Consider the following 115343-nt stretch of genomic DNA (forward strand, 5'->3'; position numbering starts at 1 on the left):
GCGCTATTATCATATTCCTGGCTGCCGTAATCCACGATGAGTTTTTCCGGGTCTACCGCCAAAATTTTACTGATGAATTGACCATTCGCCCATGAAATACGCAGTGGAACCTGATTTTTATTTAAATCCCGTAGCACGCCTAATATCGCTAATGGATTTTTTTTCAGGAACTGCTCATTGTAACCACTCACACGAAATAACCCCTGATACGCAGACTATCGTTGGGTTATCGGCATCGGTAGAAAGAACTTAATAGCGATAAATAAATTTTTATGTCCGCGAGATAAATCAGTGTTCAGAAATGCGACGCTCGACTTTGCCTATACTTAAAACGTTTTTACTGGAAAGAGGGTTTGCAAATGGGAATTATCGCCTGGATTGTTTTTGGTTTGATTGCCGGCGTTATCGCCAAATTGCTTATGCCGGGGCGCGATGGCGGGGGATTTATCCTGACCTGTATTCTCGGTATCGTCGGGGCGGTCGTTGGCGGATGGCTGGCGACGATGTTTGGTATTGGCGGCAGTATCAGCGGCTTTAATCTGCACAGTTTCCTGGTCGCCGTGGTGGGCGCGATTGTGGTGCTGGTGATTTTCCGCCTTCTGCGCCGCGGCTAACCGCTGCAGAACGTGTAAGCGTTGACCCGGTCAGCGCCGGGTCAACCTACTATAAACACGCGTTACTGCGTCGCTGCAGACGGCGTTTTTGTCGGCGTTGCGCTTAACGATGCCGGACGAGTAGACGGTACGCTATCGCACGGTTTTTCCTGCGGACAAATCAGATCGAGCATTTTCAGCGTCACGCCGTTGGTCCAGCCAAAGCCGTCCTGAAGGGGATATTCGCCGCCGCCACCGCCGGTTCCGGTACTGCTGACGTCATATTTTTCGACCAGTTTTTTCTCGCGATCGTAGGTGTGCTGCACATTGGTTAAAAAGCGCCAGGTGACTTCCATTGCCACGTCATCCTGCCCATAATTTTGCAATCCTTCGGCAGCGACCCATTGTAACGGCGCCCAGCCGTTTGGCGCATCCCACTGCTGTCCGCTTTTAACCGAGGTGGTAGCCAGCCCGCCAGGCTGTAGCAGATGCGCCTGGGCCGCCGCCGCCACTTTCGCGGCGCGATCTTTCGCGGCGGCGTTTACATAGAGCGGGAACAGCGCGGCAGCGGTGAGTTGGTCACGGATTTTATTGTTCTTCAGATCGTAGTCGGCATACCAACCCTCTTTGTTATTCCACAGATGCATTTCAATGGCTTTTTGCCGCGCGTTGGCCAGCGCGTCATAGTGCGAGGCTTTGGCCCGATCGCCCGCCGCAGCGCTGGCGCGGGCGAGGGTTTTCTCCAGCTGATACAGCAGAGCGTTAAGATCGACAGGGATAATCGTGGTGGTACGGATGGTACTGAGCTGCTGCGGATTATCCATCCAGCGGGAGCTGAAATCCCAGCCGGAGGCGGCAGCAGAACGGAGGTCTCGATAGATCTCCGTTGCCGGGCGGTTGGGGTTGCTTTTGGCGGTAGCGATATCTTCAACCCAGGATTCAGGGCGGGGCGTATCCCGATCGTCCCAGTAGCGGTTGAGAACGCTGCCGTCTTCCAGTTTGACGACGCGTTGGTTTTGTTGCCCTGGCTGCAATGTCTCAACGCCCTCCATCCAGTAGGCGTACTCTTTTTGCAGTTGCGGCAGGTATTCTTTCAGCGCATCGTCACCTTCATGTTGCGCCAGTAACTCAACCATAAACGCAAAGAAAGGCGGCTGCGAACGACTCAGGTAGTAGGTACGGTTGCCGTTAGGAATATGCCCCCAGGCGTCAATTTCGTAACCAAAGTTCGCCACCATATCCGCCACCTTATCCCAGTGCTCGCTTTCCGCCAGCCCCAGCATCGTAAAGTAGCTGTCCCAGTAGTAAATCTCTCTGAATCGCCCACCCGGTACGACATAGGATTCAGGCAACGGCAAGAGCGAGTCCCACTTTTCGACGTTTTTAGTTGAACGGGTCAGCACCGGCCACAGGCCATCAATATGTTCACGCAATGACTGCCCGGCAGGCGGGACATATTTTTCACCCGCTTTCGGCAGGGTGAAGTTAACATCAACAAAATGACGCAAATCGAAGCCGGACTGGTTCCGCTGCATACGATAATCCGCAAGAATCATGAGCGGATCGCTATTAGGTATGGCGTCAGCAAAGGTTTTCTGATCGGGGAAGAGTTTTGCATTCTGGACATCATTAAAGAGCGGGCCAAGCAAAATATCCGGCGGCTGCGGAGTTTCAGTGTCGGAAGACGGGTCTGCGGCAGTCGCCGAAAACGATGCAAACGTCAGCAGCGTCCCTGCCAGCGCCAGTTTTATGGCTTTCTGCAGTAGAACAGAACGGCGAATCTCTGGGGGTATCATCAAGTTATCTCCTTAGCGGTGAGCCAAAGCCAACGGCATTTACCATGACAAAACCTTAGTCTACGATGACCAGATACGCGTGATTGAACCGCTATTTTGCGAACAAACAGACATTTTATTGAGACAGAATTTATCGGCGCGCGCGTGGAAAACGGGGTATACAGACAAAAAATCCACGCCGGGACGTGGATTTTAGCGCAATAACTTGTAGCCTTAACCCGGATAGATACCGCGATCTTTACGGGCCAACAGAATGCGCTCACAGGCGACAATATAGGCTGCGGTGCGCAGAGAACAGGATTTCTCAGCCGCTTTCTCCCAGACATGGACGATCGCGTCGGTCATGATTTTGTCCATGCGCGCGTTGATCTCTTCTTCGCTCCAGAAGAAGCTGGCCATATCTTGTACCCATTCGAAGTAGCTGACGGTTACGCCGCCTGCGTTACAGACCACGTCAGGCACCACAAGGATACCACGGCTGGCCAGAACATCATCAGCATCCGGATAGGTCGGGCCGTTAGCCCCTTCCAGCACCAGCTTACACGTCAGGGCTTCCGCGCGCTGACGAGTTATCTGGCCTTCAAGCGCCGCCGGGATCAGAATATCCATCTCCAGACGCCAGAACGCATCGCTGGCGATAGTTTCCGCGCCCGGGAAACCGGCAATCTGTTTGTGTTCTGTCTGCCATGCCGTGAGCGCTTTCATGTCAATACCGGTGGCGTTAAACAGCGTCGCGGTATGATCCTGAATCGCCACGACACGGGCGCCAGCGCCTGCAAACAGACGCGCGGCTTCGCTGCCGACGTTACCAAAACCCTGAACCGCAACGCGAGCGCCTTCAACGGCGATATTCGCCCGACGCGCGGCTTCCAGCCCGCTGACGAAAACGCCGCGCCCCGTCGCTTTTTCACGACCCAGCGAACCGCCAAGATGGATAGGCTTACCGGTGACGACGCCAGTGACCGTCGTGCCATGATTCATGGAATACGTATCCATCATCCAGGCCATCACTTTACCGTTGGTGCCGACATCCGGCGCAGGAATATCTTTCTGCGGCCCGATGATAATGCCGATCTCGCTGGTATAGCGGCGGGTCAAACGCTCCAGTTCACCTTCCGACAGCGAGAACGGATCGACGCGGATGCCGCCTTTGGCGCCGCCGTACGGCAGATTCAGCGCGGCACATTTGATGGTCATCCATGCTGACAGGGCCATCACTTCATTGAGATCAACGTCAGGATGGTAGCGAACACCGCCTTTACCCGGACCTCGGGAGAGGTTGTGCTGCACGCGATATCCTTCGAAATGACGAATAGTGCCATCATCCATTTGTACCGGAATATCGACGATCAGAGCGCGTTTTGGGTGGCGCAGAGTATCCACCCAGGGGGATAACTCGCCCAGATAAGGGGCCACACGCTCGATTTGTTGCAGGTAGGTATTCCAGGCAGATGTGCTGCTATCTGAAGCGTAAGATAACTTATCCATGATAAACCTTAGTGATAAAAGTAATATGTTCTTTAATTGACCGTGGTACATAGTAGATCACACCATGTAGCGATAAATTTAACACTTTTTTAAACAATTAACTCAGATCAAAAATGGCAGGCAGTTGGATTTTCGTTATGATTTTGGATGAGAAGTGGTTAACTATCCGCTATAAGAGGTGATATATCGCTAATTATGCAGTTATTTGCTTAAATATGCGTAATGTGTGCAAGGTGGCTATTTGTCATAATTATGACGCACCTCTAAAAGTAAACGTTATGATAACGACATGTATCAATGTTATGTCGTCCTGTCGGCGGGGAAACGTCTTCGCCAGGCGCGTAAAAAGATAAAAATAACCGGAGTCAGATGGCGCTGGCCCCGGTTTACCTCTTTATTGTTGACGCGACTCAAGCCATACCAGCGCCAGTGTCGACAGTGAGCACATCAGCAGAATGCCGACAAACCACAGTAAATACCACATCGCTCCCGCTCCCTAATAAAGTTCATGATCGTTGCGGCGGAGGGTCTCCAGGTTGATACGCCCCAACATTTTGTAATAGCTCCATAGCGTATAGAGCAGTACGATTGGCAGAAAAATCAGCACAATCATCAGCATGATTTCGAGCGTCATCTGGCTGGAGGTGCTGTCCCACACCGTCAGGCTGGAGAGAGGACTAACACTCGACGGCATCACAAAAGGAAATAGCGTTATGCCGGCGGTAAAGATGACGCAGGCCTGGGTCAGGGAAGCGAACAGAAATCCACGAATAGTCTGACCGCGAAGGCAGGCATAGAAAGCCAGAATCGGCAGGATCATACCGAGCAACGGGATGATGAGCAGTAGCGGCGAGCGTATAAAGTGGTTCATCCATGCGCCAGGGAGTATCGCTACGCCTTTTAAGAGCGGATTGGAAGGACCGTTGGCATCCTGCGTGAGTAAGACAAAGCCATCAACGCCGGCCCACAGCCAGTAACCGGCCAGCAGGAAGCAGATCACGATCAGCAGCGCGCTGTGGCGGGTGGCCGACAGAGCCCGTTGACGAATAACGCCCTCCGTTTTCAACTGTAACCAGACGCCTCCTTGCATAATCACCAACGACAGACTCAATAATCCACACAGTAGGGCAAAGGGCGAGAGTAACTGCCAGAAGGTGCCAAAATAGTCAACATGAAGCTGCGGCGTGAAGGCAAACGGCACGCCTAAAAACAGGTTGCCAAACGCGATGCCGAATATGACTGGGGGCACCAGGCTGCCGATAACCAGACCGGTATCCCACAGCGCGCGCCAGCGGGCATTGGCGATTTTACCCCGATAATCAAAGGCCAGCGGGCGAAAGAAGAGGGCACACAGCACCAGGATCATCGCCGCATAAAAACCGGAAAACGCGGCGGCATAGACCCGTGGCCAGGCGGCGAATAATGCCCCGCCCGCGAGAATCAACCATACCTGGTTTCCTTCCCAGTGGGCGCCGACGCTATTGATCAATACCCGGCGTTCGTCATCGTTGCGCGCTATCAGCGGGAGCAGGCAACCGACACCCATATCAAACCCGTCAGTTACCATAAATGCCACCAGGATGACGCCGATCAGCAGCCACCAAATGAACCGCAACGTTTCATAATCCAACATGATTGTCTCCTTTATCCCTGTTGTTGCGCTTGTTGTTGATGTTGCATGGCGCTCGGCCCAAGACGCGCGTACTTCTGCATCAGATAGACTTCCGCGATTAAAAACAGGGTGTAAAGTCCGAGGATAAGCCCCATTGAGAAGGCCAACTGTCCAGGCGTCAGCGCGGAGTGAGCGTACCAGGTCGGCAGAATGTCCTGAATCGCCCAGGGCTGACGGCCAAACTCCGTCATAAACCAACCGGCTTCAATGGCAATCCACGGTAACGGCAGGCTCCAGAGCGTCATACGCAATACCCAGCGATGCTGGTCGATACGCATTCGCAGCGTCTGTATCAACGCAATCAACATCACCACTAACAGCAGCGAACCGCAGCCGACCATAATACGGAAACTCCAGAACACCGGCGCCACCTGAGGAATAGCGCCACGCTGGGCCGCACGATACTGCTCCGGCGTCACATGGTTCATATCCGGGGCATATTTCGCCAGCAGAATGCCGTACCCCAGATCGCCCTCAACGGTGTGAAACGCATTCAGTACCTGCGGCGAGCGATTGCCTTGCGCTATCTCCTGCATGAGTAGCCAGGCCTCCCGGCCACGCTTCAGGCGCGGCAGAGTGTCGTCCATTAGGTTTTTTAACCCCGGAACCGGCGTATCCAGCGAATGGGTGGCCAGAATACCCAGCAGAGCAGGGATCTTCACGGCAAATGCATTACGCTCCTGTTCCTGCTGCGGCCAGGCAATCAGATGAAACGGCGCGGGCGCGGGTTCGGTTTGCCATTCGCCTTCCATCGCCGCCAGTTTCACCGGCTGAATTTGGGCGACCTCGTAGGCCGAACTGTCCCCCAGTTGCAGGGTTCCCAGAATGGCCAGGGTGCCGAATACTGAGCCGATAGCAAACGAGCGCAAGGCCACCTCACGCTCGCGGCCACGTAGCAGATACCAGGCGCTGATGGACATAATAAACATGGCGCCGGTGACATAACCGGACATGACGGTATGGACGAATTTCACCTGGCTCACCGGGTTAAAGACCAGATCGCTGAAGCTGCTCATTTCCATCCGTAACGTATCGATGTTGAAATGAGCGCCGGTAGGATACTGCATCCAGCCATTGGCATTCAGAATCCATAATGCTGAAATATTGGAGCCGAAGGCCACCAGCCAGGTGACCAGCAGGTGTTGGTATTTATTCAGCCGCTGCCAGCCGAAAAAGAACAGACCGACAAAAGTGGATTCGAGAAAAAAGGCCAGTAACGCTTCCATCGCCAGCGGCGCGCCGAAAATATCGCCCACATAGTTGGAATAGAGCGACCAGTTAGTCCCGAACTGAAACTCCATAGTCAGGCCGGTAGCCACACCGAGAGCAAAATTGATCCCGAAGAGCTTGCCCCAGAAACGCGTCATATCGCGGTAGACGGTTCTCCCCGTCACCACATAGATCGTCTCCATGACGGCCAGCAAAAAAATCAGCCCAAGCGTAAGAGGAACAAATAAAAAGTGATACAGCGCGGTCAGCGCAAACTGCCAGCGCGATAAGTCAATGACATCCCACATGCTAACTCCTGTAGGCAGAAAGAGAGTAAAAAGCTAATCAGTACCGGACACCGGTGACGTTCCTGTTGAGAGCGCTAGCGCGTCTCCAGCCATCGGCAGACTTCATCCAGGCGCTGGCGCGAGTCGGCCAGATCTTCCGGGGCCGCCAGTACCAGCTCCGGCAAAGGACAAATCTCATAGCTATCGAGCAACGGCCCTTTAAGGGCGTCCAGACAGCGCACATGCCAGAGATGGCGCAATGCTGTGGCGTTGATTTGGCTTTCGCCATACCCGGAGATGCGAATCTGGATGTTCCCGTGTCCGCATAAACGCGCCAGAAAAAGACGATCGGCCTCGCTGAGCGGCAGTTGGGTCAAATTGATGCTGTGAGGTTGCAACGCCGGATCGCGTACGTGCGCCAATAACTCATGGGCCAGCGGCAGTCCATTCATCAGGCCAGCGACAGGCGGAGGCAGCAGAGAGTCGTCAGGCAGCGTATCGGCAGTCGCCGCTTGCCACAATGTCAGGGGCGCGCTACCCGCTTCCAGACGATCCGTCAGCAGACGTCGGTTATGCAGATGGCGTACCCGCCACAGGCCGCAGAAGATGGTCTCCTGGATCTCGCTTTCACTCCCGTCCGGATGCTGAATGCGTACCGAGACTTCGCCTTCGCCCAATAGCGTATTGAGGAATGAGAGATCATCGGCATTCAGGGGAGATAACTCCCATCCCAGCACGTCGCCGACTTCCGGGATGCGCCGGGCAAGCTGACCTCGCAGATCGGTCAACAATGCCATCACCGCCGGGCTGTGAGCGCAGCGCTCCAGCGCCGCCATACTTGGGTCGCCATTGACCTGACAGGCGAGCGGTAAGGGATTCATCGAGAAACTGGCGTCATCAGGCTGCGTACCTGGCCCCAGCAGATGAAAAAAGGCGTTGCTCATTGTACTGTCTCCTGCGCTGCGGGAGTGTCAACCATCGAACGCATCAGCGTGAGCAGTTCAGCCCAGGGATGAATGCCGCTGAGCGCGCCGCGTAGCTCGCCGTCTGTAAAAACCAACGTCGCCGGAAACCGACGTACATTAAAGCGATCGCCGATAGCTTCGCTTTGTTCAAGGTCGGCCACCGCCACCTGCCAGTCAAACTGCGGGAACTCACGCAGGAGTTCGGCAATCATCACCGGGTTATCGCTGACTTCCGGCGTACGCCGCGGATCGCTACTTAACAGGATGACGCCATCTCCAACCAGTTTGATCCAGTCGTCTACCGTAGAAGCCTCTACCGGTTGCCATCCACGGGTTAACAGGCGTTGCCATAGCGCAAAGAACGGGGTGTCATTCGCCACTTCTTTTGCCCTCCAGACGTGTCTGATACTGACGTATGCGCACTCCCTCATAATTTTCCATCGACAGGCATTTATAGTTCAGGCAGCGTGCGACCTCATTTGCCTCCGGCACGATCCCCCAGGCGGCCAGTTGCGCCAGGGCGGCCTGTTCTGCCGCCGGTAGCTGGCTGCGAGCTATTTCGCTCAGGCTACCGCCGTAGTCGTCCAGTAGCGCCGGTTGCAGGCCGACCAGCGCAATGTGACAGGGCAGATGCCCGCGGATGTCGGCCAGCGCCAGAACTTCGGAAAAACTGTTTTGATGCAGGCTCATTTTTTTGGCGCTGAGATACGCGGGGATTTTCTCGCCGGCATAGGTTCGCAGGCTGCCCGGCGCCAGGCCGTAATCGATCGCGTCAAGGAGCAGGAGATGGCTGGCTTGCTCAACATAACCTAACAGGTTTAGCCCTTGCGTACCGCCGTCCACAATTTCTACCTCTTCAGGCCAGTGATATCGGGCATACAAACGCTCCGCGACCCGGATACCGAATCCTTCATCGGCCCACAGCAGGTTTCCTAATCCCATCACCACTACACGTTGCGCATTCATGAGGGCTCCTTGTCGTGCGGTTTGGGGAATTTGTGGCTGCGATAGCCATTGATCATGGTGGAGATCACCGTATCGTCGGACATAATGTCTTCCCGGATAGCGAGGTAAACGTGCCCGACGATGAAGGCGGCGATCAGCCACATGCCCAGTCGGTGCCAGCTGTGAATATCGATGGAGTTGCCGCCGGTCCAGTAGAAAAATTCAACTACATAGCGGAACGGCGCAAAGATGGCGTACTGGCTATGCTCGCCAAACAGAGCGAAACCGGTGAGGATCATAAATACCGACAACAGGAAATAGCCGAACATCGCGGCCTGCGCGACAGGATTATGTCCGATGTCGCTCCCCGGTTTTTTCTCCAGAAACAGATACCAGCGGACCACGGAGAAAGCGCCTTGCCACCAACTGCGACGCCAGACCGGGACGATAAACAGCTCTCGCGAATAGCGGTTGCCGACACAGGCCCAATAAATTCGCCCCAGCAGTAACACGGTAAAGATCATCGCGGCGGCAAAGTGGATCAGCCGGATATAGCCCATGTAAAACAGATAGGTCGCCTCGCCACTCACCGACGGCAGCGGTCGGCCAATGAAGTAGCCTGTTACCATCAGTACCAACATGCAGGCCACCGTTAGCCAGTGCCACAGGCGTACCGGCGCTTCAAACACATAGTGGCTGACGGCAGTATCACGCGCCTCCCCGACGCGTGGAGATAGCTTTCCAGTCATCGTTCTTTTCCTTAACGCTTAGCGTACCTGGACGGCAATCAGTTCGCTGCCGTCGTCGCCGAGCACGTGGGTTGAACAGGCGAGACAGGGGTCGAAGCTGTGCAGCGTCCTCAGGATTTCTAACGGTTGGTCGGGAATCGCCATTTGCGTTCCCATCAATGCCGCTTCATAGGCGCCGATCTGTTTTTTAGGATCGCGCGGGCTGGCGTTCCAGGTGGTGGGGACCACGCACTGATAGAGTTCAATCTTCTGATCGCGTATTGACGCCCAGTGTCCCAACGCTCCACGAGGCGCTTCGGTAAAACCGATGCCGCGGCAGTGCTGCGGCCAACTGGCCGGTTCCCATTTCTCGGTATTGGCGGTGGCCAGGTCGCCGTTTTTCAGGTTGGTCATAAGCCTGTCGAAAAAATACTGCAGCTTACCGACGGCCCATTGCGCTTCGTGCGCGCGGCATAAAATACGGCCAAGCGTAGACTGGATACCGGAGAGCGGCAGTTTAAGGGCAGACATCATGCGATCTACCGACTCTATGGTGGCGGCATCCCCTTTGTGATACGCGATAAGCGTTCGGGCAAGCGGGCCGACTTCCATGGCATGACCCCGCCAGCGCGGCGCTTTAATCCAGGAGTAGCGTTCCTGCTCGTTGAGCTGCTGGATATGCGTATCGCTGCCTTTGACATCACCGGGGTTGTACCAGGGATCGGTAATGCCGTCAAAAGGATGACGCCCCAGCCGATCGTCCGGATAGCGGTACCAGGCGTGATCCACAAACTCCTGTATCTGCTGCGGATCGGCCAAATCTACCGGCATGACATTTTTAAAATCGCCATTGACCACCGCGCCGCCCGGCATTAACAGGCTTTGCTGGCTGAAGTCGTTGGCAATGTCCGGAAATGCGCCGTAGCTCAGCACGCATTTATCCGACAGACCGGTGCCAATTTGACTCCATGCTTTATTGAACTGGCCGATAGCCAGTGCGTCCGGAACCATCACGTTGTTAATGAAGTCGGCGGTGCGGGTGATGATCGACTGCACCAGGTTGAGGCGCTCCATATTGATAGCCCCGACCGCGCCGCTTTGATCGAGATTGATCGCGCACGGCATCCCGCCAACGATCCAGTTAGGATGGGGGTTCTTACCGCCAAATATGGTATGGATTTTGACGATCTCGCGCTGGAAGTCGAGGGCTTCAAGATAGTGGGCAAAGCCCATCAGATTAGCCTCTGGCGACAGTTTGTACTGTGGATGTCCCCAATAGCCGTTACGGAATATCCCAAGCTGGCCACCATCGACAAATTTCTTTAATCGATTTTGTACGTCAAAGAAGTAGCCCGGCGATGACATCGGCCAGGCGGAAAGGCTTTGCGCCAACTGCGAGGTGGCGCGCGGATCGGCTTTCAGCGCATTCAGAACATCAATCCAGTCCATACCGGCTAACTGATAAAAATGGACCAGATGATCGTGACACCACAACGTAGCCAGCATGATGTTACGTATAATATTGGCGTTATCCGGCACCTGGATACCAATCGCATCTTCGATAGCGTACACTGATGCCAGAGCATGTACCCCGGTACAGACACCACAAATACGTTCAACAAACGCCCAGGCGTCACGCGGGTCACGGCCTTGCAGAATGATCTCCAGCCCGCGGAACATTGTGCCGCAGGAAACGGCATTGGTAATGACGTTTTGCTCATCAATGTTCACTTCGCAGCGCATATGCCCTTCGATGCGGGTAATCGGGTCCACGATCAGACGACGGCCGGCGTCGTTAACGGTATAACCCTGGGTTTGATACTGGTTACTCATGCCTGTTTATCCTCATTGTCCGGCTGTTGTTCGGCTTGCGCTAACTGTTGTTTGTGGCGTTTACGTTGGTTGAGCGCGCTGGCGATAGCGTGACCGCCAACGCCCGCCGCGACCACGCCCAGCGCGGTCAGCCCCACCGTATCGGCGGTTGAATGGGTACCCATCTGGGGAATATCCACCACGCGGCTATAAAACGAGCCGCGATCCCAGAAACCATTTTCTGAACATCCCAGACATCCGTGACCGGACTGGATAGGAAAGGAGACGCCGTCATTCCAGCGTGTGGAGGAGCAGGCGTTATAGGTGGTTGGCCCTTTACAGCCCATCTTGTACAGGCAGTATCCCTTGCGGGCGGCGTCATCATCCCAGCTCTCGACAAATTCACCGGCATCAAAATGGGCGCGACGGTAGCATTTATCGTGGATACGCTGACCATAGAACATCAGTGGACGGCCCATGCGATCGAGTTCCGGCAGACGATCAAACGTCACCATATAGGTGATAATGGCGCTCATGACATCCGGGATTGGTGGACATCCAGGGACTTTCACGATCGGCTTGTCGGTGATCACTTTATCGATAGGCGTTGCCTGGGTCGGATTGGGGCGGGCGGCCTGGACGCAACCCCAGGAGGCGCAGTTTCCCCAGGCGATAATAGCGCTGGCGCCCGCGGCGGCTTTCTTCAGTTTTTCAATAAACGGGCGGCCGCCGCTGATACAGAACATTCCTTGCTCTCCTAACGGCGGATTGCCTTCCACCGCCAGAATGTATTTCCCGGCGTAGCGAGTGGTAATATCGTCAAAGACTTCTTCGGCCTGTGCGCCGGCGGCGGCCATCAGGGTGTCGTCATAATCGAGGGAAATCAGCGAGAGGATCACATCTTTGGCTAGCGGGTGCGAGGAACGGATAAAGGATTCGGTACAGCAGGTGCATTCCAGTCCATGAATCCAGACCACCGGAATCCGCGGTTTATTCTCCAGCGCCCAGGCGATCTGTGGCGTCATTCCGGCGCCCAGTCCCAGCGATGTGGCGGCAAGGCTACAGAATTTGAGAAAGCTGCGTCGGGTCACTCCCTTACGACGCATGGCTTGATAAAAGGTCTCCTCGTTATTCATAACGCGTATTTTTTCTCCTTTTTGCACCACGCTCCGCCAGGGGCATAAGGCGCTTTTGCGGGTCCGTTGACGTTCCGCCAGCAAGGTAAATCATTGGGTTACGCGCGAGCGCGGAAACGAGCCCGATTCACTTTGCACCGGCGTATATCGCCAGAAATAATGTAAAAAAGCGTATCGGATTAACGATAAGAAACAATGTGAAGTGTGTGGGTATAGCTTATAGCGGTATATTTATACCCATTATCGGTTTTTCGGCGAAAGGGCCGTGGCGGGGAAGGACGGTTGAGCTTGTTCCAGGATGAGGTTTTCAGTGAGCAACCTCGGGTAGATTTAGCCTGGTCTCGCCATTTCAGGGATACGTAAGTTGACGCAAAAGGAGGGAGGGTTTGATGTCATCGTTAAAAGAAGCATACTTCGTGATGATTTTTATATAAAATGATGGTGCTGGTTTTAAAGGAATGCAAAAAAGAGACCATTTGAAAGAGGGCGCCCCATGAAAAATAACATCAGATTTGACTTATCCGATTATTTGATTCATTTTTTTCGGGACGTTAATTTAGAGACCGGTAGCCATATTTATTTGCCTGAACACTGTGGTTTTAATAATCAGCACCACGCCTGTTTCATTGATGCTAAATATTTACTTCGATTATCTTTACGCAGTCATAAAATTTTCTCGTCCTGGTCATACCGAAATGGGCAACGAACCGTATATGGCGACTCCCCGGTGGTATGCTTTACAGATATGCCGATTGCAGCTTATTTAGAAACTGGTGTACGCCGATTAGAACGAAATGAAAAAATCGGTTTATATGCAATCGTTTTACCTAAAGAGCAAATGTTTAATTATGGGGCAAGGCCAGTCATATATGGGTTGGATGAGCATAACAATGCTCGATGCTCGCAAGGCAGATATGGGGAACGTATTCTTGATGAAACGGCTCTTCCTCTGATTGAACAATATAGATATGTTACTTATGTTCCAGGTAAGATTGACTGGACACATGAACGCGAATGGCGATGGCCATATCGTGGCGATATTAAAAATTTCCTTAATCATATTAAAGAGTATGGTATTCCGGAAAACATTGAAAGCACCCCAGGGTTTGATTTTAAATCAAGCGAAATAAGTGGTGCGGGAATAATTGTCCCGTTTGCAGAAGATATCCCTACCGTAGCTCACGATATTTTAACTTTAATTGACCGGGGTGTCATTGGAAGAAATACTTTCAAATTCATTATAGCTGTAGAGAGTTTACAATCATGGACCCAGCTCTCGGAACCGGGTGCGTTACTGTCCTGTATTAATGACAATACTTTCGAATTTGAATCTTTTTTTGATTTATCTGCATCTAAAGTAAAAAATTATGCTGACTCTATCAATGATTATGTAAGTGAATTATATTCAAAAAAAGATTTTTTAAATGATAATTATGCAATGGAATTTGGAAATGCCTGGGTCTGGATTCATGATAACCAATCCCAGGTGGTACGGGCGTTACTGCAGGCTGGAATGATCAAGGTTAATAAAGAAGGGCGGTACTTATTAGATGTTAATTTGGCTTCTGTTGATTGGCCATTAAGAAGAAAAGAGGCTTTCGCAAGTCATGTTGCGGGATGGCTCAAACATCGTTTTGATATCGAAGCGGGAAGGTATTCCGTTCGGGGAAAAGATGATTATGATGCGATCCCAAGTTATGAGACGCCGCTAAAGGATCAGCATCCTTTTTATAATCATACAGTGAATGTCGACTGGTAATTAAGAAAAAAACTTACCCTGTTAGCTCTGCGTTAATTGAGCCTGTCAGTATGAGTTGAGATATTATGAAATAAAAAATCCACGCGGCTGCGTGGATTTTATGAGTTTCTTTGCCTCTTATGAGATTCAGCAAAACCTCATAAGACAACAATTTTTACTTAGACGTTGAACCGTAACTTATGTGATATCATATTGATTAATATATTTTTATTAATTATTTGTTTTTTATGTACTCATAGTTATACTCATTTTCGAACTGGCTCGCATTCGTAATGCGAAGGTCGTAGGTTCGACTCCTATTGTCCCATTTAAATCAAGTGGTTAGCTAAATAACCTCCTTCTTTTTACAAGCCAACCTTAATCTATGTAACGGCTGGTGTAAGTAAATTTAATCTACATTGATCAACGTAAAATCCTTCTTAGCTATCGAGTTTTCCTCAGGCAGCTAGCCAAACGCTGGGTTAATTTCTCCCTGATTTTTACGAATAAAATTCATGCTATAGCTATTCCCGCTATTAGTAGCGGGAATAGCTATAGCTGTGTTTATGTACGAACAAAAAAACGCCAGCATTAGAAGGACTGGTGCGGGTGATGGGATTAGGAGAATGAAGAGTTATGTATGGGCTACAGAAGCATATTTTTCGGGTGGGGCTGGGATCATTATCATAAATGTCGCTCCTAGCGAAGGTGGTCAGTAGTGATATTGCTGATGGATTTATAACTCTGACGTTTCATCAATCCGCTGGCCCGGCGTGCACGAAGAATGTCGATACTGCAGACTGCTCCATAATCGTAAATCCATTACGGTCAGTACGTACCAGCTCATATTTTTCAACGATAAAAGCCACAGCGTTTCTGAGTGAGATACCAGTGTAACCATCCCGCATAATCGTGCCATTCACATTTAGAGATCATCCGGCATAATCAATCTGCCAACGAAGGAGATCGCTATGCGTAAAGCCCGTTTTGCTGAGCATCAGATCATCGCTGTGATTAAGTCGGTTGAAGCCGGACGAACTGTTAAAGATGTCTGCCGGGAAGCCGGTATTTCTGAAGCCACCTGCTCAACTGGAAGTCCAGATACGGGAGTATGGAGGCTTCTGATATTAAAAAGATCAAGGACCTTGAGGACGAGAACCGACGTCTCAAACAGATGTTTGCCGACCTGAGCCTTGAGAACCGGGCGCTGAAAGACGTTATCGAAAAAAGTTTTAAAACCAGCCTTTAAGCGTGAGCTGGTTACTCATCTGATAACGACGTTTGGACTCAGTATCCGTCAGGCCTACCGTAGTCTGAACCTGAGCAGAACGGTTTACCATTACCGCCTGGATACCACGCGTGATGACCCCGTTATTGCCGCGCTGCAGGCAGTGGCAGAGCGATACCCACGATACGAATTTCCGAATCTCTTCCAGGTTCTGCGGCGGCAGGTTGTAGTGGACCACAAAAGGATCCATCGTATTTACTGTCTGCTGAAGCTGAATTTTCGCCGTAAGGGCAAACAACGCCTGCCGGTACGCAATCCCTTACCACTGGCCACACCGGAAGCGCTGAACCAGAGCTAGTCTGTCGATTTTATGCATGATGCCCTGGTCTGTAACCGTCGTTTTCGCACGTTCAATGTCGTCGATGACTTTAACCGTGAGGTGTTGTCGATTGAAATCGATCTGAATCTGTCAGCTTTGCGAGTGGTATGTGTACTCGACAGGATCGCGACAAACCGTGGCTATCCGGCCATGCTTCGCATGGATAACGGACCGGAATTTATCTCTCTGGCGCTGGCTGAATGGGCAGAGAAATATGCAGTAAAACTGGAATTTATCCAGCCGGGTAAGCCGACGCAGAACGCTTTCATTGAGCGCTTTAACCGGACATACTGAACGGAAATACTCGATTTTTATCTGTTCAGAACGCTGAATGAAGTGCGGGAAATCATGGAAAAATGGTTGTCAGAATATAACTGTGAACGCCCGCATGAATCACTGAACAATATGACACCGGAGTAATATCGACAACACCATTATTTGGCCGGGATCTCAAAAAATGCATGGAACTAAAGCGGGTCTATTTACAAGGGCAACCAGCGACGAACGGTTCCGGCGTGTAACTGGTACCCTGTTATTTCGTTGATTTTTATCGCCAGTAGTTCTGTACTCCAGCATGAGCGTTGATAACCAAAATCACCGGGAAAGTGTTTTATCAGTTCACGTAACAGGGTGCAGATATGCTCAAAAGGCCAGCGTCGGGAGCATTCTGCAGGTAAGGATTCCAGGCCTTCCGCACTCGACAACGTGAACCAGTTAATCCAGCGTCCAACGGATGAACGGGCGCAACAGAGCGTTCTGGCAACATAACTGACCCGCTCACCCCGTGCAGCATCCGCATAGCGATTAGTCTGCGGGCATAATTTTTATCGCATGTTTTATGGATAGCTTTCTGCATCTGACGTCGTTCGTCACGGGGAATGGGTGTAGACTGGCCCCCTGAATCTCCAGACAACCAATATCACTTAAATAAGTGATAGTCTTAATACTAGTTTTTAGACTAGTCATTGGAGAGCAGATGATTGATGTCTTAGGACCGGAGAAACGCAGACGGCGTACTACACAGGAAAAGATCGCTATTGTTCAGCAGAGTTTTGAACCGGGAATGACGGTCTCCCTTGTTGCCCGGCAACACGGTGTGGCAGCCAGCCAGTTATTTCTCTGGCGCAAGCAATACCAGGAGGGAAGTCTTACTGCTGTGGCCGCAGGAGAGCAGGTCGTTCCTGCCTCTGAACTTGCTGCTGCCATGAAGCAGATTAAAGAACTCCAGCGCCTGCTCGGCAAAAAAACGATGGAAAATGAACTCCTTAAAGAAGCCGTTGAATACGGGCGTGCAAAAAAGTGGATAGCGCACGCGCCCTTATTGCCCGGGGATGGGGAGTAAGCTTAGTCAGCCGTTGTCTCCGGGTGTCGCGTGCGCAGTTGCACGTAATTCTCAGACGAACCGATGACTGGAAAGATGGTCGCCGCAGCCGTCACTCAGATGATACGGATGTGCTTCTCCGTATACACCATGTTATCGGAGAGCTGCCCACGTATGGTTATCGTCGGGTATGGGCGCTGCTTCGCAGACAGGCCGAACTTGATGGTATGCCTGCGATCAATGCCAAACGTGTTTACCGGATCATGCGCCAGAATGCGCTGTTGCTTGAGCGAAAAACCGCTGTACCGCCATCGAAACGGGCACATACTGGCAAAGTGGCCGTGAAAGAAAGCAATCAACGATGGTGCTCTGACGGGTTCGAGTTCCGCTGTGATAACGGAGAAAAACTGCGAGTCACGTTCGCGCTGGACTGCTGTGACCGTGAGGCACTGCACTGGGCAGTCACTACGGGCGGCTTCGACAGTGAAACAGTACAGGACGTCATGCTGGGAGCGGTGGAACGCCGCTTCGGCAACGAGCTTCCGGCGTCTCCAGTAGAGTGGCTGACGGATAATGGTTCATGCTACCGGGCTAATGAAACACGGCAGTTTGCCCGGATGTTGGGGCTTGAACCGAAGAACACGGCGGTGCGGAGTCCGGAGAGTAACGGCATAGCAGAGAGCTTCGTGAAAACGATAAAGCGTGACTACATCAGTATCATGCCTAAACCAGACGGGTTAACGGCAGCAAAGAACCTTGCAGAGGCGTTCGAGCATTATAACGAATGGCATCCGCATAGTGCACTGGGTTATCGCTCGCCACGGGAATATCTGCGGCAGCAGGCCAGTAATGGGTTAAGTGATAACAGGTGTCTGGAAATATAGGGGCAAATCCAGGGTGTTATGATCGGCATCGCTCAGTCCGGTTGGTGATTTGTTTTGATTTGGCGATTGATCAGAACGCACAATCCGGGCTGAGTTCCCTTTAAGTGATCTACTATTCCGCGCAGCTATTTAGCGACCAATAATAGCCGAACAATATTCTTTTGTGCCAGAAATGAATATTATGAAAAATTATCTGATAAGAAAAATTGCACTCAACAATCATTTTTATGGTATTATCCGAAATGAGGCTATAAACTTCACCATGCACTAAGACTACGCAATAGTAATATCTATATAAAACAGATAAATTATTTAAATATATACCCATCGTCTTTGAAGATGCTTGATTTTTCATGAACATCCCCAATATCTTTAACATGAAAGTTGAACTCACCGCCGGACAAAAGGCAGAACTTGAATTCCTCCATCGTGCATGCCGCGATAAGAGAGAATGCGATCGTATTAAAGCTATCCTTCTGGCTTCTGAGGACTGGAGCGTCCCCATGATTGCTCAGGCTCTTCGTCTTCATGAGACCACTGTGCAACGGCATATCAGCGAGTACCTGAACAAGGGTAAACTGATGCCCGAAAATGGGGGTTCTGACAGCCATCTCAGTGAGGCGCAAACGGCTGAACTTACTGAATATCTGACGAATAACCTTATGCCAACCACTCTGGCCATCATTGAAATGGTTGATGAGTGGTGGGGCGTCCGCTATACCGTTGCGGGTATGACCAAATGGCTGCACCGCAATGGCTTCAGCTACAGAAAACCTGTTGGCGTTCCACATAAATGCAGTACACAAGCGCAGCAGGCGTTCGTGGAAACGTACGAAAAGCTGAAACAGGAAGCCGGTGACGATGAACCCATCCTGTTCATTGTTCATTGATGGTGTTCACCCGACGCAGGGAACAAAGCTGGCGTATGGCTGGATGCCCGCCGGGAAGAAAGCCCAGGTAGTGGAAACCACGGGCAGTCGTACCCGCCTGAACATCATGGGAGCCCTGAACCTGAACGACATCGGCAGTACGGTGATCAGGGAGTATGACACCATCAACAGCCTGAGTATCTGTCAGTTCTTTATCGCCATCCGGGAAGCGTATCCAGTAACGCAGAAAGTGCATATTATCCTTGACGGCGCAGGCTATCACCGTGCGGAACTGGTACAGGACTGGGCGGTAGTGATGAATATAGAGCTTCACTGGCTGCCGCCATACAGCCCCAATCTTAACCCGATAGAGCGGTTATGGAAGGTAATGAATGAGCTGGTGAGAAACAATTATTACTTCGCCACGGCAAAGGAATTTAAGGAGAATATACACCACTTCTTCAGTGATACCTTACCGGGACTTGCCGGGAGCCTGTCGTGTCGTATTAATGATCACTTCCAGAAGATGAAAAATGCATCTTCAAGTTAATTGAGTATAGAGGGAATTATGACTGAAAAAATCATTCTTAATCTTGATGCACCTGAATATCATGACGCATTTAATCCAGGTGCAACACAAAGTAATGAGCGTGAGTTATGGCAAGTTCAGGCAAATAGCAAGCTGATTGAAAACCTGATCAGAATGGGTTTTGACTCGCGGAAATACAAAGAACATCTTAAACAAAATAATTATGCCCGCCTGACTAGCTACCATCATGCTATTTTTATCAGCGGTGCACGTGGGGCAGGGAAAACGGTTTTTCTGCGTAACGCTCAAGCCGTATGGAATGATTATCGGGAAAAATTCCCAAGTAGTCCAAAATTACATTTTATTGATGTAATCGATCCGACACTGTTAGATATCGACGATCGGTTTTCCGAAGTTATTATTGCCTCTGTCTATGCTGCAGTTGAAGATAATTTAAAACATCCTGATATCAGACAAACCGTAAAAGACGATTTTTTCCATGCGCTTAAAACATTGTCAGGTGCGTTGGGAAAACCGCAGGAAATTGATGAACTACGCGGTATCGATCGTATTCAGAAGTACCGTTCTGGCATTCACCTCGAACGCTACTTTCACCTGTTTTTAGTTGCCAGCGTTAACCTGTTAGATTGCGATGCCCTAGTTTTACCGATTGATGACGTTGATATGAAAATCGATAACGCCTTTGCGGTGCTGGATGATATTCGTTGTTTATTATCTTGCCCACTGATCCTGCCTCTTGTTAGCGGGGATGAAGATCTCTATCGTTACGTCACCACGCAGTCCTTCTCTCAGGGTTACGGTAGAGGCTACGGCGCTGGCACCATTTCCGAACAGTTATCAAAATCGTATTTAACAAAAATATTTCCCGGGCATTCCCGCTTGCCGCTACAGCCGATTAATGAATTGCTGAACAAGCTGGTGATCCGCTATCAGGATGAAAACAATGAAGTCAGGCAAGAAAAAAGCATCTCATTTTCACAGTATGAAACACAGCTAAAAGAGAAATTTTATGCGCTGTGCAATGGCCAAGAACGCAGCACACAGTGGCCACAGCCGATCAGCGCGCGTGAAGCCACTCAGTTGATTCGCACACTTCCGCCTAAATTATTATCTGAAGAGACACCCAATGAGATTGATGTCTGGCGAAAATATTTAAGCTGGGCAGAGGAACATGAAGATGGTGTGTCTGCCACCAATATCGAAAGCTATTTGGCAATTCTGGGCTTCCAGTCAGCCACACAATTTGATTTTACAAAGCTGATTGCCTTCAATCCTAAACTGCAAGCTGATCGCTATAGCTGGGCGGAAAAAGATCTCCTCAGTCAGCAATTAGAAATGATCTCGAAGATGAAAGCCCATGAAACCAATTACGATATACTTAATTCACTGAATTTAGTGGGAATATTACGCAGCATGCCCCCGCTTGAGTTCATCATGGAGCCGATGTACATTCGTACGCCGGTTGCAAGTAATCCTCAGGACAGCGCTATACTGCTGGCACTATACACACATCACGACTACTACAGCCGTCAACTAAACCGGCGCTATCACGTCTTTTTTAGCCGCGCCTTTGAATTTTTGTCATGGTCATTACTGGCGGTTACCGGCAACCTTCCAGAGACATTTTTCGAAAAAGAGAAATTCAAAGGCCTCTTCAGAAATCTGTTCTTCCGAGCGCCTTTTTACTCTATTTTTTCAATGAACCACACTAAAGAGATCAATGAAGAAGAGGGGGAGACGCACTATCAGGATAATCCGGTCGATTACACGGCTGAGATTGATAAGCTTATCAACGAAACATATGCGTGGGTGAAAGAACGCCAGGTGATGGAGCTTAAGGGTAAAAACTTTATTCCGTTACTCAGCGTGGTCTTTAATAAAGTGTTTTCGCAGTTGTCCGTTTTACGTATCAATTTGACGGACAGGAAAATGGCCAGAGAAGAGTTTCTGTCCGATTTATCACGCCGCTTTGAATATATCTTCATCAATGCTCTGCTCACGTTTACTAAAGATGGGTTGGTGGTGAATACCAACGTTGCGACCGGCGCCCGCGCGTCTATCGTGCGCAGCTTTAGCGAGTTTTCTAAATATGACCGGACGTTATCACGAAATATGGCTGGCGTTATGAACGTTGAGATAGAGGAGGGGAAGGTTAATATTATCCAGTCAGGCAATAGTCCGGTTGCGAAACTGGCTGTCGCGATGTGGTGCCATCCTATCTTTAATATTAAGACAGAGAAAGCGTATCCGATTGGGGATGCGGCCAGCAGTTTAGCCACCGACGATAATATTTTTCTACATATGGATTTTGAAGAAATGAAAGATTTCTATTTTAAAAACTCCGGTAATAGCACGATAAGAATGGCCGAAGTACGGGAGTGGGCCACTGCAAATCGGCAAATGGCCAGCTCTATGCAACACCAGATGCTTGCCAATCCCAACATCCGTCCTTTGGTTCATGGCACATCACAAATTGCCCGGCTGTATCGTGGATTGGAACAAGGCACCAACCAGCAGGCGGATAACTAAACCATGTACAATCAGGATCCGCATTGGTTGATACCCACGGTCTACATGGCGTCTGACCGATTATTTTATCACCATATTACTCATCATATTGATGCCGGAAAACGTGATGTTGAAGCATCATCGGGGGAAGAAGAAAGCATTGCTCGGGCCGCATTGGATTATCAGTTTTATTTCGGCGGACGTTTGCGTAAAGAAGATATTGCCAACAGCTTGCAATGCTGGCGCGCAGGTGCCAGCGAGGAACCACATCGTTTTGTTATCAAGAAATTAGTACAGCGTTTTCTGGTCTGGCGGGGCAATGGCTTCGAGGTAAAACGTGAGCAATTAGAGTCCTGGCTGATGCTCTGTTCCGTATTCGATCCCGCATGGATCATCGCAGCGGGCTACGCGGAGTTATATCACAGTAGCGTGCTGTCTGAACGCGACGTGACGGTCTTGTTAACCGGTAATCAATGTCCGTTTGCATTTCCAGTTGAAAACAACGATGTCCATTATGCAGATAACCACGTACACTTTAACGGTCATGGGTATACTTCGTTATCCATGCTGAGCTTTATTGAACGTTCGCACGTTGTGCATGACGGTTTTAAATGGCCTTATCGTCAGGAATATACCTATTTCGAAAGCCAGCGCCTGCAGAAAGAAAACCTTCCACATTGGCTTTGTGCTTATACCTCATCGTTGTTAAAACTGATATTTAACCATCAAGCATCTATTGACCACGGCCAATTATCATTAGATTTAAGCAGTCATCTAACCGGCGACCAGCTATTAACGCTGGACGATATAAAAAGCTTCTATCAACCCGCCACGGCTCAGCAGCGGATTCTGTCTTTATCGACGGATAATGACCTGACAGGTCATGCTAAATGGCTGCTGTTTTGCTTCGGCTTAATGGTGGGAAAAGAACAACCCAGCTATCAGTTAGTCCTGAATAATTTGATACGTGGTTGTAATATTCTACGTAATTATATGGTTGTTTCTTCGTTGGGCCTAGGGCAATTTATGGATTTTTTTGGTGCAGCGCGCATGGGGGTGCAGCGCGAGAAAAAATTTAACGATACGGTGAATTTTGATAACAAGCCGTCTGTTTATCGAGAGTATCGCGTTGGCTCTGACTTTTTAGTTGGTCGAAAGAAAAAACCGAATATTTACCACCATCAGTTGACGGATTTTTTCACTCAGCATGATGCAATTAATAAAGCCGAACATGCACACATTGTAGTGCATTTCAGTAGGCGCTTGGCTGGTGCTAAACGTACCGATAAACGTGTCGAAGCGACGCGCGGGAAATTGTTCCAACTGGTCAGGGAATTTGAAAAATTCTCTACCTCATTAAGCATGCAACATACGGTCTATCAACCTGACATAACCGCGCCGGGTACCAATATTGACGTGCGTAAATTGGTGCGCGGTTACGATGTCGCAGGTAATGAAAATGATTTGCCCATTGAAGTGTTCGCGCCCGCGCTCCGGGTTTTGCGTGCGGCGAAATATTCAGCCGGTGAGCATTGGTCGATCAGGCTGCCAAGGCCGTTTATTACAGTCCATGCTGGAGAAGATTATGGACATTTATTGTGTGGTTTGAGGGCGATCGATGAAGCGGTAGAATTTTGCCAACTGGGCGAAGGAGACCGCATTGGCCACGGATTAGCCTTAGGTGTCGATGCCATAAAATGGGCGCGTGAACAAAAACGCGCCTACATCACTGCTGGGCAGCATATCGACAATCTTGTTTGGGCCTATCATCAGGCGGTTAAGCTGTCACAACATACGGCGGCGCACATCCCCGTAATGCATGAATTGCGCGATAAAATTCATCACTGGTCGCAGCGGATATTTAAAGATATCTATACGCCTAACTTACTTTATCAGGCGTGGCTGCTGCGCCGCAATTGGCCTGATTATGCTAACTTGGAGTCCGTCAGCGCGAATAGGCTGGAATGGGCCCCTGACTGGGATGCGTTGCAGGAAGATCATACGCCGTCAGTGAAAAATGTCACTGCTTATCGTTTATGGCAACGCTATCTCAACAGCGGTTTGCATGAAAAGGAGCCCGCCAACCGGATTATTTGCATTAACTGTTGTCCTAACGATACTGAGAGCTATTTGTCGCCCCTGTCTGAAGATGAGGATTTCATTTCTCAGGGGGAGCTTAAGCTGTATGAAGCCATTCAGGATTACCTAACCGAAAAATACAGCCGTCTTGGTTTAGTGTTTGAAGCCTGCCCAACCTCAAATATTTATATTGGTCGGTTTGAGAAATATCACGAACACCCGCTTTTTCGCTGGAATCCACCTAATCCAGAATGGTTGGCGACCGGCGGAAAATTTAACCAATACGGCCTGCGCAGCGGGCCGCTGGCGGTGTGTTTAAATACGGATGACAGCGCCTTGATGCCAACTACCATTGCGAACGAACACCGGCTGATACGTGAATGTTGTATCCAGCATTATGGCATCAACTCGTGGATGGCAGATTTGTGGATTGACGCTATTCGACAAAAAGGGATGATGGTCTTTCGAGCCAACCATCTCATGCAAGATGATGGCAACCACACCGCCTGATGTGGCCTCTTTCTCGCAGCAGAGTTTTACCTGGCGGCCCGTTCAGGTCCGCCACAAAACCGCTTTTCTCCAGGAAAATCATGCTGAACGATAGGGGCTGAGGCGATCTGATTTTGCTTCAAACTGTTTTATTGACCGTAGTCGGTCAATGTCCTTCTCATTTAAGAATAGCGTTGCATCGACCCATTGAACTCACAGCTCATAGCAGACGGTTTATAATAATTGTGCCCTGCTGGAGGGCACATTGCTATGTAAAATTTTAATTGATGCAGATTAGTTTTGCCAACTTAAGTTAAGCTTGGTTTCTCAATCCTTTTTCCCATCCAGCATGTCAATCATCATGGGATGAATTTTGTCGCAACTTATCTCTGGATTTTGTACAGCAAAATTCCATCCTTCATCCATCGCAGCAGCAACTTCAGTTGTTGAAGCTATGGGCCAGTCGCTTACGGTGCCATAGACTTTACGGATGGCCTGGTTCTTGTCCATACCCGAACGCTGCTGCTGGCATATACTGACCATCACTTCTGCGGCCTGAGCAGGCTGGCTTACCGGGTACGCTGCCAGCGCCGGAGCGGATACTGTTGTGATGAGCAGTGCGGTAATAATATGCTTCTTCATGGTGTTACCCCTCACTGAACCGGAATACCCTGGACCGGACTGTTGTCCCATGTCATCGGTCGGTCTTCCGGAATTGCCGGGGCACTGTTAGTGACCGGTTTGTCAAAAACAGGTTTTGCGCTGGTGGGAAGGTCATCCGGTGAAATAACACGGGTTTTCACACCCAACTTCCCACCAACAGCGGCGTTCATCTGGTCGCAGAGGGTTTTTATCTGGAGCCGGATACCGCTCTGGTTTATTCCTTCGCTTTTGAATTGCTGCTCAAGAATAAAGCGGTCCTGAAGGGAATGGTAATAGTTAATATTGTCCTTCGTTAATGTCATGATGTTGCCGCTATTATCCTGATAGCGATTGCTGCGGATAAGTTTGTCCAGTGCAGTTAAGGCCTCATCGCCAGTGTAACCATACTGGTGGCAGGTATTCAGGGTGGCATAAGCCTCATACAGCCCCTGCAAATTTTCTGCGGGGAGTGTTTTTGCCCCGGCACAACCTGAAAATGCCAGAAGCAACATGGCAGCGGTTTTCCTCATCTTCGGTGATCTCCTTTCATTGACGTTTTCATTATCCGTTATGCGCGCTACCGTTAACGGATGCGGATATTTCTGGTGATTTTCCTGGGTGTCAGCGGGCTGCGTTTTTCCACAAAGAAATACGCAACATTGAACGCGGATTTACGATGGTTGCCTCGGCCCAGGGAGGGCCAGTTTCTGAAGGATTCAATCTGTTCTTCGGTATAGGGCGTGTCAGAAAAATCGAACAGTACCAGCAGGGCTTTGCCGTCATACTTCATCAGTTTCTTTACTTCCGTGCTGTTGACTGAGGCTGACAGTGCAGAACGGGCGGCTCCTGGCTTACGGACGGCGAACTCCACCGCCACATCGTCAATGACGAAATCAATATAGCCATGCCCGGAGATACTGCCGGGCAGTTTCCCCCGGACTTCCGGTGAGACGCTGTCGGCAAACCAACCCAGCAGGTAGCAGCGTACCAGCGGTAGCAACTCCCGTTCACTGCATTCGTTAAGGCGCAGGGTTTTGACAAATGCTTTCCGGTAAAGGGAACTAAAAAGGTACTCAAAGCATTCCGTTACTTCAGTAATGGTGGTCGACATACCATGCTTCCTTCAGCTTTCGTTTTTGACAGACCTACCTGCATAGCGCTCAGGCCAGATGGTTTCGGGCGTAGTGTTCAGTGCCTCCGCAATAATCTTTTCCGCCCGCGGATAGTGGCGCTCAAAAGCGTTATTCAGCGTCCTGGAAGCCAGCCCGTGTTGCCGGGAGAGAGCTGACAGGGAAAGTCCCCGCTTATGCAGGGCGGCGACAATATCTGCCCGGTGCCAGTTAACAGCACTTCCCTTACTTCGCTTTTTTTGCGAATCTGTTGAGTTACTCAATGTATTCACTCCGGGTTGTTAGTACCGGAGATATTAAAAGCGAACAAAGGGAAGTTATCAAGTTCCTTTTGTGGTTATTTGCGCTCATTTAACTAACGCTTTGATAAGAGGTGAAATTTTATGAGCAGTGAACAGATGACTGAGCCCTGTGATGCCGGAATGACGGACAGTGGGGAGTGGCTTACAGCAGAGCAGTTTGCCGGAATGGAAGGAATGCCGGGCACAGCGAAAGGGGCGCGGCTACGTCTGGAAAAGCTCACAGCCCTACATCCGGAAATCCGCCGCAAACGCACCAGTGGGAAGGGGTTTCTGTACCATATCAGCGCGGCAGGGATGGCGTTGAAAAGTGAGCGGGATGCGGCAGATACTTCAGCAGACGAGCAGCTTAACCTGTGGATACAGTTGTTCCGTACCATGAAACCGGCCTCTAGGGATAAACTTTTGCAGCAGGCTCTGGCTCAGGTTGCAAGGGACCTGTCTGAAGGAGACGTTAACCAGTAACAAGTGAAGGAGTCGCTGGATAAGTGATAACAAGAATCACTTGCATTAATGTATTGATTTTGTTATAATTTATACAGTGGCTGCCATCATGCGCTCAGCCACTGTATCACCACCATTCCGGCTGGTTCACAGCCATCACTTATCCCGGAAATTTACAATGACACTTCCTCGAGACGTTCATGCGTCCCGCCAGGGACAGCATGACTATTTGTGTGGCATCTACAGCCTGATTAATACCCTGAGTTACCTCTATGACGGCAGGGTAAGGCGGGAAAAATTAATGTACCGCCTGCTAAGCAGCTATAAGCGACGATGGGACTTATTTGATCTCCTGACGCTTGGCCTGGATGAAGAGCAGATGGACCACCTGATAGCAGATGTTCTGCTGAGAGGGCATTACGCCCAACATTATCCCCTCTATTTTCATACTCCCTTCCGTTATCGAACCTTGAGAACTCACCGAATATTTCATGATATCAGCGACTGGCTGGCTTCACCGGAGAATCAGGCGCAGCGCGTGGTGATTATGGGGACCACATGGCACTGGTCAGTGGTGGTTCGTACCGATGCTACCCGGTTGTTTTTGTTTGATAGCCTGGGGATACGCAGCCAGCGAAAGGACACGTTTTCAGTACAACCTGAGCTGAAGCGCCATACGTTGCTGCCGGATGCCATTTACTTTGTTGAACGTGAATTCTGAACTAAAAGGTAAGGAGTACATCATGACGTTTATCGCAAGTGATCGTAGCGGTCATTATCAGACGCTGGAGCCGGTTACCCGCGAACAGATTATCCGGTTTGCCCATTCATTGCTGACCCGCCAGTTTCGCAATCGCCGAAAAATCACCTCATCTGAAGATGTACGTCAGTGGCTGGTGATGAAGCTGGCGCTTGAAAACCGTGAATCTTTTGGTGTGATAATGCTTTCACAGCAACATCATATTCTCGGCTACCAGACATTGTTTATCGGTACGCTGAGCCAGACGATGGTTTATCCCCGCGAAATAGTCAGCTTGGCACTGACGCACAACGCTGCTGCTGTGATACTGGTGCATAACCATCCCAGTGGTGAGCCTGAACCGAGCCAGGCCGATAAACTCATTACCCAAAAAATTACAGACGCACTGGCGTTGCTGGATATCCGCGTGACCGACCATCTCATTGTGGGAGGCGACAAAGCCTGGTCTTTCGCTGAACACGGGCTACTGTGAGTTACCTGGTTTAATACACATTATCCACGCTAAGACACGTCCGCTTTATCCCTTCACGTTTTTTTAAACTGTAAACACTGAGGTTTTGCTCTTGAACATCAATGCCGTTATTCAGCCGGCAGGCTTTATGCTGCCTGTCAGTCTGCAACTGTACGAACTGCTGATGGCAGAGGCGGGCGAAATACCCGCCCATAAACATCGGATCACCGCCGTGACATTCAACTTCCGGGACCCGGACTACAGTGTGGAGCGGGGGGGTTATCACCCGGTGGAGATCCGGCTAATTCATCAGGGCGATGAGTGGTGCCTGGACTACGCCACCGATTTTGGCTATGTCGGCACGGTCTACCCGGAGCTGGAGAAAATCATCGATATCAGTTGGTCGCAGGGCTATGTCTGGCACTACTGTACGGGGGATTTGCCTCTAACGGAAGTAAGGGCGCTTTACAGCCTGTGGGAGCGTAACTTCCTGAGCTACTACGCCAGCGGGGTCTACACCACGCGCGTGCTGTGGGAAAGCTGAAGAACTACCCAGCATTGCCAGATTGATGCACTGGCAGTGCGACTTTTGAGGACACCTGACATGACAGATCTGAAAGACTACGATACGCCACCCACACATCTGTGGGGGCTACAGTGCAACGTGACGCCATGCTTCGGGGCGCGTCTGGTGCAGGAGGGCGGCTGCCTGCATTTTCTGGCTGACCGGGCTGAATTCACCGGTACGTTCAGCGACAGAGACGCACGCCATCTGGACCAGATATTTCCGCTGCTCATGAGGCAGATGGAAAGCATTCTGCTGTCCGGTGAACTGGACCCGCGCAGGGCGAAGGGGATCACGCTACAGGTAGAAGGGCTGATCTGCGAGGCTAACACGCTCGGCTCCTGTGGCTACGTGTATATCGCCATTTATCCCATGGCTTCCCGGTCTTCGGGACAGTAGATGGAAGTCACTTTTTACCCGTCTGGCCGACGGATTCCAATAAGTGCGGACGTTCAATTAATGTTCACGTTCGCGCGTCTTTTTCAATGTTATCCGCGAGAATACAGTGATGAAAAAACAACCGGTCTCACCAAATCGGACACTATCGTGCTGCCTGTCCCCTGCTGATGTCTGGCACACTCTGCTGGCTTACTTGCTGGAGAAGCACTACGGACTCACTCTCAGCGACACGCCGTTTAGCGGGAAAGGTGCCATTCAGGCATACATTGATGCAGGGATATCACTGACGGAGGCCCTGAATTCTATTGTTGAAAAGTACGACCTGGTACGTACAGACCAAGGTAATGCCAGCTTTATCCCCCAGTCTCCGCACATTACCTCCATTGATATTCTCCGGGCAAGGAAGACCACCGGACTTCTGAGGCAGGGCAGTTACCAAGCCGTCAGTCACATCACACAGGGACGGCATTCACGTCCTGACCGCGCAGCACCAGAGCCCACAATACAGACGCCACAACTGCCCCCGGATTCGTTTACTCGTTTGGAAGCAGAGGCTGTGGTTGCGACGTATAACAATGTCGCCATTGAGGATGACCAGCATACCCACTTCCGGTTGGTGATACGCGACACAGTGGGGCAGCTTATCTGGCGGACATGGAATTTTGAGACTGGCGCTGGTCGGAGCCTGAATCGCTACCTTCAGCATTATGGTGTGAAAAAACGCTGACTACGAAGACATATTAACCCTCACTCCCGGTCAGGTCTGACCGGGATATCCCACTATCAATAATAAGGATGATATTATGACCACGAGCCGCAATGGTAAACGCGCGGCATCTATCCACCCGCAAAATGCCCTCTCCATCAACCCAGCATTGCTGTGGCTGGCAAGCCTGACGCCAGCCGGGCGCAGGGGGATGCAAAGCTTACTCCGACGATGTGCCGGTATCCTCCGTCCGGGGGCGAAGCCCGACACCTACCCCTGGCATACGTTGGACTACACGAGCGTGATGCGGGTACGCTCGGTGCTGCTGGATGAGGGCTATGCTGTTGCCACGGTGAACATGGCGCTGTCGGCGCTGAAATCGGTTGCCGGAGCGGCTTTCAGTATGGGGATTCTGGATGCTGACAGACTGACGCGCATACGTTCAGTCAGGCGTGTCACTGGCAGTGCCACCCGCTTGGGCAGGGCGTTGGACAGGACCGAAATTCGGGCCATGCTGGCGGCGGCCGGAAAGGCTGACGCTGTACGTTGCCAGCGTAATCGGGCTATTTTGCTGCTTCTGTGTGGCGCAGGTCTGCGTGCCGCCGAACTGGTAGCCCTGGACGTGGGAGATATAGATGTAGCCACGGGGATCGTGATTGTCAGGCAGGGAAAGGGGCGCAAAATCCGGGAAATCCACCTTTCCGGAAAAGTCTGCATGCAACTGCGGCGATGGCTGAAGCTCCGGGGGTATCATGCCGGGCCGCTGTTCAGTCGCATCAGTCGTGCGGGGCAGCCAGGACGACAACGGCTTACCACCACGGGTCTTACAGGGCTGTTGGCGCAGTTACGCGAAGCTGCAAAAGTGGATTACTTCACCCCCCACGACCTGCGACGGACATTCATCACCCGCCTGCTGGAGCAGGGAGTGGACATTAATGTGGTGCGCCAGTTGGCAGGACATGCGGATATATCCACGACCACACGCTATGACTGTAGGGGCAGGCAGGCTGTAGACAGAGCCTCCAGGGCGCTATGTTGCTGGTAAGCTTTCATGGGGGATGACCACCGCAGCCTGTTGGTTAAAACCATCAAACGGGGCCAGAGACTATTTTTGATAGCCCACAGGTATACCCAGTACTGGCGTTGGCGCACCTGGCTTCCGGGAAAGCACGACCAACTCACCACCCCTGATGAATAACTAATTCGTGCTCCCCGACCAGGGTATTCCAGAGATAAATATATTGGTGTATAGATTTGCTTAGCCCGGTACATCAACCGAGGTATCATTTTCCAGTTTTATGTCATTGCTGACATAGTGACTGATATCATTTTCACTCCATCCCCCTTTTTTGTTCTTCGGGTTCCTGAAACTGCTTTCATTCATAATTCCAGCCACTTCTGACAATCGACGGCGGTGCGGATTGTGTGTGCCATTATCATACAGGTGGTTAATCATCGTCCGGAGAAGAAACTTACGTGGGTTTTTTGTCGCTTCGTCGGATGGGCAGTCAGCACCGAGGTTCTTGATCACCATATGCGATACTTCTTGTTCCCCCAGTCGTTCTTTTGCCAGGGTGTGGATACTGGCCGTTATAGCCATGCTACGGAACATATTGACCTCATCACCCTTCATATCACCTTCTGACATATTTTCCTGAAGTAACCCCAGTAACTGCAGAGTGGTTTCATCCAGGTAAACCTTCACTTGAGTCAATCCTGCATTTTTCCTCATTTTATCTGACCGTTTCTGGCGGCTGGTCTGCCTTTTTCCTGTCACGCGAACTCCCGTTGATGCATTCATTTTTGAGCATTCTAACGACTCTTTTGTCGGACCGACAATGGACATAAAGTGTCGGCCCGACAAATAGGTATGAAACGAGCCAGTAGACGTCCCAACCCCCCTCACAGAGCCCCGATTTTGGATCTTGTTAATAGCGCGTTCCCTTTCCTTGTTGAGGAACGTTGAAACATGAATGATATGAAACTGGTCAAAATTCAGGCTGTACTGGAACGCTGTGCGGTGAGCCGCGCCACACTGTACCGGATGATTGAAAAAGGGACTTTCCCACGCCAAAAATCCCTGACAGGAGGACGAGCGGTGGCCTGGCTGGAAAGTGAAGTCAATGAGTGGATTGCTTCCCGTGGGACCAGAGGAGGTTGCTGATATGTTTGGTACAAACCGTATTGCGCGAGCAGTGTATGCATCACTGACAGAAGAAGAGCGCCAACTGGAAAAGTTAGCTCTTACCATTCCGGGTTTTGAAACCCGGGAGCAAATGGAGAAGGAACGCCTGTACCGCATAAAAGCAATACGAAAGGCTGTGCGGCAGAACAGGAATGATAATCAGGATGAGAGCAAAGAAGTCAGAAAAGCACACAAAAAGTGGCGAGGGCGGATGTTTCGGTTAAAGAGAAAACTGGAGGGCTGTATGCCAGAACATCAATGTGGTAGCGCGGCCTGCCCACAGTGTTTCCGCCTGCACAGGTTACGTAAGCTGACTGAATTGCTCCCACTGAGGGCCTCTAAGGGCGCGTACAGAGTGGTTACGCTGGTTTATTACGATGCCATGCTGAAAGAAGACGAGATCAGCCGCTGGGATCATAAGAAGTTCCGGGAGCGGGTCTACAAGATGATAAAAAGAGCCGGATTTACGGGCAAAATAGTGGGTGACTACGAGCTGGATTTTCACACCGATATCCAGCGCTGGATGCCTCACCTGCATCTACTGATGCCGAGAGAGACGGGGGCGCTCAAAACGCTAAGAAAGGCGATGAAGAGGGATAAAAATATGCGGGCCAGAGCGGGGATAATCAGTCGGCCGATGAAAAGCCAGAAGCTGAAGGATTTTGACGAGCAGGTAACATACTGCTTCAAGGGGATGTGGCTGGAAGTAAGACCTTATCCTGATGAGGCAGGAAAACGCCGTACCCCCAAACACAGGCTGCCACCTGTTCTGTTGGCACGGGCGTTATGTAAGCAGGATGAGATGGGGTTTACTGGACTGACATTTACCTCTGGGGTGAGAACCCGTAAGTAGTTTGTCCATAAGACAGGATGTCCATAAGCGTTTAGACGCATGTAATCCATCAGTTGATACACTCAATGGGTATATATATCTATATGGGTGTATCAACACTAGTCAGTGAATATCAATGGGACTCGGTTACGGTGATGGGTGTAGCTGATATGTAGTGCGGGTGTACGATAAGCTTGATCTTGAGTGAGCGTAATCCGGTGGATTTGCCCCTATATTTCCAGACATCTGTTATCACTTAACCCATTACAAGCCCGCTGCCGCAGATATTCCCGTGGCGAGCGATAACCCAGCGCACTATGCGGATGCCATTCGTTATAATGCTCGAACGCCTCTGCAAGGTTCTTTGCTGCCGTTAACCCGTCTGGTTTGGGCATGATACTGATGTAGTCACGCTTTATCGTTTTCACGAAGCTCTCTGCTATTCCGTTACTCTCCGGACTCCGCACCGCCGTGTTCTTCGGTTCAAGTCCCAACATCCGGGCGAACTGGCGTGTTTCATTAGCCCGGTAGCATGAACCATTATCCGTCAGCCACTCCACTGGAGACGACGGAAGATCGTTGCCGAAGCGGCGTTCCACCGCTCCCAGCATGACGTCCTGTACTGTTTCACTGTTGAAGCCGCCGGTAGTGACCGCCCAGTGCAGTGCCTCACGATCACAGCAGTCCAGCGCGAACGTGACACGCAGTCTCTCTCCGTTATCACAGCAGAACTCGAACCCGTCAGAGCACCATCGCTGATTGCTTTCTTTCACGGCCACTCTGCCTGTATGTGCCCGTTTCGATGGCGGTACAGCAGGTTTTCGCTCAAGCAACAGCGCATTCTGGCGCATGATCCGGTAAACACGTTTGGCATTGATCGCAGGCATACCATCAAGTTCTGCCTGTCTGCGAAGCAGCGCCCATACCCGACGATAACCATACGTTGGCAGCTCTCCGATAACATGGTGTATACGGAGAAGCACATCCGTATCATCAGTGTGACGACTGCGGCGGCCATCCATCCAGTCATCGGTTCGTCTGAGAATGACGTGCAACTGCGCACGCGACACCCGGAGACAACGGCTGACTAAGCTTACTCCCCATCCCCGGGCAATAAGGGCGCGTGCGCTATCCACTTTTTTGCCCGTCCATATTCAACGGCTTCTTTGAGGAGTTCATTTTCCATCGTTTTCTTGCCGAGCAGGCGCTGGAGTTCTTTAATCTGCTTCATGGCGGCAGCAAGTTCAGAGGCAGGAACAACCTGTTCTCCGGCGGCGACAGCAGTAAGACTTCCTTCCTGGTATTGCTTACGCCAGAGAAATAACTGGCTGGCTGCTACACCATGTTGCCGGGCAACGAGGGAGACCGTCATCCCCGGTTCAAAGCTCTGCTGAACAATTGCGATCTTTTCCTGTGTGGTACGCCGTCTGCGTTTCTCCGGCCCTAAGACATCAATCATCTGTTCTCCAATGACTAGTCTAAAAACTAGTATTAAGACTATCACTTATTTAAGTGATATTGGTTGTCTGGAGATTCAGGGGGCCAGTCTATCCGGTGATACTATCGTGGGCAAAAACTGTGCTGCGTGAAAATGCTATAAAAAATCAGGTTCCAGCTTGTTCTTTTAACTACATGATTGTGTGATGATTCTTTTGATTCATGTTAGGATTGTCTCCAATTTATGAATTTAATATTCGTGATTGTGAGGACACTCAATGGCGCTGTCTTTCGGGTTGAAAACGATCGCAGACTGGTTGCATAAAACAGTCGCAAGGCTTCAGGTTACTTCAGAAAACAATTCAGGAACGGAAAGGGAATTCCAAACGCTAACACCGATTGTCGACCCTGATAAAGAGGGATATCAACCCTATTTTAAGGCGTTGGATTATGCCCTCAGCCGGGATGATGTGAAGAACATCGCCATCACGGGGTCCTATGGCGCGGGTAAAAGCTCGGTTATTCTCTCATACCTTAAAAAAATTGAAGGGCGAAAGCGGTTGTGGCACCGCCTGAAATATTGGCTCAGGTTTACAAGTTTAAAACCAGCGGATGAGCACGTGATTATCTCACTGGCAAACTTTGAAACGGATGAGACACTAAAAAGTTCCGAGTCTTTATCAAAAGAACAAAGCATTGAATACAGCATATTACAGCAGATTTTATACAAAGTGGATAAAGGTACGCTGCCAGATTCGCGGGTAGAGCGCATTCACACCCGAAGTGTTGGGCAAATACTAATAACATCCTGTTTGCTGTTTTTTGTTCTCATACTGACAATCGTTGTCACTACATTGTTGTTTCCTCAAAAAATTATCAACACGTTTTCATTACCGTCAGCGGTGAGTCATTTCATTGCGATACATCCGGTATGGCGTTGGGGATGTATCGGTTCGCTATCATTTATCATTTGTTGGTATCTGCTGTCTCGTTTTTATCGGATAGGATTTTTTGACAGAAAAATTGCTCTTGATAAAGTAAATCTCTTAAAGGCAGAAATTGCGGCGGAAAAACAGAATACAGCTTCTCTGCTAAATTTGTATATTGATGAGATTGTTTACTTCTTCCTTAAAACAAAGTATAGAGTTGTCGTATTTGAAGATTTAGATCGTTTAAACAATGGTCATATTTTTATTAAGCTCCGTGAAATAAATCAAGTGATAAACAATTCCAGACTATTGGAAAAGAAACCGATTAAATTTATTTTTGCAGTCAGGGAGGATTTATTAAAGGATGCTGAATCACAAACGAAATTTTTTGATTTTATTGTGCCGATTATACCTGCAGTAGATAGTGAGAATGCGTATGACATATTAAGTAGTAAAGTTATAAACTTTAATTCGGTAGATAAAGAGCAGTTTTTCAAGAAAGTATCCCTTTACCTGACTGATATGCGGGTGATGAATAATGTTATAAATGAATTTAATATTTTTAAAAAATTAATTACGGGTGAGATTTCTGATGTGAAGTTATTTTCTTTGATAATGTATAAAAATTTATGTACCAAAGATTTCACTCTGCTTGATAATCAGGATGGTTTTTTATACAGAGTAGTTAATGCTTACTCTAAGAGAACGCTACATGACGTGTATTTTAAAGATTTGGAAATAAAGATTTCTCAGCAGAAAGAAAAGTTGGTGAAAGTACAAAAGGAATTGCAAACATCCAGTTTAAATCTGAGGGTTGAAATTCTAAGGCGTTATCTTCCTGAACAAATTGAATCGAATACAGTGTTTTATATAAGCCATAATAAGTATGGGCAAGTTGGGAGTAGCTGGAGCTTTGTTGAACTTTGTGGGGATGAATCATTGTTTTGTGATTTTCTGAACAGAGAGCTTCCATCCGGAATAGCTATCACATATTCAAGAAACGGGTATGAATATCAAGATACCTTCCAAATTCCACATAATAAGCGAGCTGAGAGTTTACGTGAATATAACAAACGCTCACCAGTTATTTTAGATAAGAACCAAAAAACCGTTGAGCAATTATCTAAAAATATTTTAAACACACAGCGTGTTCTTAATCAACGAAATGGTCTATCACTTCATGAATTATGTGAAAAAATAACCTTAGCGAAATTGAGTGAGTGGTTGCTTAATGTTGCATCAACTGACGATAAGGGAAATAAAAATGCATCCAAGCCTTCAGCGATTAATTTCAATATGGAATTGTTGTTTTTCATGTTGTCAAATGGATATATTGAGCAGGATTACATGCAATATCGCTCTATCTTCCATGCAGGTGCATTAAGTAAATCAGATAATGTTTATATCCAGAAGGTCGCTGCTAAGGTGAATTTTGAGGAGTTAAAAGATATTCATCTGAATAACGTTTCCAATGTTGTAGATAAAATGGAGTCGCTATCATTTAAATATTACGAGGGGATTTTTCATCCGCATATAATTAGCTTTTTGATCAACTGCCGAGCTGGTTTTGCCCGTGATGTTTTTATTCATTTATTTAATTATTGCTCACATGGCTTAATCATTCGCACTATGCGGACGTATTTTTATGAATTTAGTAATGATGACTATCATGACTTAATTAATTTAATTTTAAGCGATGAAAAGACATTGGGTAAATTGATGGCGGCGATGAGTACTTACCGTGACATTGACTCTGATGATGATTTTTATCAGCAGTTATTTGTGTCATTACTTCGTTTTGGTCTGATAGAAAACATTACCCGACAAAGTGCTGTTCAGGATTATCTGCATGAATTAAAAACAGACACTACGTTGTTTACATACATACGACCCGATGAGATTGCGTCATTCAGCATAAAATTAAAAGAGCTCAATATTGTATTCGATAGCGTCAATGAAGCTAACGATGAAAGTGAACGTACGTTGGTGAAGTTTATCGCAGAGAATTTTCTGTATGTATTTAATATTAATAACCTCACTGCACTGTTTAATGCGTACTCTAATAACAGAAAGAATGTTGAGGAACTATCGCGCAATCCATATACCTTAATTATGAGTGAAAAAGTCCCATGCTTAATTGAGGCTGTAAATACAAACCTTGAGATGTTTATCGTGGAATATTTCATTCATTCTGAGGAAAGCGTTGGATCCGTTATTTCACTAATTAATTCAGACGCTACTGAGCGTTCCAAAGAAATTATAATTGAAAACATGGATTTTGAAGTTCAGCAGTTGTCGACAGTTGAAAATATCAGGCTATCGGTAGTTGAGGGTGCGTCATTCACTGTTTATGACCTCTTGTTTAAACATGGGCGTGTCGCTGCCAACTGGGATAACATATTTAACTACATGTATACCGATGTCGACGATGAGATATTGTGGGCGTTTTTTGCTCACCATCCAGAGGTGCTTTCAGGCCATAAGGTCAGTGTTCCTGAGGAGTCTATTGATAATGTTGTGAATCACATCATTTCAGCAGCGGATAAGCCAGACGCGTTATATGCACAGTTGATCAGCGTGCTGCCTGTAAGTATCGACAAGGTAATCAGTGACCTGCCACTGACAAAATTTAAAGCACTTTGTGAGAGCAACAGAGTTTTGCTGTCAGAAGCGCTCTATGAAGACGTACTCAGCATTTATGAGGGACAACGTCGCAAGGGCCTCAATGAGTGTCTGTCGCTTATGATTAGAAACAACCTTGCTGTTTTTGAAAATAATATTGAGTTTTATCTGCAAGATGACGAAGATTTCGATAATGAACTTATTGAGCTTGTGCTCAATGATGACGATATAGAGTTGACGACTAAAGTTTCAATCATCAATGTTCTCTGGCCGCACTATACCAATAGTTTCTTCGACCATATAAGCCTAAATAGTAAAGTTAGTATAGCACTCCTTCTTAATGTTTCGGAAGATGACACTCGACTTGTGTTTTTGAATCATCTTTTAGAGTGTGAAGAACTGCCTTTTGAATACATCAATCGTGCGCTTATGGCCTTCGTGTCGGAAGAATATAATTTGATTGCGGATAAAACCAAACGAGCAAAAGTTCACAAAACTGAAGGTAATGAGATCCTGCTAAAGTATTTAACACATTGCTACTTTATCAGTAGTTACAAAGACAAGGGGAAATTCTTTGAAGTGTATCATTACCGTAAGATGTATCTGGGGGAATCACCAGAAGATATTTAACTCGCCATCTGAAAAATTCGCCAGATGGGATTGTGAATTGTCTTCATATACTCAATAGTATTGATGGGTAGTCATTCTGATGAGTTAAAGTTCATTTATCGAAGGCATATATTTAAATGTTTGGGCATACTTTTTTGGAAACCACATCACTGATACTGTAAATTAACTGTAATTACCATGGTTCTTGATAATATAAAATGTTTGAATTAGAATAGTGTTTTTCTTCTTCAAGCGAATTATCGTATAAACTATTCTAATATGATTTAACATGTATTTTATAGAAATAATGGCTCAAGACTTATGTCTGAGCCATTTAGTATATTACTGTTTTTTCTTTCTTGTAATAAATGCCTTGCCTATGATCGCAGCGAAAGCAATGCACGAATCAAGGCCATTTTTATCAGCAAATTGAATAAGGTAATGACCTATTTCCCGTTCACTAAAACCATTTTTGATCAAATTTGTTGTTATGTCATCGAGATTTAAGTTTTTAGGATCTGTATAGCCATAATCGAAGCTATTTTGTTCAAACTTATGTTGATTAGAAACGGGCAGGGAATTAGCTCTTAACTCATTTTGTCGTGAAGGTTCTTTAGATACAAGTGGTTGTTCCGACACAATATCATTTTTGAGCGGTAGATCGTTCTCTCTAAGTTGAGCTGGATCAGCAATTTTTACATCGCCAATTTTACTCTTCAATAAAACAGTTTGACCATATTCGAGTTGCATCCATTTCCACTCATGACTTTTAGTTTTCCAGCCTTCTAGTTTTAATGGTGTAACCTTTCCTAACCCGACAATATGATACATGCCACCATTATCTTTAACTAACGTATCGCTTTGCGTTTGTGGTGGCTGCCATTTATTTATGTTTGGGTAATTAAAGTTTTTGGTGACAATGCCTTCTGCAATGTCATTTAATCTGCTGGCTTCACTAATTATATATTTGCTATCTTGGATATTCCATTCTGGGATTCCATTGTAACATCCTAAAATAGCCCCTGCCATACTTCCAATTGAGTCTGTATCGGTGCCTAATAAATTGGCACAGGAGATAATTGTTTCGTATGGAGTTGAGTTTTTATAAAAATGACAAAGTAAAGCACTCGCAATTGCAGTATTTGTTGCTGCTCCTCTCCTTGAGTCTTTGTTACATTCAAGGGCATTAATTGCTGATTTGTACTTATCTGATAGATCACGATATCCTTTCGCTGCATTTAGAGACTTTGAAAGATATGTTTGGGATTCTATACGAATTCTATCTATTTCTTCATGCAATTTATTACCTGACATGAGCTCCCAATTAGGAAGCCAGAAGTTATTCAACTCATAGATTTCTTGAATAATATCTGGGACAGATGTGAAGTTATCAATAAAACCATTTATTTCTGTAGGGCCTGCTGGTTTACCATTCATTAACGCATACTGTAGAGCATCAGCATGCAAGAGAGCTCCACAGACTGCTATTAAGTGCCCGTGAGTTACTAATGAATCTTTAATTACAGATGCAACATATTTTCTATCAGATAAGTTCTTACAACTCCATACATGGGGCTGTATTCTCATGGCGGTTCCATTTCCACCCGAGTTTGTGTAATCAATGCCGTTGCTTTTGTAGAAATTAGAGAACCAATTAGTATCTTTCCGCATAAGATTGGTAGCTGCTAACTTAGTTGCCTTGCCTGCACCTAATGCATAAGATAACCAAACTGGAAGTTCTATTTTAGCAAATGACTCAGTGTCAAACTCTCCATTGCTTCTAATTGATCTAGATACAGCTAATCTTAATTGTGTATCATCTGAATATGTTCCTGCAGGGAGACTTACAGTTACTCCTGAGTATCCTCCAATTTTTCGATTCCAGCTAACAGGTTTCAGAAGATAGGTATCGTTAATCCTACGCTGTAAGCCACTTTCATCTGTAAGTTCAGAAATCCAGCCAATAGCATCACCAGCAGCGGCCCACAGTGCGGAATTTATGACCTTTTGTTTTCTGAGTGAATTCATTTTCCCCTCTTAGAATGTGTTAGGCACGCCTAAAAATTTTTCTGGACAAATAATAACATTTACAGAATGAAAACCAAAGCTACTCAATGTTCCGTGTATAGATGCTGCCTGCTCTTGGTCCTGTACATAAACGCTTCTAAGAAATTTCATATCAAGTGGGTTTGGGTACAGAACTTCAGCTTGCTCGCAGGTAGTCAATCTTTGAGGTCGATCATTTCTTCTTACCGTATTTCCTCTCCACCTTGTAATCGTATCTGCAAACATAGACTGAAGTCCTGCAAGACCAGGAGCTCTTATTACAGATGTATATATATTATTCGTAGTTGTAAAATAAACTTTTGGGTGAGTCAGTATAATGGGGTCAAAAGCCATAATACACCACCATCGATCTTCACCTCTGAACCAGCGCTTAGCTGCATTGAAATAACTTGTGTTTATTTCACTTATGGATAGGTTTATATAATCTAACCAATCTTCATCTTTGTTAAAGGTATCTTGGGCCTCTCTTCGTTCACTTGATACAGGTGATGCAATGTAACTTAAATATTGATCTACATTTAATGCTTTACGAGATAAAACTACGCCAGTACTCGCACAGCCGGTTAATCCTCTTTCAGTAGTGAAATGTAGAATCTCTTTTATACCATTATCCGTAATATATTGTTCAATAGTCATTTATAAATCTATCTCGTCGAAAGTGCCAGGGGTAAAATACTTAACCAAATCTGATTTTTCTGATTCTTTATATCCGATAACAACTGAATTTCTGGCTCGACTAATAGCCATTGCAAGTAATCTTCTTAATTGCTGCAATTTATCATCATTTTCATCTTGTTGATGTTGCATATTTGCAGTACTAAGACCTAATATTATTACGTGATCAAATTCTAGTCCCTTGGCGGAGTTCATTGTTGATAACGCGATATTTTCAGGCCCTCTTGACCAAACCTTGTTTTTCGTAATCGTAACGTAAGGAAGGTTATGATGAGTTAGTTGTTTTTTAATTTCATAAAACCATTGGCCGCCTTTAGGTTTAAGAAATGCTACTGATTCATTTTGCAAGTCAACATTATTTTTGATATGATCAATCGCATATTTAACTTGCTGTGAATATAGGCCTTTGCAAACAATGGGTTTAGGACCATGTCTTGTGGCTTTTGTAAAGTCGCTGATGCTTCCATCATCATCAATTGTTAATCCATGAGTGATTGACGCAGCAAATGCCGCAATTTCCACCGTATTTCTGTGATTTTCCCCTAATCTAAAGTAGGTCGCATTTCGCATATCTAATCCAGTTTCCACCCACGTGAAGCCTCGTGGATATAAACGTTGAACTGTATCAATGACAAATGTTAAATAATAATCGTCATTTAGGTGATTCAGTATTGCTCTAATTTGGTTAGCAGAAAAATCTTGGGTTTCATCGACTACAATTATGTCATAGCCTAAACATTCGTTAGCTATCATTTTCTCACATTGTGAGTGCCAATCATCTAACTGATTATCTTGAAGGTATTGCACATAAGAGCGAACAGCATCTATTAAAGACTGACGAGTTTGTCTGGTTACTTGAGGTGACAATCCTCTACCCGTTCTCTCGACTGTTAAGTAGTTATCCAATTCATGATGACGGAATCTACCACGGAAATAATCTATTTCATCGAGCACAAAATTTTGATCAAGTCCCAGAGATGAACATATCTGTAGAAGATAAGAATCGCGATTGACATCACTTATTAAGCGCGTATTTATATGCCTTCGAGTCCAATTGGCAAATGTGTCATTTTCAACCACTACAGGTATCGCCTTAGCTTGAATACTATCATTGATCAAACCCTCAATATATCCAGCTAAAGTTCTATTAAATGACAGTACTAATGTTTTGATCGGTGTAGTATCATTATTGAGATTTCTTCGATACGTTAAAGCATTGACTATTGCTGTAAGTCGAAGTAATGCACTTGTAGTTTTGCCACTGCCTGCTGCACCTCGAATAACCACAATACCCGGCGTATTTCGACTGACTATAGGTAGTTGTTCAGGTGTAGCTCGATGGTTAGACAGAATTTTCACACAGCTCTCCTTAAGTACTTGTAATGTCCAATTTTCTCTATATATAGCAAATTATTGTGGGTAGTTGCCCTGTTACTCAGCGATGATAAGATTAGTATTAATCTTATATACCTTGAGGCTGAAGCCTTCAAGTGAAAATCATGACTTATCTTCCAGATGGTTAGTGGATATATTTTTTTACTATGATAGCTTATCTGGTCATACTGTTAGGGATGTGATCTTGCTCTCCGTTGATTAGTACATCCCGATGCTAGTAATGCCTTTATATTGACCCTGACGTCGAATATGATTCCCATGAAGAAGCGTTTTTCCGACGAACAGATAATCAGCATTCTCCGTGAAGCAGAAGCTGGAGTTTCTGCCCGTGAGCTCTGCTGCAAGCACGCCATTTCCGATGCCACTCTTTACACATAGCATAAGAAGTATGGCGGTGCTTGAGGTTAAGCACCTGGAGTCGCTTGAGGAAGAGAACGCCAGACTCAAAGAAGCTGCTTGCTGAAGCCATGCCGGATAAGGAGGCGCTTCAGGCGCTTCAGGCGCTTCAGGTGGTTCTTGGGCGAAAGTATTGACGACAGACCAGAAGCGGGAAGCTGTGGTGTTGATGTGTGATGCGATTGTTTCTGTCACAACGTCGAGCCTGCAGACTCACAGGTTTGTCCCTGTCGACCTGCCACTGTGATGCTTAGCGTCCAACTGTTGATGCGTATTTATCAAGGCGCATGACTGAACTGGCACTGGAGCGCTGGCGTTCTGGCTACCGCCGTATCTGGCTGTTACTGCGCCGTGAAGTGTTTCATGTTAATCACAAGCGCGTGTACCGCTGTCACGAACGGTGCAATAGTGATCCACACCCAACGCCTGAAATCAGATCCAGGGGGTAATCTGCTCTCCTGATTCAGGAGAGCTTATGGTCACTTTTGAGACAGTTATGGAAATTAAAATCCTGCACAAGCAGGGAATGAGTAGCCGGGCGATTGCCAGAGAACTGGGGATCTACCGCAATACGGTTAAACGTTATTTGCAGGCAAAATCTGAGCCGCCAAAATATACGCCGCGACCTGCTGTTGCTTCATTCCTGGATGAATACCGGGATTATATTCGTCAACGCATCGCCGATGCTCATCCTTACAAAATCCCGGCAACGGTAATCGCTCGCGAGATCAGAGACCAGGGATATCGTGGCGGAATGACCATTCTCAGGGCATTCATTCGTTCTCTCTCGGTTCCTCAGGAGCAGGAGCCTGCCGTTCGGTTCGAAACTGAACCCGGACGACAGATGCAGGTTGACTGGGGCACTATGCGTAATGGTCGCTCACCGCTTCACGTGTTCGTTGCTGTTCTCGGATACAGCCGAATGCTGTACATCGAATTCACTGACAATATGCGTTATGACACGCTGGAGACCTGCCATCGTAATGCGTTCCGCTTCTTTGGTGGTGTGCCGCGCGAAGTGTTGTATGACAATATGAAAACTGTGGTTCTGCAACGTGACGCATATCAGACCGGTCAGTACCGGTTCCATCCTTCGCTGTGGCAGTTCGGCAAGGAGATGGGCTTCTCTCCCCGACTGTGTCGCCCCTTCAGGGCACAGTCTAAAGGTAAGGTGGAACGGATGGTGCAGTACACCGTAACAGTTTTTACATCCCACTAATGACTCGCCTGCGCCCGATGGGGATCACTGTCGATGTTGAAACAGCTAACCGCCACGGTCTGCGCTGGCTGCACGATGTCGCTAACCAACGAAAGCATGAAACAATCCAGGCACGTCCCTGCGATCGCTGGCTCGAAGAGCAGCAGTCCATGCTGGCACTGCCTCCGGAGAGACGTGCATCCTGGTGAAAATCTGGTGAACTTCGACAAACACCCCCTGCATCATCCACTCTCCATCTACGACTCATTCTGCAGAGGAGTGGCGTGATGATGGAACTGCAACATCAACGACTGATGGCGCTCGCCGGGCAGTTGCAACTGGAAAGCCTTATAAGCGCAGCGCCTGCGCTGTCACAACAGGCAGTAGACCAGGAATGGAGTTATATGGACTTCCTGGAGCATCTGCTTCATGAAGAAAAACTGGCACGTCATCAACGTAAACAGGCGATGTATACCCGAATGGCAGCCTTCCCGGCGGTGAAAACGTTCGAAGAGTATGACTTCACATTCGCCACCGGAGCACCGCAGAAGCAACTCCAGTCGTTACGCTCACTCAGCTTCATAGAACGTAATGAAAATATCGTATTACTGGGGCCATCAGGTGTGGGGAAAACCCATCTGGCAATAGCGATGGGCTATGAAGCAGTCCGTGCAGGTATCAAAGTTCGCTTCACAACAGCAGCAGATCTGTTACTTCAGTTATCTACGGCACAACGTCAGGGCCGTTATAAAACGACGCTTCAGCGTGGAGTAATGGCCCCCCGCCTGCTCATCATTGATGAAATAGGCTATCTGCCGTTCAGTCAGGAAGAAGCAAAGCTGTTCTTCCAGGTCATCGCTAAACGTTACGAAAAGAGCGCAATGATCCTGACATCCAATCTGCCGTTCGGGCAGTGGGATCAAACGTTCGCCAGTGATGCAGCACTGACCTCAGCGATGCTGGACCGTATCTTACACCACTCACATGTCGTTAAAATCAAAGGAGAAAGCTATCGACTCAGACAGAAACGAAAGGCCGGGGTTATAGCAGAAGCTAATCCTGAGTAAAACGGTGGATCAATATTGGGCCGTTGGTGGAGATATAAGTGGATCACTTTTCATCCGTCGTTGACAACCGCCTTCATCATCTGAGTGAGCTAGGGGGTAAAAATAAAGCCGCTTTTGTTTATATTGGCAGCTCTTTCTTGTCCAGCCTACTAGCAAATGTTACCACCCCTGCGGGGATGCCAGCTTTTTAGCATGGCTATGCTGAGCTGTCCTTACGGGAACTGTTCTTCAAAAACGGACTGGTAGAGTTGTTCTAACAGGACAAGTTCAGCTTCATCCATCTTATCAGAACTAGCGATCCCCAGCTTATCAGCCAAAACTCGTTCGCCAGAGTCTTTCTCATACTGGCTTCACTGCTGGATACATGATATCAACGCATGGATATGTCCTATGTTATTAGAGGGATGGAAAAACAGAGGGAGTATAATGCAGGATCAGTACAGCAAACATTATTAGTTAAATCAGATGGTTACTAATATATAGGCTAAAGCGTGGTTTTTATATTGTGGTGGAAAATAATCTTTAATAATCAGTATGAACACACCAATGTATCATGACTTACGAAACATCAATATTGCTGAATCGCCACAGGTTTAATAGACACCTCAGAGTCATTTAAGATGACTTAAAGAGAGGTGCCCATGAGCGGTAAGCGTTATCCCGAAGAGTTTAAAATTGAAGCAGTCAAACAGGTTGTTGATCGCGGTTATTCTGTTGCCAGCGTTGCAACACGTCTTGATATCACCACCCACAGCCTTTACTCCTGGATAAAGAAGTACGGTCCGGATTCTTCCACTAATAAAGAACAGTCAGATGCTCAGGCCGAGATCCGCCGTCTCCAGAAAGAGCTGAAGCGGGTTACCGACGAACGGGACATATTAAAAAAAGCCGTTGTAGATTCAATCTGTCAATGCAACCCCCCTTTCAATTATCTCTTTCGGTGTTTTGAACTTCAGTGTCTTTCTCGGTCTGTTGTTTAGCTGAGCAGCAACCAGATCTAGTTCATGTTGAGTATATTGGGCAAGACATGTCTTTTTAGGAAAGTACTGCCGAATTAGCCCATTTGTGTTCTCATTTGTTCCCCGCTGACAAGGACTCTGAGGATCGCAGAAGTAAACTTTAACGCCGGTGCTGACAGTAAATTCTAGATGTCTGGCCAGTTCCATTCCTCTGTCCCATGTCAGTGATTTTCTGAGTTCTGACGGTAAACTCAGGAATTTGTCGGTAAGAGCCTGATTTACTGAGACAGAATCTTTGCCCCTGAGTCTAAGGATGATCGTATAACGTGATTTTCGGTCTACAAGTGTGGCTATATGAGAGTTTTTTGTACCTGAGACTAAATCGCCCTCCCAATGCCCCAGAGAGCGTCTGTTATCGATATTTCGGGAACGTTCGTGAATTGGTATTCCGTTCACTATGTTAATCGTACCTCTTTCGCCTTTGCGGGTATGACGCCTGCCATGGCGAAGGCTATGCGACCGTCGCAGATGCTGTATATTCAGGTGGTGTAGCGCTTCACGGCTACGAAAGTACAGCGTTTTATAAATTGTCTCAGGTGATATTCGCAGCGTTTTTTGACGTGGTTTTGTTCGCCTTAACCATCCTGATATTTGCTCTGGAGACCATTTCATCTCCAGCTTTTCCAGAACAAGCTTTCGCAATGGCAAATTTTGATCCAGTAAGCACGGTTTTGGCCTTTTCGCCATTCTGTTGGCTCGGTTATTAGCATCAACAGCTTTGTAATAGCGTCTGCCCCGATTACGCTGAACTTCACGTGAGATCGTCGAAGGACTGCGATTCAGCGCAGTAGCTATCGCACGAATGCTCATTTTGGCTGACAAACCAGCTCGTATCTCCTCGCGCTCAGACGGTGTCAGGTGAGCTACAGCCCGCTTACGCTCATGGGGTTTTATGCCGCCAGTATCCCTTAACATAGTGAAGATCGTTCCGGGTTTTGAACCCAGGATATTCGCTATTTCACTGAAGCCTGTTCCGTTCTTCCATAGTTCAAAAACAGAGGCTTTTTCCTCTGCTGTAAATGTTCGTCTCATTCAAAAAACCTCCGCAACCCCATGTTTTCACATAACTGTTGCGTTGACCAATTGAATCTACAGTGGCGTACTTCGCAAAGCTGTCCGACTGAGGTACGCCTTTATCCGTGACAACACCTGTTGCTGGCCTGTTCGCCTGCTCTGTCGGGTGCTGGATGTTCATCCCAGTGGTTTTTACGCCTGGCTTCAGCAGCCGCATTCACAACGCCATCAGGCAGACCTGAGACTGACAGGACAGATTAAACAGTTCTGGCTGGAATCGGGATGCGTCTATGGTTATCGCAAAATCCATTTAGATCTGCGGGACAGCGGGCAACAGTGCGGAGTGAACAGAGTCTGGCGACTGATGAAACGTATCGGGATAAAGGCTCAGGTCGGATACCGGAGCCCGCGGGCTCGTAAAGGCGAGGCCAGTATCGTGTCGCCCAACAGGCTTCAGCGACAGTTCAATCCGGATGCTCCGGATGAGCGTTGGGTAACGGACATAACCTACATAAGGACCCACGAAGGCTGGCTGTATCTTGCCGTGGTTGTTGATCTGTTTGAACGCAAAATTATCGGCTGGTCCATGCAGTCCCGGATGACAAAAGACATTGTCCTGAACGCACTGCTGATGGCTGTATGGCGGCGTAATCCCCAAAAACAGGTGCTGGTTCATTCGGATCAGGGCAGTCAGTACACAAGCCATGAATGGCAGTCGTTCCTGAAATCACACGGCCTGGAGGGCAGCATGAGCCGTCGCGGTAACTGCCATGATAATGCGGTTGCAGAAAGCTTTTTCCAGTTGTTGAAACGCGAACGGATAAAGAAAAAGATCTACGGAACGCGGGAAGAAGCCCGCAGCGATATTTTTGATTACATCGAAATGTTTTATAACAGTAAGCGTCGGCATGGCTCCAGCGATCAGATGTCACCGACAGAATATGAAAACCAGTATTATCAACGGCTCGGAAGTGTCTAAATTATCCGTGGCGATTCATTGCTGTGTGTGCTTCCTACCCATCCTTCAAGTTTATCTGCCCAGTCTTGCATCATAACCTTTCGCTCATCAAGATAAGTTGCATGGTTGTATGTGCGACGAACATTGTTGGTATCAGCGTGCGCAAGTTGGGCCTCAATAGCATCAGGTCGATAGCCCATTTCGTTTAAACGCGTACTTCCTGTAGTTCTGGTAGCATGGGGGCTATAAGTGCCATTCCATCCGAGGCTTTTAAGTAGTTGACGCAGAGAGTGCGATGTCATTGGGCCTAGCGGATTATCCCTGCCCGGAAAAAGATGCTGCCTATGCCCGGTTAATCCTTGTAGTGTTTTGAGCATGTTGACGGCTTGGGAAGGAAGGGGAATAACATGTTCCCTACGAGCTTTCATACGCCTTGCCGGAATGGTCCACAGTGCGTTACCAAGATCGAACTCTGCCCACTCTGCCTCGGTGACTTCGGCTGGTCGCGCCAGCGTCCACCACATTAGCCACATGCAATAGTTAACCTGATATGAGCCGCGACTGTTATCAAAACAGCTTAATAGCTTCCCGATTTGCTGTGGATTCAATGCCTGTTTGTGCTGTGTCTTATTCGCCGGAAGTGCCTTGCGTACAGGCCAGACAGGATCGCTATCAGCTCTAAGCGTTGCCACAGCCAACTCGAAAACTGATGAAATGGTGCGACGGGCTTCTGCGGCAACTGTCGGTGCTCCTCGTTTGGCAGTTTCCTGAAGAATTTTAAGGATATGGTGTGGGGTGATCTCTCTGACTGGAAGCTTACCGATTGAGGGGAAAACCACACGTTCAAGCATATCCAGTCGGCGTGTTTTGGTAATTTCGGCCCAGTCTTTCATCTGCAGCCACTCTTTGGCGATCAGCTCAAAGGTGTTGGATGCGTCGTTAACCTTACGAATCTTATCTAACTGACGAGCTTGCGCTGGGTTGACTCCTTCCGCAACCTGCTTTCGCGCTTGCTCGCATTTTTCTCGAGCCTCGGCAAGCTTGACCGTCGGGTACTCACCTAGCGCAAACATGCTGGATTTACCGTTGAGCTTAAACCGATAACGCCAAGCCTTTTTACCATTGGGTTTCACTTCGAGGTAGAGACCGTTGAAATCATTGAGTCGATAGAGTTTTTCTTTCGGTTTGGCAGTGCGGCATTGTGTATCAGTGAGCATAACGGGGCCTTGTTTATTTATTATACCGTTATTGTACTCACTTAAAATGAAGATGGAAGAATGTTGTACTCATTCATGTACTCATTTTTGACAGCGCTCTTACGGGATGATTTGAGACATCATGAAATGAAAAATCCACGCAATTGCGTGGATTTTATAGAGTTTTATCGTTGTTCTGAGATTCAGTGAAACCTCATGAGACATCAAATTTTATTTAGACGTTGAACAGGAAGTTCATTATATCGCCATCTTTAACGATATAATCTTTGCCTTCCGCTCGCATCTTACCGGCTTCTTTCGCGCCTTGTTCACCTTTATAGGTAATAAAGTCGTCAAAGGCGATAGTTTGAGCGCGGATAAAGCCTTTTTCGAAGTCGGTATGGATTTTACCTGCTGCTTGCGGCGCGGTTGCGCCAACCGGAATGGTCCATGCGCGAACTTCTTTCACCCCGGCGGTGAAGTAGGTCTGGAGGTTCAGCAGGCGATAACCAGCGCGAATAACGCGGTTCAGCCCCGGTTCTTCCAGACCCAGTTCAGCCATAAATTCGTCACGCTCGTCATCATCCAGCTCAGCAATATCAGCTTCGACGGCGGCACACACCGGAACCACGACCGAACCTTCTTTCGCGGCGATTTCGCGAACCTGGTCCAGATACGGGTTATTTTCAAAACCGTCTTCATTGACATTAGCGATATACATTGTCGGCTTCAGCGTCAGGAAGCTTAAATAACGGATAGCCGCTTTATCTTCGTCCGTCAGGTCCAGCGAACGCAGCATCCCCGCTTCGGCCAGGTGCGGCAGGCATTTTTCCAGCGCGGCCAGTTCCGCTTTGGCGTCTTTATCGCCGCCTTTGGCTTTCTTCTGTACGCGATGGATAGCGCGCTCGCAGGTATCGAGGTCAGCCAGCGCCAGTTCGGTATTGATAACATCAATATCTTCTGCCGGGTTTACTTTACCCGCCACATGGATGATATTGTCGTTCTCAAAGCAGCGAACCACGTGACCGATAGCTTCAGTTTCACGGATATTGGTCAGGAACTGGTTACCCAACCCTTCGCCTTTGGACGCGCCTTTTACCAGACCGGCGATATCCACGAACTCCATCGTAGTTGGTAGAATGCGTTGCGGTTTAACAATCTCAGCCAACTGGTCCAGACGCGGATCGGGCATCGGCACGACACCGGTATTCGGTTCGATAGTGCAGAACGGAAAGTTTGCCGCTTCAATACCGGCTTTTGTCAGCGCGTTGAACAGGGTGGATTTCCCGACGTTGGGCAGACCGACGATACCGCATTTGAATCCCATGATTTAACTCACCTTAATATCTTAATAATCAACCTGTTATAGAAAACAGATTGCAGAAATGGAAATAACTTCGCCTATTATACACGGCGTGCGGCAAAAATGCCGCACATCACTGGTTATTGCGCCTTAAAGGTATGCAAACGGCTTGTTGCTTTGGCCAGACCCTCTTTAAACCACAATTCCGTACAGCGTGCCGCTTCGTCAATGGCCTCATCAATTAATTTTTGTTCAGAAACAGGGGGTTTACCCAGCACGAAACCAACAACTTTATTTTTATCGCCTGGATGACCAATTCCAACGCGTAAGCGGTGAAAGTTGGGATTATTACCCAGCTTGCTGATGATGTCTTTCAGACCATTGTGGCCGCCGTGGCCGCCGCCAAGTTTAAATTTCGCCACGCCCGGAGGGAGATCCAGCTCGTCGTGAGCGACCAGAATTTCGTCCGGCTGAATACGGTAAAAACTGGCCATTGCGCCAACTGCTTTACCACTGAGGTTCATGAACGTGGTGGGTACCAGCAGGCGAACATCTTCCCCTTCCAGCGTGATGCGTGAGGTATAGCCAAAGAATTTAGGCTCTTCACGCAACGGCGCGCGCAGGCGCTCCGCCAGTAAATCGACGTACCATGCGCCTGCATTGTGTCGCGTCGCGGCATATTCCGCACCGGGATTCGCCAGACCAACAATCAATTTAATTGCCACGTTTTTTGTCCTGAGTAGATCCATAACTGGCGCGTAGTTTACTGTCTGTCTGCCCGCTTGACAAAACACAGCGACACTCTGAAGTAAATTAAATAATTGCCAGCATTGATTATTAAAAATGTAAACTGTTCAGTGTGTTATTTGTAAAGTTTTGTTAAATGAAACTTTACATTTGTGATCACAGCCGCACTTACAAACGGAAGTGTTGTCTATACTTTACACATAAAGTTTAGGGGGATTTCCTAAAAACAACCCAAAAGTTCCGGAGGTGACATATGAAACGCAAAAACGCTTCGTTATTCGGTAACGTGCTGATGGGGTTGGGGCTGGTCGTGATGGTTGTCGGCGTGGGTTACTCTATTTTAAACCAACTGCCGCAGTTTAATTTGCCGCAATTTTTTGCGCATGGCGCAATACTGAGTATTTTTGTCGGGGCAGTTCTTTGGCTGGCAGGGGCTCGTGTAGGGGGGCATGAGCAGGTGAGCGACAAATATTGGTGGGTACGTCACTATGACAAACGTTGCCGCCGTAACGACAATCGTCGTCATAGCTAACCGGTTCAGGCCCGGTAAGCGTTATCGCCACCGGGCATTGTCCATTAACTGAGTAAATCCGCTAACGCCTCCGTCCTGTTCGGGAAGAAGGTCAGACGCCCAGGAATAGGTTTGATACCGGCACGCGCCATTGTGCGCAGCGGTTGGAACTCCAGATTACTGATACGCAATTCGCAACCCTCCGGCAGACGCTTCACAAAACGCTGAAAAGCATCAAGCCCGCCTGCATCCAGCACTGGTACTGCGTCCCATTTCAGAACGACGATACGTTTGCCCTTAATACGTGACTCAAGGTCGGTAAACAGCCCTTCCGCCGCGGCGAAAAAGAGCGGACCGATAACACGCAGCACCAGCACATCTTCAGGCACATCGACATTGACCGGCGCAAGTCGAGTCATTCGCGCAATACGGCGCATAAACAGCAGGGAAGCAAGGACAATCCCCACGCTGATGGCGATGACCATATCAAACAGAACCGTTAATGACATGCACAGCAGCATAACGATAATGTCATCTTTCGGCGCATGGCGTAACAGATCCACCACTTTATGGGCTTCACTCATATTCCATGCCACCATCAGCAGTAGCGCCGCCATCGCGGAAAGCGGCAGCCAGGAGAGTAGCGGGGCTAAGACCAGTAGCGCCAGAATGACCAGAATAGCGTGAATTACCGCCGAGACGGGAGAGGTCGCGCCAGCGCGGACGTTGGCGGCAGAGCGGGCAATCGCGGCGGTGGCGGTGATGCCGCCAAAGAACGGCGCGACCATATTCCCCAGCCCCTGGCCGATAAGTTCGCTGTTAGCTTTATGTTTGGTGCCGGTCATGCCGTCCAGCACGACGGCGCAGAGCAATGATTCGATTGCCCCCAGCATTGCCATCGAGAAAGCCGCTGGCAGCAGCGCGCGCAGTGAATCCCAGCTTAGCGTAAAATCGGAGCCAGGAAGACTCCACGGCAGCATCAGTTGCGGCAGGAGCTGCGGGATGCCGTTGCCCTGAGTGCCGTCAGCCAGAACGTAATGGAACTGTGAGCCGATAGTCGCCACATTGCCGCCCAGCAGATTAACAATCCCCATTACGGCGCAACCGGCCAGCAGCGCGGGAAGGTGTCCCGGCAGACGAATACCGAGACGCGGCCAGAAAATCAACGTTCCCAGCGTTACCACGCCAATGGCGGCATCGCCAATATTGACGGTGGGCAACGCCATAAACAGCGCGCCGACTTTCTGCAAATAGTGCTCTGGCACATGGGCCATCTGCAGACCAAGAAAATCTTTAATCTGCATGGTACCGATGGTAATACCAATCCCTGAGGTAAAACCCAACGTGACCGACACCGGGATATATTCAATCAATCGCCCCAGTCTCGCCAGGCCGAAAAGGATCAGGAAGAAGCCCGACATCAACGTGGCGACCAGTAGGCCCGCCAGACCAAACTGTTGCGATACCGGATACAAAATCACCACAAACGCGGCGGTAGGGCCGGAAACGCTAAAGCGCGAGCCGCCGGTTAGCGCGATCACGATCCCGGCGACAGCGGAGGTATAGAGGCCATACTGCGGCGCAACGCCACTGCCAATTGCCAGCGCCATCGCCAGCGGGATAGCAATAATCCCGACGGTGATCCCGGCTATCACATCACGGGTGAACCGGGAGGCGGTATATTTTTCTTTCCAGCAAGCATCGATGAGAGCGCGGAAAGGCATCACATGTGAGGAAAATAATTTGTTCACAATAATGTTTCATCCATGAGCGCATCATCTGTCAACTAAATGGCAGGTGAAGGAGGCATAAGTCATACAAAAGGGTGTTACAGACAAAAAAACCCGCCGCAGCGGGTTTCAGATCCGGGTTCGATCAATGCTCGAACATGGCGGAAATCGATTCTTCGTTGCTGATACGGCGAATCGCTTCGGCCAGCATACCTGACAGGGTCAAAGTACGCACGTTCGGCAGCGCTTTGATTTCGTCGGTCAGCGGAATGGTGTCGCAGACAACGACTTCATCAATGACGGAGTTGCGCAGGTTGTTTGCCGCATTGCCTGAGAAGATCGGGTGCGTCGCGTAGGCAAACACGCGTTTAGCGCCACGTTCTTTCAATGCTTCTGCTGCTTTGCACAGAGTACCGCCAGTATCGATCATATCATCAACCAGCACGCAGTCACGGCCAGCGACGTCGCCGATGATGTGCATCACCTGAGAAACGTTCGCGCGCGGACGACGTTTATCAATGATAGCCATATCGGTATCGTTCAGCAGCTTAGCGATAGCGCGGGCACGAACCACGCCGCCAATATCCGGGGAAACCACGATCGGGTTATCCAGATTCAGTTGCAGCATATCTTCGAGCAGGATTGGGCTACCGAACACGTTATCAACCGGAACGTCAAAGAAGCCCTGGATCTGTTCAGCATGCAGATCTACGGTGAGAACGCGGTCAACGCCGACGCTGGACAGGAAGTCAGCGACAACTTTTGCGGTAATCGGCACACGGGCGGAACGTACGCGACGGTCCTGACGTGCATAGCCAAAGTAGGGGATAACGGCGGTGATACGACCTGCGGAAGCACGACGCAGGGCATCAACCATAACGACCAATTCCATCAGGTTGTCGTTGGTTGGGGCACAAGTGGACTGGATGATGAAAATATCACCACCGCGTACATTTTCGTTGATTTGTACGCTGACTTCGCCGTCGCTAAAGCGACCTACGGCGGCGTCGCCGAGAGAAGTGTACAGGCGGTTGGCAATACGTTGTGCTAGTTCCGGGGTGGCGTTACCAGCAAAAAGCTTCATATCAGGCACGAGAAGAACCTCAGGCATGCGTCCATTGGTGGAAAGAATCTGCCGAAAACTGTGCGGGCCAGGCAAAATCCTATCCAGGCGGTGTATTAAAGAGCGCGATGCAACGTCTGGAACAAGGTGACGTTGTCACCGAAGCTCAGCTTGCCCGGCTTACTCGTCTTCATTCACGTTTCATGTGCGCTGGTATCGATGCCTCACACCGGTCAAATACGGCATATATGACCGGCGACTCGTCATTTCGCCATCTTCCTGAAACCCGAATGCGTTAGAGTAACTCTCGATGCAATGGGGAGAGGTTGACGCCTTTCGCCACAAAAGCATTGAGCCATTCCGGGGCTTGCTCAAGCACCTGGCGAGCACAAGACTCTGTATCGAATTCAGCAAAGACACAGGCCCCTGTCCCAGTCAGGCGCGACGGCGCGTATTCTAACAGCCAGGAAAGCGCCGCATCAACCTCGCGAAAACGTTTTCTTGCGATAACCTCGCAATCATTGCTGAATTCACATTTTAGTAACGTATCTATTGACCTTTTTGGCGTATTACGCGGCAATTGAGGATCTTTAAAGATAACCGGCGTCGGAATGCTTACGCCAGGGTGCGCGACCAGATACCATTTTTCCGGCGGATTCACCGGCGTTAATATTTCGCCTACGCCTTCGGCAAACGCGGCGTGGCCACGAACAAAGACCGGGACGTCGGCGCCGAGCGTCAGGCCGAGCGTCGCCAGTTCATCAATGGAAAGCCCGCATTGCCAAAGATGATTGAGCGCCACCAGAACGGTCGCGGCGTTAGACGAGCCGCCGCCCAGACCGCCGCCCATGGGAAGGCGCTTCTCAATGCTGATATCCGCGCCGCTTCCGGCGGGCAGGCGTCCACTCTCCGAGGCGACTTTCATCAACAGCCGCGCGGCGCGGACGATCAGATTGTCTTCATTTTCAACGCCGTTAACCGGCGTTAATAAATGGATTTCGCCATCGCGACGCGGTTCGATGTGGAGTGTGTCGCCATAATCCAGAAACTGAAACAGCGTCTGCAGCGTGTGGTAGCCGTCTGCACGCTGTCCGGTGATATATAAAAACAGGTTTAATTTTGCCGGAGAAGGCCAATGGGTCATCATTTCACAATCCAGTTATCCATTTTCAGCTTAATGCGCTGACTGCCGTCTGAAAGCTCCATATTGGCAGGCATGGCAGGCTGCGTTTTGCTGTCATAGCCACCGTAAACCACTTTCCAGTTTTTACCATCCTGGCGGTAGTTCACTTCGCTCAGGCGGTACTGGTCGTCCAGTTTGTAGTCGGTGGCATCGCCAGGCAGACCGAGGATCCACTGCCGCAAGCTGTTTAACGGAATCGGCATCCCGGTGAGTTTGCCGATCATCTCTTCGGCGTCATCGGCGGTATAACGCTGGCCTTTGTTATCCACCAACTGGACGTTGCCCGGCTGGGCGTTAAGCTCCAGCTCGGTGCTGCCCAGCGGGTTGGTAAGCAGCAGGCGGTAGCGATCCTGTCCGGTCTGTTGCCAGAAGAAGCGCGCATAGACTTTCTGATCATCTGAGATGTAAGCAAAGGCGCCGCGCGTCTGGTATTGATTCAGATGACGCACCTCTTGCTGATGCTGGCGCCACTGAGGGGAATCCGGGCTCTTGCCCGGGCCTTTATGCCCAGGAAGCGTACAGGCGGTGAGAACCAGGCTTGCTAACGGCAGTAGACGAATCAGGCGAAAATCGGGCAGGGTCATAGTGATGACGAATCCTTGTGATACGGTGCAATAATTGCCTGATGGCGTTACGCTTATCAGGCCTGAAAACTGAACCTGCAGGCTGTAAAAACGTTCGCGCCGCGATTCGGCAAATTTTTGCTATCGGTTACAGTTATAGCCTTTAATGCTAGCGCCGCCTGGTGACATCGTCTACTTTCAAGTTGTCTTAAATCATCAAATTAGCGAGCGCTGCCAATTACTCCAAAAGGGGGCTCTCTCTTTTATTGACCACGCGCATCCTGTATGATGCAAGCAGACTAACCATATCAACGCTGGTACTACTCCCGCAGACATGACCCTTTTAGCGCTCGGTATTAACCATAAAACGGCACCTGTATCGCTGCGAGAACGCGTAACGTTTTCGCCGGACACGCTTGATCAGGCGCTGGACAGCCTGCTTGCGCAGCCAATGGTGCAGGGCGGGGTCGTGCTGTCAACCTGTAACCGTACAGAGCTGTATCTGAGCGTGGAAGAGCAGGATAACCTGCAAGAAGCGCTGATCCGCTGGTTATGCGATTACCATAACCTGAACGAGGACGATCTGCGCAACAGTCTGTACTGGCATCAGGACAATGACGCCGTCAGCCACCTGATGCGCGTCGCCAGCGGTCTGGATTCACTGGTGCTGGGCGAACCGCAAATCCTCGGTCAGGTGAAAAAAGCGTTTGCGGATTCGCAAAAAGGCCACCTTAACGCCAGCGCGCTGGAGCGAATGTTTCAGAAGTCGTTTTCCGTCGCCAAGCGAGTGCGGACTGAAACCGATATCGGCGCCAGCGCCGTCTCCGTCGCGTTTGCCGCCTGTACGCTCGCCCGCCAAATCTTCGAATCGCTGTCGACGGTCACTGTACTGTTAGTTGGCGCGGGTGAAACTATTGAACTGGTGGCGCGTCACCTGCGCGAGCATAAAGTACAAAAGATGATTATCGCCAACCGAACCCGCGAGCGCGCGCAAGCCCTGGCGGATGAGGTTGGCGCTGAGGTTATCTCGCTCAGCGATATCGACGCCCGCTTGCAGGATGCCGATATTATCATCAGTTCGACCGCCAGCCCGCTGCCGATTATCGGTAAAGGCATGGTGGAGCGCGCATTAAAAAGCCGTCGCAACCAGCCGATGCTGCTGGTGGATATCGCCGTACCGCGCGACGTTGAGCCGGAAGTCGGCAAACTGGCGAACGCTTATCTTTATAGCGTCGATGATTTACAGAGCATCATTTCGCATAATCTGGCGCAGCGTCAGGCTGCGGCGGTGGAAGCGGAAACGATTGTTGAGCAGGAAGCCAGCGAGTTTATGGCCTGGCTACGCGCCCAGGGGGCCAGCGAGACCATTCGGGAATACCGTAGTCAGTCGGAGCAGATTCGTGACGAACTGACTACCAAAGCGCTGTCGGCCCTTCAACAGGGCGGCGATGCGCAAGCCATCTTGCAGGATCTGGCATGGAAACTGACCAACCGCCTGATTCATGCGCCAACGAAATCACTTCAACAGGCTGCCCGTGACGGGGATGACGAACGCCTGAATATTCTGCGCGACAGCCTCGGGCTGGAGTAGCAGCACACACCACACTTTTTTACAGGGTGAATTTACGCCTATGAAGCCTTCTATCGTTGCCAAACTGGAAGCCCTGCACGAACGCCATGAGGAAGTTCAGGCGTTGCTGGGCGATGCGGGAATTATCGCCGACCAGGACCGCTTTCGCGCATTGTCGCGCGAATATGCGCAATTAAGCGACGTTTCTCGCTGTTTTACGGACTGGCAACAGGTTCAGGACGATATCGAGACGGCTCAGATGATGCTCGACGATCCTGAAATGCGAGAAATGGCGCAGGAAGAACTGCGCGAAGCGAAAGAAAAAAGCGAACAACTGGAGCAACAGTTACAGGTACTGCTGCTGCCGAAAGATCCGGACGATGAGCGAAACGCGTTCCTTGAGGTTCGCGCCGGCACTGGCGGCGACGAAGCCGCGCTGTTTGCCGGCGATCTGTTCCGCATGTACAGCCGTTATGCCGAAGCGCGCCGCTGGCGCGTGGAGATCATGAGCATGAGCGAAGGCGAGCATGGCGGTTATAAAGAGATCATTGCCAAAATCAGCGGCGACGGCGTGTATGGCCGACTGAAATTTGAGTCCGGCGGACACCGCGTACAGCGTGTTCCGGCGACCGAGTCGCAGGGGCGTATCCATACCTCCGCCTGTACCGTCGCCGTGATGCCGGAGCTGCCGGAAGCCGAGCTGCCGGATATTAACCCGGCGGATCTGCGCATTGATACGTTTCGTTCTTCCGGCGCGGGCGGTCAGCACGTTAACACCACCGACTCCGCTATCCGTATTACCCACTTGCCGACCGGCATCGTGGTGGAATGCCAGGACGAGCGTTCGCAGCATAAAAACAAAGCGAAAGCGCTCTCGGTGCTCGGGGCGCGCATTCACGCCGCCGAAACGGCAAAACGCCAGCAGGCCGAGGCGTCAACGCGACGCAATCTGCTTGGCAGCGGCGATCGCAGCGATCGTAACCGGACCTATAATTTCCCGCAGGGGCGCGTGACCGATCATCGTATTAATCTGACGTTATATCGCCTTGATGAAACGATGGAAGGTAAGCTGGATATGCTGATTGAGCCGATTGTTCAGGAACACCAGGCTGACCTGTTAGCCGCCTTATCCGAGCAGGAATAATGGATTTTCAGCACTGGCTACATGAGGCGGTAAACCAGCTCCGGGACAGCGACAGCCCCCGGCGCGACGCCGAGATCCTGCTTGAGTACGTTACGGGCAAGGGGCGGACGTATATCATGGCCTTTGGCGAAACGCCGCTTACCGACGTCCAGCAACAACAGCTCGCGGACCTGCTGCAGCGGCGTAGACAGGGCGAACCTATTGCGTACCTGACGGGCTTACGCGAATTTTGGTCGCTGCCGCTCTTCGTTTCTCCCGCCACGCTAATCCCGCGCCCGGATACCGAATGTCTGGTGGAACAGGCGTTGGCGCGATTGCCGGTCAAAACCTGTCGTATTCTGGATTTAGGCACCGGAACCGGCGCGATTGCGCTGGCGCTGGCCTACGAGCGACCGGATTGCGAGGTGACTGCGGTCGATCGTATGCCTGATGCGGTTGCGCTGGCGATACGCAACGCGGAACATTTGGCTATCCGGAATGTGCGTATACTGCAAAGTTGTTGGTTCAGCGCGCTATCGGGGCAGCAGTTCGACATGATTGTCAGCAATCCGCCCTACATTGACGCGCAGGACCCGCACCTTAGCGAAGGCGATGTACGCTTTGAACCGCGCTCGGCGTTGGTAGCGGACGAAAACGGTATGTCGGATCTTACGCATATTATCGATAACGCTCGCCAGATGTTAACGCCCGGCGGCTTCCTGCTGCTGGAACACGGTTGGCAGCAAGGCGAAGCGGTAAGAGCGGTTTTCAGGCGGTCTGGTTACTCGGATGTAGAAACGTGTCGTGATTATGGCGGTAATGAACGCGTAACCTGCGGGCGTTTTACGCCATGACAATTGCAATGTTGCTCACGCTTCATCTTATTTGTGTTGCGCTCTCCGTCAGTTTGTTTGTCGCTCGTTACTGGTGGCGCTATTGCGGCCATGCGTTGGCCGCCGCGCGCTGGACACGAATCGTGCCTCCCGTCATAGATACCCTGTTACTGCTTAGCGGTATTGGGTTAATCGTTAAAACGCACATCCTGCCATTCACGGAGTCGGGCTCATGGCTGACTGAAAAACTGTTTGGCGTTATCATCTACATCGTTTTGGGTTTTATTGCGCTTGATTATCGTCAGGCGCGCAGCCAGCAGGCGCGTTTTATCGCTTTCCCGCTGGCGCTGGTGGTGCTGTACATCATCATTAAACTCGCCACCACAAAAATACCGTTACTGGGGTAAGTCATGAGGTCGTTAGCTGATTTCGAATTTAACAATGCGCCGCTGTGTGATGGCATGATCCTGGCATCAGAGATGATTCGCCTGGATTTTCCCACGCAGTTTGTCTACGACGAACTGGAACGTCTGGTCAGTCTGGCGCAGGAAGAAATTAGCCAGCTCCTGTCTCAGGATGAGCAACTGGAAAAATTGCTGGCACTTTTTTACGGCGAGTGGGGGTTCACGGACTCCCGCGGCGTCTACCGTCTTTCTGATGCTTTATGGCTCGATAAAGTCCTGAAAAAACGCCAGGGGAGCGCGGTATCGTTGGGCGCTATTTTATTATGGATAGCAAACCGTCTTGATTTGCCGTTGGTGCCCGTTATCTTCCCAACGCAACTGATTTTGCGTATTGAATCGCTGGAAGGGGAAATGTGGCTGATTAACCCGTTCAACGGTGAAACGCTTGATGAACATACTCTGGAAGTCTGGTTAAAAGGCAATATTAGTCCGGTCGCCGAGTTGTTTAATGAAGATTTGGACGAAGCGGATAACGCCGAAGTGATTCGTAAGCTACTGGATACGCTGAAATCCTCGCTGATGGAGGAACGGCAAATGGAGCTGGCGCTGCGCGTTAGCGAAGCATTGTTGCAATTTAACCCGGAAGATCCTTACGAAATCCGTGACCGCGGGTTGATCTACGCGCAGCTTGAGTGTGAACACGTTGCGCTGACTGATTTAAGCTACTTCGTTGAACAGTGTCCGGAAGACCCGATCAGCGAAATGATTCGTGCGCAGATCAACACCATTGCGCACAAGCAAATTGTTCTACATTAATTAACCGACATTTTACCTATAAGTGTAAGGCGATCCTATGAAACAAAAAGTGGTTAACATTGGCGACATTAAGGTGGCAAATGACCTGCCGTTTGTGCTGTTTGGCGGTATGAACGTGCTGGAGTCACGCGATCTGGCAATGCGCATTTGTGAGCACTACGTAACCGTTACCCAGAAGCTGGGTATTCCTTACGTGTTCAAGGCCTCTTTTGATAAAGCCAACCGTTCCTCTATTCACTCTTACCGTGGGCCGGGTCTGGAAGAAGGGATGAAAATCTTCCAGGAACTCAAACAGACATTTGGCGTAAAAGTGATCACTGACGTCCATGAAGCCAGCCAGGCGCAGCCTGTGGCTGATGTGGTTGACGTGATTCAGCTCCCGGCGTTTTTGGCGCGCCAGACCGACCTGGTGGAAGCGATGGCGAAAACCGGCGCTGTGATTAACGTGAAAAAGCCGCAGTTTGTAAGCCCGGGTCAGATGGGCAATATCGTGGATAAGTTCCATGAGGGCGGTAACGATAAGGTGATTCTGTGCGATCGCGGCGCGAACTTCGGTTATGACAACCTGGTGGTGGATATGCTGGGCTTTAGCGTGATGAAAAAGGTCTCCGGCAACTCGCCGGTGATTTTCGACGTTACCCATGCGCTGCAATGCCGCGACCCATTTGGCGCCGCCTCGGGCGGTCGTCGTGGTCAGGTGACCGAGCTGGCGCGCGCCGGTATGGCTGTCGGTCTGGCGGGCCTGTTCCTGGAGTCGCATCCGGACCCGGCTAACGCGAAGTGCGACGGTCCTTCCGCACTGCCGCTGGCGAAACTGGAGCAGTTCCTGACCCAGATAAAAGCGATTGATGATTTGGTGAAAAGCTTCGACGAGCTGGATACCGAGAACTGATTGCGGTTTTTAGCTTGTGTAGGCCGGATAAGATACTATCCGGCTTTTTTATATCAGGCAAAAATCGTCATCAGATAGGCGGCAAATAAAGCCAGATGCGCCGCGCCGTTTAGCACGTTGGTGCGTCCGGTAGAGAACGAAATATGGCACAGCACTAACGAGGCCACCATCACTACCATTTCCGGCGCGCCTAAACCAAACACCAGATCATTACCTGTCGCCCAGGCGATGAGCGTGACGACCGGCACGGTTAATGAAATCGTCGCCAACACCGATCCGAAGAACAGATTCATTGCCCGCTGAACCTGATTATTCAGTACCGCCTTCAGCGCGCCCAGTCCTTCCGGCGAGAGAATTAACAGCGCGACCAGGAAACCGGTAAAGGCGACCGGAGCGTTCATGCTGGTCAGCAACGCCTCCAGCGGGCTGGCATTCATTTTGGTAACGGCAATGACCGCAATTAAATGAATGAGTAACCAGACCGTATGCCAGCCGCTACTGTGCGCGGAGGGTTTACCGTGGTGTGGATTGTCATCATCGCCTTCATCTTCATGTTCATAGATAAATAAGCTCTGGTGCGTTTTGGTTTGAATCAACAAAAATACGCCGTACATCGCGGCGGAAATTAACGCGACCAATAATGCCTGACCGGTAGAGAAATTGGCTTGCGGCAATGCCATGGGAAAAACCAGCACAATAATCGCCAGCGGAAATAGCGCGATAAGATACTGCTTAATCCCAAATAAATTCATATATTGCGTTGCGAATTTACGCCCGCCCAACAACAACGAGAAACCGACCAGTCCCCCGGTGACAATCATAATAATAGAGTAGAGCGTATCGCGCATAAGCGTTGGCGCAGCATCGCCGGTAGCCATCAGCGCGGAAATTAAACTCACCTCAAGAATAACGACGGACAGGCTTAAAATAAGCGATCCGTAGGGTTCGCCGAGTCGGTGCGCTAATACATCCGCATGACGGACCACGCTAAATGCGCTGCTTAAAATACCAATAAGTGCAAGGATATTGATGCCAATAACCACTGGTAGTGACTGGCTGCTTCCCCAAAGGAACAGCACTACCAGCGCAAGAACCGGGAAAATAAGCGAAGTCTCCTTATGGCGGGTTTTCACCGCCTCACAGGCATGTGTCATGTGGGTCTCCCTTGTGCAGGTGTTAATATTTTGGAAAGAGTAAAGAAGGTAAAAATAGCAGAAATTTGTATTTTTTTAGTGGTTTTTTACGTAGTTTTACGGCGTAGACGATTTTTTTCTTTCAAGGTCAGTAAAACAAGCATCTTGTTTTAACAGTGTTTAAATAACAAAAAGTTAATTTCCGTAAAAAGCAAAAATCCTCCTCGACTGGCGTAATAACGCATTGTTTACCACACTTAATGTTTTCCCTGAAGACGGAGGCGCTGATGCCGTATAAAGCCAAAAGTGATTTACCCGATAATGTGCGGAATGTTCTTCCAGCCCATGCCCAGGACATTTACAAAGAAGCGTTTAATAGCGCCTGGGAGCAATATAAAGATAAAGCCGATCGTCGTGATGACGCCAGCCGCGAGGAAACCGCACACAAAGTCGCCTGGGCGGCGGTTAAAAACGATTATGAAAAAGGCGAGGATGATAAATGGCATAAGAAAAAATAAACGCGGTATTACTCACGCGTTAGCCTGATTTTCTTGCCGGAAGTCTATCCTGACGCGGGAGCTTTTCCCGCGTACAGATTCAAAATGTCAGCACTTTGTCCGCCGCCAGCGTCCATTGCGCCAGCTCGACCAGCGTTCCGATTTCCACACCGTCAATCAGCGGCAGGGGAGTGATACCACGTCCGTCCGCACAGGTTTTGCATAATTTTACCGGTACGTTTTGCGCGGTCAGAATTTCCAGCATTTGCTGAATATTGTAGCCTTCGGCTGGTTTTTGACCGCGTAACCCTGCGGTTACGGCATCTGACATCAAAAACAGGCGTAAATCGAGATGGCTTTCCTGCTCGCGCAGCGCAATGGCCAGACGCAGGCTATTAAATAATGATTCGCTGCCGTAGGCGGCGCCGTTAGCGATAATGACGATATTTTGCATGGATAACCCTTCTCCTCGAGAAATTTTGTCGGCAATGGCGTTATGTTACCTCGGGAACCGATGTGCCGCCAAATGCGTGGAGAAAATCCCGGGACGCTCTGCGGAAAAAAATAAGGATATTCCTGGAAGCACGAGAAAAGGCTGCAAAACCTGTCCGGACACGTTATGGTTTACTCTGATGCCATTCCTCTCATCTTTTGTTGTAAAAGTTGCCGACACGTTGAGCCGTATTGTTTTTCGTTCATTCTCACTCTCGCTTCTCTTGCTGACTGCCAGCGGTACGATCTGTGCGCAGGCGCAAGACCCTTTCACGCAAAACCGTCTGCCGGATTTAGGCATGATGCCGGAATCCCACGAAGGGGAAAAGCATTTTGCCGAGATGGCCAAAGCGTTTGGCGAAGCCAGCATGAAAAATAACGATCTGGATACCGGTGAACAGGCGCGAAAATTCGCTTTCGGACAGGTACGCGATGTGGTCAGCGAGCAGGTTAACCAGCAGCTTGAAAGCTGGCTATCAGCCTGGGGCAGCGCCAGCGTTGATATTAACGTCGATAACGAAGGTCATTTTAACGGCAGTCACGGAAGCTGGTTTATCCCTTTACAGGATAAACAGCGCTATCTGACCTGGAGCCAGCTTGGTCTTACGCAACAGACTGATGGACTGGTAAGCAACGTTGGCATAGGACAGCGCTGGGCGCAGGATGGCTGGCTTCTTGGCTATAATACCTTTTACGATAATCTGCTGGATGAAAATCTGCAGCGCGCCGGCTTTGGCGCGGAGGCGTGGGGAGAATATTTGCGTTTATCCGCCAACTATTATCAGCCTTTTGCCGACTGGCAGACGCATACGGCGACCTTAGAACAGCGAATGGCGCGCGGGTATGATATCAACGCGCAAATGCGGCTGCCGTTTTACCAGCATATCAATACCAGCGTTAGTCTGGAGCAGTACTTTGGCGATAGCGTGGATCTGTTTGACTCCGGAACGGGGTATCACAATCCTGTCGCGTTAAAACTGGGTCTCAACTATACGCCAGTACCTTTGCTTACCATGACCGCCCAGCACAAACAGGGCGAGAGCGGGGTCAGTCAGAATAACCTGGGGCTGACGCTTAACTACCGCTTCGGCGTGCCGCTCAAAAAGCAGCTTGCCGCCAGTGAAGTGGCGCAAAGCCAGTCATTACGCGGTAGCCGCTATGATACGCCGCAACGTAACTCGCTGCCGACAATGGAGTATCGGCAGCGTAAAACGTTAACGGTTTTTCTGGCGACGCCGCCCTGGGATCTTACGCCTGGTGAGACGGTTGCGTTAAAATTGCAGGTGCGCAGCGTGCACGGTATTCGTCATTTGAGCTGGCAGGGCGATACACAGGCCTTAAGTTTGACGGCAGGAACGGACACCCGCAGTACCGAGGGCTGGACAATCATTATGCCGGCCTGGGATCACCGCGAAGGCGCGGCAAATCGCTGGCGTTTATCGGTGGTGGTTGAGGATGAAAAAGGTCAGCGTGTCTCTTCCAATGAGATCACGCTCGCGCTGACTGAACCGTTTATCACGATGCCGGACGATAATCCGCATTGGCAACCGTTCCAGGAGCAATAATTAAAAGATGCGTTCCTGATGTACCCAGACGGCGGCCTCCACGCGCGATTTCAGCTTCATTTTCTTGAGCATATGTTTCACGTGCACTTTGACCGTACTTTCGGTGATATCCAGACGCCGGGCAATCATCTTATTCGGCAATCCCTGCGCGATGAGCTTCAGAATATCGCGCTCACGCGGGGTGAGTTGTGTTACATCGCGATCGGTGGTAGCGCGGTTGGCCCGTAGGCTGGCCGCCAGTACCGGCGTTAACGCTTCACTTAATACCATTTCGCCGGCGGCGGCCTGTTGTAACGCTTTGAGCAAGTCCTCCGGCTCCATGTCTTTCAACAGATAACCATCCGCGCCGCGCTTTAGCGCCGTGACGACATCTTCTTCATGGTTGGATACGCTGAAAACGACAATACGTCCTGACAGCGCTTTTTCGCGTAATTTATCCAGCGTTTCGAGACCATTCATTCCCGGCATATTCAAATCAAGGAGGATCAGATCGGGATCGAGCGATTCCGCCAGGTCAATACCCTGCTCACCGTTGCTGGCTTCTCCGACCACGCTGATATCGGGCGCCATACTCACAAGCTGCTTTACACCCGTGCGTAGCATCGGATGGTCGTCGATTAACAGGATGGTTGCCGGTTCCTGATTATTCATGGGTATCTCCCTGGGTTTCTGTGAAGTTTGTTTCTGGAATAAAAGTAACAGTGACCTCTGTTCCGCCAGTCTCGCGTCGGCGTACCTGGCAATCGCCGCGCAAACTTTGCGCCCGATCGCGCATGATAATCATGCCGTAGTGATTACTGCGTTCGGCGTTTTCCGGGACGCCGCAGCCATTATCCTGTACTTTTAGTTTGACCTGTTTGCCACATTGCGTCACTGTCACCACCACATCGTCGGCATGAGAGTGTTTAAGGGCGTTGCTGAGGGCTTCCCTGGCAATTTGCAACAGGTGTATCGCCTGGTGTGACGGCACCAGGCGGGGGGGAAGCTGATAATCCAGTTTTACCGTAAAGCCAAATCGGGCGCTGAACTCCTGGCAGCTTGCCTCCAGCGCCGGACGTAGCCCGGGTTCCGTCAACTGTAAGCGGAAAGTGGTTAACAGTTCGCGCAGTTGCGCCCAGGAGCAGTTCAGCTCATTGCGAATTTGGCTGAGTAACTCACGGCTGCTTTCCGGTAACACGTCGCCCTGCATTTGCAGGCAGCTCACCTGCATCTTCATACAAGAGAGCGACTGGGCAATAGAATCATGCAGTTCGCGGGCAATGGTGGCACGCTCTTCCATGACAATCAACTGCTGCTGGCGCTCCTGATGCCTGTCGAGCGCCAGAGTCGCGGTAAGCTGTTCAACCAGCGTGTCCACCAACTGTTGCTGATCATGGCTGAGATGGCGTCCATAGGGCAGCGTCGCCAGCAAAATACCGTATTGGGTGTGAGAGTCGGTGAGCCGCCATTTTAAGGTGGTGCCGCCGTTAATCATCGGCAGGGCGCTACGTGGGCAAAGGTGGCAGCCTTTATCATCGCAACTGATGTCCGACTGACAGGTAAATTCCTGGTGATTATCTTCATCTTCCAGGTCATAGACCCGCAGCTCAATATCATGCAACTGGGTTAAATTTTGCAGGCCATTCAGTACCGGTGAAAGACGTTCACATAGCGGAGCCTGTGAATGCAGTCGGCGGTTGGCTTGCCACAAAAACGAGAGAATCTGGTTTTTATGTTCCAGACCGGCTGTTTTTTCCTGTACGCGCTGTTCCAGTACCGCATAACTTTCGGCCAGTTCTTCAGACATATTATTGAGCGCAGAACCCAACGCGGCCATCTCATTGCGTCCACTGATATTGGCACGTTGGGTAAAGTCGCGCTGACTGACGGCGCGCGCCATTGATAACAACTGTTTCCAGGGCTGCAAAAGGCGAACACGTAGCCAGATAATCGTAAATACCAGCAATAGCGCCATAAAGATCGCCATTACCCGGTGAACTAATACCACGCGTTCGATACGCAATTCAGTAGTATGGTCGAACGACGTCACCAGGCGATCCAGGCCCGCCACAAAGCGTGTGACATCTTCTGCGACCGCGTGCGCGTTTTGCGCGTGCTGTAGCCCTGGCGAGAGTTCGTTATGCCAGTAATCCTGCAACGCTTTAAGCTGCTTCTGCTGCCCATCTCGCTCAGCGGCGCGGGTCAGTTCAGGGCTGAATGCCGTTTGCTCCATCTCATCCAGCAGCTTTTGATCTTTAGCATCCAGCGGGACAGCGGCCAGTAGTCGATAGCTTTGCATACGCAATGAGCCCGCTTTATTAATCGCATGAGCGCTACCCTGCACGCCCTGAACCAGCCAGCCGGAAACCGCCATCCCCGCCACGCCGATAGCGGTAGAGAGCATGACAATCAGCGCCAGTTGGTTAACCAGCGTAAGAGGAGAGAAACACCGTTTAAACATGTTACCTTCTTTCTTCGGGGTAATGTCGCCGAAAAAACGTAGCAAAAAAGAGGGGCGTCAATCGGCTGTGCCGCTATTCTCAACGATACAGCGGAGTATACCCATACCTATAACGAGTTACTCCTTAATTGCCGCTGTAGAGAGGTATCTGCGACGGGAAGGAGTAGACAGACACAGCATGGTGAAAAACCACAGCTTTTTTACCAAAATAGCCTACTCATTAAGGGTAATAACTATTTTTAGTCGCCGGTGATGACGACTTTTCCTTTGATTTATATCAACTTACCTTCGGCAGTAAACCCTAATGTGGCAGACATCAAATCAAGAATCAGAGGTGTCTATGAGTCACTCATCCGCCCCGGAAAGGGCAACTGGCGCTGTTATCACGGAATGGCGTCCGGAAGATCCGGCATTCTGGCAACAGCGCGGCCATCGTGTCGCCAGCCGTAATTTGTGGATTTCTGTCCCGTGTTTACTGCTGGCGTTTTGCGTCTGGATGCTATTCAGCGCAGTGGCGGTGAACCTGCCGAAAGTGGGATTTAATTTTACGACCGATCAGCTCTTTATGTTGACTGCGCTGCCATCTGTTTCCGGCGCGCTGCTACGGGTGCCTTACTCCTTTATGGTGCCGCTATTTGGCGGACGTCGCTGGACAGCGTTCAGTACCGGTATCCTCATCGTGCCCTGCGTATGGTTAGGCTTTGCCGTTCAGGATACCAGTACGCCCTTTAGCACTTTCATTATTATTTCCTTGCTGTGTGGTTTTGCCGGCGCGAACTTTGCCTCCAGTATGGCGAACATCAGCTTTTTCTTTCCTAAACAAAAGCAGGGCGGCGCGCTGGGTCTGAACGGCGGTCTGGGCAATATGGGCGTGAGCGTGATGCAGCTGGTTGCGCCGCTGGTGGTTTCGCTCTCTATCTTTGCCGCCTTTGGCAGCCACGGTGTAGAGCAGCCGGACGGCTCTCAGCTCTATCTGGCGAACGCGGCCTGGATTTGGGTGCCTTTCCTGGCCATTTTTACGCTGGCGGCGTGGTTCGGCATGAACGAACTGGCGACGTCTAAGGCCTCGCTAAAAGAGCAACTGCCGGTGCTCAAGCGTGGTCATCTGTGGATCATGAGTCTGCTGTATCTGGCGACCTTCGGATCGTTTATCGGTTTCTCCGCGGGGTTCGCTATGCTGTCTAAAACGCAATTCCCGGATGTGCAGATCCTGCATTATGCGTTTTTCGGTCCGTTTATCGGCGCGCTGGCGCGTTCGGCGGGCGGCGCAATTTCTGACCGTCTGGGGGGGACTCGCGTCACGCTTATCAACTTTGTCCTGATGGCGATTTTCAGCGGTCTGCTGTTCCTGACATTACCTACTGGCGGCGTTGGCGGTAGCTTTATCGCATTCTACGGGGTATTTCTGGCGCTATTCCTGACGGCGGGGCTGGGGAGTGGTTCTACCTTCCAGATGATCTCCGTTATCTTCCGTAAACTGACGATGGATCGGGTTAAAGCGGAAGGCGGGTCGGACGAAAGAGCCATGCGTGAAGCGGCGACCGATACGGCGGCGGCGCTGGGCTTTATTTCCGCGATTGGCGCGATTGGCGGCTTTTTTATTCCGAAAGCGTTTGGTTCATCTTTAGCATTAACCGGTTCTCCAGTCGGCGCGATGAAAGTCTTTCTTATTTTCTATATCGCCTGCGTCGTTATTACCTGGGCGGTATATGGACGTCATTCTAAAAATAAAAAGTAACTTTTGATTATCCTTTGCGCGGCGTTAGACCGCGCTTTTTTTTTATCTGTATTTAGTTACAACATACTTATAGTCAAGAAGAGAGGCGCGACAGGGCTAACCACGCACATTTTTATCGGTCATCCAGGGGGATACCCCTTAATACCTACTTGTTGAAAATTTAACATTCATGTCGTGCCTAAATTTAATTTTATGTAATTAAATCAGTAACATATATAAATAAAACTCCTCCTCCAAAAGGAGTATGCAGGAGGTTTGCGCGCCATTTGCATCCCTGTCCGCCTTGATCGTTATCAATTCTCACGCCCATTCAGCGCGTTACCTTCGCCCTTAGTTAAGCAATGTCGATTTATCAGAGAGCCGTAAGGTTCCACACAGGAGAAACCCGATGAGTAAATTCCTGGACCGGTTTCGCTACTTCAAGCAGAAGGGCGAAACCTTTGCCGATGGGCACGGCCAGCTTCTCGAAACAAACCGGGACTGGGAGGACGGATACCGCCAACGTTGGCAGCATGACAAAATTGTGCGATCAACCCATGGGGTGAACTGCACCGGTTCTTGTAGCTGGAAAATTTATGTCAAAAATGGTCTGGTGACCTGGGAAACACAGCAAACCGATTACCCGCGCACCCGTCCTGATATGCCAAACCATGAACCTCGCGGCTGCCCGCGCGGGGCAAGTTACTCCTGGTATCTCTACAGCGCTAACCGACTGAAATATCCGCTAATGCGCAAACGTCTGATGAAGATGTGGCGCGAGGCGAAAAAACTGCATCGCGATCCGGTAGAGGCATGGGCCTCCATCATTGAAGATGCCGATAAAGCCAAAAGCTTCAAACAGGCGCGTGGTCGTGGCGGCTTTGTTCGCTCCTCATGGCAGGAAGTGAACGAGCTGATCGCCGCTTCCAACGTGTACACCGTGAAAACCTATGGCCCTGACCGCGTCGCGGGCTTCTCACCCATCCCGGCGATGTCGATGGTTTCCTACGCTTCCGGCGCACGTTATCTTTCGCTGATTGGCGGTACCTGCCTGAGCTTCTACGACTGGTACTGCGACCTGCCGCCAGCCTCCCCGCAAACCTGGGGCGAGCAGACCGACGTGCCGGAATCCGCTGACTGGTACAACTCCAGCTATATTATCGCCTGGGGCTCTAACGTGCCGCAAACCCGTACGCCGGACGCCCACTTCTTTACCGAAGTACGTTACAAAGGCACTAAAACCGTCGCGGTGACGCCGGACTATGCTGAAATCGCCAAACTGTGCGATCTGTGGCTGGCGCCGAAGCAGGGGACCGATGCGGCGATGGCGCTGGCGATGGGCCACGTCATGCTGCGCGAATTCCACCTCGACAACCCGCGCCAGTACTTCACCGATTATGTCCGCCGCTATACCGACATGCCAATGCTGGTGATGCTTGAAGAGCGTGATGGTTATTATGCCGCAGGTCGTATGCTGCGCGCTGCCGATCTCGTTGATTCGCTGGGGCAGGAAAATAACCCGGAATGGAAAACCGTCGCTATCAACAGCAACGGTGAAATGGTGGCGCCAAACGGTTCAATTGGTTTCCGTTGGGGTGAAAAAGGCAAATGGAACCTCGAACAGCGCGACGGGACTACCGGTGCAGAAACTGAATTGCAGCTCAGCTTGCTGGGCAGCCAGGATGAGATTGCTGACGTGGGCTTCCCGTATTTCGGCGGCGAAGGTTCAGAGTACTTTAATCATGTGGCGCTGGATAACGTCCTGCTGCATAAACTGCCGGCAAAACGTCTGCAACTGGCCGATGGTTCTACCGCGCTGGTGACCACCGTTTACGATCTGACCATGGCGAACTATGGTCTGGAACGCGGCCTGAACGATGAAAATTGTGCCGCCAGTTATGACGATACCAAAGCGTATACGCCAGCATGGGCCGAGCAGATCACCGGCGTGCCGCGGGCGCAGATCATCCGTATCGCCCGGGAATTCGCCGATAACGCGGATAAAACGCACGGGCGTTCAATGATTATCGTTGGCGCCGGTCTGAACCACTGGTATCACCTCGATATGAACTATCGCGGGCTAATCAATATGTTGGTGTTCTGTGGTTGCGTTGGTCAGAGCGGCGGCGGTTGGGCGCACTACGTCGGCCAGGAAAAACTGCGTCCGCAGACCGGCTGGCAGCCGCTGGCGTTTGCCCTTGACTGGCAGCGTCCGGCGCGTCACATGAATAGCACCTCTTACTTCTATAACCACTCCAGCCAGTGGCGCTACGAGACGGTGACCGCCGAGGAATTACTGTCGCCGATGGCGGACAAATCCCGCTATAGCGGTCATCTGATTGACTTCAATGTGCGCGCCGAGCGTATGGGATGGTTGCCGTCGGCGCCGCAGTTAGGCACTAACCCGCTGTACATTGCGCGTGAAGCGGAAAAAGCCGGTATGACGCCGGTAGATTATACCGTCAAATCCCTGAAAGACGGTTCGATTCGCTTTGCCGCCGAGCAGCCGGAAAACGGTAAAAACCACCCGCGTAACCTGTTCATCTGGCGTTCAAACCTGCTTGGGTCTTCCGGTAAAGGTCACGAGTATATGCTGAAATATCTGCTGGGTACTGAGCATGGTATTCAGGGGCTGGATCTGGGTAAACAGGGCGGTGTGAAGCCGGAAGAAGTGGAGTGGCGTGACAATGGCCTGGACGGCAAACTGGATCTGGTGGTGACGCTGGACTTCCGCCTGTCGAGCACCTGCCTGTACTCCGATATCGTACTGCCGACCGCCACCTGGTATGAAAAAGACGATATGAATACCTCGGATATGCATCCGTTTATTCATCCGCTGTCTGCCGCCGTAGATCCGGCCTGGGAATCGAAAAGCGACTGGGAAATCTACAAAGGCATTGCGAAGAAATTCTCCGAAGTCTGTGTAGGCCACCTGGGTAAAGAGACTGACGTCGTGACGCTGCCGATCCAGCACGACTCTGCCGCTGAACTGGCACAGCCGCTGGACGTGAAAGACTGGAAAAAAGGCGAATGCGATCTGATCCCAGGGAAAACCGCGCCGCACATCATGACCGTCGAGCGCGATTACCCGGCGACTTACGAACGCTTTACCTCTATCGGCCCGCTGATGGAGAAAATCGGCAACGGCGGGAAAGGGATTGCCTGGAACACACAGAGCGAAATGGACTTGCTGCGTAAGCTTAATTACACCAAAGCGGACGGTCCGGCGAAAGGCCAGCCGATGCTCAACACGGCGATTGACGCGGCAGAGATGATCCTGACGTTAGCGCCGGAAACCAACGGTCAGGTGGCGGTGAAAGCCTGGGCGGCGCTGAGCGAGTTTACCGGTCGCGACCATACGCATCTGGCAACTAATAAAGAAGAAGAGAAAATCCGCTTCCGCGATATTCAGGCCCAGCCGCGCAAAATTATCTCCAGCCCGACCTGGTCTGGTCTGGAAGATGAGCATGTTTCTTATAACGCCGGTTATACCAACGTTCACGAGCTGATCCCGTGGCGTACGCTGTCTGGTCGTCAACAGTTGTATCAGGATCACCAGTGGATGCGCGACTTCGGCGAAAGTCTGCTGGTGTATCGCCCACCGATCGACACCCGCTCGGTGAAAGCGGTGATGGGGCGTAAGTCCAACGGTAATCCGGAGAAGGCGCTCAACTTCCTGACGCCGCACCAGAAATGGGGTATCCACTCGACCTACAGCGATAACCTGTTGATGCTGACTTTGTCGCGTGGCGGCCCGATTGTGTGGATGAGCGAAACCGACGCCAAAGATCTGGGCATTGAAGATAACGACTGGATCGAAGTCTTCAACAGCAACGGCGCATTGACCGCACGCGCAGTGGTCAGCCAGCGTGTACCGGCGGGCATGACCATGATGTACCACGCGCAGGAACGTATCGTAAACCTGCCGGGGTCGGAAATTACCCAGCAGCGCGGCGGTATTCATAACTCGGTGACGCGCATTACGCCGAAACCGACCCATATGATCGGCGGCTATGCGCAGTTAGCCTACGGCTTTAACTACTACGGTACCGTCGGCTCCAACCGCGATGAGTTTGTGGTGGTACGTAAGATGAAGAACATTAACTGGTTGGATGGCGAAGGCAATGACCAGGTACAGGAGAGCGTAAAATGAAAATTCGTTCACAAGTCGGCATGGTGCTGAATCTCGATAAGTGCATCGGCTGTCATACCTGTTCAGTCACCTGTAAAAACGTCTGGACCAGTCGCGAAGGTATGGAATACGCGTGGTTCAACAACGTAGAAAGTAAGCCTGGCGTTGGTTTTCCGAATGACTGGGAAAATCAGGAAAAATGGAAAGGCGGCTGGATCCGCAAAATCAACGGCAAACTACAGCCGCGCATGGGCAACCGGGCGCTGCTGCTGGGTAAAATCTTCGCTAACCCGCATCTGCCGGGCATCGACGACTACTACGAGCCGTTTGATTACGACTACCAGAACCTGCATACCGCGCCGGAAAGCAAACATCAGCCGATCGCGCGTCCGCGCTCGCTGATTACCGGCCAGCGGATGGACAAAATTACCAGCGGGCCAAACTGGGAAGAGATTCTGGGCGGCGAGTTCGAAAAACGCGCCAAAGATCAGAATTTCGAAAACATGCAGAAGGCGATGTACGGCCAGTTCGAAAACACCTTCATGATGTACCTGCCGCGCCTGTGCGAGCACTGTCTCAACCCGGCGTGCGTGGCGACCTGCCCGAGCGGCGCGATTTATAAGCGTGAAGAAGATGGCATCGTGCTGATCGACCAGGACAAGTGCCGCGGCTGGCGGATGTGCATCACCGGTTGCCCGTACAAGAAAATTTACTTCAACTGGAAGAGCGGCAAGTCCGAGAAGTGCATCTTCTGCTACCCGCGTATCGAAGCCGGTCAGCCGACCGTTTGCTCCGAAACCTGTGTTGGCCGTATCCGTTATCTCGGCGTACTGCTGTATGACGCCGATGCCATTGAAAGCGCCGCCAGTACGGAAAACGAAAAAGATCTGTACCAGCGTCAACTGGACGTGTTCCTCGATCCAAACGATCCGGCTGTCATTGAGCAGGCGCTGAAGGACGGCGTGCCGCAGAGCGTGATCGATGCGGCGCAGCAATCGCCAGTGTACAAAATGGCGATGGACTGGAAGCTGGCGCTGCCGCTGCATCCGGAATACCGCACGCTGCCGATGGTCTGGTACGTGCCGCCGCTGTCACCTATTCAGTCTGCCGCCGACGCGGGTGAACTGGGCAGCAACGGTATTCTGCCGGATGTAGACAGTCTGCGTATCCCGGTGCAGTACCTGGCGAACCTGTTGACCGCTGGCGACACTCAGCCGGTACTGTTGGCGCTGAAACGCATGCTGGCGATGCGTCACTACAAACGTGCGGAAACCGTAGACGGTAAAGTGGATACCCGCGCGCTGGAAGCGGTGGGTTTAAGCGAAGCCCAGGCGCAGGAAATGTATCGTTACCTGGCAATTGCTAATTATGAAGATCGCTTTGTGGTGCCGAGCAGCCATCGTGAACTGGCGCGTGACGCATTCCCGGAGAAAAGCGGTTGTGGCTTTACCTTCGGCGATGGTTGCCACGGGTCTGATACCAAATTCAATCTGTTCAACAGCCGCCGCATCGACGCTGTTGATGTGACCAGCAAAACGGAGCCGCACGCATGATTGAACTCGTCATTGTTTCGCGTCTGCTCGAGTACCCGGATGCTGCCCTGTGGCAGCATCAGCAGGAGTTGTTCGATGCGCTCGCGTCATCTGAGAACCTGGATAAAGAGGATGCCCAGACTCTGGGCGTTTTCCTGCGCGATTTAACCGCGCAGGACATGCTGGATGTACAGGCCGCTTATAGCGAACTGTTTGACCGTGGTCGCGCCACATCACTGCTGCTGTTTGAACATGTTCACGGGGAGTCCCGCGATCGCGGTCAGGCGATGGTTGACCTGATGGCACAGTATGAGCAGCACGGTTTGCAGCTCGACAGCCGCGAACTTCCCGATCATCTGCCGCTGTATCTGGAATACCTTGCGCAATTGCCGAAAAGCGAAGCGTTAGGGGGGTTACAGGATATCGCGCCGATTCTGGCGCTGCTCAGCGCACGTTTGCAACAGCGTGACAGCCGTTATGCGGTGCTGTTCGATCTGCTGTTAAAACTGGCGAATACCGTTATCGACAGCGACAAAGTGGCTGAAAAAATTGCGAATGAAGCACGTGATGATACCCCACAGGCGTTGGATGCGGTCTGGGAAGAAGAGCAGGTGAAATTCTTCGCCGATCAGGGGTGTGGCGAGTCGGAAATCTCCGCTCACCAGCGTCGTTTTGCCGGGGCCGTGGCGCCGCAATATCTGAATATCACCACCGGAGGACAGCACTAATGCACTTCCTGAATATGTTCTTCTTTGATATCTACCCGTACATTGCCGGATCGGTATTTCTGATCGGTAGTTGGTTACGTTACGACTACGGCCAGTACACCTGGCGGGCGGCTTCCAGTCAGATGCTGGATCGCAAAGGAATGAACCTGGCGTCAAACCTGTTCCACATTGGGATTCTGGGTATTTTCGCCGGTCACTTCCTGGGCATGTTAACGCCGCACTGGATGTATGAAGCTTTTCTGCCGGTCGACGTGAAGCAGAAGATGGCGATGATTGCCGGCGGCGCCTGCGGCGTGCTGACGCTGGTTGGCGGTATTTTACTGCTCAAGCGTCGTCTGTTTAGCCCACGTGTCCGCGCCACCACTACCGGCGCAGATATTTTGATTCTCTCGCTGCTGGTGATTCAGTGCGCGCTGGGCCTGCTGACCATTCCGTTCTCCGCCCAGCATATGGACGGGAGTGAAATGATGAAGCTGGTCGGGTGGGCGCAGTCAGTTGTGACCTTCCACGGTGGCGCATCCGCACATCTGGATGGTGTAGCCTTTATCTTCCGTATGCACCTGGTACTGGGGATGACGCTGTTCCTGTTGTTCCCATTCTCGCGCCTGGTGCATATCTGGAGCGTGCCGGTCGAGTACCTGACCCGCAAATACCAGATTGTACGTGCGCGTCACTAATCGGTTATCTGTGTAAGATAAGACCCTGCTCCGGCGGGGTTTTTTTATGCCTGTTTGCCGGATGGCGGCGTAACCGCCTTATCCGGCCTACGCAGACGTAAACTCTCTGTAGGCCTGATAAGCGCAGCGCATCAGGCATATTGCGGGCACGTATCGGGGACAGAAGATAGGGCATTACAGTTGGATTGGGTGTTGATGCTTAATGAAGTGATGGTGGTAGGGGAAGGATTACTCAGCGCTGCGCGCTTCGCCCTTCGGGTCGTTGCCTGCGGCAACGCTTTCTCGCTGCGCTCGAATCGAACCTTAGTCGAAGCTTCTCATCCTTCCCCACATGGATAGAATTATGACAAACCGATGTCGAATGAAGGTTAGATGCTTTCTGAAGATCATGATGGTGGTGGGGGAAGGATTACTCAGCGCTGCGCGCTTCGCCCTTCGGGTCGTTGCCTGCGGCAACGCTTTCTCGCTGCGCTCGAATCGAACCTTAGTCGAAGCTTCTCATCCTTCCCGTACGGAGAGATATGAGACACTGTGCTTAACGGGGATAAAATACGCGACGGAAGTGATGGTGGTGGGGGAAGGATTCGAACCTTCGAAGTCGATGACGGCAGATTTACAGTCTGCTCCCTTTGGCCGCTCGGGAACCCCACCAGGGGTAATTCAAATTGTAGGTAAAGCTTGAAGATGGTGGTGGGGGAAGGATTATTTGTCGCTTCGCTCCTCACCCTACGGGCCGTTGCCGTTGGCAACGTTCTCTCGCTTTCGCTCGAGTCGAACCTTAATCGAAGGTTCTCACCCTTCCCCGACAAGTGCAAACTTCTGCATTGCTCATCGAGTTAACTACATCGATGTAGTGAATAATGGTGGTGGGGGAAGGATTCGAACCTTCGAAGTCGATGACGGCAGATTTACAGTCTGCTCCCTTTGGCCGCTCGGGAACCCCACCACGGGGTAATGCTTAATACTGGCCCGCTTCCTTTCGGGAAGCGGGGCGCATCATATCAAATGACACGCCGCTGTAAAGCATTCCTTTGCCTGAAATGAACTGTTTGCGTACTTTTCATCCGTAACGGATTAAAGCTAATCAATTCATATTACTGACGATTAAAGAATAATCGTCCGATTGCCGTAAACAAAGACCCGCTGCGCCAGAACCTGATACAGCGCGCGGCTTAATACGTTTTTCTCAACGTCGCGCCCGGCACGCATCATATCTTCTGCGGTGTAGGTGTGATCGACGTGAATCACGTCCTGCATGATGATTGGACCTTCATCCAGATTATCATTCACATAGTGCGCGGTAGCGCCGATGATTTTCACGCCGCGCTCATAGGCCTGATGATAAGGACGCGCGCCGATAAACGCCGGCAGGAATGAGTGGTGGATATTGATAATTTTGTTCGGGAAGCGCGCCACAAAACCTGGCGTCAAAACACGCATATACTTGGCCAGCACTACATAGTCCGGTTGATGGGTATCAATGGCGTCCGCCATCTTCGTGTCATGCTCTTCACGCGTTAATCCCTCATGGCTGACCAGTTCGAAAGGGATCTCAAAACGTTCAACCAGCGAGCGTAACGTTTCATGGTTGCCAATGACCGCGGCGATTTCAACATCCAGCCCGCCATAGTTGGCTTTCATCAGCAGGTCGCCCAGACAATGCGCCTCTTTAGTAACCAGAATCACTACCCGACGGCGTCCGGCGGGATTGAGTTCACGAACAGAGCCTTCCGGTAAGGCGCTGTCCAGATCGGCCAGAAGAGTGGAATCATTGAAGATGCCTTCCAGTTCGGTCCGCATAAAAAAGCGTCCGGTGCGATGGTCAACAAATTCATTGTTTTGCACAATATTAAGCTCATGCTTATAGCAAATGTTGGTAATCCGCGCGATAAGGCCTTTTTGATCGGGACAAATAGTACGCAGAACTTTACGTTGTAGTGATTGCATTGCCGGAAAAATCCTGTTGAGAGTGTTTGCTGTATCGATACTGTCAGGCGTCACTGGCCGCAGCACTTTTTAAATTTTTTGCCTGAACCGCACGGGCAGGGATCATTTCGACCCAACTGCGGGCGGGTACCGTCAATATAATACCACTGACCGTTTTCTTTGATAAAACGAGAACGTTCGATAATCGCCCCGGTTTTCCCTTGTTCGGAAAAACGCGCGATAAAACTAACATACCCTGTATTTTCTGCTTCTGACCAGGTATGTTCAAAAATAGTCAGGCCGAGCCACCTGGTATTGGCAAATCCGGCGATGATATCATCACGAAACGCGGCCGCATTGCAGGTTGGATGCCAGCTCTTAATTAAGTAATCTGCGTCTTTCATCACAAAAGCGCAGTAACGAGAGCGCATGAGATGTGACGGATCGGGTGCTACTCGTTCTCCGGACACAATACGACCACAACATAGGCTATACTCGTCAGCGCTACCACAGGGACAAGGCTGAGACACAATAATCTCCCTGAATATAAAAAACGGCGTTGAACGCCAGGGTGGCATTATGTTAACTGAGCAGTGGCGATGTTGCTACGTCTTGAAGCCAGGGGAAGTCGTTAAGTACGATGAGAAAAATGAAAATAGGGCTGGCGCTGGGATCTGGCGCAGCGAGAGGATGGTCTCATATTGGGGTCATCAAAGCCCTCAAGCAAACAGGCATTGATATTGATATCGTTGCAGGATGCTCAATAGGTTCACTGGTCGGCGCTGCGTATGCCTGTAATAAATTATCGGCGCTTGAACAGTGGGTATGTTCATTCCGCTACTGGGATGTTTTACGCCTGATGGATGTATCCTGGGGCAGAGGAGGGTTGCTTCGCGGCGAACGCGTATTTAATCACTATCGGGATATTATGCCCGTCACGGATTTTGACCACTGTTCAAGACGTTTTGGCGCGGTCGCGACGAATCTTAGCACTGGACGAGAGCTATGGTTTACTGAAGGCGATCTACACCTTGCTGTACGCGCGTCGTGCAGTATGCCAGGGCTGATGTCTCCGGTTGAACATAACGGTTACTGGCTGGTAGATGGTGCAGTCGTTAATCCGGTACCTGTTTCGTTAACCAGGGCGCTGGGGGCTGATATCGTTATTGCGGTAGACCTGCAACATGATGCCCACCTCATGCAGCAAGATTTGCTCTCTGTAAATGTCGGGAATATCAATGAAGAGAGCGATGATGCGCTGCCCTGGCATAAGCGTTTAAAAGAACGTTTCAGTAGCCTGACTTCACGCCGTGGCGTGAGTTCGCCTGGGGCAATGGAAATCATGACAACCTCCATTCAGGTGTTGGAAAATCGTCTTAAACGTAACCGTATGGCTGGCGATCCGCCTGATATTCTCATTCAACCATTCTGTCCGCAAATCTCTACGCTGGATTTTCATCGCGCCCATGCCGCTATTGCGGCGGGTCAGTTAGCCGTAGAGAAAAAGATGGACGAACTTATACCCTTGGTGCGTACCGACGTTTAATGTACCTTTTACGATCACTTAAGCAAATTCTGACAGGCGCAAGCGGCAATACCATGCCACTATTGATTAAAGCCAGTCAGGGGAGAGAACATGACGCAGCCATTGGTCGGAAAACAGATTCTTATTGTTGAAGACGAGCCTGTATTTCGCTCGCTTCTGGATTCGTGGTTTTCCTCTTTGGGAGCGACAACGGCATTGGCAGGCGACGGGGTGGATGCCCTGGAGTTGATGGGGCGTTTTACCCCTGATCTCATGATATGTGATATCGCGATGCCGAGAATGAACGGTCTCAAACTGGTAGAAAACTTACGTAATCGCGGAGACCAGACGCCTATTCTGGTTATTTCCGCAACAGAAAATATGGCGGATATCGCCAAAGCGTTACGCCTTGGGGTTGAAGATGTCTTGCTGAAGCCGGTAAAAGATCTCAACCGCTTGCGGGAAACCGTATTCGCTTGCTTATACCCTAATATGTTTAACTCGCGGGTTGAAGAAGAAGAACGCCTGTTTCGTGACTGGGATGCAATGGTGAGTAATCCGACCGCCGCAGCGCAATTGTTGCAGGAATTGCAGCCCCCGGTACAGCAGGTGATTTCTCATTGCCGCATTAATTACCGGCAGCTCGTCTCCGCCGATCAGCCTGGACTGGTGCTGGATATTGCGCCGCTATCTGATAACGAACTGGCATTTTATTGCCTGGATGTCACCCGGGCGGGCGATAACGGCGTGTTAGCCGCATTGTTGCTGCGAGCGCTATTTAACGGCTTATTGCAGGATCAGCTAGGCCAACAAAAGCACCGTTTACCGGAGTTAGGCGCGCTATTAAAACAGGTAAATCATCTGCTCAGGCAAGCCAATTTACCTGGGCAATTCCCGCTATTTGTCGGCTACTATCACAGTGAGCTCAAAAATTTGATTCTCGTCTCCGCCGGATTGAACGCCACCTTAAATACGGGCGCTCATCAGGTTCAAATTAGCAGCGGCGTGCCGCTAGGAACATTGGGTAACGCCTACCTTAACCAATTAAGCCAGCGTTGCGACTCGTGGCAGTGTCAAATATGGGGCGCAGGAGGGCGTCTGCGATTGATGTTGTCTGCGGAATGACCAAACGGAAGAGTGAGCGGAAATTGCTTTACCGGCCTTTCCCGACGAGTGTTACTATCTGCGGCAGATTTATAAGTATTTGTCTTAATTATACCAATATAAGTCCTTTTTGGACCTGAGGCTTGTTCTGGTACTGATATACTGGAACACGATACAGATTAATGAACACGTTCAATACATGAACAGTCCAGGAGAATTTTAAATGGCTGCCCTTAATTCGAAAGTCAAAAAAGCCGTTATCCCGGTCGCGGGATTGGGAACCAGGATGTTGCCAGCGACCAAAGCTATCCCGAAAGAGATGCTGCCGCTGGTTGATAAGCCATTAATTCAGTATGTCGTGAACGAATGTATCGCTGCTGGCATTACTGAAATCGTGCTTGTTACGCACTCGTCTAAAAACTCTATTGAAAACCACTTTGATACCAGTTTTGAGCTGGAAGCGATGCTGGAAAAACGCGTTAAGCGTCAGCTTCTGGAGGAGGTTCAGTCTATTTGCCCTCCGCATGTCACTATTATGCAGGTACGTCAAGGGCTGGCAAAAGGCCTGGGCCATGCCGTATTGTGCGCGCATCCCGTTGTCGGAAACGAACCTGTCGCTGTTATTCTGCCAGACGTTATTCTTGACGAATATGAGTCCGACCTGTCTCAGGATAATCTGGCTGAAATGATCCGCCGTTTCGATGAAACCGGCAATAGCCAGATTATGGTTGAGCCAGTAGAAGATGTGACTGCATACGGCGTGGTAGATTGCAAAGGCGTTGAGCTGGCGCCGGGCGAAAGTGTGCCGATGGTTGGCGTGGTTGAAAAACCAAAAGCGGATGTCGCGCCGTCTAACCTTGCGATTGTCGGACGTTATGTGTTGAGCGCGGATATCTGGGCGTTGCTGGCGAAAACCCCTCCGGGTGCCGGGGATGAAATTCAGTTGACCGATGCTATCGATATGCTGATCGAAAAAGAAACGGTTGAAGCCTACCACATGAAGGGCAAAAGCCATGACTGTGGTAATAAGTTAGGATATATGCAGGCATTCGTTGAATATGGCATCCGTCATAATTCGCTGGGTGCTGAATTTAAAGCCTGGCTTGAAGAAGAAATGGGTATTAAGAAGTAACGATACGTTATAAATTTTTTAACAGAAGCGCTGGTAAATCCGGCGCTTTTTTTTATGCCTGGGTTCGTCAGCGGAGAACTCAGGCAAAAAAAATCCCGCCAGCGGCGGGATTTTAAGCATCCAGGAAGTAAATTATTCCTTGATCAGGAAATCTTCCAGTTGCTTACCTTGTTCTTCCATTGCTTTTTTGATTACAGCCGGTGTACGACCCTGGCCAGTCCAGGTTTTAGTTTCACCGTTTTCGTCAACATAGCTATATTTAGCCGGACGAGCTGCGCGTTTAGCTTTAGTACCGGATTTAGCGGCAGCCATGCTATTCAGCAGTTCATTCGGGTCAATGCCGTCGGCAATTAACATTTCACGGTACTGTTGCAGCTTACGAGTGCGTTCTTCCACTTCAGCAGCAGCAGCGCTTTCTTCTTCACGACGCTCATTAACGACAACTTCTAATTTTTCCAGCATTTCTTCAAGCGTTTCCAGAGTACATTCTCTTGCCTGCGCACGAAGAGTACGGATGTTGTTCAGAATTTTAAGTGCTTCGCTCATTGTAGTAATCTCAAACTTATATTGGGGTGGTTTGTTGAGCTAATAATAGAGCGATAAATTCAGTTGTGCAATAGCCAGGAATGTAAGGAATTCAAAATTACGCTTTATTAAGCACACGTTTTAATTATCTCAACTTAAATTTTCCTTGAGGCGCCGCACAAAAAAGAGCTTATTGGCAGGGGGGATACTCACCGTCTGTCGCTAAAAATTTAGGAGTCAGGTCACATTTTATCATGATGAAATACGATCTCATTGCAGAGATATCAATCTCTTGTATTAGATTTCCTTACAAGAAAACCCTATTACTTTGCACCGGGTATGAGTAACGGTAACAATAAGTACAAGGTTTTCATATTGGCGGGTGATGATAAGCATTGTTGATGAATTTTAACGGCATAATTTGTGAAGGAATGTGTATATACCCTTCATACTTCAAGTTGCTTATGTGTTGGCTACGCTCGCGCACCCCAGCCACATAGTTATCTATGCTCCTGGGGACTCACTCCCTTGCCGCCTTTAAGCAACGCGAATTATTTTGGGTATAGTGAGCGATGTTTGTACAATTCTTAATACTCACCGGAGCGCGAGCCGCGCCGTCGCGTCGGTAAATTATGGTACAATCCCGCCAATCTTTATTTCACTCAGGTGAGGTCCTGCGACCAATGGCACAGCTATATTTCTACTATTCGGCAATGAATGCGGGTAAGTCGACTGCACTGCTGCAATCTTCATACAATTATCAGGAACGCGGGATGCGTACCGTCGTATATACGGCGGAAATCGACGATCGTTTCGGCGCAGGCAAAGTCAGCTCTCGTATCGGTTTGTCGTCGCCGGCAAAATTGTTTAACCAAAATACATCCTTGTTCGAAGAGATTCGTGCCGAGAGCGCGCGGCAGACAATACATTGCGTGTTAGTCGACGAAAGCCAGTTTTTGACTCGCCAGCAGGTTTATCAATTATCCGAGGTTGTCGACAAATTAGATATTCCAGTACTTTGCTATGGGCTACGAACAGACTTTCGTGGGGAGCTCTTTGTCGGCAGCCAATACTTGCTGGCATGGTCAGATAAGCTGGTGGAATTAAAAACTATCTGTTTCTGCGGTCGTAAAGCCAGTATGGTTCTGCGCCTTGATCAGGACGGCAGGCCTTATAACGAAGGCGAACAGGTGGTTATTGGCGGGAATGAACGCTACGTTTCAGTTTGCCGTAAGCATTATAAGGACGCGCTGGAGGAGGGCTCACTGACGGCGATTCAGGAGCGTCATCGGCACATATGATACCTGAGGTAAAGATCGACTTATAAAACGCCCTGTAGCGCTTTGGAGGTCATTATTCAGGCCTCCTGACGAAGGGCGTGCCGTGAGCACGTAGGCCAGATGATCAGCATAGCGCCTTCAGGCATCAGATAAACAGGTAAAACAAAAAAACGGCCTCAATTGAGGCCGTTATTGTCATGCTAAAGCAGATAACGAATTAAGCGGATTTTTTCGCTTTTTTCTCTGCTTTCGGTGCGGCAACGACGTCTTTCTTCGCTGCAACTTCACCTTCGGTGAAATCACGACCGTAGTAGGTATCCAGCAGAATCTGTTTCAGTTCGGAGATCAGCGGATAACGCGGGTTAGCGCCGGTGCACTGGTCATCGAAGGCATCTTCAGACAGTTTGTCAACGTGTGCCAGGAAGTCAGCTTCCTGTACGCCTGCTTCACGGATAGACTTAGGAATACCCAGCTCAGCTTTAATGCTTTCCAGCCATGCCAGCAGTTTTTCAATCTTAGCGGCGGTACGGTCGCCCGGCGCGCTCAGGCCCAGGTGGTCAGCAATTTCAGCGTAACGACGGCGTGCCTGCGGACGATCGTACTGGCTGAAAGCGGTCTGCTTGGTCGGGTTGTCATTCGCGTTGTAGCGGATAACGTTACAAATCAGCAGGGCGTTCGCCAGACCGTGCGGAATGTGGAACTGAGAGCCCAGTTTGTGCGCCATGGAGTGACATACACCGAGGAAGGCGTTGGCAAACGCGATACCGGCGATAGTCGCTGCACTGTGAACACGTTCACGCGCAACCGGGTTTTTAGACCCTTCGTGGTAAGACGCCGGCAGGTTTTCTTTCAGCAGTTTCAGAGCCTGCAGAGCCTGACCGTCAGAGAACTCAGAAGCCAGTACGGAAACGTAAGCTTCCAGGGCGTGAGTTACCGCATCCAGACCACCGAACGCACACAGGGACTTCGGCATATCCATCACCAGGTTGGCGTCGACAATCGCCATATCCGGGGTCAGGGCGTAGTCAGCCAGCGGATATTTCTGACCGGTTGCATCGTCGGTCACAACCGCAAACGGTGTGACTTCAGAACCGGTACCGGAAGTGGTGGTGACGGCGATCATTTTCGCTTTCACGCCCATTTTCGGGAACTTGTAGATACGTTTACGGATGTCCATAAAGCGCAGCGCCAGTTCTTCGAAGTGAGTTTCCGGATGTTCGTACATGACCCACATGATTTTCGCGGCGTCCATCGGGGAACCGCCGCCCAGCGCGATGATCACGTCCGGTTTGAAGGAGTTAGCCAGCTCAGCGCCTTTGCGAACAACGGAAAGCGTCGGGTCGGCTTCAACTTCGAAGAAGACTTCGGTTTCAACGCCAGCCGCTTTCAGCACAGAGGTGATCTGGTCTGCGTAGCCGTTGTTGAACAGGAAGCGGTCAGTCACGATGAGCGCACGTTTGTGGCCATCAGTAATCACTTCATCCAGCGCGATGGGCAGAGAGCCACGGCGGAAGTAGATAGATTTCGGAAGTTTGTGCCACAACATGTTTTCAGCTCGCTTAGCAACGGTTTTCTTGTTGATCAGGTGTTTCGGACCAACGTTTTCAGAGATGGAGTTACCACCCCAGGAACCACAACCCAACGTCAGGGAAGGTGCGAGTTTGAAGTTGTACAGGTCACCGATACCACCCTGAGAGGCAGGGGTGTTGATCAGGATACGCGCGGTTTTCATCATCTGACCGAAGTAAGCAACGCGTTCTGGCTGGTTATCCTGGTCAGTGTACAGGCAGGAGGTGTGACCGATACCGCCCATAGCGACCAGTTTTTCTGCTTTTTCTACCGCTTCTTCGAAATCTTTCGCACGGTACATCGCCAGAGTCGGAGACAGTTTTTCGTGTGCGAACGGTTCGCTTTCGTCAACGACCGTAACTTCACCGATCAGAATCTTGGTGGTTTCTGGTACGGAGAAGCCTGCCAGTTCAGCAATTTTGTAGGCTGGCTGACCGACGATAGCAGCGTTCAGAGCGCCATTTTTCAGGATAACGTTTTGAACCGCTTTCAGCTCCTGGCCCTGCAGCATGTAGCCGCCGTGGCTGGCGAAACGTTCGCGAACGGCATCATAGACGGAATCAACAACGACAACAGACTGTTCAGAAGCACAGATTACGCCGTTATCAAAGGTTTTAGACATCAGAACAGACGCCACAGCGCGTTTGATATCAGCGGTTTCATCAATGACAACCGGGGTGTTGCCTGCGCCTACGCCGATAGCCGGTTTACCGGAGCTGTATGCAGCTTTAACCATGCCTGGACCGCCAGTGGCGAGGATCAGGTTAATATCCGGGTGGTGCATCAGCGCATTAGACAGTTCTACGGAAGGTTGATCGATCCAGCCAATCAGATCTTTCGGCGCGCCGGCAGCGATAGCCGCTTGCAGAACGATGTCTGCCGCTTTGTTGGTTGCTTCTTTAGCGCGCGGATGCGGAGAAAAGATGATGGCGTTACGGGTCTTCAGGCTAATCAGCGATTTGAAGATCGCGGTAGAGGTTGGGTTAGTGGTTGGAACGATACCGCAAATAATGCCGATAGGTTCAGCAATGGTGATGGTCCCGAAGGTGTCGTCTTCAGACAGCACGCCGCAGGTTTTTTCATCTTTATAGGCATTGTAAATATATTCAGAAGCGAAGTGGTTTTTAATCACTTTGTCTTCCACGATACCCATACCGGATTCGGCGACGGCCATTTTGGCCAGCGGAATGCGGGCATCAGCGGCAGCCAGAGCGGCGGCGCGGAAGATTTTGTCGACCTGTTCTTGAGTGAAACTGGCATATTCACGCTGGGCTTTTTTTACACGCTCTACGAGTGCGTTAAGTTCAGCGACATTAGTAACAGCCATAATGCTCTCCTGATAATGTTAAACTTTTTTAGTAAATCATCTGCGCGATACGTGAGTATAGACAGATCGACGATACTTTGTATAAATGCCTGAAATTCAGGTGGTTACTTAACGTCCGTTTCGCTCTGATTTACTAAAAGAGCTTCTGCGTTAGTATCATTTAACTCTAACGCGTTACGTCCAGGTGGCGTAAGCAAGATTACTCACTTCTGAGTAGCGATTGTGTGATCTAAATCAAGATTACGCAAAGCTGACACCTTTCAGCAGGCCATTTTAGCCTTTTATGTAAATTGTTAAGAAATCGTTGTCATGAAGAGTAAGTGGATTAGCATAACGAGTACATATAAATAACAGTGATGAATGGATGAAATTAGGCGTAGATAAGAGGTGAACTATGCGAATAAAAGGCGTATCTTCTGCGCGTTTTGATCATTAACGAACATTGACTTCATCCGGCTAACGCTTCGGAGCTAACCGTGATTCAACCGCTTTTTGATTTTCCTGTTTACTTTAAGTTCTTTATCGGGCTCTTTGCGCTGGTTAACCCGGTGGGGATTATCCCCGTTTTCATCAGCATGACCAGCTACCAGACGGCCACGGCGCGTAATAAAACTAACCTCACCGCGAATCTGTCGGTTGCGATTATCTTGTGGAGTTCCTTATTCCTCGGCGATGGCATCCTGCAACTCTTTGGTATTTCTATTGATTCGTTCAGAATTGCGGGCGGTATCCTGGTTGTCACCATTGCAATGTCGATGATTAGCGGGAAGCTGGGGGAAGATAAACAAAACAAGCAAGAAAAGTCAGAGACGGCCATACGCGAGAGCATTGGCGTTGTGCCGTTAGCGCTGCCGTTAATGGCGGGGCCAGGGGCGATTAGCTCCACTATCGTCTGGGGGACGCGTTATCACAGCATCGCGCATTTGCTTGGCTTTTCAGTTGCCATTGCGCTTTTTGCGCTTTGCTGCTGGGGCGTGTTCCGTATGGCGCCGTGGCTGGTTCGTTTGCTGGGGCAAACCGGTATCAACGTTATTACCCGAATCATGGGGTTGTTGTTAATGGCGCTCGGCATCGAATTTATTGTCACAGGAATAAAAGGCATTTTCCCCGGCTTGCTCAACTAAACTCCCACCTGTTGATTTACAGGCGGCGCCCTAAGGGGGCCGCCTTGTGACATTCCCACGTAACACTTCTTACTTTGATAAGCATTCAGCGTTTAAATGATAAAAAATACTAATATAATCTAACGCTATTTATTTTTATTAATCAAACTATTATGAACATTACTGAGTCCGTGAGAAGCGGTAGGTCTGTTATTTTATTCACACCATACTCTGGGGCTTGATGAAGGATTATTGAAATGTTATTAGTTGTTTCAGCTCCATCGTAGATGAATGTGCTAAATAATGAGCATTTGTTAAATTTGCGTGTGTTTTCTGACGCAGGCATAACCTACGATGCGACAGAGAGATATTTTTCTTTCAACCTATTGATTATAAAGAATAAATCAAAGATTTTTAACATTGTTTAACTGTTTTTTTTGGCAGGGATTTTTCCATAAAAGAGAATTGGTTAACAAAATTGTAAAATGAATTGGCGGTTCAGAAACGCATTTGATACTTTTCGGCCAAACATTTTTGTAGAAGATTTCACATTATTGATAACTATTTTCATTTACATGGTTGTCAGAAATAACGTGCGACGTGGGCAGGTACGTCGTATACCGAATCGACGAAAGGCGATCGAACGAATCGTCAGAATAAATAAAGTCGGTGATAGCAAAAGCAGTGACAGACCTGGCAGTACACCACCAGTGCTGTACAGGAACCCTGACGGGATTAAACAGGCTGGTAAAAACCAGTAATTATAATGAGTGGAGTACAAACACAATGTCTAACATCACGAAAAAAAGTTTGATTGCAGCGGGAATACTCACTGCGCTCATCGCCGCCAGCGCCGCAACTGCGGCAGACGTGCCCGCCGGCGTTCAGTTAGCCGACAAGCAAACGTTGGTACGTAATAACGGATCAGAAGTGCAGTCTCTCGACCCGCATAAAATTGAAGGCGTGCCGGAATCGAACGTCAGCCGTGACCTCTTCGAAGGCTTATTAATTAGTGATGTCGAGGGGCATCCTTCACCGGGCGTCGCGGAAAAATGGGAAAATAAAGATTTTAAAGTCTGGACATTCCATCTACGTGAAAATGCGAAATGGTCAGATGGTACGCCCGTCACCGCCCATGATTTCGTTTATAGCTGGCAACGCCTGGCCGATCCTAATACGGCATCGCCGTACGCCAGCTATCTGCAATACGGTCATATCGTTAATATCGATGACATTATCGCCGGTAAAAAACCCGCCACCGATCTGGGGGTAAAAGCGCTTGATGATCACACCTTTGAAGTGACCTTAAGTGAGCCGGTGCCTTATTTCTACAAATTGTTGGTCCACCCTTCAGTGTCTCCTGTACCGAAATCAGCGGTCGAAAAATTTGGCGATAAATGGACGCAACCAGCCAATATTGTCACTAACGGCGCTTATAAGTTAAAAAACTGGGTGGTGAACGAACGTATCGTGCTGGAGCGTAACCCGCAATACTGGGATAACGACAAAACCGTCATCAATCAGGTAACTTATTTGCCTATCTCTTCGGAGGTGACGGATGTCAACCGCTACCGCAGCGGCGAGATCGATATGACTTATAACAATATGCCGATCGAATTATTCCAGAAACTGAAAAAAGAGATCCCGAATGAAGTCCGCGTAGACCCTTATTTGTGTACCTATTATTACGAAATTAATAATCAAAAAGCGCCGTTTAACGATGTCCGCGTGCGTACCGCGCTGAAACTGGCGTTAGATCGCGACATTATTGTTAATAAGGTTAAAAATCAGGGCGATTTACCCGCTTATAGCTATACGCCGCCGTATACCGATGGCGCAAAACTGGTAGAGCCTGAGTGGTTCAAATGGTCCCAGCAAAAGCGTAATGAAGAAGCGAAGAAATTGTTGGCTGAAGCCGGTTTTACGGCGGATAAGCCCTTAACATTCGACCTGCTGTATAACACCTCCGATCTGCATAAAAAACTGGCCATTGCCGTGGCGTCTATCTGGAAGAAAAATCTGGGCGTCAATGTGAATCTGGAGAATCAGGAATGGAAAACCTTCCTGGATACCCGTCATCAGGGCACCTTTGATGTCGCCAGAGCCGGGTGGTGCGCAGATTATAATGAACCGACCTCGTTCCTGAATACCATGTTGTCCGACAGTTCAAATAACACCGCACATTATAAGAGCCCGGCGTTTGATAAGCTGATTGCTGACACGCTGAAAGTGGCGGACGATACGCAGCGCAGCGAACTCTACGCTAAAGCGGAGCAGCAGTTAGATAAAGACTCGGCTATTGTGCCGGTGTATTACTACGTTAACGCGCGCCTGGTGAAACCTTGGGTGGGCGGGTATACCGGTAAAGACCCGCTGGATAATATTTATGTGAAAAACTTATATATTATCAAACATTAATGGCAAGACATGGGACAACTGCGGTTGTCCCATGGTGTCTTTTTTCATCGCACTATAACTTTCCCTGGCGGATCTTTTGTCACGTCCGGGAAGTAAAGGCACAGGCCAGAAGGTACGGGCAATGTTGAAATTTATTTTACGCCGCTGTCTGGAAGCGATTCCGACGCTGTTTATTCTTATTACTATCTCTTTCTTTATGATGCGCCTCGCGCCGGGTAGCCCTTTTACCGGCGAGCGCGCATTGCCGCCGGAAGTGCTGGCCAATATTGAAGCAAAATATCATCTGAACGATCCCATCATGACGCAGTACTTCAGCTACCTGAAGCAGCTGGCGCATGGCGATTTTGGACCATCGTTTAAATACAAAGATTACACGGTCAACGATCTGGTTGCCGCCAGCTTCCCCGTTTCGGCGAAACTTGGCGCCGCCGCTTTTTTGCTGGCGGTCATTATTGGTGTCAGCGCTGGCGTGATTGCCGCGCTAAAGCAAAATACGCGATGGGATTATACGGTGATGGGATTTGCCATGACCGGCGTCGTTATCCCCAGTTTTGTGGTAGCGCCGCTACTGGTGATGGTCTTTGCAATAACCTTGCAATGGCTGCCTGGCGGCGGCTGGAACGGCGGGGCGTTAAAATTTATGATCCTGCCGATGGTTGCGCTTTCACTGGCCTATATTGCCAGCATCGCTCGTATTACGCGCGGCTCAATGATTGAAGTTCTGCATTCGAACTTTATTCGTACCGCGCGGGCAAAAGGATTACCGATGCGCAGAATCATCTTCCGCCATGCGTTAAAACCTGCGCTGCTGCCGGTTTTATCCTATATGGGGCCAGCCTTTGTCGGCATTATTACCGGCTCAATGGTGATTGAAACGATTTATGGCTTACCGGGCATTGGGCAGCTTTTCGTTAATGGCGCGCTCAACCGCGATTACTCGCTGGTGTTAAGTTTGACCATTTTAGTCGGGGCGCTGACCATATTGTTTAACGCCATTGTCGATGTGCTCTATGCCGTTATCGACCCGAAAATTCGCTATTGATACTGGAGCTCGCGATGATGTTAAGTAAGAAAAACAGCGAGACGCTGGAAAATTTCAGTGAAAAGCTGGAGGTGGAAGGTCGCAGCCTTTGGCAAGATGCCCGCCGGCGCTTTATGCATAACCGTGCGGCGGTGGCCAGTCTTATTGTCCTGTTTCTGATAGCCCTGTTCGTGACAGTGGCGCCTATGCTGTCGCAATTTACCTATTTCGATACCGACTGGGGCATGATGTCCAGCGCGCCGGATATGGCGTCCGGTCACTATTTCGGCACTGACTCTTCCGGGCGCGATCTGTTGGTGCGCGTTGCCATCGGCGGGCGTATCTCATTGATGGTCGGGATTGCCGCCGCGCTGGTGGCGGTCATTGTCGGAACGCTGTATGGCTCGCTGTCCGGCTATCTGGGCGGCAAAATTGATTCTGTGATGATGCGTTTGTTGGAGATCCTCAACTCGTTCCCGTTTATGTTCTTTGTGATTTTGCTGGTGACGTTTTTTGGGCAGAACATTCTGTTGATTTTCGTCGCCATCGGCATGGTCTCCTGGCTTGATATGGCGCGTATCGTGCGTGGCCAAACCCTAAGTCTTAAACGTAAAGAGTTCATCGAAGCCGCGCAGGTGGGTGGTGTGTCGACTGCCAGCATTGTGATCCGCCATATTGTGCCTAACGTCCTGGGCGTAGTGGTAGTGTATGCATCGTTGCTGGTGCCCAGCATGATTCTGTTTGAGTCTTTCCTCAGTTTCCTGGGGCTTGGGACGCAGGAACCGTTAAGCAGTTGGGGAGCGTTGTTGAGCGATGGCGCAAATTCAATGGAAGTCTCACCGTGGCTGCTGCTGTTTCCGGCTGGCTTTCTCGTGGTGACGTTATTCTGTTTTAACTTTATTGGCGATGGCCTGCGTGATGCCCTCGACCCGAAAGATCGTTAAGGAGTACAGCCATGAGCTTATCAGAAACCGCAACTCAGGCGCCGCAACCGGCGAATGTTCTGCTGGAGGTAAACGATCTTCGTGTTACGTTCGCTACGCCTGATGGCGATGTGACGGCGGTCAACGATCTGAACTTTACGCTTCGCGCTGGAGAAACGTTAGGTATTGTTGGTGAGTCTGGATCGGGGAAATCGCAAACGGCGTTCGCATTAATGGGACTGCTGGCGACGAATGGTCGAATCGGCGGTTCCGCGACCTTCAACGGACGTGAAATTCTTAATCTACCTGAGCGCGAACTGAATACGCTGCGCGCAGAACAGATTTCGATGATTTTTCAGGACCCGATGACCTCGCTAAATCCTTATATGCGCGTTGGGGAGCAGTTAATGGAAGTCCTGATGCTGCATAAAGGGATGAGCAAAGCGGAAGCTTTTGAAGAGTCCGTCAGAATGCTGGATGCCGTAAAAATGCCGGAAGCGCGCAAACGGATGAAAATGTACCCGCACGAATTTTCCGGCGGAATGCGTCAACGTGTGATGATTGCGATGGCGCTGTTGTGCAGGCCGAAACTGCTTATTGCCGATGAGCCTACCACCGCGCTTGATGTTACCGTGCAGGCGCAGATTATGACCTTGCTTAATGAGCTAAAGCGCGAATTTAATACCGCCATTATCATGATTACCCACGATCTGGGCGTGGTCGCGGGTATTTGCGATAAGGTCCTGGTAATGTATGCCGGGCGTACCATGGAATACGGTAAGGCGCGCGATGTCTTTTATCAGCCCGTTCATCCGTATTCGATAGGCTTGCTTAATGCGGTGCCGCGTCTGGATAGCGAGGGGGCGGAAATGTTGACGATTCCGGGCAATCCTCCCAATTTATTGCGTTTGCCTAAAGGTTGTCCGTTCCAGCCGCGTTGTCCTCATGCGATGGAGATCTGCAATAATGCGCCGCCACTTGAAGCGTTTAGTCCTGGTCGCTTGCGCGCCTGTTTTAAACCGGTGGAGGAACTGCTATGAATGCTGTGATTGAACAACGTAAAGTTCTCCTCGAAATCGCCGATCTGAAAGTACATTTTGATATCAAAGAAGGGAAGCAGTGGTTCTGGCAACCGCCGAAAACCCTGAAAGCGGTGGACGGCGTTACGCTACGCCTGTATGAAGGCGAAACGCTGGGCGTGGTGGGCGAATCCGGCTGCGGCAAGTCGACGTTTGCGCGCGCCATTATTGGTCTGGTGAAGGCGACAGACGGTAAAGTCGCCTGGCTGGGAAAAGATCTGTTGGGCATGAAAGCGGATGAGTGGCGCGAAGTGCGCAGCGATATCCAGATGATTTTCCAGGACCCGCTGGCGTCACTCAACCCGCGAATGACGATTGGCGAAATTATCGCTGAACCGCTGCGCACTTATCATCCTAAGCTTTCGCGCCAGGACGTGCGTGACCGCGTGAAAGCCATGATGCTGAAAGTGGGGCTGTTGCCGAACCTCATCAACCGTTATCCCCATGAATTTTCTGGGGGGCAGTGCCAGCGCATCGGTATCGCCCGGGCATTGATCCTGGAACCTAAGCTCATTATTTGCGATGAGCCGGTGTCGGCGCTGGACGTTTCTATTCAGGCGCAGGTGGTGAATTTGCTCCAGCAGTTACAGCGAGAGATGGGGCTGTCGTTGATTTTTATTGCGCACGATCTGGCGGTCGTAAAGCACATATCCGATCGTGTCCTGGTGATGTATCTCGGTCATGCGGTAGAATTGGGCACCTATGATGAGGTGTACCATAATCCACTGCATCCTTATACCAAAGCGCTGATGTCGGCGGTACCGATTCCCGATCCCGATCTGGAGCGAAATAAGAAGATACAATTGCTGGAGGGCGAATTACCTTCGCCCATTAACCCGCCTTCCGGCTGCGTGTTCCGTACACGCTGTCCGCTAGCCGGGCCAGAATGCGCGCAAACGCGACCGGTGTTGGAAGGGAGTTTTCGCCATGCCGTTTCCTGCCTTAAAGTAGACCCGTTATAATCGCAAGGGCTGACAATTTGTCAGCCCTTCTTTTAGGTGAGGTTACCGTGTCACTTTATTTGTCGTCGGTTCGCCGTCGTCTTTATTATAATCTGTTCGATTTGACTACGCGCTCAGGTCGCCGTTTTGAAGGGTTATGCGCGCTGTTTGCGCTGCTTAGCGTACTGGTCATTTTTGTTGAATCAGGCGTAGGAACGGAATATCACCTGACATTTGATGAATGGCATATTTTTGTCTGGCTGGAGCTCTGCGTTACCCTGATATTTACCGGTGAATACTTGCTCAGACTGTTTAGCTGGCCCGAACCGGCAAAATACGTTTTTAGTTTCTGGGGATTTATTGATCTGGTGACGATTTTGCCGCTGTACGTCATGTGGCTGTGGCCGGAAATTAGCCTGAACTATATGTTTGCCTGGCGTGCTATGCGAGCGATTCGCGTGCTGCGTATTCTTAAACTGCTACGCTTTATGCCATCCCTGCGCGTATTCTGGAGCGCCATTATTAGCGCGCGTCATCAGCTTATTCTGTTCTATTCATTTATTGCGATCGTGATGATTATTTTCGGTGCCCTGATGTATCTTATTGAAGGACCGAAATATGGCTTCACGACGCTTAATGCCTCGGTGTATTGGGCGATAGTGACAGTCACAACCGTGGGGTACGGTGATATTACGCCGCATACGCCGCTGGGACGTATTGTCGCGTCGGTGCTTATTTTGATTGGCTATTCGGTGATTGCGATTCCTACAGGACTGATTACCACGCACATGAGCAGCGCGTTTCAAAAACGTCACTGGCAGCGAAAATGTCCGCAGTGCCAGCAAAGCCAGCATGAACATAGCGCGCAATATTGTAACCGATGCGGCAGTAAGCTACCGGATTAAACAGGCTTGCCGGAGGGCGCAATCAGACGCCATCCGGCCTGAACCGCTTATTCGCGCCAGAGAATATGGCACAGCTTGTGGTCCTTTTCCCGGCACAGCAGAACGCGGGCGAAAATGTCGTTAATTTCGCCGTCTTCGGTATCCGCCAGGCCAATCACCACCTCGGCAAAAAAGTCTGGATTCAGGTCAAAATCGACGTGCTCTTGCCAGTCTTCAGCGGGATCAAACAACTCCGCGCCGCCGCGCTCTTCGAATTGCAAATTGAACAGAATGATATCAGCCGGATCAAGATTATCCGCCGCCAGCTCAAGAAAAATATCGTAAGCCTGCTCAAGCGTTTCGTCTTCAGTCAGGCGATTGTTCAGATCCATTTCCATAGTGACTACCTGTTTACTCATGTTGGTCACGTTTTACAGCAATGGACTAAAGAAGTAAAACAATCGCTCGGTAATACGCTGCCATAACGGACGTTTTACCCACAAACGCGCATCTAACAGGCGGGAGCGCGAAATATAATCGTCCTGTACCGCAGCCAGATCGGCGCCGAAACCCGTATCATCAATGACCAGCGTAATCTCGAAATTAAGCCACAGGCTACGCATGTCGAGATTCACGGTACCGACCAGGCTCAGTTCGCCATCGACCAGCACGCTTTTGGTATGCAACAGCCCGCCTTCGAACTGATAGATTTTCACGCCCGCCGCCAGTAACTCGCTGAAAAAGGCGCGACTGGCCCAGCCGACGAGCAGTGAATCATTTTTACGGGGCAGGATAATACTGACATCCACGCCGCGCTGCGCAGCGGTACAAATGGCGTGCAGCAGATCGTCGCTGGGGACGAAATATGGCGTGGTCATAATTAAATATTCGCGCGCAGCATAGGTGGCGGTTAATAGTGCCTGGTGAATGAGATCTTCCGGAAAACCAGGACCGGAAGCAATGGTATGAATGGTATGCCCGCTGGCCTGCTCAAACGGCATAATATTCACATCCGGCGGGGGAGGCAGAATGCGTTTACCCGTCTCGATTTCCCAATCGCAGGAGTAAACAATCCCCATTGCTGTCGCCACGGGGCCTTCCATCCGCGCCATCAAATCGACCCATTGTCCAACGCCGGCATCCTGTTTGAAAAAACGCGGGTCCACCATATTCATACTACCGGTATAGGCGATGTAATTGTCAATCATCACCATTTTACGGTGCTGGCGAAGATCCATACGGCGTAAAAAGACGCGCATCAGATTCACCTTCAGCGCCTCTACGACTTCAATGCCAGCGTTACGCATCATGGCCGCCCAGGGGCTGCGGAAGAAAGCGACGCTACCCGCGGAGTCCAGCATAAGCCGGCAGTGGATGCCGCGGCGGGCGGCGGCCATTAACGATTCAGCGACCTGATCCGCCATGCCGCCTGGCTGCCAGATGTAAAACACCATTTCGATATTATGCCGCGCCAGTTGGATATCGCGAATAAGCGCCTGCATGACATCATCGGAGTCGGTAAGCAATTGCAACTGGTTGCCTTTGACGCCCGCAATCCCCTGACGTCGTTCGCACAGCTTAAACAAGGACGATGCGACGCTACTGTTTTCTTGCGCGAAAATGTGTTTGCAGGCTTTGAGGTCATTCAACCATTTGGCGGTAGACGGCCACATGGCGCGGGCACGCTCGGCGCGACGTTTGCCTAAATGCAATTCGCCCACGGACAAATAGGCGATGATCCCGACCAGCGGAAGGATATAGATGATTAACAACCAGGCCATTGCGGAGGGAACTGCGCGCCGTTTCATTAGAATACGTAATGTGACGCCGGCAATGAGAACCCAATATCCCAAAATGACCAGCCAACTCACCACGGTGTAGAAGGTTGTCATAACTTTAAAAATCCTTTAGAAAGCGTGTTGTTAAGAGTTTACGCGTCAGGATTCACATGGCAAATAAAAACACGGGAAAAGCGCTGGTCTGCATCCGGCGAGGGGGTATAATGGCGCTTCTGTTACAGTGAGAGTCGTAAACATGAAGCGTAGTAGAACGGAAGTGGGGCGCTGGCGAATGCTACGTCAGGCGAGCCGCCGTAAAGCGCGTTGGCTTGAAGGGCAATCACGCCGTAATATGCGTATCCATACCATCAGGAAATGCATCTTTAATCGTCAGCGTAATTCATTACTCTTTGCGATTCACGGTGTGTGAGCCAGAAAGGGCACCGTATGCGGTGCCCAACAGGCCATCCTTTTCAAAAGATCTTCTTATACGGTTTGACCGAAACCTGCGCATAGACGCCCGCTGCGACGTAGGGGTCCGCATCAGCCCAGGATTGCGCCGCTTCTAAAGATTCAAATTCAGCAATGACCGTTGACCCGGTAAATCCGGCTACCCCAGGATCGTTACTGTCCACTGCGGGCATCGGCCCGGCAGTTAATAATCGCCCTTCATCATGCAGAAGTTGCAGGCGCGCCAGATGCGCGGGCCGTACCGAGAGGCGTTTTTCAAGCGAGTTGGCATTGTCCTGAGCGTAAATAACATACAGCACGGGTAGAGCTCCTTAATCGGTAAAAGTTGCTGATTACGTTATTGGAAAGGGCATTTAACTGCAATGTAAAGATACCGACTTTGTTAAACATGCACATTTTGTGTGGTGTTTTTGCGCGATATCATCTTTTAAATGCCGCTATCGGCAATGCCTTATTGAATATGATTGCTATTTGCATTTAAAATTCAGCTCTGGTTTTTCAACTGAAACGATTATGACTTCAATGACCCTTGATTTACCTCGTCGCTTTCCCTGGCCGACACTCCTTTCCGTAGGCATTCATGGTGCTGTAGTGGCAGGTTTGCTCTATACCTCGGTACATCAGGTTATTGAATTGCCTGCGCCAGCGCAGCCTATCACGGTGACAATGGTTTCACCCGCTGACCTGGAGCCGCCCCAGGCGGTTCAGCCGCCGCCGGAGCCAGTGGTTGAACCCGAACCGGAGCCAGAGCCGATCCCTGAACCGCCTAAAGAAGCGCCCGTGGTGATTGAGAAACCCAAACCTAAGCCAAAACCCAAGCCGAAACCGAAACCGGTGAAAAAGGTTGAAGAGCAGCCGAAGCGCGAAGTCAAACCAGCTGCGCCTCGTCCTGCCTCACCGTTTGAAAATAGCGCCCCGGCGCGGCCAACAAGCAGCACCGCCTCGGCGACCAGCAAGCCGGCGGTGAGCGTACCCACTGGACCTCGCGCTCTGAGCCGTAACCAGCCGCAATATCCGGCGCGAGCACAGGCATTACGTATTGAAGGCCGCGTAAAGGTGAAGTTTGACGTGACCTCTGCTGGGCGAGTGGAAAATGTACAGATTCTATCCGCGCAGCCAGCCAATATGTTTGAGCGTGAAGTTAAGAATGCGATGCGCAAATGGCGCTATGAAGCAGGCAAGCCGGGTTCCGGGCTGGTGGTCAATATTATCTTCCGTCTGAACGGTACGGCGCAGATTGAGTAATCTCTGGCGCCGCCAGTAGGAATATTACCATCACCTGCTGGCGGCGTAAGCGGGTATACTTAACCCTGAACCGGGAGCGGGCGGGGTTTACCGTCCGGATCGACGGCAACATAAATAAACAGCGCCTCGGTGGCCTTGTAGCGCTGCCCAATCGGTTCTGACGCGACTTTTTTCACCCAGACTTCAATATTGATGCTAATAGACGTCGTACCGCGTTTAACGCAGCGCGCGTAGCAGCATACGACATCGCCAACCGCGACGGGGCGCAGAAATGTCATTCCTTCCACGCGTACGGTTACAACCCGACCGTGCGCGATCTCTTTGGCCAGTATCGCGCCGCCAATATCCATTTGCGACATCAGCCAGCCGCCAAAAATATCGCCGTTCGCATTGGTATCGGCAGGCATGGCCAATGTACGTAAAACCAGCTCGCCCTGAGGAGTATTATCCATTGTTGTCATTGTAAAACCGACTATCAGAAAAAATTACAGCCGCGATGCTACTATGAATTTTGTGTGGAGAATAGTGGGAATAAAGGTACTGACGGGAAAGCGCAGGGCGTAAAGGCGGAGAAAATATCGCCAGGCGTTCGCAGTCTGGCGATGATAAGTCACGGGAGGGTTATGATTTATCTTCCTGTGGCAGATGCCGGTAGATATAGACGCCGCTCAGCAGGGTAAAAATGAGCGTCAGCGCCGTGAGTCCAAAGACCTTAAAGTTGACCCAGATATTTTGCGGCAACCAGAAGGCGATATAAATGTTAGCCAGACCGCACGCAATAAAAAACAGCGCCCACGCCAGGTTCAGCTTTGACCAGACCTGCTGCGGCAACGCCAGTTCTTTACCTAACATACGTTGGATTAACGGTTTTTTCATCACCCACTGGCTTATTAACAGCGCGCCGGCGAACAGCGCATAAATAACCGTCACCTTCCATTTAATAAATTCATCGTTATGGAAGAAGAGCGTCAGACCGCCGAAGACGGCAACCAGAACAAAGGTAATCAGCGCCATCTTCTCTATTTTCCGATAGCGCACCCAGCTATAAATCAGCACGATTGCCGTCGCGACAATCAGTGCGGAGGTCGCCGCATAGATGTCATAAAGTTTATAAAACGCAAAAAAGACAACCAGCGGTAAAAAATCCAGAAACTGCTTCATTCTTCGATTCCATCATCAACGAGCGTCGAATGCGCCGCGTAACGGCGCATTGCGGATTATTGGCGAATCAACATATACAGGCGGAATAAGTAGATAAGCAATACTGCGGAAATCAGATTGCTCAACGTATTCGCCAGTACAGCGCCTACATTTGGGGTCAGTACAGCGAAGCTGGGCGCGAACAGCAATAGCAATGTTTTAGCCAGTAACCAGCCTATCACCGCGGGCGCGACCAGTCTCATGTTAGCCCAGGCTAAACGCATACTGCTGCGCATTGCGGCAAACACGCCCATTTTCTCTTCAACCAACATCACTGGCGCAAGCGCCAGCACAATGGCCATAATAATCCCCGGAACGACAATCAGCATTATACCGATTTGCACTAACAGGGTAGTCAGAAAAATGAGAATAAACAGTTTAGGCAATGCAGGGGCGCTGGCGCCGATAGCGCGCAGCGCGCTAACCCGATGTCCCGCTGAAACTAACTGAATCATCAGGATGATACCGCCGGCCAGAATAGCGTTGCCGATAAGCCCGGAAAACGTCGAGGCGGCAGAGGCGCGCAACAGGATCTGCTGCTGCTCTGGCGTCATATTTTGTACCAGCTCAAACAGGCCAGCGCTGCCTGCCAGATGTTCTCCTTCACTGAGTTGCGCGATTTGCGCATCGCTGGGTGAAAAGGCATGACCTAAGACCACCGTGATAAATGCGCACAGCAACGAAACCAGCAAGATAGTAATAAATTGATTTCGGAAAAAATTTCCGGCGTCACGGTAAACGGACTTCGCCGTGATAGACATGCACTCTCCTTGAGTTTTGCAGGTGTTAATTTGCGGGCAATTGTACCCTGGATAACTCTACAGTGGCAGCATCAGCAGTTGTATGGAAAAGCATATCTTTGTAAAGCGGCGGTAATCCGTATCGCGCGCGGGCGCGATTACACGCCTCATTCACTTCGCCTCCTTCGCCCGATATCGAAAATTCGCGACAGGTTGAAGGGCGGTTTTCATAAATAGCGCAACTGACGTTTTCACCCGGCGTGCCAATTAGCGCTTTACAGTGCGGCTGTTTTTGGTTGGTACCGGCCATACAACGTAAAAAAGGGGTAACGGGCTCGGTTAATGACGCCGGAACGCGTCCGCTGGCGTCGTCGCCTTCAGCCCAATAAAAGGAGACACGAAAATAGGCACAACAGGCACCGCATGTCATGCATGGGTTAAGAACGCTCATGATTCACCTGCAAAAAACTCACGTATCAATAGATTACAACGGAAATTAATCTGTCCCGCAGTGTTCGCGAATCTTAACGCCACGCGCCATTGCGGGACACTGATTACCTTAGCCAGCCTTTATCGCCAGGGCAACAGGAGCAGACAAATATTTGCATAGCGTGAATATGTCAAAATTGATCTGAATTCCTATAACTAGGATTTTCAATACAAGTTCTAAATTAATCTGGATCAATAAATGTTAAATTATAAGAACAAATGTGATCTGTGTTAGATCACTTATTACTTCATTGTGGGTATATTCATCACGCTTTTATAACCATAACGATGGAGTGGGTATGAAAAAATTTACAGTGGCGGCACTGGCGTTAACAACTCTTCTCTCAGGCAGCGCGTTCGCGCACGAAGCCGGAGAATTCTTTATGCGTGCAGGTCCGGCAACCGTCAGACCTACAGAAGGGGCGGGTGGTACGCTGGGGCATTTAAACGGGTTTGATGTGAGTAATAACACGCAACTCGGCCTGACATTCACTTACATGGCGACGGACAATATCGGGGTTGAATTGCTGGCGGCCACGCCGTTCCGCCATAAGGTGGGTACGGGCGCGACGGGTGATATCGCCACGGTCCACCTGTTACCGCCAACGTTAATGGCGCAGTGGTATTTCGGCGATTCCAGCAGCAAAGTGCGTCCTTATGTCGGCGTGGGGGTGAACTACACCACCTTCTTCGATAACGACTTTAACGATAATGGTAAAAATGCCGGGCTGTCCGATCTGAGCTTTAAGGATTCCTGGGGCGCGGCAGGGCAAGTTGGGGTAGATTACCTGATTAACCGCGACTGGTTAATTGGCGCCTCTGTCTGGTACATGGATATTGATACTACCGCCAATTATAAAATGGGCGGCGTTCAGCATCATGACAGCGTGCGTCTGGACCCATGGGTATTTATGTTCTCGGCAGGCTATCGTTTCTAATCGCCTGATGTTGTGACGAAAAAAGACCCCGCCAGGCGGGGTCAAAAAAGGACATGACACACGGATTTTACTTGTCGGAACTCACTTGTCTTCTTTCGGTTCGCCGCAGCCTAGTTCTGCGCCAGTGAGAGGATCAACGGTGGGGTCCGATTTCGTTCTTTCTGCCATCGCTTTGAGCAGCGCCAACTGCTCGCGCGGCAATTTCACTGTCGCCAGGCCATCGCCGCCATCAACAGCAGGCATCGGTTCTGCGACATAGTTGAAGTTCTCATCGCTATTCCAGCTACCTCGCGGATCGTCGCCTTGCGACATGTTGTAGTACACGTCGGTATACTGTTCTACTGGCGGTAATTTACCCGGCGGGAAGTTGTTACGAATCGAATACAGCGCCTTTTCAAAAGAGAGCTGGTGCGCGACTTCACGGGTCATTAAGAAACTGAGCGTGTCTTTTACGCCAGGATCGTCGGTCAGATTAATCAGGCGTTCATAAATAATCTTCGCTCGCGCCTCTGCCGCGATGTTTGAGCGTAGATCGGCTGTAACTTCGCCGATAGTATCAATATAAGCCGCGGTCCACGGTACGCCGCCGGAGTTTGTCAACGCCGGGCCGCCGCCATACAACAGAGAGGTGATATGGCTGTCATTACCATTCTGCGTCAGCGAGCGATAAAGTTCCGCTTCGCTTTCGGTGCCTTCCGCCAGCTCGCCTTTAGCGCCTTTATTAAGCATTCCTACCAGTGAGCCGATAATTTCCAGATGACTCAGCTCCTCGGTGGCGATGTCCATTAACATCTCTCTACGACCGGCATCATCATCGCTTAAACCTTGCGTGAAGTAGCGGCAGGCGGCCGCCAGTTCGCCCTGAGGGCCGCCAAACTGTTCCAGCAGCAGGTTCGCTAATCCAGGATTAGGTTCGCTCACTCGCACAGTATATTGAAGTTGTTTTACGTGTCGAAACATATTGCCTCCTGCTTATTATTTATTTTTTGGCTTCAACGCCATCTGCTTCAGATCGCAGCAAAAATTGTTCCGTTGTCTGCGGAATATGTTTGATAAGCCAGTCAGCCATTTGCATTTCTTCTTTCAGAATGGCTTCAATCGTCGGAATTGAGGCAGTGTCGCCAGCTTTTTTTGCCGCCGCCAGCAGGGAGGTATAACAAGCAATTTCGAGCTGCTCGAAAACATAACCGCTAATTGAGCCTTTGACAATTTCATCGGAAGGGAACATGCCACCGATAGATTGCCCCATCGCAGCCATTTTGCTCATGGAGTCTTTCAACACCGAACGGGAAATACCATTACGGTCCAACACTTCCTCGAGCATGGTAATTTGATGTTTGGTTTCACTAATATGTTGTTCAATTCTGGCTTTTATATCAGGATAATTTTCAATACGGCTGGCCATAGATTCAAGCATCGATTCTGCCTGTTTTTCCATGGCATGGGCGTCACGAAGCCAGTCATGATAATGTTCAGTATAATTCATTTTACATTCCTCAATGCGTGATAATCTGCTCCGATAATAAAATCGGAATCATGCAAGCTGATAATTAAAAATATTATTTCGATTTGCGTTCAGCACTTTTATTAACATTGCTGACTGCTAAATCGGTAAGTTTTAAATCAGTTTGTTTTTCCTCGTCGAGGGTCTCTTTGAGCAGTTTTAATGCTTTGCTATAGCCGAGCTGCTCGGCCAGGGTGGCTAGCGTGCCGTAGCTGGCGATTTCGTAATGCTCGACTTTTTGCGCCGCGGCGATAAGCGCTGCATCGCGTACTTCGTTTTTCTCCGTACTTTCGATGACTTCATTGGCTTCTTCGATCAGCCCTTCCATAGCGACGCATTTCATTCTTTTCAGTTTAATGCCAGATTCAGATTCGACGATCTGATCAATACGTTCAATCTGACCCTGGGTTTCTTCAAGATGAGATTGAAAGGCCTGGCTTAATTTTTCATTGGACGTGGCTCTGGCAAGTTTAGGAAGAGCCTTGGTTAATTGTTTTTCTGCACTATAGGTATCTGAAAGTAGATGGATAAAAAGGTCTTCAACGGTTTTAATATTCATAAATCTAATTCTCCTGGGCAAAATACTGCGAGCCAGAAGACTCGCAGATTGCTTGATAAAAGCATGTGTTATATTTACATTACAGTAAATCAGGAATTATCGGATTTACGTCCGCCGTGACTATTCTGACCACCTTTTTTACCGGCTTCAGAAGCTCGTTGCGGATCGTTTTTGAAATTCCCACCGCTATGCTGACCGCCTTTGCGGCCCGCTTCAGATGCTTTTTCACGATTCTCGGCGAAATTTCCTGAACCACCACGATGTTCGGCCATATTATTTCTCCTGTCTCGTTGCTTGCTGAAAAAATCGGTTTTAACCGTGTCGACACCCTATTAAAATTAGTTGGTTAAACCGATTAGTCAAATTGACGGAAATAGTTGTGATTTACCGCGTAAATAACGCAGAAAAAATGGTTTAGAGATAATATATTCTATATTTTCTTTTAGAATAAGCGATTTAACAGAAAATACTTTTCATTGTTATTAATAACAAGAGTCACTATCTGCGGCAATAGAAACGTTAACGCATTGTTTATTGACATTTCTTTACATAAAGGCGGGGGAAATTGACGTGAAAACGCTAAATTTTTCGGCGTGATTAGGAGTTTTCTTAGCAGAAATTGACTTCAGACTTTTTGAAAGCTGGACGGGGAATAACACCAAAAAGATTGATGATGTACGTCTGAATCGTGATTCTGGTTCGGCGCCAGCCACTCATTAAGCCGCCAGCGTTATGCTGACGGCTTAACCCGTTATGCGCGGCTGGCGGCTTTCATGGCTGAGACAAAGGACCTGAGCTCCGCCAACATCTGTTCGGGAGACGCGAGGTTTTTCTCGATAATATTGACAATGGCTGAGCCGGAGATAGCGCCAGCCGCCCCGGCACGCACGGCCGCAGACACCTGTTCCGGCGAGGAGATACCGAAGCCCTGTAACGCAGGCGCGGCATGGTACTCTTTAAGCTTCTCAATGAGATGATGCAACGGCAATGCGCCACGGTTTTCCGCGCCGGTGACGCCCGAACGCGAAAGCAGGTAGGTGTAACCGCGGCCGTAAGATGCGACCTGGCGCAGAAGATCGTCATCCGCATTTGGCGGGCAGATGAAGATCGGCGCGATATTATGCCGTAACGCCGCCTGGCGGAAGGGGGCCGACTCTTCAACCGGGACATCTGCGACCAGCACGGAATCTACGCCAACCTGTTCACAACGGGCATAGAACGCATCTATGCCGTTATTGAATACCAGATTCGCGTACATTAGCAGGCCAATCGGAATGGTCGGGTGTTTTTCACGAATCAGCGCCAGCATTTCAAAACACTGAGCCGGCGTGACGCCAGCGGCGAAGGCGCGTAAGTTCGCATTCTGGATGGTAGGGCCATCGGCCAGCGGATCGGAGAAGGGAACCCCCAGCTCCAGAGCGTCGGCGCCAGCGTCAATCAGTGTGTCGATAATTTTCAGTGACTGTTCAATGCCAGGGTCGCCCAGAGTCACGAAGGGGACAAAAGCGCCTTCCCGGCGATCGTTGAGCTGTGCAAATAAATTTTCGTAGCGTTCCATCAGATCTCCCCTCGCGCTTTCAGGATATCGTGTACGGTAAAGATGTCTTTATCTCCGCGGCCAGAGAGATTGACCACCAGCAGTTGCTCTTTTTCCGGCTGCTCGCGCATCATTTTCAGAGCGTGCGCCAACGCGTGGGAGGATTCCAGCGCCGGGATAATTCCCTCATGGCGGCACAACGTTTTGAAGGCTTCCAGCGCCTCATCATCGGTAATGGAGACATAATCCGCGCGTCCGATGCTGTTCAGGTACGCATGTTGTGGCCCAACGGATGGGAAATCGAGCCCGGCGGAAATGGAATATGACTCTTCAATTTGCCCGTCCGCTGTTTGCATCATCGGCGCTTTCATCCCGAAATAGATGCCAACGCGACCATGTTTAAGCGGCGCGCCATGCTCGCCGGTTTCAATACCGTGACCGCCAGGTTCAACGCCTATTAGCCCGACGCTGGTATCATTAATAAAATCCGCAAACATCCCGATAGCGTTTGAGCCGCCACCGACGCAAGCGATAACGGCATCTGGCAGACGGCCCTCTTTGTCGAGGATTTGCGCTTTCGTCTCTTCGCCAATCATGCGCTGGAACTCGCGAACGATGGTGGGATAGGGATGCGGTCCTGCCGCCGTGCCGAGCATATAGTGCGCGGTTTCGTAACTACCGGACCAGTCGCGCAGCGCCTCGTTACAGGCATCTTTTAGCGTAGCGGAGCCGCTATGAACCGGGATGACCTCAGCGCCCATCAGACGCATACGGAAGACGTTCGGCGACTGGCGCTCAACGTCTTTGGCGCCCATATAGATACGGCATTTCAGACCCAGCAGGGCGCTGGCGAGTGCAGAGGCGACGCCGTGCTGGCCGGCGCCGGTTTCAGCGATAATCTCGCTTTTCCCCATCCGTTTGGCCAGCAGCGCCTGACCCAGTACCTGATTGGTTTTGTGTGCGCCGCCGTGCAGTAAATCTTCGCGCTTTAAATACAACGTGGTACGCGTACCGGCGGTAATGTTCTGGCATTTCGTCAGTGCGGTGGGGCGTCCCGCGTAGTTTTTTAGCAGATCGGCGAATTGCGCCTGAAATTCAGGATCTTTTTGCGCGCTGACGAAGGCCTCTTCAAGCTGGTTCAGCGCAGGCATCAGGATCTGCGGCACATACATGCCGCCGAATTCACCAAAGTAGGGATTGAGAAGTGTTGTCATGTTTTTTCCTTAATATGCGCGCAGTGTCTGAAAAACTGAGGCCAGAAGACGAGCATCTTTGATGCCCGGCTGTGACTCCACACCTGAATTAAAATCGAGACCGGCACAGCCGACTTGCGCCGCCTGGACGCAGTTATCGGCCGCCAGCCCGCCCGCCAGTAACACATCATCCAGCGGTTGCCCCTGTAGCAGTGACCAGTCGAAGCGCTGCCCGCTGCCGCCTTGCCCATTGTCGAAAATGTATTTATCGATATGGTGATAATTGCGCGCGGGAAGGGCATCGCTAACGCTCAGCGCCTTCCAGATTTGCACCTGTTTGGGCAACGCCTCGCGCAGCGCGTTGACATACGCCTGGTCTTCGCTGCCATGTAGCTGTACGGCAGAAAGCGCCAGGACGGCGGCTTTCTGGCAAACATCGGCGATATCAGCGTTCTGGAAAACGCCGACATACTGCAATGGCGCGCCGCTTATCACTTCTCGCGCCTGCTCAACGCTCACCGCGCGCGGAGATGAGGGCACAAAAATCAACCCGCCATATATTGCGCCAGCGTCACAGGCAGCTTTGGCGTCCTGGGCGCGGGTCAGGCCGCAGACTTTATTTTCGCCAAGCAGCACGCGACGGACGGCGGCGTTAAGATCGTCATGCGCCATTAACGCGGAGCCAATTAAAAAACCGTTGGCGAAGTGGCTCAGTTCGCGTACCTGACCATAGGTGTTAATCCCGGACTCGCTGATGACAGTCACGCCGTGGCCCAGTTTTGGCGCCAGCTGGCGGGTGCGATTCAAATCAATCGACAGATCGCGCAGATCGCGATTGTTGATACCTACCACTTTTGCGCCTAACGCTATCGCGCGCTCCCGTTCTTCGTCATTACTGACCTCCGTGAGCACGCCCATTTTCAGACTGTGCGCGACGGCGGAGAGTTGGCGATACTGTTCGTCATCCAGAACCGAGAGCATCAGTAAACAGGCATCGGCCTGATAGTAACGGGCAAGGTAGATCTGATAGGGATCGATAATAAAATCCTTACACAGAATCGGCTGCGGCGCGCTTTGGCTAACGACCGGCAGAAAATCGAAGCTCCCCTGAAAATATTTTTCGTCGGTGAGCACCGAGATCGCCGAGGCGTAATGTTGATAAATACTGGCAATACGCGCCGGATCGAAATCATCGCGAATCACGCCTTTTGATGGCGATGCTTTCTTACACTCCAGAATAAAGGCGGTACGCGCGCCCTGGAGCGCATCATAAAAATGGCGTGTACTTGGCTGGATCTCATTTTGAAAACTGGCCAGCGGCTGTTGCTGTTTGCGGGCTTCTACCCAAATCGCCTTGTCTGCGACGATTTTCGCTAAAACGGTTTGCATTATTTACCCTCTTGCCGCCAGTGCGGTGACTCTGTCATATGCGGTGCCGTTGCGCAGAACATCAAGCACGGTTTGCGCGTTGGCCTTGAGATCTTCCTGACCATGCAGACGCATCAGCATCGCCACGTTGGCGGCGACGGCGGCCTCATGCGCGGCATCGCCTTTACCTTGTAATAACCGCGTCAGAATGTCACGGTTTTCTTCCGGCGTGCCGCCAGCCAACTGATCCTGATGGTAAGGCGTCAGGCCAAAATCCTCCGCCGTAAGTTGATAGCTTTTAATTTCGCCGTCATGCAGCTCCGCGACAATCGTCGGCGCATGGAGCGAAACCTCATCCATGCCGCCGCTATGTACCACCGCCGCGCGCTGATAGCCCAGTACCCGTAAGGTTTCCGCAATCGGCAGCACCAGTTCCGGGCTATAGACGCCAATCAATGCCAGCGGCGGATGCGCCGGGTTGATCAGCGGGCCGAGTACGTTGAACAGGGTTCGCGTTTTTAACTGTTGGCGAACCGGCATCGCGTGACGGAATCCGGTGTGATATTTCGGCGCAAACAGGAAACAGACGCCCAGTTCATCTAACGCCTGACGTGATTTATCGGCGTTCATATCCAGATTAATACCGAACGCCGCCAGCAGATCGGATGACCCCGATTTGCTGGACACGCTACGGTTGCCGTGTTTCGCCACTTTCAGTCCACAGGCCGCTGCGACAAAGGCGCTGGCGGTAGAGATATTGATACTGTTACTGCCATCGCCGCCGGTACCAACGATATCCGCAAACAGATAGTCCGGGCGCGGGAACGGGGCGGCATTTTCCAGCAACGCAGTGGCGGCGCCGGCAATTTCATTGGGATGCTCGCCGCGAATTTTCATGCTCACCAGCGCGGCGGCGAGCTGTTCAGGCTTAAGTTCGCCGCGGACGACCGCCGAAAACAACTGATGGCTCTCTTGTTGCGTCAGAGTTTGCGCCTGATAGAGTTTCTCCAGAATCGGCTGTAGGGTGTTGGTCGGTTCCAGCTTTTGCTGCGCCCAGGCTAATGTTTGCTCCAGTAGACGCGCGCCCTGTGTCGTCAGGATGGACTCAGGATGAAATTGAAAACCGCAAACGCGATCCGCATCATGACGTACCGCCATCACCATGCCGTTGAAATGGGCATTAATGGTCAGCCCGGCAGGAACATTACTGCCGACCAGCGAATGATAACGCGCGACCGGTAGCGGATTCGCCAGCCCGGCGAACATCGCCTGACCGTCATGCTCAATGCTGGAGGCTTTGCCATGCAGGATTTCTCCCGCCTGACCGACATAACCGCCGTAAGCTTCGACAATCGCCTGATGCCCCAAACAAATGCCGATGATCGGTAACTTGCCGCGTAGTCGGGTCAGCAGCTCCGGCATACAGCCTGCCTCGCTGGGAACGCCCGGACCGGGGGAGAGCATTAGCACCGGATTTTTCATTGTCGCCAGGCGATCGATAAGCGTCTGTGCCGGAATATGGTTACGGTAAATCACCACGTTATGACCGTTGGTCCGTAGCTGATCTGCCAGGTTCCAGGTAAACGAGTCGATGTTATCGAGCAGCAGAATATCAGCCATCAGAAGGTCTCCTGTGCATGATGCGCGGTGGCGATAGCACGCAATACGGCGCGCGCTTTATTACGGGTTTCATCGGCTTCAGACTGCGGAACCGAGTCCAGCACGATTCCGGCGCCCGCCTGTACGGTGGCGATACCGTTCTCCACCAGCGCGGAGCGGATAACAATACAGGTGTCCAGATCGCCATGGGCGGTGAAGTAACCGACCGCGCCGCCATAGCTGCCGCGGCGCTGTCCTTCCGCATCGGCAATCAACTGCATGGCGCGTACTTTCGGCGCGCCGCTCAGGGTGCCCATGTTCATGCAGGCGCGATAGGCGTGCAGCGCGTCGAGATCGTGACGCAGTTCGCCCACCACCCGGGAAACCAGATGCATCACGTACGAATAGCGGTCAACTTTTGTCAGATCGGCAACGTAGCGACTGCCCGGGGTACAGATGCGCGCCAGATCATTGCGTGCCAGATCGACCAGCATCAGATGTTCGGAAAGCTCTTTATGGTCGGTACGCATGTCCAGCTCAATACGGCTGTCGAGATCTCTGTCCAGCGTACCATCGGCGCGACGACCGCGTGGACGGGTACCCGCGATGGGGTAAATCTCAATCTGACGGCTGGCGGCGTCATATTTCAGCGAGCTTTCCGGCGACGCGCCGAAAAGCGTGAAATCATCATCCTGCATAAAGAACATATACGGGCTAGGGTTGCTCTTTTTCAGCACGTAGTAGGCAGCCAACGGCGACGGGCAGGGCAGTGAAAAGCGGCGCGACGGCACCACCTGAAATATCTCCCCCGCGCGGATGGCTTTTTGCAACTGGCGTACCACCGCGCCGAACGCGTCATCGCTCTGATTACATTCGCAGCGCATGTCCGGCACCGGCGTCACCGGCAACGGCGGAGCAGGCTGGGTTAACTGTTGGCTAAGGTACGCCAGGCGGGCGTTCAGGCGCTGTTTTTCCCGGTCGCTGGCGGTGAACAGACTGGCCTGAATACGGGTGCTTTTTTTCTGATGATCTATCACTATCAGCGTTTCCGCTAAATAAAAGCAGTAGTCCGGGCAGTTATTGCCAGCCTCAAGGTGTGGCAGCGCTTCAAAGCCAGCGACCAGGTCGTAGGCAAACAGACCGCCGAAAAACATAGCCTCCCGCTCGTGCGTCGGTATGTTCACCACCCCCTGTAACAGGCGGAACGCATCAAATACCGATAGAGAGCATAAACGGGCGTCTTCATCTAATAATGGGCTGACGGGCGGAAAGCGTAGAATGCGACCGGCAGGCAGGACTTCGTTCTCCACGCCAGCGGGCAGGGCGGTATCCAGTAGCGGCAATAACGAGGCGCCATTATCAGATAACGCCTGAATAGTGACAGTGTCACCTAAAGCGGTAATGCGCAGCGCGCTATCTACCAGCAGCAGGCTTTTTAAATCGTCTTTACTGTCGATATCCGCGGATTCCAGCAGCAGCGTTGCCGGGCGATCGCCGCAGACCTGGTGAAAAAGCGCCGTTGGGTTTTCCCGGTAGGCGGCATCGCAGGTCAATAGTTCGAGCGTGGGTTTTGGTGTTTGCATGGTTATTCTCATTATTTTGTTCAAAAAAAAGCCCGCTTAACAGGCGGGCCGGGTATCGTTTGGCTGATTACAGCTGTTCATACACCGCCCGCTATCAGGAAGTGCGCCACCAACCGTGTAATGCAAATGTCGCTGCCATTTTAGATACCCTCTTCATGTGAACTTTCGTACTAGTTAACTAGTTCGATGGAATAATGTCAACACCTATTTCAGTATATTTGCCGGAACCGTTATGATGTACATGACATACCTTTATCTCTATGGGAGCCGCCTTGAGCGACACGAATTACGCAGTGATTTACGATCTGCACAGTCATACCACGGCGTCCGATGGACTGTTGACGCCAGAAACATTAGTACACCGTGCGGTAGAGATGCGAGTCGGCACGCTGGCGATTACCGATCATGACACCACAGCCGCGATTCCTGCGGCAAGAGAAGAAATTTCACGTTCCGGGCTGGCCCTGAATCTTATTCCCGGCGTGGAGATTTCAACGGTCTGGGAGAATCATGAGATTCACATTGTGGGTCTGAATATTGATATTGCGCACCCGGCAATGCGCGATTTTCTGGCGCAGCAGACACAGCGGCGTCAGGCGCGTGGTCGGCTCATTGCGGAGCGTCTGGAAAAAGCCCATATTCCCGGCGCGTGGGAAGGGGCATTGAGACTGGCCAATGGCGGCGCGGTGACGCGCGGCCACTTCGCCCGCTTTCTGGTGGAGTGCGGCAAAGCCGCAACCATGGCGGATGTTTTTAAAAAATATCTCGCGCGTGGGAAAACCGGTTACGTTCCGCCGCAGTGGTGTACAATAGAACAAGCTATTGATGTCATTCATCATTCTGGCGGTAAGGCGGTGTTGGCCCATCCGGGACGCTACGACCTTAGCGCTAAGTGGCTGAAAAGATTAGTGGCATATTTTGCCGACCATCACGGCGACGCGATGGAAGTGGCGCAGTGCCAACAATCGCCCAATGAACGCACCCAACTGGCGACGCTTGCGCGTCAGCATCATTTATGGGCATCGCTTGGATCTGATTTCCATCAGCCCTGCCCGTGGATTGAATTGGGGCGTAAACTCTGGCTGCCCGCTGGCGTTGAAGGCGTATGGCAGACATGGGAACAGCCGCAAATATCACAGTGAGGGAAGTATGAGCCAGTTTTTTTATATCCATCCGGATAACCCACAGCAACGGCTGATTAATCAGGCCGTCGACATTGTGCGTAAAGGCGGTGTTATTGTTTATCCAACCGATTCCGGCTATGCCCTTGGTTGTAAAATTGAAGACAAAGGCGCAATGGAGCGCATTTGCCGCATCCGTCATCTGCCGGACGGTCACAACTTCACGCTGATGTGCCGCGATTTGTCCGAGTTGTCGACCTACTCCTACGTCGACAACGTGGCGTTTCGTCTGATGAAAAACAATACGCCGGGTAACTACACCTTTATCCTGAAGGGGACAAAAGAGGTGCCGCGCCGTCTGTTGCAGGAAAAGCGTAAAACTATCGGCCTGCGCGTACCGTCAAACCCGATTGCGCTGGCGTTGTTGGATACGCTGGGCGAACCGATGCTCTCGACGTCGTTGATGCTGCTTGGCAGCGATTTTACCGAGTCGGACCCGGAGGAGATTAAAGATCGGCTGGAGAAGCAGGTGGATCTGATCATCCACGGTGGTTACCTCGGTCAACAGCCTACCACGGTAATCGATTTGACCAATGACTCCCCGGTGGTGCTGCGCGAAGGCGTCGGCGACGTTACACCTTTCTTATAAGGGCGTAAGCCTGTATACTACGCGGCCTTAAAATGGCGCGGCAACGCGCCGTTCATTCTCCTGTTCGACGCCTGTGAAGGCGACACCTGAAGGAAGCTCTATGAGCGAAAAGTTACAAAAAGTGCTGGCGCGCGCTGGCCACGGCTCTCGCCGTGAAATCGAATCCATTATTGAAGCGGGACGTGTCAGCGTTGACGGTAAAATCGCCACGCTTGGCGATCGTGTTGAAGTCACTCCCGGTTTGAAAATCCGTATCGACGGTCACCTGATTTCAGTGAAAGAGTCGGCGGAACAAATTTGCCGCGTTCTGGCCTATTACAAACCAGAAGGTGAACTGTGTACCCGCAATGACCCTGAAGGGCGGCCAACCGTTTTTGATCGCTTACCGAAACTGCGCGGCGCGCGGTGGATTGCGGTAGGACGTCTGGATGTCAACACCTGCGGGCTATTGTTGTTTACCACCGACGGTGAACTGGCGAACCGCCTGATGCATCCTAGTCGTGAAGTTGAACGTGAATATGCCGTGCGCGTGTTCGGTCAGGTGGATGAATCGAAACTGCGTGATTTAAGCCGTGGCGTACAGTTGGAAGATGGTCCGGCGGCATTTAAGACCATTAAATTCAGCGGCGGCGAAGGCATTAACCAGTGGTATAACGTGACGCTGACGGAAGGGCGGAACCGCGAAGTTCGCCGACTGTGGGAAGCGGTAGGCGTTCAGGTCAGCCGTCTGATCCGCGTTCGTTACGGCGATATCCCGCTGCCGAAAGGCCTGCCGCGCGGCGGCTGGACTGAGCTCGACCTCGCGCAAACGAACTATCTGCGTGGTCTGGTAGAGCTCCCGCCGGAAACCTCGTCGAAGGTTGCCGTCGAAAAAGACCGTCGTCGTATGAAAGCGAACCAGATCCGTCGGGCGGTAAAACGCCACAGCCAGATAGCTGGCGGACGCCGCTCCGGTGGGCGTAATAACAACGGGTAATCTCTACCACGGTCTATAGGCCGAGAATCATCAGACAAGAGGGTTTGTGCCGGATGGCGGCGCAAACGCCTTAATCCGGCCTACGGTTAATAATCAATTCCCATCTGGGCTTTTACGCCCGCGTCGAAAGCATGTTTAACCGGACGCAGTTCGCTGACGGTATCCGCAAGATCAAGAATATCCCGGTGACAGCCGCGACCTGTAATAATCACCGTCTGGTGACCAGGGCGCGCGTTTAGCGCGCTTATGACCTCTTCCAGCGGCAAATAGTCATACGCCACCATATAGGTCAGCTCATCCAGGACCACCATATC

The 115343-nt window shown here is 50.5% G+C and carries 102 protein-coding genes, 2 tRNA genes, 3 other RNA genes, 9 pseudogenes and 1 other annotated feature (2 of these 117 running past the window's edge); of the genes and pseudogenes, 54 read left to right on the forward strand and 62 right to left on the reverse strand.

Going from position 1 to position 115343, the window contains the following annotated elements; translation table 11 throughout:
- Positions 1-191, reverse strand: partial view of a flagellar brake protein YcgR gene (gene ycgR / locus HU143_RS10345; RefSeq protein WP_023227609.1) — the 5' end (the start) only. 544 nt of this gene lie to the left of the window's left edge; 191 of the gene's 735 nt are visible here — the first part of the coding sequence; its start codon is at positions 189-191; the stop codon falls past the left edge of the window.
- A gap of 168 nt (positions 192-359) precedes the next feature.
- On the opposite strand from ycgR, the gene HU143_RS10350 reads away from it, so the two are divergent.
- Positions 360-614, forward strand: coding sequence for a GlsB/YeaQ/YmgE family stress response membrane protein (locus HU143_RS10350; protein ID WP_000511323.1), 255 nt, complete (start codon positions 360-362; stop codon positions 612-614).
- Positions 615-676: 62 nt separating this feature from the next.
- Here HU143_RS10350 and HU143_RS10355 read toward each other — a convergent pair whose 3' ends face one another.
- The 11 genes from HU143_RS10355 to hyaA form a co-directional block, all read right to left on the reverse strand.
- Positions 677-2389 (reverse strand): alpha,alpha-trehalase, encoded by a 1713-nt coding sequence (locus tag HU143_RS10355; RefSeq protein ID WP_023227610.1) that lies wholly within the window; start codon positions 2387-2389, stop codon positions 677-679.
- Positions 2390-2602: 213 nt separating this feature from the next.
- Complete coding sequence (locus HU143_RS10360) at positions 2603-3877, reverse strand: Glu/Leu/Phe/Val family dehydrogenase (protein WP_001526439.1); 1275 nt, start codon at positions 3875-3877, stop codon at positions 2603-2605.
- Positions 3878-4271: 394 nt separating this feature from the next.
- Positions 4272-4361: a cytochrome bd-II oxidase subunit CbdX gene (gene cbdX / locus HU143_RS10365; protein WP_000270301.1), complete on the reverse strand. Its 90-nt coding sequence runs from the start codon at positions 4359-4361 to the stop codon at positions 4272-4274.
- A gap of 12 nt (positions 4362-4373) precedes the next feature.
- Entirely contained in the window at positions 4374-5510 is a 1137-nt protein-coding gene (gene appB, locus HU143_RS10370) for a cytochrome d ubiquinol oxidase subunit II (RefSeq protein WP_023227611.1), read from the reverse strand.
- An 11-nt stretch (positions 5511-5521) separates the two neighbouring features.
- Positions 5522-7066, reverse strand: a complete 1545-nt coding sequence (gene appC, locus HU143_RS10375; RefSeq protein ID WP_023227612.1) for a cytochrome bd-II oxidase subunit 1 — start codon at positions 7064-7066, stop codon at positions 5522-5524.
- Positions 7067-7140: 74 nt separating this feature from the next.
- Positions 7141-7989 carry a hydrogenase expression/formation protein gene (locus tag HU143_RS10380; protein ID WP_000063363.1) on the reverse strand — a complete coding sequence of 283 codons (849 nt, stop codon included), beginning with the start codon at positions 7987-7989 and terminating at the stop codon, positions 7141-7143.
- Positions 7986-8390 (reverse strand): hydrogenase-1 operon protein HyaE, encoded by a 405-nt coding sequence (gene hyaE / locus HU143_RS10385; RefSeq protein WP_023227613.1) that lies wholly within the window; start codon positions 8388-8390, stop codon positions 7986-7988. The genes HU143_RS10380 and hyaE overlap by 4 nt, the downstream gene beginning before the upstream one ends.
- A complete protein-coding gene (gene hyaD / locus HU143_RS10390) occupies positions 8380-8976 on the reverse strand; it encodes a hydrogenase 1 maturation protease (protein ID WP_023227614.1) in 597 nt (198 codons plus the stop codon). The genes hyaE and hyaD overlap by 11 nt, the downstream gene beginning before the upstream one ends.
- Positions 8973-9704, reverse strand: a complete 732-nt coding sequence (gene hyaC, locus HU143_RS10395) for a Ni/Fe-hydrogenase b-type cytochrome subunit (protein ID WP_000147031.1) — start codon at positions 9702-9704, stop codon at positions 8973-8975. Before hyaC ends, hyaD begins: the two co-directional genes overlap by 4 nt.
- Positions 9705-9722: 18 nt before the next feature.
- The gene (gene hyaB / locus HU143_RS10400) at positions 9723-11516 is read right to left on the reverse strand and encodes a Ni/Fe-hydrogenase large subunit (protein ID WP_000070982.1); all 1794 of its coding nucleotides are present in this window, start codon (positions 11514-11516) and stop codon (positions 9723-9725) included.
- Complete coding sequence (gene hyaA, locus HU143_RS10405) at positions 11513-12631, reverse strand: hydrogenase 1 small subunit (RefSeq protein WP_023227615.1); 1119 nt, start codon at positions 12629-12631, stop codon at positions 11513-11515. Before hyaA ends, hyaB begins: the two co-directional genes overlap by 4 nt.
- Positions 12632-13124: 493 nt before the next feature.
- On the opposite strand from hyaA, the gene HU143_RS10410 reads away from it, so the two are divergent.
- Positions 13125-14390 carry a DUF4427 domain-containing protein gene (locus HU143_RS10410; protein WP_023227616.1) on the forward strand — a complete coding sequence of 422 codons (1266 nt, stop codon included), beginning with the start codon at positions 13125-13127 and terminating at the stop codon, positions 14388-14390.
- Between the two features lie 678 nt (positions 14391-15068).
- Here the strand turns inward: HU143_RS10410 and HU143_RS10415 are convergent.
- Positions 15069-15259, reverse strand: a pseudogene (locus HU143_RS10415) (TA system toxin CbtA family protein); the annotation flags it as partial.
- Positions 15260-15340: 81 nt separating this feature from the next.
- On the opposite strand from HU143_RS10415, the pseudogene HU143_RS10420 reads away from it, so the two are divergent.
- Positions 15341-16396 (forward strand): annotated as a pseudogene (locus HU143_RS10420) (IS3 family transposase).
- A gap of 68 nt (positions 16397-16464) precedes the next feature.
- On the opposite strand, the pseudogene HU143_RS10425 reads toward HU143_RS10420, so the two are convergent.
- Positions 16465-16832 (reverse strand): annotated as a pseudogene (locus HU143_RS10425) (helix-turn-helix domain-containing protein); the annotation flags it as partial.
- Between the two features lie 120 nt (positions 16833-16952).
- Here HU143_RS10425 and HU143_RS10430 point away from each other — a divergent pair.
- The 4 genes and pseudogenes from HU143_RS10430 (at position 16953) to rdrB (ending at position 24697) form a co-directional block, all read left to right on the forward strand.
- Positions 16953-18181 (forward strand): IS3 family transposase gene (locus HU143_RS10430; RefSeq protein ID WP_089541817.1). Its coding sequence is split into 2 segments (ribosomal slippage): positions 16953-17268 and positions 17268-18181, totalling 1230 coding nucleotides; the frame shifts between segments, so codons are not numbered across the junction.
- Positions 18182-18558: 377 nt separating this feature from the next.
- Positions 18559-19600 (forward strand): annotated as a pseudogene (locus HU143_RS10435) (IS630 family transposase).
- 18 nt (positions 19601-19618) lie between these two features.
- A complete protein-coding gene (rdrA, locus tag HU143_RS10440; protein WP_000136607.1) occupies positions 19619-22129 on the forward strand; it encodes an antiviral RADAR system adenosine triphosphatase RdrA in 2511 nt (836 codons plus the stop codon).
- Between the two features lie 3 nt (positions 22130-22132).
- Complete coding sequence (gene rdrB, locus HU143_RS10445) at positions 22133-24697, forward strand: antiviral RADAR system adenosine deaminase RdrB (RefSeq protein ID WP_001442952.1); 2565 nt, start codon at positions 22133-22135, stop codon at positions 24695-24697.
- A gap of 306 nt (positions 24698-25003) precedes the next feature.
- On the opposite strand, the gene HU143_RS10450 is transcribed toward rdrB, so the two are convergent.
- Genes HU143_RS10450 through HU143_RS10465 form a run of 4 tightly spaced genes read right to left on the reverse strand, consistent with a single transcriptional unit; the run spans position 25004 to position 26711 of the window.
- The gene (locus HU143_RS10450; RefSeq protein WP_000716184.1) at positions 25004-25318 is read right to left on the reverse strand and encodes a hypothetical protein; all 315 of its coding nucleotides are present in this window, start codon (positions 25316-25318) and stop codon (positions 25004-25006) included.
- Positions 25319-25329: 11 nt separating this feature from the next.
- The gene (locus HU143_RS10455; protein ID WP_001232453.1) at positions 25330-25848 is read right to left on the reverse strand and encodes a hypothetical protein; all 519 of its coding nucleotides are present in this window, start codon (positions 25846-25848) and stop codon (positions 25330-25332) included.
- Between the two features lie 53 nt (positions 25849-25901).
- Complete coding sequence (locus HU143_RS10460; RefSeq protein WP_000108266.1) at positions 25902-26429, reverse strand: hypothetical protein; 528 nt, start codon at positions 26427-26429, stop codon at positions 25902-25904.
- Positions 26430-26441: 12 nt separating this feature from the next.
- Entirely contained in the window at positions 26442-26711 is a 270-nt protein-coding gene (locus HU143_RS10465; RefSeq protein ID WP_001442951.1) for a helix-turn-helix domain-containing protein, read from the reverse strand.
- Between the two features lie 120 nt (positions 26712-26831).
- On the opposite strand from HU143_RS10465, the gene HU143_RS10470 reads away from it, so the two are divergent.
- The 8 genes and pseudogenes from HU143_RS10470 (at position 26832) to HU143_RS10500 (ending at position 31117) form a co-directional block, all read left to right on the forward strand.
- Positions 26832-27212 (forward strand): hypothetical protein, encoded by a 381-nt coding sequence (locus tag HU143_RS10470; RefSeq protein ID WP_000093666.1) that lies wholly within the window; start codon positions 26832-26834, stop codon positions 27210-27212.
- A gap of 157 nt (positions 27213-27369) precedes the next feature.
- Positions 27370-27912, forward strand: coding sequence for a hypothetical protein (locus HU143_RS10475; RefSeq protein ID WP_000174655.1), 543 nt, complete (start codon positions 27370-27372; stop codon positions 27910-27912).
- 22 nt (positions 27913-27934) lie between these two features.
- The gene (locus HU143_RS10480) at positions 27935-28423 is read left to right on the forward strand and encodes a JAB domain-containing protein (protein WP_000142750.1); all 489 of its coding nucleotides are present in this window, start codon (positions 27935-27937) and stop codon (positions 28421-28423) included.
- Positions 28424-28514: 91 nt separating this feature from the next.
- Positions 28515-28946, forward strand: a complete 432-nt coding sequence (locus HU143_RS10485; protein ID WP_001024425.1) for a DUF2787 family protein — start codon at positions 28515-28517, stop codon at positions 28944-28946.
- Between the two features lie 60 nt (positions 28947-29006).
- Positions 29007-29366 carry a type IV toxin-antitoxin system YeeU family antitoxin gene (locus tag HU143_RS10490; RefSeq protein WP_019841938.1) on the forward strand — a complete coding sequence of 120 codons (360 nt, stop codon included), beginning with the start codon at positions 29007-29009 and terminating at the stop codon, positions 29364-29366.
- A 109-nt stretch (positions 29367-29475) separates the two neighbouring features.
- A pseudogene (locus HU143_RS24530) lies at positions 29476-29838 on the forward strand (TA system toxin CbtA family protein); the annotation flags it as partial.
- An 84-nt stretch (positions 29839-29922) separates the two neighbouring features.
- Positions 29923-30093: a DUF905 family protein gene (locus HU143_RS24535; protein ID WP_229026486.1), complete on the forward strand. Its 171-nt coding sequence runs from the start codon at positions 29923-29925 to the stop codon at positions 30091-30093.
- A 76-nt stretch (positions 30094-30169) separates the two neighbouring features.
- Positions 30170-31117 (forward strand): tyrosine-type recombinase/integrase, encoded by a 948-nt coding sequence (locus tag HU143_RS10500; protein ID WP_000213673.1) that lies wholly within the window; start codon positions 30170-30172, stop codon positions 31115-31117.
- Between the two features lie 213 nt (positions 31118-31330).
- On the opposite strand, the gene HU143_RS10505 is transcribed toward HU143_RS10500, so the two are convergent.
- Positions 31331-31918 (reverse strand): hypothetical protein, encoded by a 588-nt coding sequence (locus HU143_RS10505; RefSeq protein WP_223541554.1) that lies wholly within the window; start codon positions 31916-31918, stop codon positions 31331-31333.
- A gap of 123 nt (positions 31919-32041) precedes the next feature.
- On the opposite strand from HU143_RS10505, the gene HU143_RS10510 reads away from it, so the two are divergent.
- Both HU143_RS10510 and HU143_RS10515 read left to right on the forward strand, forming a co-directional pair.
- Positions 32042-32236, forward strand: coding sequence for a helix-turn-helix transcriptional regulator (locus HU143_RS10510; RefSeq protein ID WP_000999224.1), 195 nt, complete (start codon positions 32042-32044; stop codon positions 32234-32236).
- 1 nt (position 32237) lies between these two features.
- Complete coding sequence (locus tag HU143_RS10515) at positions 32238-33110, forward strand: hypothetical protein (protein ID WP_000468111.1); 873 nt, start codon at positions 32238-32240, stop codon at positions 33108-33110.
- Positions 33111-33319: 209 nt separating this feature from the next.
- On the opposite strand, the gene HU143_RS10520 is transcribed toward HU143_RS10515, so the two are convergent.
- A protein-coding gene (locus HU143_RS10520) for an IS3-like element IS2 family transposase (protein ID WP_088895425.1) occupies positions 33320-34548 on the reverse strand; the annotation gives its coding sequence in 2 pieces (ribosomal slippage) (positions 33320-34233 and positions 34233-34548; 1230 coding nt in all).
- A 256-nt stretch (positions 34549-34804) separates the two neighbouring features.
- Here HU143_RS10520 and HU143_RS10525 point away from each other — a divergent pair.
- The gene (locus HU143_RS10525) at positions 34805-38707 is read left to right on the forward strand and encodes a P-loop NTPase fold protein (protein ID WP_001218334.1); all 3903 of its coding nucleotides are present in this window, start codon (positions 34805-34807) and stop codon (positions 38705-38707) included.
- A 321-nt stretch (positions 38708-39028) separates the two neighbouring features.
- On the opposite strand, the gene HU143_RS10530 is transcribed toward HU143_RS10525, so the two are convergent.
- From HU143_RS10530 to HU143_RS10540, 3 genes are read right to left on the reverse strand one after another with little or no spacing between them, the layout of a single operon-like run.
- Positions 39029-40714, reverse strand: coding sequence for an ADP-ribosylglycohydrolase family protein (locus HU143_RS10530; protein WP_001087212.1), 1686 nt, complete (start codon positions 40712-40714; stop codon positions 39029-39031).
- Positions 40715-40723: 9 nt separating this feature from the next.
- Complete coding sequence (locus HU143_RS10535; RefSeq protein ID WP_000151475.1) at positions 40724-41389, reverse strand: DarT ssDNA thymidine ADP-ribosyltransferase family protein; 666 nt, start codon at positions 41387-41389, stop codon at positions 40724-40726.
- Positions 41390-42787, reverse strand: coding sequence for a 3'-5' exonuclease (locus HU143_RS10540; RefSeq protein WP_000699006.1), 1398 nt, complete (start codon positions 42785-42787; stop codon positions 41390-41392). It abuts the gene before it with no gap.
- A 294-nt stretch (positions 42788-43081) separates the two neighbouring features.
- On the opposite strand from HU143_RS10540, the pseudogene HU143_RS10545 reads away from it, so the two are divergent.
- The 4 genes and pseudogenes from HU143_RS10545 to HU143_RS10560 all read left to right on the forward strand — a co-directional run.
- Positions 43082-43614 (forward strand): annotated as a pseudogene (locus HU143_RS10545) (transposase); the annotation flags it as partial.
- Between the two features lie 80 nt (positions 43615-43694).
- Positions 43695-44705, forward strand: a pseudogene (gene istA / locus HU143_RS10550) (IS21 family transposase).
- Complete coding sequence (gene istB / locus HU143_RS10555) at positions 44702-45484, forward strand: IS21-like element IS100kyp family helper ATPase IstB (protein WP_089541756.1); 783 nt, start codon at positions 44702-44704, stop codon at positions 45482-45484. The pseudogene istA and the gene istB overlap by 4 nt, the downstream one beginning before the upstream one ends.
- A 641-nt stretch (positions 45485-46125) precedes the next feature.
- Positions 46126-46374, forward strand: a pseudogene (locus tag HU143_RS10560) (transposase); the annotation flags it as partial.
- A 9-nt stretch (positions 46375-46383) separates the two neighbouring features.
- On the opposite strand, the gene HU143_RS10565 reads toward HU143_RS10560, so the two are convergent.
- Complete coding sequence (locus HU143_RS10565) at positions 46384-47535, reverse strand: IS30-like element IS30 family transposase (RefSeq protein WP_001443045.1); 1152 nt, start codon at positions 47533-47535, stop codon at positions 46384-46386.
- A gap of 67 nt (positions 47536-47602) precedes the next feature.
- Here HU143_RS10565 and HU143_RS10570 point away from each other — a divergent pair.
- Positions 47603-48496: pseudogene (locus HU143_RS10570) on the forward strand (IS3 family transposase); the annotation flags it as partial.
- Here HU143_RS10570 and HU143_RS10575 read toward each other — a convergent pair.
- The 3 genes from HU143_RS10575 to pth form a co-directional block, all read right to left on the reverse strand.
- Complete coding sequence (locus HU143_RS10575) at positions 48493-49692, reverse strand: tyrosine-type recombinase/integrase (RefSeq protein WP_019841501.1); 1200 nt, start codon at positions 49690-49692, stop codon at positions 48493-48495. The pseudogene HU143_RS10570 and the gene HU143_RS10575 sit on opposite strands and share 4 nt — an antisense overlap.
- Positions 49693-49906: 214 nt before the next feature.
- Positions 49907-50998: a redox-regulated ATPase YchF gene (ychF, locus tag HU143_RS10580; RefSeq protein WP_000505850.1), complete on the reverse strand. Its 1092-nt coding sequence runs from the start codon at positions 50996-50998 to the stop codon at positions 49907-49909.
- A gap of 116 nt (positions 50999-51114) precedes the next feature.
- Positions 51115-51699, reverse strand: coding sequence for an aminoacyl-tRNA hydrolase (gene pth / locus HU143_RS10585; protein ID WP_000985595.1), 585 nt, complete (start codon positions 51697-51699; stop codon positions 51115-51117).
- Between the two features lie 275 nt (positions 51700-51974).
- Between pth and ychH the strand changes: the two genes are divergently transcribed.
- Complete coding sequence (ychH, locus tag HU143_RS10590; protein WP_000823878.1) at positions 51975-52253, forward strand: stress-induced protein YchH; 279 nt, start codon at positions 51975-51977, stop codon at positions 52251-52253.
- Positions 52254-52297: 44 nt separating this feature from the next.
- Here the strand turns inward: ychH and dauA are convergent, their stop codons facing one another.
- From dauA to lolB, 4 genes are all read right to left on the reverse strand, one after another.
- Positions 52298-53983, reverse strand: a complete 1686-nt coding sequence (gene dauA, locus HU143_RS10595) for a C4-dicarboxylic acid transporter DauA (RefSeq protein ID WP_001037188.1) — start codon at positions 53981-53983, stop codon at positions 52298-52300.
- Positions 53984-54107: 124 nt separating this feature from the next.
- On the reverse strand, positions 54108-55055 hold the full coding sequence (prs, locus tag HU143_RS10600; RefSeq protein ID WP_001518537.1) for a ribose-phosphate diphosphokinase: 948 nt from the start codon (positions 55053-55055) through the stop codon (positions 54108-54110).
- Positions 55056-55320: 265 nt separating this feature from the next.
- On the reverse strand, positions 55321-56172 hold the full coding sequence (gene ispE / locus HU143_RS10605; protein ID WP_000988259.1) for a 4-(cytidine 5'-diphospho)-2-C-methyl-D-erythritol kinase: 852 nt from the start codon (positions 56170-56172) through the stop codon (positions 55321-55323).
- On the reverse strand, positions 56169-56792 hold the full coding sequence (gene lolB, locus HU143_RS10610) for a lipoprotein insertase outer membrane protein LolB (protein WP_000174484.1): 624 nt from the start codon (positions 56790-56792) through the stop codon (positions 56169-56171). The genes ispE and lolB overlap by 4 nt, the downstream gene beginning before the upstream one ends.
- 313 nt (positions 56793-57105) lie before the next feature.
- On the opposite strand from lolB, the gene hemA reads away from it, so the two are divergent.
- The 6 genes from hemA to kdsA are packed head-to-tail and all read left to right on the forward strand — an operon-like array spanning position 57106 to position 62409.
- On the forward strand, positions 57106-58362 hold the full coding sequence (gene hemA / locus HU143_RS10615; RefSeq protein WP_000173208.1) for a glutamyl-tRNA reductase: 1257 nt from the start codon (positions 57106-57108) through the stop codon (positions 58360-58362).
- Between the two features lie 40 nt (positions 58363-58402).
- Positions 58403-59485 carry a peptide chain release factor 1 gene (gene prfA / locus HU143_RS10620; protein WP_000804703.1) on the forward strand — a complete coding sequence of 361 codons (1083 nt, stop codon included), beginning with the start codon at positions 58403-58405 and terminating at the stop codon, positions 59483-59485.
- Complete coding sequence (gene prmC, locus HU143_RS10625; protein WP_023227617.1) at positions 59485-60318, forward strand: peptide chain release factor N(5)-glutamine methyltransferase; 834 nt, start codon at positions 59485-59487, stop codon at positions 60316-60318. Before prfA ends, prmC begins: the two co-directional genes overlap by 1 nt.
- On the forward strand, positions 60315-60704 hold the full coding sequence (sirB2, locus tag HU143_RS10630; RefSeq protein WP_000150667.1) for an invasion regulator SirB2: 390 nt from the start codon (positions 60315-60317) through the stop codon (positions 60702-60704). Before prmC ends, sirB2 begins: the two co-directional genes overlap by 4 nt.
- 3 nt (positions 60705-60707) lie before the next feature.
- Positions 60708-61517 (forward strand): invasion regulator SirB1, encoded by an 810-nt coding sequence (gene sirB1 / locus HU143_RS10635; RefSeq protein ID WP_001257065.1) that lies wholly within the window; start codon positions 60708-60710, stop codon positions 61515-61517.
- A gap of 37 nt (positions 61518-61554) precedes the next feature.
- Positions 61555-62409, forward strand: a complete 855-nt coding sequence (kdsA, locus tag HU143_RS10640; RefSeq protein WP_000811046.1) for a 3-deoxy-8-phosphooctulonate synthase — start codon at positions 61555-61557, stop codon at positions 62407-62409.
- 53 nt (positions 62410-62462) lie between these two features.
- Here kdsA and chaA read toward each other — a convergent pair whose 3' ends face one another.
- Positions 62463-63563 carry a sodium-potassium/proton antiporter ChaA gene (gene chaA / locus HU143_RS10645; protein WP_000148418.1) on the reverse strand — a complete coding sequence of 367 codons (1101 nt, stop codon included), beginning with the start codon at positions 63561-63563 and terminating at the stop codon, positions 62463-62465.
- A 266-nt stretch (positions 63564-63829) separates the two neighbouring features.
- Between chaA and chaB the strand changes: the two genes are divergently transcribed.
- Positions 63830-64060, forward strand: a complete 231-nt coding sequence (chaB, locus tag HU143_RS10650) for a putative cation transport regulator ChaB (protein WP_001146392.1) — start codon at positions 63830-63832, stop codon at positions 64058-64060.
- 79 nt (positions 64061-64139) lie between these two features.
- Here the strand turns inward: chaB and HU143_RS10655 are convergent, their stop codons facing one another.
- Positions 64140-64493, reverse strand: coding sequence for a DsrE/DsrF/TusD sulfur relay family protein (locus tag HU143_RS10655; protein WP_001179794.1), 354 nt, complete (start codon positions 64491-64493; stop codon positions 64140-64142).
- 178 nt (positions 64494-64671) lie between these two features.
- Here HU143_RS10655 and HU143_RS10660 point away from each other — a divergent pair, with 178 nt between their 5' ends.
- On the forward strand, positions 64672-66096 hold the full coding sequence (locus HU143_RS10660) for a YchO/YchP family invasin (protein WP_024148223.1): 1425 nt from the start codon (positions 64672-64674) through the stop codon (positions 66094-66096).
- Here HU143_RS10660 and narL read toward each other — a convergent pair whose 3' ends face one another.
- Both narL and narX read right to left on the reverse strand, forming a co-directional pair.
- A complete protein-coding gene (narL, locus tag HU143_RS10665; protein ID WP_001064598.1) occupies positions 66097-66747 on the reverse strand; it encodes a two-component system response regulator NarL in 651 nt (216 codons plus the stop codon).
- On the reverse strand, positions 66740-68536 hold the full coding sequence (gene narX, locus HU143_RS10670) for a nitrate/nitrite two-component system sensor histidine kinase NarX (RefSeq protein WP_000476244.1): 1797 nt from the start codon (positions 68534-68536) through the stop codon (positions 66740-66742). The genes narL and narX overlap by 8 nt, the downstream gene beginning before the upstream one ends.
- A 340-nt stretch (positions 68537-68876) precedes the next feature.
- Here narX and narK point away from each other — a divergent pair, with 340 nt between their 5' ends.
- The 5 genes from narK (at position 68877) to narI (ending at position 77322) form a co-directional block, all read left to right on the forward strand.
- Positions 68877-70274: a nitrate transporter NarK gene (gene narK, locus HU143_RS10675; RefSeq protein ID WP_000019848.1), complete on the forward strand. Its 1398-nt coding sequence runs from the start codon at positions 68877-68879 to the stop codon at positions 70272-70274.
- A 388-nt stretch (positions 70275-70662) separates the two neighbouring features.
- The gene (locus tag HU143_RS10680; protein WP_048485653.1) at positions 70663-74406 is read left to right on the forward strand and encodes a nitrate reductase subunit alpha; all 3744 of its coding nucleotides are present in this window, start codon (positions 70663-70665) and stop codon (positions 74404-74406) included.
- A complete protein-coding gene (gene narH / locus HU143_RS10685) occupies positions 74403-75938 on the forward strand; it encodes a nitrate reductase subunit beta (protein ID WP_051129272.1) in 1536 nt (511 codons plus the stop codon). Before HU143_RS10680 ends, narH begins: the two co-directional genes overlap by 4 nt.
- Positions 75935-76645: a nitrate reductase molybdenum cofactor assembly chaperone gene (gene narJ / locus HU143_RS10690; RefSeq protein WP_000571668.1), complete on the forward strand. Its 711-nt coding sequence runs from the start codon at positions 75935-75937 to the stop codon at positions 76643-76645. The genes narH and narJ overlap by 4 nt, the downstream gene beginning before the upstream one ends.
- Complete coding sequence (gene narI, locus HU143_RS10695) at positions 76645-77322, forward strand: respiratory nitrate reductase subunit gamma (protein ID WP_000545594.1); 678 nt, start codon at positions 76645-76647, stop codon at positions 77320-77322. The genes narJ and narI overlap by 1 nt, the downstream gene beginning before the upstream one ends.
- Before the next feature lie 211 nt (positions 77323-77533).
- Here the strand turns inward: narI and HU143_RS10700 are convergent.
- The 7 genes from HU143_RS10700 to HU143_RS10730 all read right to left on the reverse strand — a co-directional run bounded on the left by HU143_RS10700 (position 77534) and on the right by HU143_RS10730 (position 79778).
- Positions 77534-77664, reverse strand: a non-coding RNA gene (locus tag HU143_RS10700) — RtT sRNA.
- 50 nt (positions 77665-77714) lie between these two features.
- Positions 77715-77845, reverse strand: a non-coding RNA gene (locus HU143_RS10705) — RtT sRNA.
- 43 nt (positions 77846-77888) lie between these two features.
- Positions 77889-77973 (reverse strand) — tRNA-Tyr (locus HU143_RS10710).
- A gap of 34 nt (positions 77974-78007) precedes the next feature.
- A non-coding RNA gene (locus HU143_RS10715) (RtT sRNA) lies at positions 78008-78139 on the reverse strand.
- A gap of 44 nt (positions 78140-78183) precedes the next feature.
- A tRNA-Tyr gene (locus HU143_RS10720) sits at positions 78184-78268 on the reverse strand.
- A 158-nt stretch (positions 78269-78426) separates the two neighbouring features.
- Entirely contained in the window at positions 78427-79269 is an 843-nt protein-coding gene (purU, locus tag HU143_RS10725) for a formyltetrahydrofolate deformylase (RefSeq protein WP_001191159.1), read from the reverse strand.
- A gap of 50 nt (positions 79270-79319) precedes the next feature.
- The gene (locus tag HU143_RS10730; protein ID WP_001540172.1) at positions 79320-79778 is read right to left on the reverse strand and encodes a YchJ family protein; all 459 of its coding nucleotides are present in this window, start codon (positions 79776-79778) and stop codon (positions 79320-79322) included.
- Between the two features lie 110 nt (positions 79779-79888).
- Here HU143_RS10730 and rssA point away from each other — a divergent pair, with 110 nt between their 5' ends.
- From rssA to galU, 3 genes are all read left to right on the forward strand, one after another.
- The gene (gene rssA, locus HU143_RS10735) at positions 79889-80794 is read left to right on the forward strand and encodes a patatin-like phospholipase RssA (protein ID WP_001230575.1); all 906 of its coding nucleotides are present in this window, start codon (positions 79889-79891) and stop codon (positions 80792-80794) included.
- 90 nt (positions 80795-80884) lie between these two features.
- Positions 80885-81898, forward strand: a complete 1014-nt coding sequence (rssB, locus tag HU143_RS10740) for a two-component system response regulator RssB (protein WP_000193432.1) — start codon at positions 80885-80887, stop codon at positions 81896-81898.
- A gap of 202 nt (positions 81899-82100) precedes the next feature.
- Positions 82101-83009, forward strand: coding sequence for a UTP--glucose-1-phosphate uridylyltransferase GalU (gene galU, locus HU143_RS10745; RefSeq protein WP_000729450.1), 909 nt, complete (start codon positions 82101-82103; stop codon positions 83007-83009).
- 132 nt (positions 83010-83141) lie between these two features.
- On the opposite strand, the gene hns is transcribed toward galU, so the two are convergent.
- Positions 83142-83555, reverse strand: coding sequence for a histone-like nucleoid-structuring protein H-NS (gene hns, locus HU143_RS10750; protein WP_001287383.1), 414 nt, complete (start codon positions 83553-83555; stop codon positions 83142-83144).
- A gap of 662 nt (positions 83556-84217) precedes the next feature.
- Here hns and tdk point away from each other — a divergent pair.
- On the forward strand, positions 84218-84835 hold the full coding sequence (tdk, locus tag HU143_RS10755; protein WP_000068097.1) for a thymidine kinase: 618 nt from the start codon (positions 84218-84220) through the stop codon (positions 84833-84835).
- A 196-nt stretch (positions 84836-85031) separates the two neighbouring features.
- Here tdk and adhE read toward each other — a convergent pair whose 3' ends face one another.
- A complete protein-coding gene (gene adhE / locus HU143_RS10760) occupies positions 85032-87710 on the reverse strand; it encodes a bifunctional acetaldehyde-CoA/alcohol dehydrogenase (protein WP_000301678.1) in 2679 nt (892 codons plus the stop codon).
- Positions 87711-88186: 476 nt separating this feature from the next.
- Between adhE and HU143_RS10765 the strand changes: the two genes are divergently transcribed.
- The 7 genes from HU143_RS10765 (at position 88187) to HU143_RS10795 (ending at position 96100) form a co-directional block, all read left to right on the forward strand.
- A complete protein-coding gene (locus HU143_RS10765) occupies positions 88187-88834 on the forward strand; it encodes a YchE family NAAT transporter (protein WP_000615840.1) in 648 nt (215 codons plus the stop codon).
- Between the two features lie 765 nt (positions 88835-89599).
- The gene (oppA, locus tag HU143_RS10770) at positions 89600-91231 is read left to right on the forward strand and encodes an oligopeptide ABC transporter substrate-binding protein OppA (RefSeq protein ID WP_023227267.1); all 1632 of its coding nucleotides are present in this window, start codon (positions 89600-89602) and stop codon (positions 91229-91231) included.
- A 121-nt stretch (positions 91232-91352) separates the two neighbouring features.
- The gene (gene oppB, locus HU143_RS10775; RefSeq protein ID WP_000911097.1) at positions 91353-92273 is read left to right on the forward strand and encodes an oligopeptide ABC transporter permease OppB; all 921 of its coding nucleotides are present in this window, start codon (positions 91353-91355) and stop codon (positions 92271-92273) included.
- A 14-nt stretch (positions 92274-92287) separates the two neighbouring features.
- Positions 92288-93196, forward strand: a complete 909-nt coding sequence (gene oppC, locus HU143_RS10780) for an oligopeptide ABC transporter permease OppC (protein WP_000979653.1) — start codon at positions 92288-92290, stop codon at positions 93194-93196.
- A gap of 11 nt (positions 93197-93207) precedes the next feature.
- On the forward strand, positions 93208-94215 hold the full coding sequence (locus HU143_RS10785; RefSeq protein ID WP_000058857.1) for an ABC transporter ATP-binding protein: 1008 nt from the start codon (positions 93208-93210) through the stop codon (positions 94213-94215).
- Entirely contained in the window at positions 94212-95216 is a 1005-nt protein-coding gene (gene oppF, locus HU143_RS10790; protein ID WP_000994698.1) for a murein tripeptide/oligopeptide ABC transporter ATP-binding protein OppF, read from the forward strand. The genes HU143_RS10785 and oppF overlap by 4 nt, the downstream gene beginning before the upstream one ends.
- Before the next feature lie 47 nt (positions 95217-95263).
- Positions 95264-96100 carry an ion transporter gene (locus tag HU143_RS10795; RefSeq protein ID WP_023227268.1) on the forward strand — a complete coding sequence of 279 codons (837 nt, stop codon included), beginning with the start codon at positions 95264-95266 and terminating at the stop codon, positions 96098-96100.
- A gap of 47 nt (positions 96101-96147) precedes the next feature.
- Here HU143_RS10795 and HU143_RS10800 read toward each other — a convergent pair whose 3' ends face one another.
- Positions 96148-96477 (reverse strand): HI1450 family dsDNA-mimic protein, encoded by a 330-nt coding sequence (locus HU143_RS10800; protein WP_000425070.1) that lies wholly within the window; start codon positions 96475-96477, stop codon positions 96148-96150.
- A 33-nt stretch (positions 96478-96510) separates the two neighbouring features.
- Positions 96511-97971, reverse strand: a complete 1461-nt coding sequence (gene cls / locus HU143_RS10805; protein ID WP_000206886.1) for a cardiolipin synthase — start codon at positions 97969-97971, stop codon at positions 96511-96513.
- A gap of 142 nt (positions 97972-98113) precedes the next feature.
- Between cls and HU143_RS10810 the strand changes: the two genes are divergently transcribed.
- Positions 98114-98287, forward strand: a complete 174-nt coding sequence (locus tag HU143_RS10810) for a YciY family protein (protein WP_001531561.1) — start codon at positions 98114-98116, stop codon at positions 98285-98287.
- A 43-nt stretch (positions 98288-98330) separates the two neighbouring features.
- Here the strand turns inward: HU143_RS10810 and HU143_RS10815 are convergent, their stop codons facing one another.
- Positions 98331-98627 carry a YciI family protein gene (locus HU143_RS10815; protein ID WP_000967605.1) on the reverse strand — a complete coding sequence of 99 codons (297 nt, stop codon included), beginning with the start codon at positions 98625-98627 and terminating at the stop codon, positions 98331-98333.
- A 223-nt stretch (positions 98628-98850) separates the two neighbouring features.
- Here HU143_RS10815 and tonB point away from each other — a divergent pair, with 223 nt between their 5' ends.
- Positions 98851-99573 (forward strand): TonB system transport protein TonB, encoded by a 723-nt coding sequence (tonB, locus tag HU143_RS10820; RefSeq protein WP_001517937.1) that lies wholly within the window; start codon positions 98851-98853, stop codon positions 99571-99573.
- Between the two features lie 59 nt (positions 99574-99632).
- Here tonB and yciA read toward each other — a convergent pair whose 3' ends face one another.
- From yciA to HU143_RS10840, 4 genes are all read right to left on the reverse strand, one after another.
- Positions 99633-100034, reverse strand: coding sequence for an acyl-CoA thioester hydrolase YciA (gene yciA / locus HU143_RS10825; RefSeq protein WP_000210317.1), 402 nt, complete (start codon positions 100032-100034; stop codon positions 99633-99635).
- Positions 100035-100194: 160 nt separating this feature from the next.
- The gene (locus tag HU143_RS10830) at positions 100195-100734 is read right to left on the reverse strand and encodes a septation protein A (RefSeq protein WP_000808682.1); all 540 of its coding nucleotides are present in this window, start codon (positions 100732-100734) and stop codon (positions 100195-100197) included.
- Positions 100735-100790: 56 nt separating this feature from the next.
- Positions 100791-101534, reverse strand: a complete 744-nt coding sequence (locus HU143_RS10835) for a YciC family protein (RefSeq protein ID WP_000028507.1) — start codon at positions 101532-101534, stop codon at positions 100791-100793.
- Positions 101535-101559: 25 nt separating this feature from the next.
- A complete protein-coding gene (locus HU143_RS10840) occupies positions 101560-101964 on the reverse strand; it encodes a YkgJ family cysteine cluster protein (protein WP_000114955.1) in 405 nt (134 codons plus the stop codon).
- 337 nt (positions 101965-102301) lie between these two features.
- Here HU143_RS10840 and ompW point away from each other — a divergent pair, with 337 nt between their 5' ends.
- Positions 102302-102940, forward strand: coding sequence for an outer membrane protein OmpW (ompW, locus tag HU143_RS10845; RefSeq protein ID WP_000714799.1), 639 nt, complete (start codon positions 102302-102304; stop codon positions 102938-102940).
- 81 nt (positions 102941-103021) lie between these two features.
- On the opposite strand, the gene HU143_RS10850 is transcribed toward ompW, so the two are convergent.
- The 10 genes from HU143_RS10850 to trpL form a co-directional block, all read right to left on the reverse strand.
- The gene (locus HU143_RS10850; RefSeq protein ID WP_000488353.1) at positions 103022-103900 is read right to left on the reverse strand and encodes a manganese catalase family protein; all 879 of its coding nucleotides are present in this window, start codon (positions 103898-103900) and stop codon (positions 103022-103024) included.
- Between the two features lie 19 nt (positions 103901-103919).
- Positions 103920-104426 carry a ferritin-like domain-containing protein gene (locus HU143_RS10855; protein WP_185191087.1) on the reverse strand — a complete coding sequence of 169 codons (507 nt, stop codon included), beginning with the start codon at positions 104424-104426 and terminating at the stop codon, positions 103920-103922.
- A 73-nt stretch (positions 104427-104499) separates the two neighbouring features.
- Complete coding sequence (locus tag HU143_RS10860) at positions 104500-105003, reverse strand: ferritin-like domain-containing protein (protein WP_001022822.1); 504 nt, start codon at positions 105001-105003, stop codon at positions 104500-104502.
- An 89-nt stretch (positions 105004-105092) separates the two neighbouring features.
- Positions 105093-105275, reverse strand: coding sequence for a general stress protein (locus HU143_RS10865; protein WP_000807657.1), 183 nt, complete (start codon positions 105273-105275; stop codon positions 105093-105095).
- Between the two features lie 479 nt (positions 105276-105754).
- Positions 105755-106561, reverse strand: coding sequence for a tryptophan synthase subunit alpha (gene trpA, locus HU143_RS10870; RefSeq protein WP_023227058.1), 807 nt, complete (start codon positions 106559-106561; stop codon positions 105755-105757).
- Positions 106561-107754 (reverse strand): tryptophan synthase subunit beta, encoded by a 1194-nt coding sequence (gene trpB, locus HU143_RS10875; protein WP_000209485.1) that lies wholly within the window; start codon positions 107752-107754, stop codon positions 106561-106563. Before trpB ends, trpA begins: the two co-directional genes overlap by 1 nt.
- Before the next feature lie 9 nt (positions 107755-107763).
- Positions 107764-109122 carry a bifunctional indole-3-glycerol-phosphate synthase TrpC/phosphoribosylanthranilate isomerase TrpF gene (gene trpCF / locus HU143_RS10880; protein WP_023227059.1) on the reverse strand — a complete coding sequence of 453 codons (1359 nt, stop codon included), beginning with the start codon at positions 109120-109122 and terminating at the stop codon, positions 107764-107766.
- Positions 109123-109125: 3 nt separating this feature from the next.
- Positions 109126-110721 carry a bifunctional anthranilate synthase glutamate amidotransferase component TrpG/anthranilate phosphoribosyltransferase TrpD gene (trpD, locus tag HU143_RS10885; RefSeq protein WP_000763489.1) on the reverse strand — a complete coding sequence of 532 codons (1596 nt, stop codon included), beginning with the start codon at positions 110719-110721 and terminating at the stop codon, positions 109126-109128.
- Complete coding sequence (gene trpE, locus HU143_RS10890) at positions 110721-112283, reverse strand: anthranilate synthase component I (RefSeq protein WP_023227060.1); 1563 nt, start codon at positions 112281-112283, stop codon at positions 110721-110723. Before trpE ends, trpD begins: the two co-directional genes overlap by 1 nt.
- A 22-nt stretch (positions 112284-112305) precedes the next feature.
- Positions 112306-112401: a sequence feature (Trp leader region), on the reverse strand.
- A complete protein-coding gene (trpL, locus tag HU143_RS10895) occupies positions 112378-112422 on the reverse strand; it encodes a trp operon leader peptide (RefSeq protein ID WP_010989026.1) in 45 nt (14 codons plus the stop codon). Its footprint overlaps the feature before it by 24 nt.
- A gap of 121 nt (positions 112423-112543) precedes the next feature.
- Between trpL and rnm the strand changes: the two genes are divergently transcribed.
- From rnm to rluB, 3 genes are all read left to right on the forward strand, one after another.
- Entirely contained in the window at positions 112544-113425 is an 882-nt protein-coding gene (rnm, locus tag HU143_RS10900) for an RNase RNM (RefSeq protein ID WP_000500450.1), read from the forward strand.
- 7 nt (positions 113426-113432) lie between these two features.
- On the forward strand, positions 113433-114053 hold the full coding sequence (locus HU143_RS10905) for an L-threonylcarbamoyladenylate synthase (RefSeq protein WP_000077249.1): 621 nt from the start codon (positions 113433-113435) through the stop codon (positions 114051-114053).
- A gap of 100 nt (positions 114054-114153) precedes the next feature.
- Positions 114154-115029 carry a 23S rRNA pseudouridine(2605) synthase RluB gene (gene rluB, locus HU143_RS10910; protein ID WP_001291233.1) on the forward strand — a complete coding sequence of 292 codons (876 nt, stop codon included), beginning with the start codon at positions 114154-114156 and terminating at the stop codon, positions 115027-115029.
- A gap of 86 nt (positions 115030-115115) precedes the next feature.
- On the opposite strand, the gene cobO is transcribed toward rluB, so the two are convergent.
- Positions 115116-115343: the 3' portion of a cob(I)yrinic acid a,c-diamide adenosyltransferase gene (gene cobO / locus HU143_RS10915; RefSeq protein ID WP_001278856.1), read on the reverse strand. It continues 363 nt past the right edge of the window; the window shows 228 of its 591 coding nt (coding positions 364-591); its start codon lies off the right edge, out of view; the stop codon is at positions 115116-115118.

The sequence above is a fragment of the Salmonella sp. SJTUF14076 genome (assembly GCF_015534835.1).
In the GTDB taxonomy this organism is placed as follows: Bacteria; Pseudomonadota; Gammaproteobacteria; order Enterobacterales; family Enterobacteriaceae; genus Salmonella; species Salmonella enterica.

Coding starts and splice junctions, on each gene's coding strand:
- HU143_RS10350 (WP_000511323.1), top strand. CDS start 360: ATGGGAATTATCGCCTGGATTGTTTTTGGTTTGATTGCCGGCGTTATC.
- HU143_RS10355 (WP_023227610.1), bottom strand. CDS start 2,389: ATGATACCCCCAGAGATTCGCCGTTCTGTTCTACTGCAGAAAGCCATA.
- HU143_RS10360 (WP_001526439.1), bottom strand. CDS start 3,877: ATGGATAAGTTATCTTACGCTTCAGATAGCAGCACATCTGCCTGGAAT.
- cbdX (WP_000270301.1), bottom strand. CDS start 4,361: ATGTGGTATTTACTGTGGTTTGTCGGCATTCTGCTGATGTGCTCACTG.
- appB (WP_023227611.1), bottom strand. CDS start 5,510: ATGTTGGATTATGAAACGTTGCGGTTCATTTGGTGGCTGCTGATCGGC.
- appC (WP_023227612.1), bottom strand. CDS start 7,066: ATGTGGGATGTCATTGACTTATCGCGCTGGCAGTTTGCGCTGACCGCG.
- HU143_RS10380 (WP_000063363.1), bottom strand. CDS start 7,989: ATGAGCAACGCCTTTTTTCATCTGCTGGGGCCAGGTACGCAGCCTGAT.
- hyaD (WP_023227614.1), bottom strand. CDS start 8,976: ATGAATGCGCAACGTGTAGTGGTGATGGGATTAGGAAACCTGCTGTGG.
- hyaC (WP_000147031.1), bottom strand. CDS start 9,704: ATGACTGGAAAGCTATCTCCACGCGTCGGGGAGGCGCGTGATACTGCC.
- hyaB (WP_000070982.1), bottom strand. CDS start 11,516: ATGAGTAACCAGTATCAAACCCAGGGTTATACCGTTAACGACGCCGGC.
- hyaA (WP_023227615.1), bottom strand. CDS start 12,631: ATGAATAACGAGGAGACCTTTTATCAAGCCATGCGTCGTAAGGGAGTG.
- HU143_RS10410 (WP_023227616.1), top strand. CDS start 13,125: ATGAAAAATAACATCAGATTTGACTTATCCGATTATTTGATTCATTTT.
- rdrA (WP_000136607.1), top strand. CDS start 19,619: ATGACTGAAAAAATCATTCTTAATCTTGATGCACCTGAATATCATGAC.
- rdrB (WP_001442952.1), top strand. CDS start 22,133: ATGTACAATCAGGATCCGCATTGGTTGATACCCACGGTCTACATGGCG.
- HU143_RS10450 (WP_000716184.1), bottom strand. CDS start 25,318: ATGAAGAAGCATATTATTACCGCACTGCTCATCACAACAGTATCCGCT.
- HU143_RS10455 (WP_001232453.1), bottom strand. CDS start 25,848: ATGAGGAAAACCGCTGCCATGTTGCTTCTGGCATTTTCAGGTTGTGCC.
- HU143_RS10460 (WP_000108266.1), bottom strand. CDS start 26,429: ATGTCGACCACCATTACTGAAGTAACGGAATGCTTTGAGTACCTTTTT.
- HU143_RS10470 (WP_000093666.1), top strand. CDS start 26,832: ATGAGCAGTGAACAGATGACTGAGCCCTGTGATGCCGGAATGACGGAC.
- HU143_RS10475 (WP_000174655.1), top strand. CDS start 27,370: ATGACACTTCCTCGAGACGTTCATGCGTCCCGCCAGGGACAGCATGAC.
- HU143_RS10480 (WP_000142750.1), top strand. CDS start 27,935: ATGACGTTTATCGCAAGTGATCGTAGCGGTCATTATCAGACGCTGGAG.
- HU143_RS10490 (WP_019841938.1), top strand. CDS start 29,007: ATGACAGATCTGAAAGACTACGATACGCCACCCACACATCTGTGGGGG.
- HU143_RS10500 (WP_000213673.1), top strand. CDS start 30,170: ATGACCACGAGCCGCAATGGTAAACGCGCGGCATCTATCCACCCGCAA.
- HU143_RS10505 (WP_223541554.1), bottom strand. CDS start 31,918: ATGTCCATTGTCGGTCCGACAAAAGAGTCGTTAGAATGCTCAAAAATG.
- HU143_RS10510 (WP_000999224.1), top strand. CDS start 32,042: ATGAATGATATGAAACTGGTCAAAATTCAGGCTGTACTGGAACGCTGT.
- HU143_RS10515 (WP_000468111.1), top strand. CDS start 32,238: ATGTTTGGTACAAACCGTATTGCGCGAGCAGTGTATGCATCACTGACA.
- HU143_RS10525 (WP_001218334.1), top strand. CDS start 34,805: ATGGCGCTGTCTTTCGGGTTGAAAACGATCGCAGACTGGTTGCATAAA.
- HU143_RS10530 (WP_001087212.1), bottom strand. CDS start 40,714: ATGAATTCACTCAGAAAACAAAAGGTCATAAATTCCGCACTGTGGGCC.
- HU143_RS10535 (WP_000151475.1), bottom strand. CDS start 41,389: ATGACTATTGAACAATATATTACGGATAATGGTATAAAAGAGATTCTA.
- HU143_RS10565 (WP_001443045.1), bottom strand. CDS start 47,535: ATGAGACGAACATTTACAGCAGAGGAAAAAGCCTCTGTTTTTGAACTA.
- HU143_RS10575 (WP_019841501.1), bottom strand. CDS start 49,692: ATGCTCACTGATACACAATGCCGCACTGCCAAACCGAAAGAAAAACTC.
- ychF (WP_000505850.1), bottom strand. CDS start 50,998: ATGGGATTCAAATGCGGTATCGTCGGTCTGCCCAACGTCGGGAAATCC.
- ychH (WP_000823878.1), top strand. CDS start 51,975: ATGAAACGCAAAAACGCTTCGTTATTCGGTAACGTGCTGATGGGGTTG.
- ispE (WP_000988259.1), bottom strand. CDS start 56,172: ATGATGACCCATTGGCCTTCTCCGGCAAAATTAAACCTGTTTTTATAT.
- lolB (WP_000174484.1), bottom strand. CDS start 56,792: ATGACCCTGCCCGATTTTCGCCTGATTCGTCTACTGCCGTTAGCAAGC.
- hemA (WP_000173208.1), top strand. CDS start 57,106: ATGACCCTTTTAGCGCTCGGTATTAACCATAAAACGGCACCTGTATCG.
- prfA (WP_000804703.1), top strand. CDS start 58,403: ATGAAGCCTTCTATCGTTGCCAAACTGGAAGCCCTGCACGAACGCCAT.
- prmC (WP_023227617.1), top strand. CDS start 59,485: ATGGATTTTCAGCACTGGCTACATGAGGCGGTAAACCAGCTCCGGGAC.
- sirB2 (WP_000150667.1), top strand. CDS start 60,315: ATGACAATTGCAATGTTGCTCACGCTTCATCTTATTTGTGTTGCGCTC.
- sirB1 (WP_001257065.1), top strand. CDS start 60,708: ATGAGGTCGTTAGCTGATTTCGAATTTAACAATGCGCCGCTGTGTGAT.
- kdsA (WP_000811046.1), top strand. CDS start 61,555: ATGAAACAAAAAGTGGTTAACATTGGCGACATTAAGGTGGCAAATGAC.
- chaA (WP_000148418.1), bottom strand. CDS start 63,563: ATGACACATGCCTGTGAGGCGGTGAAAACCCGCCATAAGGAGACTTCG.
- chaB (WP_001146392.1), top strand. CDS start 63,830: ATGCCGTATAAAGCCAAAAGTGATTTACCCGATAATGTGCGGAATGTT.
- HU143_RS10655 (WP_001179794.1), bottom strand. CDS start 64,493: ATGCAAAATATCGTCATTATCGCTAACGGCGCCGCCTACGGCAGCGAA.
- HU143_RS10660 (WP_024148223.1), top strand. CDS start 64,672: ATGCCATTCCTCTCATCTTTTGTTGTAAAAGTTGCCGACACGTTGAGC.
- narL (WP_001064598.1), bottom strand. CDS start 66,747: ATGAATAATCAGGAACCGGCAACCATCCTGTTAATCGACGACCATCCG.
- narX (WP_000476244.1), bottom strand. CDS start 68,536: ATGTTTAAACGGTGTTTCTCTCCTCTTACGCTGGTTAACCAACTGGCG.
- narK (WP_000019848.1), top strand. CDS start 68,877: ATGAGTCACTCATCCGCCCCGGAAAGGGCAACTGGCGCTGTTATCACG.
- HU143_RS10680 (WP_048485653.1), top strand. CDS start 70,663: ATGAGTAAATTCCTGGACCGGTTTCGCTACTTCAAGCAGAAGGGCGAA.
- narH (WP_051129272.1), top strand. CDS start 74,403: ATGAAAATTCGTTCACAAGTCGGCATGGTGCTGAATCTCGATAAGTGC.
- narJ (WP_000571668.1), top strand. CDS start 75,935: ATGATTGAACTCGTCATTGTTTCGCGTCTGCTCGAGTACCCGGATGCT.
- narI (WP_000545594.1), top strand. CDS start 76,645: ATGCACTTCCTGAATATGTTCTTCTTTGATATCTACCCGTACATTGCC.
- purU (WP_001191159.1), bottom strand. CDS start 79,269: ATGCAATCACTACAACGTAAAGTTCTGCGTACTATTTGTCCCGATCAA.
- rssA (WP_001230575.1), top strand. CDS start 79,889: ATGAGAAAAATGAAAATAGGGCTGGCGCTGGGATCTGGCGCAGCGAGA.
- rssB (WP_000193432.1), top strand. CDS start 80,885: ATGACGCAGCCATTGGTCGGAAAACAGATTCTTATTGTTGAAGACGAG.
- galU (WP_000729450.1), top strand. CDS start 82,101: ATGGCTGCCCTTAATTCGAAAGTCAAAAAAGCCGTTATCCCGGTCGCG.
- hns (WP_001287383.1), bottom strand. CDS start 83,555: ATGAGCGAAGCACTTAAAATTCTGAACAACATCCGTACTCTTCGTGCG.
- tdk (WP_000068097.1), top strand. CDS start 84,218: ATGGCACAGCTATATTTCTACTATTCGGCAATGAATGCGGGTAAGTCG.
- adhE (WP_000301678.1), bottom strand. CDS start 87,710: ATGGCTGTTACTAATGTCGCTGAACTTAACGCACTCGTAGAGCGTGTA.
- oppA (WP_023227267.1), top strand. CDS start 89,600: ATGTCTAACATCACGAAAAAAAGTTTGATTGCAGCGGGAATACTCACT.
- oppB (WP_000911097.1), top strand. CDS start 91,353: ATGTTGAAATTTATTTTACGCCGCTGTCTGGAAGCGATTCCGACGCTG.
- oppC (WP_000979653.1), top strand. CDS start 92,288: ATGATGTTAAGTAAGAAAAACAGCGAGACGCTGGAAAATTTCAGTGAA.
- HU143_RS10785 (WP_000058857.1), top strand. CDS start 93,208: ATGAGCTTATCAGAAACCGCAACTCAGGCGCCGCAACCGGCGAATGTT.
- oppF (WP_000994698.1), top strand. CDS start 94,212: ATGAATGCTGTGATTGAACAACGTAAAGTTCTCCTCGAAATCGCCGAT.
- HU143_RS10800 (WP_000425070.1), bottom strand. CDS start 96,477: ATGGAAATGGATCTGAACAATCGCCTGACTGAAGACGAAACGCTTGAG.
- cls (WP_000206886.1), bottom strand. CDS start 97,971: ATGACAACCTTCTACACCGTGGTGAGTTGGCTGGTCATTTTGGGATAT.
- HU143_RS10810 (WP_001531561.1), top strand. CDS start 98,114: ATGAAGCGTAGTAGAACGGAAGTGGGGCGCTGGCGAATGCTACGTCAG.
- tonB (WP_001517937.1), top strand. CDS start 98,851: ATGACCCTTGATTTACCTCGTCGCTTTCCCTGGCCGACACTCCTTTCC.
- yciA (WP_000210317.1), bottom strand. CDS start 100,034: ATGACAACAATGGATAATACTCCTCAGGGCGAGCTGGTTTTACGTACA.
- HU143_RS10830 (WP_000808682.1), bottom strand. CDS start 100,734: ATGAAGCAGTTTCTGGATTTTTTACCGCTGGTTGTCTTTTTTGCGTTT.
- HU143_RS10835 (WP_000028507.1), bottom strand. CDS start 101,534: ATGTCTATCACGGCGAAGTCCGTTTACCGTGACGCCGGAAATTTTTTC.
- HU143_RS10840 (WP_000114955.1), bottom strand. CDS start 101,964: ATGAGCGTTCTTAACCCATGCATGACATGCGGTGCCTGTTGTGCCTAT.
- ompW (WP_000714799.1), top strand. CDS start 102,302: ATGAAAAAATTTACAGTGGCGGCACTGGCGTTAACAACTCTTCTCTCA.
- HU143_RS10850 (WP_000488353.1), bottom strand. CDS start 103,900: ATGTTTCGACACGTAAAACAACTTCAATATACTGTGCGAGTGAGCGAA.
- HU143_RS10855 (WP_185191087.1), bottom strand. CDS start 104,426: ATGAATTATACTGAACATTATCATGACTGGCTTCGTGACGCCCATGCC.
- HU143_RS10860 (WP_001022822.1), bottom strand. CDS start 105,003: ATGAATATTAAAACCGTTGAAGACCTTTTTATCCATCTACTTTCAGAT.
- HU143_RS10865 (WP_000807657.1), bottom strand. CDS start 105,275: ATGGCCGAACATCGTGGTGGTTCAGGAAATTTCGCCGAGAATCGTGAA.
- trpA (WP_023227058.1), bottom strand. CDS start 106,561: ATGGAACGCTACGAAAATTTATTTGCACAGCTCAACGATCGCCGGGAA.
- trpB (WP_000209485.1), bottom strand. CDS start 107,754: ATGACAACACTTCTCAATCCCTACTTTGGTGAATTCGGCGGCATGTAT.
- trpCF (WP_023227059.1), bottom strand. CDS start 109,122: ATGCAAACCGTTTTAGCGAAAATCGTCGCAGACAAGGCGATTTGGGTA.
- trpD (WP_000763489.1), bottom strand. CDS start 110,721: ATGGCTGATATTCTGCTGCTCGATAACATCGACTCGTTTACCTGGAAC.
- trpE (WP_023227060.1), bottom strand. CDS start 112,283: ATGCAAACACCAAAACCCACGCTCGAACTATTGACCTGCGATGCCGCC.
- rnm (WP_000500450.1), top strand. CDS start 112,544: ATGGGAGCCGCCTTGAGCGACACGAATTACGCAGTGATTTACGATCTG.
- HU143_RS10905 (WP_000077249.1), top strand. CDS start 113,433: ATGAGCCAGTTTTTTTATATCCATCCGGATAACCCACAGCAACGGCTG.
- rluB (WP_001291233.1), top strand. CDS start 114,154: ATGAGCGAAAAGTTACAAAAAGTGCTGGCGCGCGCTGGCCACGGCTCT.